The sequence below is a fragment of the Streptomyces sp. NPDC088157 genome, assembly GCF_044741545.1.
Taxonomy (GTDB): Bacteria; Actinomycetota; Actinomycetes; order Streptomycetales; family Streptomycetaceae; genus Streptomyces.
Window position 1 is genome coordinate 57,075 of sequence record NZ_JBIUSU010000013.1, and the last position, 110,500, is coordinate 167,574.

Here is a 110,500-nt window from a genome sequence, read left to right on the forward strand (position 1 = left end):
GATCTGCCCGCCCTTGATCACGAGGTGCGGCTTCACGCCGAAGAACGCCGGCTCCCACAGCACCAGGTCGGCGAGCTTGCCGCCCTCGACCGAGCCGATCTCGCGGGCCAGGCCCTGCGCGAGCGCCGGGTTGATCGTGTACTTGGCGATGTAGCGGCGTACCCGGTGGTTGTCCGCCCGGCCGTCCCCCGGCAGGGAGCCCCGGCGCCGCTTCATCACGTGCGCCGTCTGCCAGGTCCGCAGTATGACCTCACCGACCCGGCCCATGGCCTGCGCGTCGGAGGAGATGATCGAGATCGCCCCGAGGTCGTGCAGGATGTCCTCGGCCCCGATCGTGGACGGCCGGATCCGCGACTCGGCGAACGCCAGGTCCTCGGGGACCGCCGGGTTGAGGTGGTGGCACACCATCAGCATGTCGAGGTGTTCCTCGGCGGTGTTCACCGTGTACGGCCGCGTCGGGTTCGTCGAACTCGGCAGCACGTGCGGCTCGGAGACCACCGTCATGATGTCCGGCGCGTGCCCGCCGCCCGCACCCTCGGTGTGGTAGGCGTGGATGCCGCGTCCGGCGATCGCGGCTAGCGTGTCGCCCACGAACCCGGCCTCGTTCAGCGTGTCCGTGTGGATCGCGACCTGGATGCCCGTCCGGTCGGCGACGGTCAGCGAGGCGTCGATGACGGCCGGCGTCGAACCCCAGTCCTCGTGCAGCTTCAGGCCGAGCGCCCCGCCCCTGATCTGCGACAGCATCGCGTCCTGCGAGACGGTGTTGCCCTTGCCGAGGAAGCCGATGTTCAGCGGGTACTGCTCCATCGCCTCCAACATCCGCGCGAGGTGCCACGGCCCGGGCGTCACGGTGGTCGCCTTCGAGCCCTCGGCCGGTCCGGTGCCGCCGCCGACCAGCGTGGTGACACCGGCGGACAGCGCCTCGTCGGCGATCTGCGGGCAGATGAAGTGGACGTGCGCGTCGACCGCGCCGGCCGTCAGGATCCGCCCGTTGCCGGCGATGATCTCGGTCTCCGGGCCGATGACCAGGTCCGGGTGGACCCCGTCCATCGTGTCGGGGTTGCCGGCCTTGCCGATACCGGTGATACGCCCGTCGCGGATGCCGACGTCCGCCTTGACCACGCCCCAGTGGTCGACGACGACCGCGCCCGTGATGACGGTGTCGGGCGTGCCGTCCGCACGCGTGGCGCGGGACTGCCCCATGGACTCACGGATGACCTTGCCGCCGCCGAAGACCGCCTCCTCACCGGCGAGCCCGGGACCACCGCAGCGGTCCTCCTCGATCTCGATCAGCAGGTCGGTGTCGGCGAGCCGGATACGGTCGCCGGTCGTCGGGCCGAACAGGTCGGCGTACGCGGCACGCGAGATCTCAGGCATCCAGGGCACCTCCGGTCTCCCCGCGCAGCCCGGGCACGACACGGGCGCCGGCCAGCGGGACGAGTTCGACGTCGACGGGGATCCCGGGCTCGAAGCGCACGGCGGTGCCCGCGGCGACGTTCAGCCGCTTGCCGCGCGCGGCGGCGCGGTCGAACTCCAGGCCCGGGTTGGCCTCGCCGAAGTGGTAGTGGGAGCCGACCTGGACGGGCCGGTCGGCGGCGTTGAGCACGGTCAGGCGGGTGACCTCGCGGCCTTCGTTGTACACGACGGGCTCGTCCGCGAACAGGATCTCTCCGGGAATCATCGAGGCCCCCTCAGACGATCGGGTCGTGGACGGTGACGAGCTTGGTGCCGTCCGGGAAGGTGGCCTCGACCTGGACGTCGTGGATCATCTCGGGGATGCCCTCCATGACGTCGTCGCGGGTGAGCAGCTTGCGGCCGGAGGACATGAGCTCGGCCACCGTACGGCCGTCACGCGCGCCCTCGAGGAGGTGCGACGTGATGAGGGCCACGGCCTCCGGGTGGTTGAGCCTGAGCCCGCGGGCCCGGCGCTTCTCGGCGACATCGGCCGCCACGTGGATCAGCAGCCTCTCCTGCTCGTGCGGGGTCAGTTGCACGTCCCACCTCACATCTCGCTCCGGGCCGTGCGGGGCCCGACTGCCGCGGCCACGGGGAAGGACCCGGGTGGCATGGATCGGCAGGCTAGTGGGACCGCATTTCAGGCAAGTTAACCGAGCTGTGATCGATTCAGGTCCCCGACAGCGGGGGCGACACGCTCATCAACGCGCGTAGGCCGTCACGCAGCACCTCCACCGGAGCGGGCCCGAACAGCGACTGCTGGACGAGGAAGCCGAGCACTGCGGCGATCATGGTGCGCGCCACATGGTCCGGGGGCACGTCGGCCCGCATCATCCCGGCATCCTGGTAGCCCACGACGATCCGGCCCCACGCCTCGCGCACGCCGCTGTAGCCCTCGTACAGCAGCGCCGCCAGCTCCTCGTTGCGCAGCGTCTCCGCCCACACCTGGACGATCAGACGTGGAAAGGCCGGCTGCCCGTCGACGGTCAGGGACTCCCGGGCGGCGAGGGACCGGCCGAGGACCGAGGAGACGAGAGCGTCGGGCGGCGGGGGCGGGATGTGCCGGGACGCCTCCTCGAAGGCTTCACGGACCTGGCCGAGCACCTCGCCGACGATCGCGGCGATGAGTTCCTCCTTGCCGCTGAAGTAGCGGTACACCGCCCCGGCGGACAGGTCGACCTCCTTGAGCACGTCCTGCATGGACGTGGCGTGGAAGCCGTTGCGGGCGAAGCAGATCGATGCGCCGTCGAGGATCTGCCGACGGCGGGCGTCCAGGTGTGCCTGGGATACACGGGCCATGACCGCAAAGCTAAAACGAACGTTCCTTCTTGACAAGCGGCGGCGACGGCGGGACCGTGAAGCTAAGTAAAACGAACGATCCTTCTCTTTAACGCCCATCCGCTTCAGGGGGAACCCATGTCGGCCACCCGGCGCCTGATCGCCGTCGTCCTGCTCGTCCCGACCCTCGCCGCCGTCGCCCTCTGGGCCTTCGCCTGGCCTGCCGCCCGCACCGCGCCCCGCGATCTGCCGCTCGGCGTGGCCGGCCCGCCCGCCGCGACCGCGCGGCTGGAGAAGGAACTGACCCGGCACGAGGGCGCCTTCGAGGTTCACCGCTACGCCGACCGAACGGCCGCCCGCGACGCCGTCGAGGACCGGACCGTATACGGCGCGGTGGTCGTCACGGACGAGGGACCCGAACTGCTGACCGCCTCGGCCGCGAGCCCGGTCGTCGCCCAGCTGCTTCAGCAGGCGATCGCGGGGCAGGCGGCCGCCACGGGGGGCGCCCAGGTCCGCACGGTGGACGTGGTGGCGGCTCCGGCCGCCGACCCGCGCGGCGCGGCCCTCGGCGCGAGCGTGCTGCCTCTGGCCCTGGCCGGGATCGCGGCGGGCGCGGTGGCGTCCCTGCTGGGCCTGCGCGGGAGCCGCGCCGTGCTCGCCCTGGTCGGCGCCGCCGCCCTCGTCGGACTGGTCGCGGCGGCGCTGGCGCACAGCTGGCTCGGGGTGCTCACCGGCGACTGGTGGGCGGAGGCCGCGGTGCTGGGGCTGTCGACGCTGGCGGTGAGCGCGGCGGTGGCGGGCTGCGCCGCCCTCCTCGGCACCCCGGGCATCGGAGCCGCGTCGTTCGTGGTGATGTTCCTCGGCAACCCGTTCTCCGGGGCGGCCTCGGCACCGCGGATGCTGCCGGAGCCGGTCGGGACGATCGGCCAGTGGCTGCCGCCGGGGGCCGGCACCACCCTGCTGCGCTCGGTGTCGTTCTTCGACGGAGCCGCGGCGACCGGTCCCGCGCTCACGCTGGCCTGGTGGGCCGCGCTGGGCCTCGGGGCGGTCCTGCTGGGCGCCCGGCTGAAGCGGGGAACGCCCGGGACCGGCCCGACCGTCGAGGCGCGCGAGTCCGCGCTCGTCGCCTGACCCGGTTCCACAGGGCCGTGCTCCCGCCCTGGGACGCACGGCCCTTCGCGTGCCCACGACTCGCGCCCGGGTGCGGCTCGCCCGCCGGGACGCGGGCGGCCGACGACGCGGGCGCTCCGGCCCGTCCGCCCTACGACGGATTCGGCCCCCGGTACTCCGCCGTGACCCCGAACCGGTGCTGTTCGCGGGGAGCGGACGCGACCTCGCGCACGGCGGTGACCGAGCTGATCACCGGCTCCTCCGCGGACCGGTCGAGTTCGTCGAGTCGCTCCAGGTCGGCGGCGGAGACGAGGGCGACCAGAGGCTTGCCGTGCCGGGTCACGACGACCCGCTCCCCGCCGTACACCACGCGGTTGATCAGGTCGGCGAGTTCAGCCCTGGCTTGCGTCACCGGAATCTCGTAGGCCATACCCCCATTCTAACGTCACGTACATCCTGTACATTTTTTACAGATGCCCGCCAGACGCAGAAGGAGGGGCTCCGATGAACCGACCGTCCGCCCGCCACGTCCTGCCCGAGTTCACCGAACGCACGAGCTTCGGCCACCGGACGATGGATCCGTACTCGAAGCTGCTGGAGGAACGGATCGTCTTCCTGGGGACGCCGGTCGACGACATCTCGGCGAACGACGTGATGGCCCAGTTCATGTACCTCGAGCACAAGGACCCGGACCGGGACATCGCGCTGTACATCAACTCCCCCGGCGGCTCGTTCAGCGCGATGACGGCTCTTTACGACACCATCCGGTTCGTCACCTGCGACGTGGAGACCACCTGCCTGGGCCAGGCGGGTTCCTCCGCGGCGGTGCTGCTGGCGGCAGGCACACCGGGCAAGCGGTTCGCGCTGCCGGGCGCGCGGATGACCATCCGCCAGCCGGTCCTGCCCGAGCCCGTCGAGGGACAGGCGAGCGACCTGGCCATTCAGGCCGAGGAACTGGCGCGCACCCGCGCGAGCCTGGAGGAGATGCTCGTACGGCACACCGGGCGGACCCCGGAGCAGGTGACCGCGGACATCGAACGGGACACGTTCCTCACCGCCCAGGAGGCCGTGGAGTACGGGCTGGTGGACGGGATCATCCCCAGCCGCAAGGCCTCGGCCGGCGCGGCGCACGGCGGGCGGTGAGCCTCCGATGGTGCCCGAGCTGCCGCCGCTGCCCGCGTTGACCCGCGCGGAGGCCGAGCTGATCGACGGTTACCTCGACGTGGTCGACATGCTCGGCCGGATCAACCCCGCCCACCACGGGGACACCTACCGCGGACTGCGCGCCGCCCAGGCGCTGGTGACCAAGGCGACCGCGCTGCGCGACGCGCTGACGCTGATGCACCAGCGGGGCGAGAGCGAGCTGCACGCGCCGACGCTCGCGCGGGCGCTGCGCGTCCTGGACGGGGAGCGCCGCACCGCGCGCGTCACGTTGCCTCCGCTCTCCGACAGTTGACCCGGCACGGCTCCGGTCCGGGCCTCTCGCACGCCGGGCGTGACGACCGGACCGGAGTCGAAACGGCCCAGATGGCGTACCCCCGTTCGGCGGAGCGTCTACTGTTCCGCCCACCCCTCCCAGGTTGCGCGAAAGAGCGCTCTTCGGGCGGAACGGCGGGCTCCACCGCTGGTGGGAGGCTCTGGAGCGCCTTGGCACCTGATCACCCATCAGGGTGTCCACCCGAACGGGTGAGTGGTGAGTAACCCCACAAATCCCCGGTTCCGTTGGGATTTTCGGACACAGGTGAGCCAAGATCCCTGACTGACGACAAGCCCCCGCCACAAGAGGCGGGGCGGTCCGGGCGGACGCCGAGTCCTGCCGCCGCCCGGATGACCGGTCGACAGGAGTGCATCGGCAGGAGTGGAGGACCCAAGCACGACGGGTCGCCGGAACGGTCACGCCATGACCGGGCCGAGCAGCCCTTGGGGTGAAGCCGCAGCCGCGGCCGGGCAACTTCGCCAGCCCGAATCCGACAGGTCATCCTTCACAGGCGGCTGACGAAGGGTTGCGCATGACTGCGCTCAATCGTGTCCCGTCGCTCATGGTCCGGGCCGGTACGGCCTCGGCGTTCGCCATCGCCGCCGTGGGCGGCTCGGTCGTGGTCCCGGGGCTCGCCCCGGACGCCGCGGCCGCCACACCGGCTACGAAGGCGCTCCAGATCGCGGCCTCCAAGAAGGGTGCACCATACAAGTACGGGGCCGCCGGACCGAAGAGGTTCGACTGCTCCGGGCTGACGCTGTACTCGTTCAAGAAGGCGGGCAAGAGCCTGCCCCGGACGGCGGCCCAGCAGTACAACAAGACGAAGCACATCTCGGCGTCGAGCCGCAAGGCAGGCGACCTCGTGTTCTTCCACTCCGGGTCGAACGTCTACCACGTCGGGATCTACGCGGGTAAGGGCAAGATCTGGCACTCGCCGAAGACCGGTGACGTGGTGAAACTGCAGAAGATCTGGACCAAGAGCGTCTGGTACGGCCGGGTCCGCTAGGACAGGTCCGAGCCGCGGGACGGTTTCCCGGGGCGGTGGCGGCGTCCTGACGCGCCTTCACCGCCCCGGGAGCTCACCCTCCGCCGGCGCCGCCAGGGCTCCGGCCACGGGCTCCGCCGCCGGGCCGGTCCACGGGAGCTCGACGGTGACCGTCTTGCCGCCCTCCTGGGTGGGCCGCACTCTCAGCCTGCCGCCGCACTCGGCGGTCAGCCAGCGAATGATCACCATGCCTCGGCCGTTGTCCTGCTGGACGGCGGCCGGCAGTCGTTTGGGGAAGCGCGGGTGGCTGTCGGTGACACCGACGCGCAAGTGTTCGTCACGGTCGAGGACGAGACGCACCGTGAAGGTGGGTGACTGCCCGAAGGTGTGCTGTACGGCGTTGGTGGCGAGTTCCGAGACGATCAGCCGGATGGCGTCGGCCATCTCGGTGTCCGCCGGCAGGCCCCATTCCCCGAGGGCGTCGGCCACGAAGACGCGGGCCGCCGAGACCGAGGCGGGATCGCTCGGCAGAGTGACGGATGCTTCCAGGTGATCTGCCATGGCGACGTCGTCCCTTTCCCGCGGGACCGGGAGCCCGACACGACGGGGATGGTTCGAGTACGGTCCCGGACTGGTGCTTCTTCGCCAGACTGCCATTACCTCGCCGGTCACGGGTGGCGATCCACCAAGATATGCATATATCTGTCGCCCGATGCGGTGAACTCTGCGCCGGTAGAGCGTATTTGGTCGGCCCGTCAGGAGTAAGGAGGAGCCCATGCAGCACGGTCCCGCGGTCCGCCGCCGGAAACTGGGCGCCGAACTGCGCGATCTGCGCGCCCAGGCCGGCCTCACCAGTGGCGAGGCCGCCCGGCTCGTGGGCTGGCACCAGTCCAAGGTGAGCCGCATCGAGACCGGCGTCAGTGGGTCGAAACCGGCCGATGTGCGGTTACTCCTGGATGCCTACGGTGTTGCCGATCCGCAACTGCGGGAGCTGATGCTGGCGTTGGCGGGCGGCGACGGCGGGGGCGGGCGGGACCACTGGTGGCACGCGTACCGCGGGGTGCTGCCGCTCACCTACCGGGACTTCATCAGCCTGGAGTCCCAGGCGAGCGCCATGCGCACACTGGAGACGACCGTGGTCCCGGGGCTGTTACAGACGCCCGAGTACGCGCGCGCGGTGACCAGGGCGGCGGTGGAGGGGGCCGACGAGGACCAGCTCGACACACTGGTGGAGGTGCGGCTGGCCCGCCAGGACGTGCTGCGCGCGACGCCGCCGCTGGAGCTGAACGCGGTGCTCGACGAGGCGGTGCTGCGGCGGGAGGTGGGCGGGCCCGAGGTGATGGCGCGCCAGCTGAGCCGGCTCGCGGAGGCCGCCCGGATGCCCCAAGTGCGGCTCCAGGTACTGCCGTTCGCCGCCGGAGCGCATATCGGCCTAACCGGCCCTTTCGTTATCTTCTCGTTTTCGCGCACTTCTGATCTGGATGTGGTTGTTCTCGACCACTTGACGAGTAGCCTCTATCTCGAACGGAAAGAAGACCTCCAGGCTTACACCGAGGCCTTCAACGCCCTTCGGGCGCACGCCCTTTCGCCCGGGGACTCATCGGATTACATCGCCGCGATAGCAGGCGGCGCGTAAGGAGGCACCATGTCCGCACTACCGCGGAACGTACCTTCCAGTACCGATCCCGACCGTCTCCCGGATGTGCGGTGGCTGCGCAGCAGCTACAGCACGGGAGCGAACAACTGCGTCGAGACGGCCCGGCCGGCCTCCGGCCCCCTGGCCGGTCTCCTCGCGGTACGCGACTCCAAGGACCCGGCCGGACCCGCCCTGCTCTTCTCCCCCGAGAGCTGGACGGACTTCACGGCCGTGTTTTCGCGGGTCCGCTGACCGCGCCGGAGTAGTCGGAGGCGGTCCACGGCCGTGTCACGCCGACTCATGGTCGTGTTTCGCCGATCACCCGTACAGCGCGTTCCAGCTCGGCCCCGGAGAGGTCCGCACGCGCGGTCAGCCTGAGGCGCGAGATGCCGTCGGGCACGGAGGGAGGACGGAAGCAGCCCACGGCCAGGCCTGCCGACCGGCAGTCCGCCGCCCACCGCACGGCCCCCTCCGGGGACGGCGCACGCACGGAGACGACCGCGGCGTCCGGACGCACCGCTTCCAGGCCCGCGGCCGTCAGGCGCGCGTGCAGTTCACCCGCCACCGCACGCGCGCGTGCCGCGCGATCCGGCTCCCGGCGCAGCAGCCGGAGGGCCGCCAGCGCCGCGCCCGCGGCAGCCGGGGCCAGGCCCGTGTCGAAGATGAAGGTGCGGGCCGCGTTCACCAGCTGGTCGACGACCCGCGCGGGTCCCAGCACGGCGCCGCCCTGGCTGCCCAGCGACTTGGACAGCGTGACCGTGACGACGACGTCGTCGGCCCCCGCCAGTCCCGCCGCGTACGGAGCGCCCTGCCCGCCGTCCCCGAGCACGCCGAGACCATGGGCGTCGTCGACGACCAGTCCGGCGTCGTGCTCCCGGCAGGCGGCCGCCAGGGCGGCCAGCGGGGCGGCGTCGCCGTCGACCGAGAAGACCGTGTCGGAGACGGCCACCGCCGGACCGGCGTGCGTGCCGAGCGCCTTGCGCACCGCGTCCGGGTCGGCGTGCCCGACGACCTGGGTGGTGCCGCGGGCCAGCCGGCAGCCGTCGATGAGCGAGGCGTGGTTGCCCGCGTCGGAGACGATCAGCGAGCCGTGCGGGGCCAGCGCGGTGACCGCCGCGAGGTTGGCCGCGTACCCGGAGGAGAAGACGAGGGCCGCCTCGAACCCGCAGTGCTCGGCGAGTTCCCGCTCCAGCTCGCCGTGCAGCTCGGTGGTGCCGGTGACGAGCCGGGAGCCGGTGGCACCGCCGCCCCAGGTCCTGGCGGCCGCCGCGGCGCCCTCCACGATCTCGGGATGACGGGCCAGGCCCAGGTAGTCGTTGCTCGCCAGGTCGAGCAGCGGCGAGTCGGCCGGACGGGGCCGCAGGGTCCGCACGAGTCCGGCCCGTCGGCGCAGTTCCGCCTGTTCGTCGATCCAGCCGAACGCCATGGGTCCTCCGGGCTTTTGTAGGTAGCGGACAGACACTAGCGGCCCGGCCGCCCACCCACGGTGTGGCAATACCCACACGTCGAACCCGGTGTGTTGTGCGATCCCTACCTTGGCCCGGACCGGGTGCGTAGGACAGGATCGGCTCTCATGGACCTGCTGAACACGCTGGTGGACAAGGGGCTTCGGCGCGAGCTGCCGACCCGCGAGGAAGCGCTGGCCGTGCTGGCCACTTCCGACGACGACGTGCTGGACGTGGTGGCCGCGGCCGGCCGGGTGCGCAGGCAGTGGTTCGGGCGGCGGGTGAAACTCAACTACCTCGTCAACCTCAAGTCGGGGCTGTGCCCCGAGGACTGCTCCTACTGCTCCCAGCGGCTCGGCTCCACGGCCGGGATCCTGAAGTACACCTGGCTCAAGCCGGAGGAGGCCTCCCAGGCCGCGGCGGCCGGGCTGGCGGGCGGGGCCAAGCGGGTCTGCCTGGTCGCGTCCGGGCGCGGTCCGACCGACCGGGACGTCGACCGGGTGGCCGGCACCATCAAGGCGATCAAGGACCAGAACGAGGGCGTCGAGGTGTGCGCCTGTCTGGGCCTGCTCTCCGACGGCCAGGCCGAACGGTTGCGCGAGGCGGGCGCCGACGCCTACAACCACAACCTCAACACGTCCGAGGGCACGTACGGCGAGATCACCACCACCCACACGTACGCCGACCGGGTGGACACGGTGCAGAAGGCGCACGCGGCGGGCCTGTCGGCGTGCTCGGGTCTGATCGCCGGCATGGGCGAGTCGGACGAGGACCTGGTGGACGTGGTCTTCTCGCTGCGCGAGCTGGACCCGGACTCCGTTCCCGTCAACTTCCTCATCCCGGTCGAGGGCACCCCGCTGGCCAAGGAGTGGAACCTCACCCCGCAGCGCTGTCTGCGCATCCTGGCGATGGTGCGGTTCGTCTGCCCGGACGTCGAGGTGCGCATCGCGGGCGGCCGCGAGGTGCATCTGCGCACGATGCAGCCGTTGGCCCTGCACCTGGCCAACTCGATCTTCCTGGGCGACTACCTCACGACCGAGGGCCAGGCCGGCCGGGCCGACCTGGAGATGATCGCGGACGCCGGGTTCGAGGTGGAGGGCGCGGAGCAGGTCACGCTGCCGGAGCACCGGGCGACGGCGGGCGGGGGCTGCGGGTCCCAGGAGAGCGCCGGGTGCGGGTCCCACGAGGGCGCCGGGTGCGGCTCGCACGAGGGCGGCGGGGTGTGCGGCTCCGTCCCGGCGGCCGCGGCGGCCGCCGCCCCGGTCCCGGCGGCCGGTGAGGCGCGTACGGGTCTGGTCGCCGTACGCCGCCGTGGCGCCGGTACCGATCTCGCGCCCAATGCCTGAGCGGCCCCCGCTCGGTGTGCCCGAGCTGCTGGAGCTCGACCGGCGGCACGTGTGGCATCCGTACGGTCCGATGCCCGGCCGGGCCGAACCGCTCGTCGTGGAGTCGGCGAGCGGGGTACGGCTGCGGCCGGCGGACGGCTCGGGCGAGCTGGTCGACGGCATGGCGTCCTGGTGGTCGGCGATCCACGGTTACAACCACCCGGTGCTCAACGAGGCCGTACGCGAGCAGCTGGGCCGGATGAGTCATGTGATGTTCGGCGGGCTCACCCACGAGCCCGCCGTACGTCTGGCGAAGTTGCTTGTCGACATGTCGCCCGAAGGTCTCGAGCATGTCTTCCTCGCCGACTCCGGCTCGGTGTCGGTCGAGGTCGCGGTGAAGATGTGCCTCCAGTACTGGCGCTCGCTGGGACGCCCGGGCAAGCGACGCCTGCTGACGTGGCGCGGTGGCTACCACGGCGACACCTGGCAGCCGATGTCGGTGTGCGACCCCGAGGGCGGGATGCACGACCTGTGGACCGGGGTGCTGCCCCGGCAGGTCTTCGTCGACCCGCCTCCGGTGGAGTTCGAGGAGTCGTACGCCGACCTGCTGCGCGAGGCGGTCGAGCGGCACGCCGACGAACTGGCCGCGGTCATCGTGGAGCCGGTGGTGCAGGGCGCGGGCGGGATGCGCTTCCACTCCCCCGGGTATCTGCGGGTGCTGCGCGAGGCGTGCGACGCGCACGACGTGCTGCTGGTGTTCGACGAGATCGCCACCGGGTTCGGACGCACGGGCGCGCTGTTCGCGGCGGAGCACGCGGCGGTGACGCCGGACGTGATGTGCGTCGGCAAGGCGCTGACCGGCGGCTATCTGACGATGGCGGCTGCCCTGTGCACCTCCCGGGTGGCCGACGGGATCTCGCGGGGCGAGGTACCGGTCCTGGCCCACGGGCCGACGTTCATGGGCAATCCCCTCGCCGCGGCCGTCGCCTGCGCCTCGATCGAGCTGCTGCTCGGGCAGGACTGGCTCACGGAGGTCAAGCGGATCGAGACGGGACTGCGGGACGGGCTCGCCGAGGCCGCGGAGGTGCCCGGCGTGCGGGACGTCCGGGTCCTCGGCGCCATCGGCGTCGTCCAGCTCGACCGCCCCGTGGACATGACCGCCGCCACCCGGGCCGCCGTCCGCGAGGGCGTCTGGCTGCGGCCGTTCCGCGATCTGGTCTACACGATGCCGCCGTACGTCACCGATGACGCGGACGTGGCACGGATCGCGCGCGCGGTGTGCGCCGCGGCGCGGGAGGGATGAACATGCCGATCCTGGTGATCACGGGGACGGGCACGGAGGTCGGCAAGACCGTCACGACGGCCGCGATCGCCGCGTCGGCGCTCGCGGCCGGCCGGTCGGTGGCCGTCCTCAAGGCCGCGCAGACCGGTGTACGGGCGGACGAGTGCGGGGACGCCGACGAGGTGACGCGGCTCGCGGGCGCCGTGACGACGGCCGAACTGGCCCGGTATCCCGAGCCGTTGGCTCCGGCGACGGCGGCGCGACGGGCGGGCCTGGCGCCGGTGCGGCCGTACGACGTCGTCGAGGGGGCACGGAAGCTGGCCGCCGACCACGATCTGGTGCTCGTGGAAGGGGCGGGCGGGCTGCTCGTACGGTTCGACGAGGCGGGCGGGACGCTGGCCGACGCGGCGCAGCTGCTGCGGGCACCGGTGCTGGTCGTGGCGTCGGCGGGGCTGGGCACGCTGAACACCACGGAACTGACGGCACGTGAACTGCGTTCGCGGGAGGTGGAGTTGCTGGGCGTCGTCATCGGCAGCTGGCCCGAATCCCCGGATCTGGCGTCCCGTTGCAATGTGGTGGACCTGCCGGAGGTGGCCGGCGCCCCGCTGTTGGGGGCGCTGCCCTCGGGGGCCGGCGCTCTCGCACCCGCCGACTTCCGTACCGTGGCGCCCGGTTGGCTGGCACCCCGTCTCGACGGGACGTGGGAGGCACAGGCGTTCCGGGAGCGGACCGGCCCGGGGGCGTAGACCGCGTCCCCGCGGAGTGGCGCCGGCTGCCCGGAGGGCGGGGCTCGCGGCGTCATGGGGGTGCCCCCGCGCGAGCGCATTCGAGGGCGGGGGAGCGTGCGCTCGCAAGGCGGAAGGTCGCCCTCGTACCGGGTGTACGAGGACGACCCGGACAACGCGGCTGGGCGTGCCCCCTCCGGGATGGCGCGTGCCGACGTCGCGAGCCGGGCGGGACTTCGCTGACACGGCCTGGGTCGTGGTGCCCGACGATTCGCGTCGGATCAGCGGGCGGGCGTCCGGTGCGCTGCATCGCACGGCGGAGGACGACCCGCGTACTGGGCGTACTCGAGTCGTGCGACGACGCGGCGAGGTGCCGTGCCCGGCGTCGCCCGCCCGGCGGGAATCGTCGGACACGGCCCGGCCGTTAGCCGTCGTCCGCGTCCGCGAGCAGCCGTACGAGTTCGATGCGGGAGCGGATGCCCAGGCGGGTGAAGACGCCCCGCAGGTGGTGGTCGATGGTGCGAGGGCTGAGGGCGAGGCGGGTGGCGATCTCCCGGTTCGTGGCGCCGTCCGCGGCCATGCGGGCGACCAGGAGTTGCTGGGCGGTCAGGTGGGACCCCGGACTTCGGTCGCCGCGGGCGGGCGTCGCGGGGGCGCCGAGGGCGCGGAGTTCGGCGCGGGCGCTCTCGGCGCAGTGCGGGGCGCCGAAGGACTCGAACGCCTCCAGGGCGCTGTGCAGCCGGTCGCGGGCCTCCGTGCGTCGGCGCAGTCTGCGCAGGGCGCTGCCGAACAACAGTTCGGTGCGGGCCCGTTCGAAGGCACGCGTTCCCTCGGCGTGCAGATCGAGTGCCGCACGGTAGTGCTCCAGGGCGTCGGCCCCCGGCGTGAGCAGGGCCCGGCAGCGGGCGCTCAGCGCCAGGTCGTCGGCGCTGTCCACGGCGCGGGCCCAGCGGTCGTAGTCGGCGTGCGCGGCGCGAGCGACACGGGTCTCGCCGGTGCGGACGGCGGCCTCGACATAGTGCGGGGTGGCCAGGTGGCGGATGGCCCGGTGGCCGTGGCCCGGACCCGACGCGGCGAGCGCCCGCAGCCGGGCCGCGGCGGCGTCGAAGCGACCGGAACCGAGGTCGAGGAAGGCGAGCGCCCACTGCGCCAGGGCGGCTGGCAGGCCCAGGGCGTGGGCGAGGGCGTGGGAGCGGGCGGCCGCGGCCCGCTCCCGGCACAGGTCTTCGTCGCCGGTGAGCGCGGCGAACATCGCGAGAGCGGCCTGGAGATGGCAGGCGCCGTTGTCCTGTCCGGTGGCGTACGCCTGTCGCAGGGCGTCCAGGGCGGCGGCCTCGGCGGCGCGCGGGCGGCCGGTCCAGAACTCGGCGTAGGCCCGGAACTCCATGGCCTGGGACACGACGGCGGTCACGCCCCGGGCACGGGCCGCGGCGGCCGCGCGGACCGTGGCGGTGGCGGCACGGGTGTGGTCGCCGAGCATCAGCGCGGCGATGCCCGCGTGCAGGAGAAGGGTGGGGTCACCGCCCGGACCGCACCGTCCGGCGGTGGCCTCCAGCAGGTCGCGCGCGTCTTCGTACCGCCCGTCGACGGCCGCGGCGATCCCGCCGAGCACGCCCGGCGGGCCCATGCCCAACTGCCCGGCGACGAGCGCCGCTTCACGACACCGACGCAGGTCACCGGTGTAGACGGCGGCTTCGGCGGCCCGGGCGAGGAGGTGCGCGGCGGGCCCGGCGCCCTCCGCCCCGACGGCGACGGCTTCGACGCCAACGCCACCGAGGCCCCCGGCCCCCGGGGCGGACCCAGCAGCCACGATCGCCCCGTCGATCCCGCCGGCCCCGTCCGCCCCCGGGCCCCCCGCAGACCCGGCAGCCCCGGCAGCCCACGCCGGCTCGGCCGCGTCGGTCGTGGTTCCCTCCGCCGTCCCGCCGGGTCCGGTGAGGTCGGTGGCGGGGGTGCTGGGGGCGGTGTCGGTTCCCCCTGGGGGCGGGGCGGCGGGCGCGGGCCGGCGCGCGCCGGGCGTGCCGACTGCCCGTGTCGCTCCGGTCAGCAGCGCGTCGAACGCCTCCCCCGCGTGCCCCGTTCGCAGGGCGAGGATGCCGGTGAGGGCGTCGGCGTCGGTGCGGGCGGCCAGAGCGCGGGACCGGTCGCCGTCACCGGAGTGCCAGGCGTCGGCAGCCGCGAGGGCGAGGAGGCGGGACCGTTCGCGGGGGTCCGCGCAGAGCGCGGCGGCACGTTCGGCGAGGGCGGCGGAGAGCGCCGGGTCGGCGGCGGCGCGCGCCCGGGCGGCGGCCGCCGCCAGTTCCACGGCGAGTCGCGTGCTGGGGCCGAGCGCGGCGGCGCCCCGGTGCCAGGCCCGGCGGGGCGCCTCCGTCGGGCCGTGCAGGACACGGGCGAGCAGTCGGTGGGCCTCGCGCCGGTCGGCCGGATCGGCGGTCTCGTACGCGGCGATCCGGGTCCAGGGGTCACGGAAGCCGACCCCGCCGGCCGTGGCGTAGGCGATCCCGGCCGCTTCGGCGGCCTCGAGGGGCCGGGTGTCCAGGCGGACGGCGGCGACGGCGCGCAGGAAGGCATGGGTGGCCACCGGGTACTGGTCGGCGGCCGCCAGCAGCAGCACCACCCGGGTGCCGTCGGGCAGCGCGCGGACCTCCCGGCGGTGGGCGCGCAGCGTCTCGGGCGCGAGGTCGGCGGGTTCGCCCGGCAGGGGGTCGAGGCCGGCCGCCTGCCGTTCGGTCAGCCGCGCGACGAGTTCGGCGGCGGCGCGCGCATCGCCGTACACGAGGCGCAGCACACGCACGCGGACGCCTTCGGACAGCGGTGGACCCGAGCGCCGGCGCGGGACCGGGTCCGGGGGCGTCGGCGACGAAGTGCGGTCCAGGGGCGGGGGGTTCACCGATGTCACCACACAACTGACGTTACTGGCGGGTTACTTGAACCGTAAAGACTGGCGATTACACCGATGCGGCGCGCGTAGACCCGGCCGGACACTCCTGGCAACCCCACACGTTTCAGGAGGCATCATGCAGCGCCCCAAGCGTCGCATCGCCGCGGCTCTCTCGGCCGTGGTCTCTTCGCTCCTTCTGTCACTGTCCTTCTCCGCCCCCACAGCCCACGCCGCGACCCACGATCCGATCGTCTTCGTGCACGGCATCAGCAGTTCCTCCAGCAGTTGGGACGACTGGGTCGCGGACTTCAAGGCCGACGGCTACACGGCCGCCGAGCTGGACGCCTGGTCGTACAGCTGGTCCCAGTCGAACGCCACCACCGCCTCCCAACTGGCCACCGAGATCAAGAAGGTGCTGGCGAGAACGGGCGCCGCCAAGGTCGACGTCGTCATCCACTCCATGGGCGCGCTCAGCTCCCGCTACTACCTCAAGAACCTCGGCGGCACCGCGTACGTGGACGACCTCGTCTCCGTCGCGGGCACCAACCACGGGACCTCGGTAGCCTCGTGGTGCAGCTGGATCTACACCTCCTGCGCGGAGATGGTCACCGGCAGCTCGTACCTCACCGCGCTCAACTCCGGCGACGAGACTCCGGGCAGCGTGAACTACGCGACCTACTGGTCGAACTGCGACGCAGCCATCGACCCGGACTCCTCGGCACTGCTGAGCGGGGCCACCAACGTCGGCGTCGGCTGCATCTCGCACAACGACATGAACAACGACCACGGCGTATACGAACGGGTGCGCGACTTCATCCAGTGATCCATCGGACGATTTCGCCCGGTGATCCTTCCGGAGATTCGTCCGGAGACCCGCGCGAAAGCGACAACGGGGGTGCGACGGGCCTGTTCGGGGGAGAATCCCGACAGGTCCGTCCTGCCCGGGAGGTCGCCATGCCGCTACGCTTCACCGGTTCCGGCAAGGTGCCCGGCGATCCCGTCCACCATCCGCTGTTCGCCCGCTGCTACGCCCGGCTGGGGACGGCCGCGGAGACCCGTGCGGGACTCGCCGGTGTGCGCGACCGGCTGCTCGTCGGGCTCTCCGGCCGCGTCATAGAGATCGGCGCGGGCAACGGGCTGAACTTCGCGCACTACCCCGGAGCCGTCTCGGAGGTCGTCGCGATCGAGCCGGAGCGCCGGATGCGGCAGCTCGCGCTCGACGCGGCCCTGCGCGCCGGGGTGCCCGTGGACGTCGTACCGGGGGCGGCCGAGGCGCTGCCGGTCAAGAGCGAGGCGTTCGACGCGGCCGTGGTTTCGCTGGTGCTGTGCAGCGTGCGGGACGTGCCGCGTGCCCTGGCCGAGCTGCGGCGGGTGCTGCGGCCCGGCGGCGAGGTGCGGTTCCTCGAGCACGGGCCCGGCGGCGGCCGGGCGATGCTGCTCACCCAGCGCGCACTGGACCGGACCGTGTGGCCGCACCTGGCCGGCGGCTGCCGGCTCACCCGCGACGCGGTCGGCGCGCTCCGGGACGCCGGGTTCGAACTGGGCCCGTACCGGCGGACACTGCTGCCCGAGAAGGGGCCGCGGCTGCCGTTCTCCTACTGCGTGACCGGGACCGCCTGGCGGCCCGCGGCACCCGAGTGAGCCTCACAGACTCCACTGGCGCAGTTCCTGCGCGATGTCGGACACCGACGCCTCCCCGTTCTTGACCAGGCGGGCCAGATCGCGGACCTGTTCGGGCGAAGTGGCGACCTTCAAGCCGCTGGCTACGAGATAGGCGTACGCGACGGCGCAGGCGAACAGGGCGTTGGAGCGCTCCAGCGCGGGAACGTGGATGAGGAGCTGAAGCAGCGCGGCGGCGCGGGCCGGCGCGTCGTCGTAGACGGGGACGTCGAATATCTCGGCCTGGTGGCGGGCCACGGCCGCGACGAGCGCTCCCCAGTCGGTGACCTGGGGATCCCCCGGGGTGTTCTGTTCGGCGAGCATGAGGAGCCAGGCGAGGTCGATGCGCAGGTCGCTCAAGGGATCAACGGCGACCTTCGCGCGTGCCGCCCTCGCGTTCAGCGCCGAACTCCTCGACGAAGACCGCCTCGTACTGCTTCATGAAGTCGCTGGCGGCCTCGACGAACGTGTGGCCGACTTCGCCGGCGTCCTGTCTGACCAGCTCTTCTATGTAGCGGTTGACGCTCATGCCGCGGGCCGTGGCGCGCTCGCGGGCAGCCTGTGCCGTGCCCTCGTCGACGCGTACGTTCAGCTGGGTCTTCGCCATACCTCGACGCTAGCGCCGAAATGCTAGCAACGGCAAGCGCGGCCGGGATTCGAAAAGTGATACCGGGTGTGCGCCGGGTCACACTACGCTCGGCCCGGCAGGAACATCGGTATGCGGTCGGCACGTCCACACAAGCGAGGAGGCAGCCTTGTCCACACCTGCTGCGGAGCACGCCCCCGGCCTGGCTTCGGCCGACCGGATCGCGGCCCGCGCCCGCGGTCTGACCAAGGCGTACGGCTCGGGCGAGACCACGGTGCTCGCCCTGGACTCGGTGGACGTGGACATCGCGCGCGGCCGCTTCACCGCCGTGATGGGCCCGTCCGGCTCAGGGAAGTCGACCCTGATGCACTGTCTGGCGGGCCTCGACACCGTTTCGGCCGGTCAGGTGTGGCTCGGGGACACCGAGATCACGGGGCTGAAGGAGCGTGAGCTGACCCGGCTGCGACGGGACCGGATCGGGTTCATGTTCCAGTCCTTCAACCTGATCCCGACGCTCAACGCGGCCGAGAACATCACCCTGCCCATGGACATCGCGGGCCAGAAGCCCGACCAGAAGTGGGTGGACCAGGTGATCGACACACTCGGCCTGCGGGACCGGCTGAAGCACCGGCCGTCGCAGCTGTCCGGCGGCCAGCAGCAGCGCGTGGCCTGCGCCCGGGCACTCGCCTCCCGCCCCGAGCTGATCTTCGCCGACGAGCCGACCGGCAACCTGGACTCGCGCGCCGGACTGGAGGTCCTGGCGTTCCTGCGGGAGGCCGTCGACAACCTGGGGCAGACCGTCGTCATGGTCACCCATGACCCGGGTGCCGCCGCCCATTCCGACCTGGTGCTCTTCCTCGCGGACGGGCGGATCGTGGACGAGATGGAGCGGCCGACGGCCGAGGGCGTGCTGGAGCGGATGAAGCGTTTCGACGTGATCCGCGCCCAGTTCGACGGCGAGAGCGGCGACAGCACGGACGTCCCCGGCACCGGCGCCCGGGCCACCGGCGTCAGCGACGCCGGCGCCGACGCCGACGCCGAGGAGAAGTGATCCGGTGCTGAAGGCGACACTCAGGAGTTTCCTCGCGCACAAGGGCCGCCTGCTCCTGTCCGCGCTCGCCGTCGTCCTGTCGGTGGCGTTCGTCGCGGGCAGCCTGATCTTCTCCGACACGGTGACGCGGACCTTCGACCGGCTCTTCGCGTCCACGTCGGCGGATGTGACGGTCGAGCCCAGGGACGACCTGAACGCGTCCGTGCCGACCGGCGCGGTGCAGACCGTGCCCGCCTCCCTCGCCGGGAAGGTGGCCCAGGTCGACGGCGTCGAGTCGGCCCACGCGGACGTGAGCGTGGAGAACATCACGGTCGTGGACAGCGACAACGAGTCCGTCGGACCGACCACCGGCGCGCCCACCATCGCCACCGACTGGTACGTCACCGACCGCAGCCCGGTGAAGCTGACCTCCGGCCACGCCCCGCGGGGCGCCGGTGAGGCCATGCTCGACGCCGACACCGCCGACAAGAAGAACGTGAAGATCGGCGACGCACTGACCGTGATGGCCCAGCCGGGCACCTTCAAGGTGAAGATCGTCGGCATCGCCACCTTCACCACCACCAACCCCGGCGCGGCCCTGGTCTACCTCGACCCCGAGACCGCGGGCACGCAGTTGCTGGGGGCGGCCGACAAGGCCACGAGCATCTCCGTCGACGCGGCGCGCGGGGTGAGCGACGCGGCGCTCGACAAGCGTGTCGTCGCCGCGATCGGTGCCGGGACGTACGACGTCAAGACCGCGGACGAGCAGGCGAAGTCGTCGTCGGAGTCCCTGGGCGGGTTCCTCGACGTGATCAAGTACGTGATGCTCGGCTTCGCCGGGATCGCCGTCCTGGTCGGCGTGTTCCTGATCGTCAACACGTTCTCGATGCTGATCGCCCAGCGGACCCGTGAGCTGGGCCTGCTGCGCGCCCTGGGCGCCGACCGCCGCCAGGTACGCCGCTCGGTGCTCACCGAGGCGGTGCTGCTCGGTCTCGTGGGTTCCACGCTCGGCCTCGCCGCCGGCATCGGTCTGGCGGCCGGGCTGATCAAGCTCATGAGCGCGTTCGGCATGAACCTGAAGGCCACGGAGATGGTCGTCGGCTGGGCGACCCCGGTGTCGGCGTACGTCGTCGGCGTCGGCGTCACCTTCGTGGCGGCCTATCTCCCGGCCCGGCGCGCCGCGACCGTGTCGCCGATGGCGGCCCTCGCGGACGCCGACATCGCCGGAGTGGGCCGCCCGCTCAAGGTGCGCGCGGTGGTGGGCACGGTCGTCGGTGCGCTGGGCGTGGCCGCGCTGGCCGGCTGCGCGACCTCCTCGAAGACGGCGTCCGCGGCCTCCCTGCTGGGCCTGGGCGTCGTACTCACGCTCATCGCCACCGTCATCGCGGGCCCGCTTCTCGTCCGCCCGGTGATCCGCGTCCTCGGCGGCGCCTTCCCCGCGCTGTTCGGCTCGATCGGCCGGATGAGCCAGCGCAACGCCCTGCGCAACCCGCGCCGTACGGGGGCCACGGCGGCCGCGTTGATGGTGGGCCTCGCCCTGGTCGGCGGGATGTCGGTGGCGAGCGCCTCGATGTCCAAGTCCTTCGACCAGCAGATCGACAAGACCCTGGGCGCCGACTTCGTCATCCAGAACGCCAACTTCACGCCGTTCTCCACGGAGGTCACGAACGCGGTGCGCGACACCGAGGGGGTCGGCCTCGTCGTACGGCAGCGGTTCGCGCCGGTCGCCGTACGGCTGCCCGACGGCAAGCGCGTAGAGACGACCGCCACCGGCTACGACGACCGGGTCGACGACGTCGCGCACGTCACGTACGCCGAGGGTGGCACGGCGGCCGCGCTGGCCGACGGCGCCATCGGCATGGACGTCGACTTCGCCGAGGACCACGGCGTGCGGCTGGGCAGCGTGCTGCCGGTGCAGTTCCCCGGCGGCCGGACCACGTCCCTGAAGGTGGGCGCGCTCACCGATCAGGACACCGGCGACGGGTTCGGCATGCAGGGCGGGCTGTTCCTCGGCATCGCCACCGTCGAGAAGTACGTACCCGACGGGCAGGACTCCGCGCTGTACGTGAACGCGGCCTCCGGCACGACCGGCGACCAGTTGCGTCCCCGCCTGGAGAAGACGCTCGACGCGTATCCGCAGGTGCAGGCGCGTGACCAGGCCGACTACAAGAAGCTGGTGCACGACCAGATCGCCGTCCTGCTGTACCTGGTGTACGCCCTGCTCGGGCTCGCGATCGTGATCGCGGTGCTCGGTGTGGTGAACACCCTGGCGCTGTCGGTGGTGGAGCGGACCCGGGAGATCGGACTGCTGCGTGCCATCGGGCTGGGCCGGCGGCAGTTGCGCCGGATGGTTCGGCTGGAGTCGGTCGTGATCGCGGTGTTCGGCGCGGTGCTGGGGCTGGCGCTCGGGCTGGTGTGGGGCGTGTGCATACAGCAGGTGCTGGAGTTGCAGGGCATGAAGGCCTTCGCCGTCCCGTGGGGCACGATCGTCGCGGTCGTGGTGGGCTCCGCGGTGGTCGGGGTGGTGGCGGCGCTGCTGCCCGCGTTGCGCGCCTCGCGGATGAACGTGCTGGCCGCGATCGCGCACGAGTGACGCGCGGGCAGGGAGGAGACCGAGCCACCTGCCCCGCCCACGAGTCGGCATGGCTGCCCGCATGCCGTCATGTCGTCGGTATGCCGTCCGGGCCCGGGCGGACATGCCGTCGGTCCGACGTCGGGACGCGGGCGGCGATGCCGCAGCATGACGGCCGGACCCGGGCGGACATGCCGTCGGTCCGACGTCGGGACGCGGGCCGTCATACCGCGGGCATGACGGCCGCACGCGGGCGGTCATGCCGTCCGCATGCTGGAAATTCGTGATCCGTTCGATTCCGCGCGTGGTGGGATCGGCCCATGACTGATCTGCGGATGCGGGCCGCCGGCCCCGACGATCTGGACATCGTGCTGGCCTTCTGGAAGTCCTCCGCCGAGGGCACGAGCATCAGCGACGACCGGAGCGGGGTGGAGCGGCTGGTCGCCCGCGACCCGGGGGCCCTGATCCTGGCCGAGCGGGGCGGTGAGCTGGTCGGGACGGTGATCGCCGGGTTCGACGGATGGCGGTGCCATCTGTACCGGCTGGCGGTGCACCCGGAGCGCCGCCGCCAGGGCGTCGGATCGGCGCTGCTGGCCGCCGCGGAGGAGCGGTTCGTGCGGCTGGGCGGGCGTCGTGGCGACGCGATGGTGCTCACCCGCAACGAAACGGCACATCATGCCTGGCGCGCTGCGGGGTACGCGCCGGAGGAGAAGTGGCGGCGCTGGGTGAAGCCGCTCAGCGACTGACCGGGGCCCCGGCAACCAGCCACCCGGCCCTTTTGCCGATCCTTTACCATTGGGGGACTGTGCGGATCATCCGCGTGGTCCCCCAATGACTTCATGAAAGGTGTGAGCGTCCGCCCATGGGCGAGCCTCCCAGTACCCCCACGACCCCCACACGACATCGCGCGCCCCTCTCCGGCCTGTCCGATCATGGGACGGAGGTGACCCGATGACCGAAGTCCTGCTGCTCCTCGTGGCGATCCTTCTGTCACTCGCGTGCGGCGCCTTCGTCGCCGCCGAGTTCTCGCTGACCACGGTCGAGCGCAGCGAGCTGGAACGGGCGGTGGAGCGCGGCGAGCGCGGCGCTCCGGGAGCGCTCAAGGCCGTGCGGCACCTCACTTTCCAGCTCTCCGGCGCCCAGCTCGGCATCACCGTCACCAACCTGGTGGTCGGCATGCTCTCCGAGCCGTCGATCGCCAAGCTGATCGCCGGGCCGCTGGAGTCGCTCGGTCTGTCGAGCTCCGCGTCGAGTTCCGTCGCGCTGGTGCTCGGTACGGCCCTGTCGACCGTGTTCCTGATGGTCGTCGGCGAACTCGTGCCCAAGAACTGGGCGATCTCCTCCCCGCTGGCGGTCGCCAAGCGCGTGGGCAACGCGCAGCGTTGGTTCAGCGCGGCCTTCCGGCCCTTCATCACCCATCTCAACAACACCGCGAACCGCATCGTGCGCCGTTTGGGCGTGGAGCCCACCGAGGAACTCGCCGCCGCGCGCGGCCCCCAGGAGCTCGCGGCCCTGGCCCGGCACTCCGCGAAGGAGGGCGCGCTGGAGGCGGACACCGCGGAGCTGTTCGTGCGCACGCTGAACCTGGCCGATCTGACCGCGGAGAACGTGATGACCCCCCGCGTCCAGGTCATCGCTCTCGACGCCTCGGCCACCTGCGAGGACGTGGCGAACGCGACCCGGGCGACGGGCCTGTCCCGGTTCCCGGTGTACCGCGGCAGCCTCGACTCGGTGGTCGGCACCGCGCACATCAAGGACGTGCTGGCGATCCCGGCCGAGCGCCGCGCGCGCGTGCCGGTCTCCGAGCTCATGCGCGAGCCGCTGCTGGTGCCCGAGTCGCTGACCGTGGACCGGCTGCTGGACCGGCTGTCCGGCAAGCGGACGATGGCCGTGGTCATCGACGAGTACGGCGGCACGGCGGGCGTGGCCACGCTGGAGGACATCGTCGAGGAGGTCGTCGGCGAGGTCCGCGACGAGCACGACCCGCACGAGACGTCCGACCTGGCCGCCGCGGGCACGGACGAAGACGGCCGCCCGCTCTACTCGGCCGACGGCGCGGCCCGCACCGACCAGCTCGCACGTGTGGGACTGCACACCCCCGAGGGGCCGTACGAGACGCTCGCCGGGCTGGTCGCCACCGAGCTGGGCCGGATACCGGCCGTCGGCGACACCGTGGAGGTGGCCGGCTGGCGCATGGACGTGGTGGACGCCTCGGGCCGCCGGGCCGCGCGGGTGCTGCTGCACGCGCCGCTCGCCTCGTCCGAGGGTTCTGAACAGGAGGCCGGAAAGTGATCGCCATCCAGTTGCTGATCGCACTGGCGACCCTCGTCGTGAACGCGTTCTTCGTCGGCGCCGAGTTCGCGCTGATCTCCGTACGCCGCTCCCAGATCGAGCAGTATCTCGAGGACGGCGCCGGCGCGGAGGGGGCGCAGGGCGACCGGCGCGCCAGGAGTGTGCTGTGGGGCCTCCAGCACGTGTCCGCGCTGATGGCGGCCGCGCAGCTCGGCATCACCCTGTGCACGCTGATCCTCGGTGTGGTGGCCGAACCGGCCATCGCGCACCTGCTGGAACCGGTGTTCCACGCGGTGGGCGTGCCCGAGGGCGCGGGACACGCGGTGTCCTTCGTGATCGCGCTGGCGCTGGCGACGTATCTGCACATGCTGCTCGGTGAGATGGTGCCCAAGAACATCGCGCTCGCGGAGCCGGTGCGCAGCGCGCTGCTGCTGGGGCCGCCGCTGGTCACGCTGGCGCGGGCGCTGCGCCCGGTGATCTTCGCGATCAACGCCTTCGCGAACGGCCTGCTGAAGCTCCTGCGGATCGAGACCAAGGACGAGGTCGCCGCGGCCTTCTCGGACGCCCAGCTGGCCCAGATCGTCAAGGACGCGGGTGAGGCGGGTCTCATCGACGACCGCGCCCTGGAGCGGCTGCACGACGCCCTGGAGCTGGGCCGCCGCCCGGTGCGCGACGTCGTCCTGCCGCTCGAGCGGGTCGTCTACGCGCGCGTGGGCGTCACGCCGGAGGAGTTGGAGCGGCTGGCGGCGGAGTCCGGGTTCTCCCGGTTCCCCGTGGTGGACGAGGGCCGTCGGATCGTCGGCTACCTCCATGTGAAGGACGCGCTGGACGCCTCTCCCCGGGAGAAGCCGTTCCGTTCGGCGGACATGCGGCCCATCGCGCGCGTGCGGGAGGCGACACCGCTGGACGACGTCCTCACCGCGATGCGGGGCAGCCGTACGCATCTGGCGGCCGTGCTCGGTTCCGACGGGCGGTTGTCCGGTCTGGTGACCATGGAGGACGTGTTGCAGGAGCTATTCGGGCAGCGGGCGTGAGGGTGCGTACGGACCGGAGGTGACCGACCGCTGGGTATGGGACTCGGGCTACCATCTGTGTCGCCATGCAGACGAATCCCACACACACCAGCCTGGTCGCCCTCGGCGACTCCTTCACCGAGGGCATGTCGGACCTGCTGCCCGACGGCTCGTACCGGGGCTGGGCGGACCTCCTCGCCGCGCGGATGGCCGCCCGTGCCCCTGGCTTCCGCTACGCCAACCTGGCGGTCCGCGGCAAGCTGATCGGGCAGATCGTCGAGGAGCAGGTGCCGGTGGCCGCCGCTATGGGCGCCGACGTGATCACCCTCGTCGGCGGCCTCAACGACACCCTGCGCCCCAAGTGCGACATGGGCCGGGTGAAGGGCCTGCTGACGGAGGCCGTCGAGCGCCTGACCCCTGCCTGCAAGGAGCTGGTGCTGATGCGCAGCCCGGGTCGTCAGGGGCCGGTCCTGGAGCGGTTCAGGCCGCGCATGGAGGAGCTGTTCGTGCACGTCGAGGAGCTGGCGCAACGGCACGGCGCGCTCGTCGTCGACCTGTACGGCGCCCCGTCGCTCGGTGACCCGCGCATGTGGGACGTCGACCGGCTGCACCTGACGGCGGAGGGCCACCGCCGGGTCGCGGAGGCGGTGTGGCAGACCCTCGGACACGACCCCGAGGACGCCGAGTGGCATACACCGATGCCGGCGACGCTGCCGCCGGGCTGGGCCGCCCGGCGCGTCGCGGACGCGCGGTTCGCCCGGCAGTACCTCATCCCGTGGATAGGCCGCCGCCTGACCGGCCGGTCCTCGGGGGACGGCCTGCCGCCGAAGCGGCCCGATCTGCTGCCGTACGAGGACCCGTCGTAGGAGTCCTGCGCCGGGGCCCGGGGCGGGGGGCCGTAAGGGGGCTGGCGTTGAGTGCCGCACGGGGGGGGTGGGGCGTTGAGTCCCGCACGGGGTGTGGCGGAGCGTCCCGCACGGGATGTGGCGGGGCGTCCTGGCACAGAGCTCTGGTGTTGGATTCCTGCGCAGGGCCCGGCAAGAGTCCTGCACGGGCCTGGCGCAGGGGGCCGCCGTAGGGGGCTGGCGTTGACTCCTGCGCACGGGCCCGGGGCGCGGGCCCGGGGCGCGGGCCCGGCGCAGAGTCCCGCACGGGCCTGGCGCAGGGGTGCCGCGCAACCTGTCCGTCGCAGCCGGCTCCCATCCGCACGCGGGCGGTCGGTCCCGGTGCGGCCGGTGGCTCCGTCACCCGGTCCGGATCCGGGACGGGTCGCGCCGGTGGGGCGGGGTGACGTCGGGGTGACGTCCGTCTCGTAGGTTCCGCCGAGCGGGGCCGTGTCGCTGGCCTGCACGAACCGCCAGTAGAATCCCTCCACGTGACTTCCGCTCCCGCCAAGCCCCGTATCCCCAACGTGCTCGCCGGACGCTACGCCTCCGCCGAGCTCGCCACGCTCTGGTCGCCCGAGCAGAAGGTGAGGCTGGAGCGTCAGCTCTGGCTCGCCGTGCTGCGGGCTCAGAAGGACCTCGGGATCGAGGTGCCGGACACGGCGATCGCCGACTACGAGCGTGTCCTCGACACCGTCGACCTGGCCTCCATCGCCGAGCGCGAGAAGGTCACCCGGCACGACGTGAAGGCGCGGATCGAGGAGTTCAACGACCTCGCCGGCCATGAGCAGGTCCACAAGGGCATGACGTCCCGCGATCTGACGGAGAACGTCGAGCAGCTCCAGATCCGGCTCTCGCTGGAGCTCGTCCGCGACCGTACGGTGGCCGTCCTGGCCCGCCTGGGCAAGCTGGCGGGCGAGTACGGCGAGCTGGTCGTCGCCGGGCGTTCCCACAACGTGGCCGCGCAGGCCACGACCCTGGGCAAGCGGTTCGCGACCGCCGCCGACGAGCTGCTCGTCGCGTACGGCCGGGTCGAGGAACTGCTCGGGCGCTACCCGCTGCGCGGCATCAAGGGCCCGGTCGGCACCGCACAGGACATGCTCGACCTGCTCGGGGGCGACGCCGCCAAGCTCACCGAGCTGGAGAACCGGATCGCCGGGCACCTGGGCTTCTCGCAGGCGTTCACGTCCGTCGGCCAGGTCTACCCGCGGTCGCTGGACTACGAGGTCGTCACCGCGCTCGTGCAGCTCGCGGCGGCCCCCTCCTCGCTGGCCAAGACGATCCGGCTGATGGCCGGGCACGAGCTGGTGACCGAGGGATTCAAGCCGGGCCAGGTCGGCTCCTCGGCGATGCCGCACAAGATGAACACCCGCTCCTGCGAGCGCGTCAACGGCCTGATGGTCGTCCTGCGCGGCTACGCGTCGATGACCGGCGAGCTGGCGGGCGACCAGTGGAACGAGGGCGACGTGTCCTGCTCCGTGGTGCGCCGGGTCGCGCTGCCGGACGCGTTCTTCGCGCTCGACGGTCTGCTGGAGACGTTCCTGACGGTGCTCGACGAGTTCGGCGCGTTCCCGGCGGTCGTCGCCCGGGAGCTGGACCGCTACCTGCCGTTCCTCGCCACCACCAAGGTGCTGATGGGCGCGGTGCGCGCGGGCGTCGGCCGTGAGGTGGCGCACGAGACGATCAAGGAGAACGCCGTCGCGTCGGCGCTGGCGATGCGCGAGCAGGGCGCCGAGCGCAACGAACTGCTGGACAGGCTGGCCGCGGACGAGCGGCTTCCGCTCGACCGGGCGCAGCTGGACGCCCTGATGGCCGACAAGCTGTCCTTCACGGGTGCCGCGGCTGCCCAGGTGGCCACGGTGGTCGGCCGTGTCGAGGAGATCGTGAAGCAGCGTCCCGAGGCGGCCGGTTACACCCCTGGAGCGATCCTCTGACGCGCTTCACCCAGGCGGAGTTGGAGGCCGCCCGCGACCGTCTCGTACCGGACGTCGTCGCGGGCGGCCTGCGTGTGCTGTTCTGCGGCATCAACCCGGGCCTGATGACGGCGGCGAGCGGCCACCACTTCGCTCGCCCCGGCAACCGCTTCTGGCCGGTGCTGCACCTGTCCGGCTTCACGCCGAGGCTGCTGGAGCCGGCGGAGCAGCGGGAGCTGTTGTCCTACGGGCTCGGCATCACGAACGTGGTGGCGAGGGCGACCGCCCGGGCCGACGAGCTCACGGCGCGGGAGTACCAGGAGGGCGGCCGGCTGCTGGCGGAGAAGGTCACACGGCTGAACCCCCGCTGGCTGGCGGTGGTGGGCGTGACCGCGTACCGGGCGGCCTTCGACGACCGCAAAGCAGCCGTGGGCCCGCAGGAGCGGGCCATCGGAGACACACGCGTGTGGGTGCTGCCCAATCCCAGCGGCCTGAACGCGCATTGGACGGCGGCCACGATGGCGCGGGAGTTCGCGCGGCTACGGGTGGCGGCGGAGGGCTGAGGGCTTGTGCCCGGCCGCCAGGGCAGAGGGCTTGGTGCTTCGTGCTTCGTGCCCGGTCATCAGGGCCGAGGGCCTTGCGCTGTGCTTTTTGTGCCCTTCGTCAGGGCTGCGGGCTGTGTGCCCGGCCGTCAGGGCTGAGGGCCTCGTTCTGTGCGTTTGCACCCATTCGTCAGGGCTGCGGGCTGTGTGCCCGGCCGTCAGGGCGGGTCGGTGTCGGTGACGACCAGCAGGAGCTGTATCTCGTCGTACGGATCGAGATCGGCCACGCCCAGGGCCACCCAGCGGCCGTGCTCCTCCGCCTGCCAGAGGTACACCTCGCCCACCCGCAGGCTCAGCCCGGCCCAGGGCTCGGGTATCTCCTCGGTCTCCGTCCGGAGCCGGACCGTCTGCAGGCCGACATGGTCCGGATCCCCCCATCTCTCCGTCAGTTCTCCGGCCAGGTCCTCCTTCCGCTCGTGGAACCGCTCCACCTGCGCGAGACGCACCGCGGCGTCCGCGACCACCAGGCCGTGACTGGTCACCAAGGCCGTCGTACGGTGACCGGGCCCGAGGTACCTGTCGATGTCCATGAGCTCCAGTAAACCCGCCGCCACTGACAATTGGCGGACCGTCAGTCCACCGGCCGCCCGGACGTCCCCGCGCAGCGAACTCCACGCCGCCGCCGCGGCCGCCGTCCCCGGATCGGACGTGGCGGCGGGCATCCCACTGGCGCGGCAGTCCGGCCCGGTCCGCCGTCGGGACGGAGGCGGTCACGTCCCGTGCCGACGCGGTGCCCGGCGAATCTCGGGGCGCGGAACCGGCCCCCTGAGGTGATCACCGCGTACGCGTCGGGGTTCGTCACACCGGGGTGATCGCGCTTGCCGAAGATATCGGTACGGATTCCTTTCTCGCCGGGGTCCGTCGCGCCGAGTACGATCCGCCCAACACGCGCACGAGCTGGAAGGACGGACGTTGGGGCAGCTGACCGGCGGGGATCCCTCGCTGCTGCGAAGGATCAATTCCGCGGTGGTGCTGCACGCGCTGCGTGCCGCGGACTGCGCGACGCTCACGGAGATCACCCGCGTGACGGGCCTGTCCCGGCCGACCGTCGAGGGGGTCGTCGAGGACCTCATCGGGGCGGGGCTGGTCGTCGAGAAGGCCGCCGACGAGAGTGTCGCCCGGCGGCAGGGACGGCCGGCGCGCCGGTTCCGGTTCCGGGCCGAGGCCGGGCACCTGCTGGGGCTGGAGATCGGCTCGCACCGCGTGGCCGCGCTGCTGGCCGACCTGGACGGCCGGGTGCTGGGCGCGCAGGCCAAGGAGGTCGACGAGGCGGCGCCGGCGGACGAACGGCTGGAGCGGCTGCGCAGCGCGGTCGCCGAGTTGCTGCGCAGGGCCGGCGTCCCGCGCAGCTCGCTGCGGGCCGTGGGCGTCGCCACGCCGGGGATCGTGGAGGCGGACGGGACGGTTCGGCTGAGCACCGCGCTGCCCGAGTGGACGGGACTGCGGCTGGGCGAGCGGCTGAGCCGGTCCTTCAAATGTCCGGTGCTGGTGGAGAACGACGCCAACGCGGCGGCCGTGGCCGAGCACTGGAAGGGGTCGGCCACCGAGTCCGACGACGTCGTCTTCGTGCTGGCGGGGCTGAGCCCGGGCGCCGGCTCGCTGATCGGGGGGCGGCTGCACCGGGGGTACGGCGGGGCGGCCGGGGAGATCGGGGCGCTGCATCTGCTGGGCCGGGAGGTGACACCGGAGACGCTGCTGTCCATGACGGACGAGCCGCTGCATCCGCTGGACGAGCGGGCGGTCGCGGAGGTCTTCGCGCAGGCCCGTGAAGGGGACGAGCAGGCCCGGGCGGCGGTGGACCGCTTCATCCAGCGGCTCGTCCACGACGTGGCCGCGCTGGTCCTGGCGCTCGATCCGGAGCTGGTCGTGGTGGGCGGCTGGGCGGCCGGTCTGGACGGTGTGCTGGAGCCGCTGCGGCGCGAGCTGGCGCGCTACTGTCTGCGGCCGCCGAAGGTGGCCCTGTCGCTGCTCGGTGAGGCGGCGGTGGCGACGGGGGCGCTGCGGCTCGCGCTCGATCACGTCGAGGAGCAGTTGTTCGCGGTCGAGGGGACGGTGACGGCGCGGCGCTGACCCTCCGTCACCGGTGCGACGCACGCGCCCCGGTGGAGTTCCGGGGCGCGGTGGAGGCGTCCGCCCGGCGGCCGGGTGCAGGCTGTTCAGGGAGCCTGCCGTGTGGCGGCCGGGGCGGACGGGGTGTTCAGGAGGCCTGCCGCTCCGGCCCGTGGTGTATCTCCACGCCGCCGGACGCGCCGAACGTCAGCCGGCAGGTGTCGGCGCGGTAGGTCGCGACGGAGAGGGCCGCGGTGCGCCCCTCGGCGAAGAAGCGGGTGGTGACGACGAGGACGGGTGCGCCGGGGAGCCGGTCGAGTTCCCTGGCGTCGTCCGCGCGGGCCGAGCCCAGCTCCACGGCGCGGTCCTGGCCCTGGAGTTCCAGTCGCTGGAGTTCGCGCAGTACCGCACGCGCGCGTGCCGCTTCGGAGGGCGCGTCGATCGCGGTGAGGTCGGGCACCGATGTCCCGGGGACGTAGAGCAGTTCGGCGGCGACGGGCTGGCCGTGCGAGACGCGCGAACGGCGCACGATGTGCACGGCCCGGTCGCGCGCGGTCTCCAGTGCGGTGGCGACGACCGCGGGCGGAGTCGCGAGCGCGCAGTCGACGGTCTGCCAGGCGTCGTCGCCCGTGCCCGGCCAGACCTGCTGCCCGGTGCCGACGGCGACCCCCATCCGCGGCGGAGCGACGGTGGTGCCGACGCCACGGCGGCGCTGGAGCCGGCCCTCCAGTTCGAGCTGCTCCAGTGCCTGGCGCAGCGTGGCGCGGGCGACGCCGAAGCGGGCGGCCAGGTCACGCTCGTTGGGGAGGATCTCGCCCACGGTGAATTCCGAGTCGAGTGCCTCGCTGAGCACGGTCTTGAGATGCCAGTACTTCGGTTCCGGTACCGATTCCAGTTGCGTGGTCCCCACCCTGTCCTCCGCAATCGCCGTGGTCCCGCGGCGTTTTTTCGCGCCCTTGTTTATTAAAGGTTGTTGTACTTCTCTGCGACCATAGGGCGGCCTCCACCCTTGGTCAAGACCAATCCTCGATCCCTTGGCGGGCCTCGGGGACTCCGGTCGGAAAGCGTTAACGGAGCGTTCGTGAGGGCGCGTTCTCGTGACACCGCGGCAAAGTCCCCGTCGTACAACGCGGAACCGGACACCGTCCCAAGGGGCTACCCGTCGGTAGCTTTTGCTGACAAGCTGTCTACGGCGTCCGCCGGCCGGTCCACGGCCCGTCCAGTCGAGGAGCTCCCCATGTCCGCCACCGCCTCCTTCACGGTCCCCTCCCCCACTGGCCCACTGCCGGTCACCGTCTCCTACACTCGCGTGGGCAAGGGCGAGCCGCTGCTGCTCCTGCACGGCATCGGACACCACCGGCAGGCCTGGGACCCGGTGGTGGACATCCTGGCCGCCGAGCGCGAGGTGATCGCCGTGGACCTGCCCGGGTTCGGCGTGTCCCCGCCCCTGCCGGACGGACTGGCCTACGACCTGCCCACCACGGCCGCCGTGTTCGGCGCCTTCTGCGAGGCGCTGGAACTCGACCGACCGCACGTCGCGGGCAACTCCCTCGGCGGTCTGCTCGCCCTGGAACTCGGCCGCGAGAAACTCGTACGGTCCGTCACCGCGCTGTCCCCTGCCGGGTTCTGGTCGCAGGCGGAGCGGCGCTACGCCTTCGGCGTCCTCATCACCATGCGCCAGATCTCGCGCCGGATGCCGCTGCCCCTCGTCGAGCGGATGGCGAGCACGGCGGCCGGCCGCACAGCACTCACCAGCACCATCTACGCCCGCCCGAGCCGGCGCTCACCCGAGGCCGTGGTCGCCGAGACGCTGGCCCTGGCCCAGGCCACCGGGTTCGACCAGACCCTGCGGGCCGGCACCACCGTCCAGTTCACCGACGACATCCCCGGTATCCCGGTCACCCTCGGCTGGGGCACCCGCGACTGGCTGCTCGTGCGCCGCCAGGGCGTCCGTGCCAAGCGGATCATCCCCGCCGCGCGCCTGGTGCGGCTGCCCGGCTGCGGTCACTGCCCGATGAACGACGACCCGGCGCTCGTCGCCCGCGTGCTTCTCGACGGCAGCCGCTGACCCCCTGGGGGCACGCCCCGACGCCCCGGCCCCCAGGGCGACTCCGGCCCCGACGAGGGCGCTTCCCGCGGCCTGGGCGGGGCCGTAGGAGCCCGTTCCGACGAGGGGGGCGGTGCAGGCGGCCGCCACCGGGATGAGCCCGGAGAAGAGCGTGGCGCGCTCCGCGCCGATCCGCTGCATGCCCATGTACCAGCACACGAAGCCGACGACGGTGACGACGGCCGCCTGCCACAGCAGCGCGGCGGCCTCCGCGCCGTCCGGCCGCCGCAGCCACGCGCCGCCGTCGACCAGCAGTCCGGTCACGGCGGCCTCGGCCGCGGCGACGCCGCACACCGTGGCGGACAGCAGCCGGGGCCCCAGCGGCCGCAGGACCGGCACGGCCAGGACCGCGAAACCGACTTCTCCGGCGAGCGCGCAGACCGAGTACGCGAGCCCCGGGCCGTCCGTGCGGCCCCACCCCTGCACCGCGCACGCGCCGACGGCGACCATCGACGCCCCGACGAGGACCGGCCGCCGGGGCCGCCGCCCCTCCAGGAGCGGGACGACGACCGCCACGACGACGGGCGCGCAGCCCACGAGGACGCCGGGGACGGCCGGTTCCGCCGAGCGCTCGGCGGCCAGCACGGCCACGTTGAAGCCGACCATCCCGACGGCCGCGAGCAGCGCCAGGCGCAGCCACAGACGGGGGGTGAGCGCACGCAGCCGATGCCGGGCCCCCGCTCCCGCCATGGGCACGAGCAGCAGACAGGCGAGGCCGTAGCGCAGGGCCTGGCCGCCCGCGTAGGGGTAGGCGCCGAGGACGCTGTTGGCGGTGAACGACCCTCCGACGAGGAGACAGGCGAGCGCGGCGAGCAGGGACCCGCGCAGGGTGGTGGCATTCATGAGAGTGACGCTAGGAACGTCGGCGGCCCCGATTAAGGTCCACTTCCATGACGTCATCGGGGACCAATCCCGACCGGCCGCCCGGATCGGCGGCCTGGGAGGTGCTGCTGCCGGCCGCCTCGGCCCCGCCGCGCGCGCGTGGCCGTGCGCTCCAGGCCGCTCTGCGGGACGCGGTCCGTTCGGGGCGCCTCGCACAGGACACCCGGCTGCCGTCGAGCCGGGGCCTCGCCGCCGACCTCGGGGTGTCCCGCGGCCTGGTCACGGAGGCGTACGAGCAGTTGACGGCCGAGGGCTATCTGCGCAGCGGCCGCGGCGCGGGGACATGGGTGAGCCGCGCCGTCCGGACGGCCCGGCCACACGCGCGTGACCTCGCTCCGCGCACCCCGGGCGTACGGGCCGACTTCGTGCCGGGCACCCCGGACCTGTCGCTGTTCCCACGCGCCGCCTGGGCCGCCGCGCAGCGCGGTGTGCTCGCCGAGCTGCCCCACCACGAGCTCGGCTACCCCGACCCGCGCGGGCTGCCCCGGCTGCGTACCGCGCTCGCCGGACTCCTCGCCCGCCGCCGGGGCGTGGTGGCGGACCCGGAGCGTCTCGTGGTCGTCTCCGGGGTGGCCCAGGCGACGGCACTGCTCGGACTCGCGCTGCACGCGCGGGGAACGGACACCGTCGGCGTCGAGGACCCCGGGAGCCCCCAGCACGGCGCCCTGTACGCGGCGGCGGGCGTCACCGCCGTACCGCTGGCTCTCGACGACGAGGGGCTGGCCGTGGACCCGCTCAGGTCGTCCGGTGTCCGGGCGGTGGTGACGACGCCCGCGCACCAGTTCCCCACCGGTATCGCGTACTCCGCACGGCGCCGCGCCGAACTGCTCGACTGGGCAAGGTCCGTGGACGGCTTCGTGGTCGAGGACGACTACGACGGCGACTTCCGCTACGACCGCGCTCCCGTGGGAGCGCTCCAGGGCCTGGACCCCGAGCGCGTGGCCTACACCGGGTCGGTCAGCAAGTCGCTCGCGCCCGGGCTGCGGCTCGGCTGGCTGCTCGTGCCCGAGGCGTTGGCCGAGACGGTCGTCGAGCGCAAACGGACGATGGACCTCGGCCATCCCATACTCGACCAGGCGCTGTTCGCCCGGTTCGTGGAGCGCGGCGACTACGACCGGCAGCTGCGCCGCTGTCAGCGGGCCTACCGTGAGCGCCGGGACGCCCTGGTGGGGGCGCTCCGAGAGCACTTCCCCGGGGCGCGGGTGTCCGGAATAGCGGCGGGACTGCACGTCATCGCCGAGCTCCCCGCGCGGTACGGGCCGCAGGAGCGGTTCCTCGCGCGGACGGCCTCGGCGGGGGTCGAGGTGCGCGCGCTGGCGGAGTACGCACACGCGCGTGCCGTGCGGGGCACGCGCATACGTCTCGTCCTCGGCTACGCGCACGTGCCGCCCGCGCGCATCCGGGACGGCGTACGCCTGATGGCGGAGGCCGTCGCGAGCCGATGACATGGGCCGCGCGCGGCGTGATCCCGGTACACGCGGGGCGGCGCGGAACGGGTGTTCGTGAAGGCGCCGACCGCCTCGAACGTGTCGCCCGCCGACGGCCACCAGTTCTTCGGCGAGGTCGACATCGACGGCGACAGCGGGGAGTTGACGGTGCGACCGCGCGAGCAGGACGGGACCGTGCTGTTCACCCAGGTGCTCCGGCCGGGGAGGGTCGGGCAGTGATCCGGCGTCCCGTACCCTCGGTCGTGTGCCGCGCACCGGCGTCATCCCCCGGTGCGCGGCGTGGTCGTGACACGGGGGCGGACACATGACGTGGCGCACCGCGCGACAGGACGCGTGACGTGACACCTGGTGTCCGATGCGATCGTAGAAGTATTAACAAAACGGGCATTGGTAACCTTTACTCATCAGTCACACACCGTTCGTGATCACGCAACACCGTTCCTCCACAGTGGCCGCATGACTCGAGACATGTCTGATGTGACGCGTGCGAAACGCGGACGCCCGGTGCACCACTGGCGGCGGGACGTGGTGGAACTCGCCGCGCTGTTCACGGCCGTCGCGGTGGCCGACGGTGTGGCGAACCTGGTGGGGCACGGACCCGACGGTCCGGCGCTGCTGTCCGTCTCCGCGGCCCTGCTCGTCGCCACGGTCGGCTTCCACACCTGGTGGGCACGGCGCCACGGTCACGCGCCGCCCACGAGCGATACCGACGCCCGGCCGCCCTCCGAGGAGTCGCAGCCCGGGCCGTCCGAACTCCCCTCCGGGGTCGCCGCGGAGAGCACCCTGTGGCGGATGCGGACGACGGTGAAGGACGCCCCGGGGTCACTGGCCGCGCTCTGCGCCGCGCTGGCCGGCCACCGGGTGGACATCCTGAGCCTCCAGACGCACCCGCTGGGCGAGGACACCGTGGACGAGTTCCTGCTGCGCGCCCCGGGCGCCCTGGCGGCGGCCGAGATCACCCGCGCCGTGGCACTGGCGGGCGGCAGCCGCACCTGGATCGAGCGGGCCGACGCCCACGACCTGGTGGACGCGCCGACCAGGGTCCTCGGCCTGGCCACCCGCACCGCCCTCGACGCGGCCGAACTTCCCCTGGCACTGCGCCAGTTGCTGGGCCGCTGCACGATCCGTTCGCTGCCCGCCCCATCGGGGGGCAGCGGCCGTGGGCCGGACGGCGTGCCCATGGAAGGCGTACTGGAGGACACCGTGATGCGCCTGCGGGCGCCGGAAGGCGGAGTGATCACCGTGGAGCGGCCGTACCTGCCGTTCACCCCGACCGAGTTCGCACGCGCGCGTGCGCTGGTGGAGCTGGACGCCCGGCTCGGCCCGCGGGTGCCGCTCGGCCACGACGTGCTGACGCTGCCCGAGGGCAACGCCATCACCGTGCGCCGGGCCGACACCGGTGACCTGGCGGCCGCGAAGGCGATGCACGAGCGGTGCTCCTCGCGCACACTCGGCATGCGCTACCACGGCCCCGTCGCGGACGCCGACCGCTATCTGCGGCACCTGCTCAGCCCCCGCTTCGGCCGCACCCTCGCCGTGCAGACGCCCTCGGGGCGCGTCGTCGGCCTCGGCCATCTGCTGTGGGACGGCGACGAGACGGAGGTCGCCCTGCTGATCGAGGACCAGTGGCAGCGGCGCGGCGTCGGCGCCGAGCTGCTCAACCGCCTGGTGGAGATGGCCGTCGAGGCGCGCTGCGAAAGCGTCTACGCCGTGACGCAGGCCTCCAACACCGGCATGGTCGCCGCGATGCGCGGCCTCGGCCTGCCCCTCGACTACCAGATCGAGGAGGGGACCCTGGTCATCACCGCCCGGCTGGAGGGCGCCGCGTCCGGGGCCCGGGTGGCGTCGGAACGGCACGACGAGCGCGTCACACGCGACTGAGACACGGGACTCACGGGACACACGGGACGGGACGGCCCGGCGGAGCCACACCGCCGGGCCGTCTGCGCGCGGTTCACCGCCCGTTGTGCCGCCACGCCCGGTTCCGCAGCGGACGATCACGCCCGCTCCCCGCTCGGACCGGGCGACCGTGGGGATGCGCCCGCACCGACCGCCGCGACCGGTCAGCCGATGGCGGCCCCCCGCTCGGGCACGGCGACCGTGGCGCCCGCGCCCAGCGCCCCTCGCAGGTCTCCCCACAGGTCCTCGACGTCCTCCAGGCCGACCGAGAGCCGCAGCAGCCGGTCGCTCACGCCCGCGCCCCGGCGCTCCTGCGCGTCCACGATGCGATGGCTGATGGACGCCGGGTGCTGGATGAGGGTGTCGACGCTGCCGAGGCTGACGGCCGGGGTGATCAGGCGGACTCCCGCGATCACCTCGTGCGGGTCGTCGTACACCTCGAAGGCGATCATCGCTCCGCCGATCCGCGGATAGTGGACACGGGCCACGCGCGGGTCCGCGGCCAGCCGCCGGGCCAGTTCGGCGGCGGTCGCGGAGGCGGCCCGCACCCGCACCGGCAGCGTCGACAGGCCCCGCAGCAGCAGATAGCCGGCCAGGGGATGCAGTACACCGCCGGTGGCGAAACGTATCTGCCGAAGCCGCCCGGCGAACTCCTCGTCGCAGGCGACCACGCCTCCCAGCACGTCCCCGTGCCCGCCCAGGTACTTGGTGGCGCTGTGCAGGACGAGCCGCGCACCCCGCTCGGCGGGACGCTGCAGCACGGGCGTCGCGAAGGTGTTGTCGGCGAGCAGCGGGACCGAGCCGCAGGCGTGGGCGACGGCCCGCAGATCGACCTCGGCGAGCGTCGGGTTGGCCGGCGACTCGACCATGACGAGACCGGTGTCCGGGCGCAGCGCGTCCGCGATCCCGGCCGGGTCGGTCCAGGTGACCTCCGAGCCGAGGAGTCCGGCGGTCAGGAGATGGTCGCTGCACCCGTAGAGGGGACGTACGGCGACGACGTGCCGCAGTCCCGTCGAGGCGCGCGCCAGCAGCACCGCGCTCAGCGCCGCCATCCCGCTGGCGAACGCGACCGCGCTGTCGGTGCCTTCGAGGCGGGCGAGGGCCGTCTCGAAGCGGGCGACCGTCGGGTTGCCCAGCCGGCCGTAGACGGGCGGTCCCTCCGGCTCCGCGCCCGTGGTGGCGAACGCGTCGATGCGGGCGGCCTCGGCGCGGCTGTCGAACGAGGGGTAGGTGGTGGACAGGTCGATCGGCGGGGCGTGCAGGCCCTGCCGGGCCAGATCGTCCCGCCCGGCGTGCACGGCCTCGGTGGCCAGTGCGCGGGGCGCTCTCGACGCGGGTCGGCGTACGTCGTCGTACGCGTGCGTGCTCGCTGGGGCTGAGTCCATGGACCGCAGGGTGAACATCGGACGGGACTCTGTGTGCGAACACCGTGCTACGTTCGGCCGATGGCTGAATCCGTCGTACTGGACCCGGTCGATCTCCAGCTGCTGCGGCTGCTTCAGAACGACGCCCGGACCACCTACCGCGACCTCGCGGCGCAGGTCGGTGTGGCCCCGTCGACGTGCCTGGACCGGGTGACACGGCTGCGCCGCTCGGGCGTGATCCTCGGCCATCAGCTGCGGCTGGATCCGGCCAAACTGGGGCGTGGCCTCCAGGCACTGTTGTCGGTGCAGGTCAGGCCGCACCGACGGGAGTTGGTGGGACCGTTCGTGGAGCGGATCCGGGCACTGCCGGAGGCGCTCACCGTCTTCCACCTCACCGGGCCCGACGACTATCTCGTCCATGTCGCCGTCGCGGACATGGCCGATCTGCAGCGGCTGGTACTCGACGAGTTCACGGCACACCGGGAGGTCGCCCGGGTCGAGACCCGGCTGATCTTCCAGCAGTGGGAATGCGGGCCGCTGCTGCCCCCGACGGCGCCGGGACAATCGGCGTGACGTGCGCCACCCCCTCGTACGAGGATGGAGGGCATGTCACAGACCAGCAGCCCGCTTCCCCGCGAGGTAGCCGACGCGTATGTCGACGACCTCATCGCCCTCGACCCGGTGACCGGTACCTACCTCGGTGTGCAGGAGAGTTCGAGCCGTCTGCCCGACTACTCGCCCGCCGGCCTGGGGGCGCTCGCGCAGCTCGCGCGGGACACCCTGGCCAGGCTCGACGCGGCGGAACGGAGGCCCGGCGCGGAAAGTGACATCGAGCGCCGGTGCGCGCGCCTGCTGCGCGAGCGCCTGACAGCGGAGCTCGGTGTGCTCGAGACCCACGAGGGTCTGCGCACCGTGGGCAACATGGCCACCCCTCCGCATCACGTGCGCGAGGTGTTCACCGTGACGCCGACGCAGACCGACGCGGACTGGGCGGCGATCGCCGAGCGGCTGCGCGCGGTGCCGGCGGCCCTCGCGGGCTACCGGGAGTCCCTGGCGCTCGGTCTGGAGCGCAAGCTGTACGCGGCGCCGCGGCCGACCGTCACGTTCGTCGGACAGCTCACCGAGTGGTCGGACACGGACGGCGGGGGCCGCGGCTGGTTCGAGGACTTCGTGTCCGCCGGGCCGGACGCGCTGCGCGCGGAGCTGGACGAGGCCGCCCGTACGGCGACCGCGGCCGTCCTGGAGCTGCGGGACTGGATGCGCGACGTGTACGCGCCGACGATCGAGGGCGCGCCGAACACCGTCGGCCGGGAGCGGTACGCCCGCGCGTCCCGCTACTTCAACGGAACCGACCTCGACCTCGACGAGGCGTACGCCTACGGCTGGGCGGAGTACCACCGGCTGCTCGCCGAGATGAAGCAGGAGGCCGAGAAGATCCTGCCGGGCGCCGGGACGCCGTGGGTGGCCCTGGCCCACCTCGACGAGCACGGCACGCACATCGAGGGCGTCGACGAGGTCCGCGACTGGCTCCAGGGCCTGATGGACGAGGCGATCGAGAAGCTGGACGGCACGCACTTCGAACTCGCCGAACGGGTACGGAAGGTGGAGTCGCGGATCGCCCCGCCCGGCGGCGCGGCCGCCCCGTACTACACGCCCCCTACGGAGGACTTCTCGCGGCCGGGCCGCACGTGGCTGCCGACGATGGGGCAGACCCGCTTCCCGGTCTACGACCTGGTCTCCACCTGGTACCACGAGGGCGTCCCCGGTCACCACCTGCAACTGGCGCAGTGGGCGCACATCGCCGGGAACCTCTCCCGCTACCAGGCCTCCGTGGGACTCGTCAGCGCAAACGTCGAGGGCTGGGCACTGTACGCGGAACGGCTGATGGACGAGTTCGGCTTCCTCGCCGACGCGGAGCAGCGGCTCGGCTACCTGGACGCGCAGATGATGCGGGCGGTCCGGGTGATCGTCGACATCGGCATGCACCTGGAGCTGGAGATCCCGGCGGACTCCCCCTTCCACCCGGGTGAGCGCTGGACCCCGGAGCTGGCCGAGGAGTTCTTCGGCGCGCACAGCAGCCGCCCCGCGGACTACGTCGAGAGCGAGCTGACCCGCTATCTCACCATGCCCGGCCAGGCGATCGGCTACAAGCTCGGCGAGCGGGCCTGGCTGCTGGGCCGGGAGAAGGCCCGCGAGCGCCACGGTGACGCCTTCGACCTCAAGTCCTGGCACATGGCGGCCCTTTCGCAGGGCTCGCTGGGGCTGGACGACCTGGTGGACGAGCTGGCGCAGCTCTGAGCCACGGTCGGGGCCGACGGCGGGATGGCGCCGCCGGCCCCGAGCGGGCCGTCAGCAGCCGCAGTTCTCCGCGTCGACCGGCGCCGTGAGCGAATCGGCGTCGCGCCGCTCGCGGCCCTCCCAGGTCTCGTACGCGAAGCCCTCGCGCACCCAGTACTCGAAGCCGCCGAGCATCTCCTTGACCCGGTAGCCGAGTTCGGCGAGCGCGAGGGCCGCGCGAGTGGCGCCGTTGCAGCCGGGTCCCCAGCAGTACGTGACGACCGGCACGTTGCGGTCGAGGAGCTGCGCGGCCTGCTCGGGGACGAGCGCGGTGGGCAGGTGGACGGCGCCGGGGACGTGCCCCTGGTCCCAGGACTCGGTGGAGCGGGAGTCCAGGACGACGAAACCGGGGTCACCGCCGGCGGCGAGGGCGGCGGCCACGTCGGAGACGTCGGCATGGAAGGCGAGGCTCGCCCGGAAGTGGGCGGCGGCCTCGGCCGGGGCGGCGGGAGCGACGCGCAGGACGGGATTGACGGCGGTCGCGGCGGTCGTGCCGGTCATCCCGGTGAGCGGGGTCATGGGGGTCATCGCGGGTCACTCCCGTGGGGTTCCGGCTGGTCTCTGCTGTCCATGACCAGAAATCTATGACCGGTGAACCCTCTCCCTGAAGAGGCATTCCCCGGCATCAACCTTGCCGTGCCGGGGAATTCCCTGCTATCTGTCACCCATGACCGCGTATTCCCCGGACGCCACCGACTGGCGCATTCTCGAGGTCCTCCAGCGCGAGGGCCGGGCCAGCTTCGCCGACCTGGCGCGAGCCGTGGCGATGTCGGCGAGCGCCGTCACCGAGCGGGTCCGGCGGCTGGAGGAGGCGGGCGTCATCCAGGGGTACGCGGCCGTGGTGGACCCCGAGCGGCTGGGGCTGCCGATCCTGGCCTTCGTGCGGCTGCGCTATCCCAACGGCAACTACAAGCCGTTCCACGACCTGGTGGCCGTCACGCCCGAGATCCTCGAAGCACACCATGTGACGGGCGACGACTGCTTCGTGATCAAGGTCACCGCTCGCTCGATGCGGCACCTGGAGGAGGTGTCGGGCAAGATCGGCGCGCTGGGGTCGGTGACGACCAGCGTCGTCTACTCCTCGCCGCTTCCCCGGCGTCCACTGGGCCGGTGACCCCGCTGCCGGACCACTGACCCCGATCTGCCCTTGACGACCTCCAGCTGGGCGTGGATCCGACGGCGCAGATCGGCGACATGGCTGACGATGCCGACGCTGCGGTCGCGTTCGCGCAGTGAGTCGAGGACGTCCAGGACCTCGTCGAGCGTCTGGTCGTCGAGGCTGCCGAACCCCTCGTCGATGAAGAGGGTGTCCAGACGGACCCCGCCCGCCTCGTCGGTCACGACGTCGGCGAGACCCAGGGCGAGGGCGAGGGAGGCGAAGAACGTCTCGCCGCCCGACAGTGTGGCCGTGTCCCGCTCGCGCCCGGTCCAGGCGTCGACGACGTGCAGCCCCAGCCCGCTGCGGCCGCGCCCGGCACGGTCGTCGGAGTGGACGAGCGTGTAGCGCCCCGAGGACATGCGCTGGAGCCGGACGGTCGCGGCGGCGGCCACCTGTTCGAGGCGGGCGGCCAGGACGTACGCCTCCAGGCGCATCTTGCGCTCGTTGTCGGCGGAGGTTCCCGCGGTGAGACCGGCGAGCCGGGCCACCCGGTCGTACTCCTCGCGCAGCGGCCCGAGACGACGTACACCGTCGCTCGCCCGCGCCGAGAGCTGGTCGAGTTCCGCGCAACGGCGGGCCGCGGCGTCCTGGGCGGAGGCCGCCGTGCGCAGCCGCTCGGCCGCTGCGGCCGCCGACTGTTCCGCGGCCGCGAGGTCGGCGGGCGGCTGCCGCGCGGCGGCCACGGTGTCGGGCTCGGCGAGGGCGGCACGTACGGCGGCCTCCTCGGACTGCCGGGCGTCCAGCCGCCGTTGCAGCTCGCGGTGGGCGGTGTCGTCGAGAAGGGCGTCGGCGGCGGCCAGCGGGGTCTCGAAGCCGGCCCGGAACGCGGCTTCGTCGAGGCGTCCGTCGGCTGCCTTGAGGCGCTCGGCGCTCTCCTCGGCGACGCGGGCCGTGTCGGCCGCGTCGGTGAGCCGCGCCGCCAGCTCCCCCAGTTCCGCGGCCCGCGCGGCGACGGTGGCCGCGGTCCCCCGGGCCTGGGCCAACTCCTCCTCCAAAGCGGCCCGTTCGCGCTCCAGGCGGTCCCGGTGGCCCACCCGGGAGGCGGCCCGCACCGAGGCCTCGCGCTGCGCCGCCGTACGGCGTTCGTGCTCCTGCTCGGCCTGGCGCAGGTCCTCGCGCGCGGAGTGCAGCGCGGAGGCCTCCCGGCGGGCCCGCGCGTAGCCCTCCTCGACCTCCAGTGCTTCGGCGGCGAGGCGGTCCGTCGGGGTGTCGCCCGCCTCGGCGGTGGCTGCCGCGAGCGTCTCCCGTACGAGGCCGAGATCGCGTTCGTCCCGGGCGTGCCGTTCCTCGGCGTGCCGGGAGGCGGTGAGTGCCCGCTCCTCGGTCTCGCGGTCGACGTGTCCCGCGACCTTGCGGGCGGGCGCGGGGTGCTCGGTGGCGCCGCAGACTGCACACGGCGCCCCGTCGGCGAGGGTGGCGGCCAGTTCGGCGGCGATGCCGTTCAGGCGCTGTTCCTTGAGGCCGAGCCAGTGCGCGCGGGCCGTCTGTGCCTGCTCTCCGGAGGTGAGGGCCTTGCGCCGAGCGGCCTCCAGGTCGCGGACCAGCTCGTCGCGCCACCGGGCGGCCTTCAGGCGCCGCTGCGCGGACTCACGCCGGCCGTCGAACTGCTCGGCGCGGGTGGCGGCCTCCTGGGAGGACTCGATGCGGGCCTGAAGACCCGCGCGGACGGCGTCCCAGCCCGCGAGCCAGGCCTCGGTCTCCGTCAGGACGTCCTCGTCGTCCCGCTCCCGCCGGTCCAGGTCGGCCCGTTCGTCAACGAGATCGGCCAGCCGGCGCTCGCCCCGGCGGGCCGACTCCAGCCCGCCCAGTTCCTCGGCGGCCCGGCGGGCGGCGGCGGCGAGCCCGGCGGCTCCGGCGTCCGCGAACCGCTGGGGGAGCAGGTCCCGCGCACGTGCCGCGCGTGCCGACGCCCTGGTGTGCTCGGTGTCGGCGACCTCGCGCAGTTCCAGCGCCGGCGCCACCGACTCCGCCTTCCGCGCGCGCTCCATCCGGGCCTGCGCGTCCCGATGGGCGTCGGCCCGCTCCTCCAGCACCGCGGCCCGCTCGCGCGCCTCGGCGAAACGGCGCTGGAGCCGAGCCCGTTCGCGTACGTCCTCCAGGGCGCGCTCGGCTGCGGCCTGCGCGGACTCGGCGGCGAGGCGGCCGCAGTGGGCCGTGGTCAGCAGCTCGCGGGAGGTGCTGCGGGCGACGGCGGCCGCGGCCAGCACGGCGTCGGCGAGGCCCGGTGCGCCCGGCGCGAACTCGGGCAGTTCCATGGCGTCCCCGGCCACCTGCTGCATCCGGTGCGCGTCGGCGAGCAGGGCGGAGTCGCCCTCACGCACGCGTGCCTCGGTGGTGCGGCGGCGCTCGACGAGCCGCTTCTCGACCTCGGCGAACCGCCGGGTGTCGAAGAGGCGGCCGAGCAGCCGGCCACGCGCCTCGGCGTCGGCGCGCAGGAAACGGGCGAAGTCGCCCTGGGGCAGCAGCACGACCTGGCAGAACTGCTCACGGCTCATGCCGAGCAGCTGGGTGATCTCCTCGCCGATCTCCTGGTGGGAGCGGCTGAGGTCCTTCCAGGCGCCGGTGACCGCGTCGTGCTCGCGCAGCCAGCTCTGCGCCTTCTCGACCGTCGTGCCCGTGCCGCGCTTCTTGGCCCGCTCCCAGGGCGGCTGCCGGGTGACCTCCAGCCGCCGTCCCGCGACGGTGAGTTGGAGGGCGACCTCGGTGCGGATGCCGGGTGCCGCGTGGTCGCTGCGCAGGGTCAGACCCTGGCCGCTCTGCCGGGCGCCGGGCACGGAGCCGTACAGCGCGTAGCACACGGCGTCCAGGACGGAGGTCTTGCCGGCGCCCGTCGGCCCGTGCAGCAGGAAGAGTCCGGCGGCGGAGAGCTCGTCGAAGTCGACGCGCTGGGAGCCGCCGAAGGGGCCGAAGGCCGTCAGGTCGAGCCGGTGCAGCCTCACGGCGCCACCTCCCGGACCGCGTCGTCCGCGCGCACCGCGTCGAAGGCGTCCCGCAGGACGTCCTGCTCGCGTGCGTCGGGTGCTGCTCCGCGCACATGCGCCACGAAGTCCTCCGCGATCTCCTGGTCGTTGCGGTCGGCGAGGCGCCGGGCGTACGACACGTCGGGGTCGTCCGGGGCGCGCTCGGGGGCGAAGGCGAGGCTGAGGGTGTGCGGGAAGCGCTGGGTGAGCCGGGCCATGGGGTCGGCCGGGCGGACGGCGTCGGTGAGCGTCGCCTCGACCCACGCGTCCTCGTGGCGCGCGAGGGCGGGATCGGCGAGCAGTTCCTCCAGGGTGCCGCGGACCCGGGCCAGCGCGCGCGGCACCGGGCAGTCGATCCGCTCGGCCTCGACCTCCCCGCCGGCGCCGAGGTCGACGAGCCACATGGTCTTGCGGTGCTCGCTCTCCGAGAAGGAGTACGGCAGCGGGGAGCCGGAGTAGCGCACCCGCTCGGTGATGGTCTGGCAGCCGTGCAGGTGCCCGAGCGCGGTGTAGTCGACGCCCTCGAAGACTCCTGCGGGCACGGAGGCGACCCCGCCGACGGTGATGTCCCGCTCGCTGTCGCTGGGCTCGCCGCCCGTGACGAAGGCATGGGCGAGAACGACGGAACGCGTCCCACGCGCGCGTGCGGCGAGGTCGGCGCGGACCCGGTCCATCGCGGCGGCCAGCACGGTCTCGTGGCCCGCCTTCTCCACACCGAACTCGTCCTTGACCAGGGCGGGTTCGAGATAGGGAAGGCCGTAGAAGGCGACCTCGCCGAAGGCGTCCTCGAGGATCACCGGAGTCCCCGCCGCCGTCGGATCCGTCCGCAGGTGGATACCCGCGCGCCCGATGAGCCCGGCACCCACGCCGAGCCGGCGGGCCGAGTCGTGGTTCCCCGAGATCATCACCGTGGGCACGCCGAGGCCGGCGAGCCGGTGCAGGGCGTCGTCGAACAGCTCGACCGCGGCGAGCGGCGGCACCGCACGGTCGTACACGTCTCCCGACACGACCACCGCGTCGACCTCGCGCTCACGCGCGGTCGTGACGAGGTGACCGATGAACTCGGCCTGGGCGCCGAGCATGTTCACCCGGTGGAACGCCCGGCCGAGATGCCAGTCGGAAGTGTGCAGGAGCCTCATGATCCCCGAGACTAACGGCCGAGTCCGACAGCACGGGCGGTTACTCCCGTATCGCACCGTCATGCCGAGCGACACAAGGTGCCGTTACGGACATTTCCCCCACCCGTTCCCTCACCGTGTCACGTGGCACTCATCACGAAGCGCGCACCACGGAGCGGGCGCCACGGATCGCGCACCACGGAGCGGGCGCCACGAAGCGCGCACCACGGAGCGGGCGCCACGAAGCGCGCACCACGGAGCGGGCGCCACGAAGCGCGCACCACGGAGCGCCGGCGAGGAACAGCGCATCACGTTCACGCGTCCCCGTAAGCCTCCCCGCCCAGCTCGAACCCCGCCGTCCCCGCTGTCGCGTCCGCGAGCCAGGCGCGGAAGGCGTCCACGTCGGCGTCCGGCAGGCCGATCTCGATGGTGACCTCCTCGCCGTAGCGGACGTCCCGTACCGCGCGTCCCGTCGAGCGGAGGTCGTTCTGGACCTTGCCGGCCCGCTGGTGGTCCACGGTCACCGTGGCCAGCCGGAAGCGGCGGCGGGTCAGGGTGCCGAGGGTGTCGAGGGCCTCGCCGACCGCGCCCCCGTAGGCCCGGATGAGGCCGCCCGCGCCGAGCTTGACCCCGCCGTAGTAGCGGGTGACGACGGCGACGACGTACCGCATGTCGCGGCGCAGCAGCATCTGGAGCATCGGGACGCCCGCCGTGCCGCCGGGTTCGCCGTCGTCGCTCGCCTTCTGGACGGAGGCGTCGGCGCCGATGACGTAGGCCCAGCAGTTGTGGGTGGCGTCGGCGTGCTCCTTGCGGACGGACGCGACGAAGTCCTGGGCCTCCTGCTCGGTGGCCGCCGGGGCCAGCGCGCACAGGAAGCGTGAGCGGTTGACCTCGGTCTCGTGCACGCCCGCGTGGGCGACCGTGCGGTACTCGTCCTGCATCCGGCCAGCCTATGCGGTGATCGCCGGGTCGCCGTCGCCACAGGTGCGGGCGACGATGTGCGGGGTAACCGAGGGTGATGACCGTGGACGATGACCCGACCGAGCGCAGGGAGTGTGCGGCGTGACCGGCACCCGGGTGGAGAAGGGCGGCGCGGGCCCGCCGTCCTCCCGGTGGCGCGCCTGGCTCCTGGAGGGGCTCAGCGGGCAGACCGCCCGTCACCCGGGCCCGCACGCCACTCCGCGGGAGGAGCAGGAGGGCCACCGCTGGTGGCGGGTGATGTGTCTGACCGGCGTCGACTACTTCTCCACCCTCGGCTACCAGCCCGGCATCGCCGCCCTCGCCGCCGGTCTGCTGTCCCCGCTCGCGACGCTCGTGCTGATCGCGCTGACCCTGCTGGGCGCCCTGCCGGTGTACCGCCGGGTGGCGCACGAGAGCCCGCACGGCGAGGGCTCGATCGCCATGCTGGAGCGGCTGCTGCCGTGGTGGTCGGGGAAGGTCCTCGTGCTGGTGCTGCTGGGGTTCGCGGCCACCGACTTCATGATCACGATCACCCTGTCGTCCGCGGACGCCGCCGCGCACGTCGTGGAGAACCCGTTCGCCCCGCACTGGATGGCCGACGGGAACGAGTGGATCACGCTGGTGCTGGTCGGCGCGCTGGGCGCGGTGTTCCTCAAGGGCTTCCGGGAGGCCATCGGCATCGCGGTGCCGCTGGTGGCGTCCTACCTCGTGCTGAATCTCGTGGTGCTCGGCGCCTCCGCCTGGGAGATCCTCACGCATCCCGTGCGGATCGGCGACTGGACCGACGCCATGACCGCCGAGCACTCCTCGCCGTGGGTCATGGTCGGCGTGGCCCTGCTGGTCTTCCCGAAGCTGGCGCTCGGCATGTCCGGATTCGAGACCGGAGTGGCGGTGATGCCGCAGGTCAAGGGCGATCCAACGGACACGTACGAGCGGCCCGGGGGGCGCGTGCGGGACACCCGCAAACTGCTCACGACGGCCGCGCTGGTCATGAGCTGCTTCCTGCTGCTGTCCAGTCTCGCGACGACGATCCTGATTCCGCAGGACGACTTCGAGAGCGGCGGCCCGGCGAACGGGCGGGCGCTGGCCTATCTCGCGCACGAGCACCTGGGCGAGGCCTTCGGCACGGTCTACGACGTCTCGACGATCACGATCCTGTGGTTCGCGGGCGCCTCCGCGCTGGCCGGTCTGCTGAACCTCGTCCCGCGCTATCTGCCCCGCTACGGCATGGCACCCGAGTGGACGCGCGCGGTGCGCCCCCTGGTGATGGTCTTCATGGCGGCCGCCGTCCTCATCACCCTGTGGTTCAACGCGAACGTCGACGACCAGAGCGGCGCCTACGCCACCGGCGTGCTGGTGCTGATGCTGTCGGCGGCGTTCGCGTCGGCGGTGGCCGTGCACCGGCACGGGCACCGCCGGGCCACGCTCGGCTTCGGCGCGATCACGGCCGTCTTCGCCTACACGCTCGTCGCGAACGTCATCGAGCGCCCCGACGGCATCAGGATCGCGGCGATCTTCATCTTCGCCATCCTGGTCACGTCGTTCGGCTCACGGGTCCGCCGCGCCTTCGAACTGCGCGCCGCCGAGGTCGACTTCGACGAGACGGCGGCCCGGTTCGTCGACGAGGCCGCACGCAACGGGCCGCTGCAGTTCATCGCGAACGAGCCGCGGGAACACACCACGCGCGCGTACCGCTCGAAGGAGTGGGAGCAGCGCGAGCACACCCCGATCCCCGGCGGCGGCCCGGTGCTCTTCCTGGAGGTGTTCGTGCGGGACTCCTCCGACTTCACGGCGGACATCGCGGTGCGCGGCGACGAGAAGCACGGGGTTCGCCGGCTGCGCGTCTCCGGTCCCACGGTGCCCAACGCCATCGCCGCGGTCCTGCTGGCGTTGCGCGACCGCACCGGGCAGGTGCCGCACGTGTACTTCAGCTGGACCGAGGGGAACCCGGTGAGCCATCTGATCCGCTTCCTCGTGTTCGGTGAGGGCGAGGTCGCGCCGGTCACGCGCGAGGTGCTGCGCCGCGCGGAGCCCGATCCCGAGCGCCGGCCGCGCGTGCACGTCGGTTAGGCCTGTCCTCAGGTCGCGTGTGGCTTCCGGCCTCTCGGCACGGTCATCGACGTCAGCAGGGCCGCGCCCGGGGCAAGGGCTGACCAGCCGGGTCCGTGCCAGGCCAGGACGGCGATCGCCGAGGTCGGGAACTTCAGCCGCACCTCGTCCAGGGCGTCGTCCGGGCCGTCCCCGGCCAGTTCGAGGACCAGTTCCTCGAGGCCGGGGTTGTGCCCGACCAGCAGCAGTGTCCCTACCTCGGCGGGCGTCTCGTGGACGACCTCGAGAAGGCCGGGTACGTCGGCCCCGTAGAGGCGCGGGTCGAAGCGGGCCGGGGGCGGGGCGTCCCATGCGGCGGCCGCCAGTTCCCAGGTTCCGCGGGCGCGGACGGCGGTGGAGCACAGGGCGAGGTCCGGGAGGCAGCCGGCCTGCGCGAGCGCGCGGCCCGCGGCCGGCGCGTCCCGGCGGCCGCGCGGGGCGAGCGGCCGCTCGTGGTCGGGGACACTCTCCGGCCAGGCCGACTTGGCGTGCCGCAGCACCACCAGGCGGCGCGGCGGTGTCCCGCCGCCGGGCCCGTTCACGCCGGGGCTCCCACGTCGCGCATGAGGTCGAGGCCGAGGAGACGGTCGGCGTAGGCGTACGTCTCGAAGCGGGCGCCCTCCGGCAGCTCGGGCCCGGCGTCCTCCACCGACCGCAGCACCCGCAGCACCTCGGGCAGGTCCAGGTCGTCCTCCCAGGCCGTACGGAGCCGTCCGCGTACCTCGTCGGGGACCGGCCTCGAGGGCCGCCGCGCCCACTCGGCGACGGCGCGCCGCCAGCGGGCGAGGGTGTCACGGGCCTCGTCCAGCACGTCCGCGTCGAGCCCGAGGGGCTCCGAGCGGGGCCGGGAGAGAAGAGCGAGCCGCAGGACGGCGTGGTCCGTGTCCGGTCCCCCGGGGACCGCCCCGCGTGCCTGCGCGACGGCGACCCGCACCCCGTCGGGGGTCCGGCCGCCCTCCGCCACCACGTGCAGGATCTGGGCCTCGCCCACTCCGGCGCCCGCACCGAGGTCGCGGCCGTCCTCGAAGGGGTGGGTGCCGAGGGCGGTGGCGCCCGCCCGGAGCTCCGCCTGATCGCGTTCGCCGGACAGCAGCGCCCAGACGGGCGTGCCGCCGAGTTCCAGCGCGCGGACGAGGAGGTCGGCGACGAGGAGGACCCGGAGCGACCCGGAGTCGTACCCCGAGGCATGTGCCTCCACCCGGGTCAGGCCACGGCGGACGGGGGCGGCGACGACGGGTTCGCCGGTTCGGGCGTCGATGATGCGCAGCACGAGGCGAGCCTAGGCGGACGGGCGCGACTTCGCAGGCAGGGACCGGAATCAGGGTCCGTCGCGAGCTGTTGTAGTCCAGGACTGTTCCTTTCCGACCCCAAGGAGGCCGCCGGTGTACGGCGACGAGGCAGCGATCCGCAAGATCCTCACCGGACTCGGCGACACCTGGGCCGTGGTGGGCCTGTCGACGAACCGCGGGCGCGCGGCCTACGGAGTCGCCGAGGTCCTCCGGCGCTTCGGCAAGCGGGTCGTCCCCGTCCATCCGAAGGCGGAGACCGTGCACGGGGAGCGGGGATACGCCTCGCTCGCGGACATCCCCTTCGAGGTGGACGTCGTCGACGTCTTCGTCAACAGCGAGCTCGCGGGCGCCGTCGCCGACGAGGCGGTCGCCAAGGGCGCGAAGGCGGTGTGGTTCCAGCTCGACGTCGTCGACGAGGCGGCCTACGACCGCACTCGGGCCGCGGGCCTGGAGATGGTCATGGACCGTTGCCCGGCGATCGAGATTCCCCGGCTGGGCTGACCGGCCGACGCCTCCCCGGCCAGGTCGGAGGACCCGCCCATAATGTGCGGGTGACCACCGACTCCCCTTCCCCCCACCACGCTCCGGTCGTCGTCGTGGGCGCGGGCCCCGCAGGTCTCACCGTCGGCAACATCCTGCGGGCCGCGTCGGTCGACTGTGTCGTACTGGAGACGGAGAGCCGTGCGTTCATCGAGCGGCGGCCGCGCGCCGGCGTCATCGAGGAGTGGGCCGTCCACGGGCTGCGCCGACGCGGCCTGGCGCAGAACCTGTTGGCGCGGGCCCAGCGGCACTCCGCGTGCGAGTTCCGCTTCGGCGGCGAGCGCTACCGCTTCCCCTACACCGAACTGACGGGACATCACCACTGGGTGTATCCCCAGCCGTTGCTGGTGACGGACCTCGTCCACGAGTACGTCGACGTGCGCGGGGGCGACGCCCGCTTCTCGGTGCGCGACGTCGAGCTGCACGACCTCGACACCGGCCGGCCGTCGGTGTCGTACACCTGCCCGGACACCGCTGAACGGCAGGTGCTCACCTGTGACTTCGTCGTCGGCGCCGACGGGGCGCGCGGAGTGAGCCGCGCCGCGCTGGTGCCGGACCAGGCCCGGATCGCGCGGCACGACTACGGCACGGGCTGGCTGGCGCTGCTCGCCGAGGCTCCGCCGTCCTCCGACTGCGTCCTGTTCGGCGTCCATCCGAACGGGTTCGCCGGGCACATGGCCCGCAGCCCCGAGGTGACCCGTTACTACCTCCAGTGCCCGCCCGGCGACGACCCGGAGAACTGGTCCCACGACCGGGTCTGGTCCGAGCTCCACCAGCGTCTCGAGGGTGCGGGGGCCCCGCCGCTCACCGAGGGGCCGCTGATCGAGAAGCGCGTGCTGGACATGCACGACTACGTGGTCGAACCGATGACGTACGGACGGCTCTTCCTGGCCGGGGACTCGGCGCACCTCGTCGCGCCCATCGCCGCGAAGGGCTTGAACCTCGCCCTGCACGACGCGTTCCTGCTGGGCGACGCGCTGGTCGCCTACCTCGACGGCGGTGACGGCGACGGCCTGGACGGCTACTCGCAGGCGTGTCTGCGCCGGGTGTGGGACTACCAGGAGTTCTCGCAGTGGCTGTCCGAGGTCTACCACGGGACCGCGGCCGGAGACTCGTTCCGCGCGGGCACCACGTTCGCCCGGCTGCGCCGCCTGTTCACGTCGCCCGTTGCCGCTGCCGCGTTCGCGGAGCAGTACCTCGGGACGGCCGAACGCTACTGAGCCGGTCGGGTCAGTCGTGCACGGGCTCGTCCCCGAGCCGGTGGTCCGCCACGTTCAGCGCCTCGTCCACCAGGCGGCGCAGATGGCCGTCGGAGAGCGTGTAGACCACCCGGCGGCCCTCCTTGCGGGTGCTCACGAGCCCGGCCAGCCGCAGCCGCGCCAGATGCTGACTGACCGCCGGCCGGGCCGCTCCGACGCCTTCCGTCAGCGTCGTCACGTCGGCCTCGCCGGCGGTCAGCGCGTGCAGCAGGGCGAGCCGGGTGCGGTCGCCGAGCAGGGCGAGGAGCTCGGCGGCGAGGGCGAACTGCTCCTCGCCGGGGGTGCGCGGGTGCGCATGGTGCGCAGGTGACAGGTGCATGCGTGCGCTCATACGCACATAATGGCGCTGTGGGCGGACGCGCGTCCACCTCGGCGCACCGGAAGGGGATCGACGTGAGTGAGCGGCACGACCACGAACACGGGCATCGACACGACCGCGGGCACCACCACGAGCACGCCCACGAACACCCGCACCACCACTCCTCCCCCGCGTCCCCCGGCCTCCGCCACCGCGTCGCCCACCTCCTCGCCCCGCACTCGCACGAGACCGCCGACAAGCTGGACCCGGCCCTGGAGTCCTCGGCCCGGGGCATGCGCGCGCTGTGGGTCTCGCTGGCGGTGCTGGGCGTGACGGCCGTCGCGCAGGCGTTCGTGGTCGTGCTGTCCGGGTCGGTGGCGCTGCTCGGCGACACGGTGCACAACGCGGCGGACGCGCTGACGGCCGTACCGCTGGGCATCGCCTTCGTGCTGGGCCGGCGGGCGGCCACCCGCCGCTTCACGTACGGCTACGGGCGGGCGGAGGACCTGGCGGGCATCGCGATCGTGCTGACGATCGCCGCGTCGGCGGCCTTCGCGGGATGGACGGCGGTCGAGCGCCTGCTGGACCCGCGCCCCGTCGAACACGTCGGGGCGGTCGCCGCGGCCGCGCTGGCCGGTTTCGCGGGCAACGAGTGGGTCGCGCGGTACCGCATCGGGGTCGGCCGTTCGATCGGCTCGGCCGCGCTGGTCGCCGACGGACTGCACGCGCGCACGGACGGGTTCACCTCGCTGGCGGTGCTGCTGGGCGCGGGCGGCTCGGCGCTGGGATGGCAACTCGCGGACCCGGTGGTGGGGTTGGCGATCACGGCGGCGATCGCGCTGGTGCTGCGGGACGCGGCGCGCGAGGTGTTCCGGCGGGTGATGGACGCCGTCGACCCGGCGCTGGTCGACCGGGCCGAGCATGCGCTGCGCGAGGTCGAAGGGGTGTGCGAGGTGGGCGAGTTGCGGCTGCGCTGGATCGGGCACCGGCTGCGCGCCGAGGTGGCGGTCGTCGTGGACGGCGAGGCCACGGTACGACAGGCGCACGGGATCACCGTGGCGGCAGAACACGCCCTCCTGCACGCCGTACCGCGCCTGACGGCCGCGCTGGTGCACGCGGATCCGGCGCCGGTACCGGGTGAGGACGACCCGCATCTGGCCCTGGCCCATCACACGGCGGCCTGAGGTCGGAGGCGGGAGGCCGAGCGGTCGAGGGCGGCGCCGTCAAAGGTCGCGCGGCCAGGGGTCAGGCGACGCCGAGTCCGTCCAGCACCACCGCGCCCGGCAGTTCGGCGAACGCCTTGCCCGGCACCAGCAGCTTCCCGCGCCGACGCCCGCTGCCCACCAGGACGTACGGCAGGTCGACGACGGCGGAGTCGACCAGCACCGGCCAGCCGGCGGGCAGCCCGATCGGCGTGATGCCGCCGTACTCCATGCCGGTCTCCCCCACCGCCGTGTCCATCGGGGCGAACGAGGCCTTACGGACGCCGAGTCGGCGGCGGACGACGCCGTTGACGTCGACCCGGGTGGTGGACAGCACCACGCACGCGGCGAGGGTGGTCTCGCCACCCCGCTTGCCGGCGACCACGACGCAGTTGGCGGACCGCTCGAGCAGCTCACGGCCGTAGTGCTCCACGAAGACGGCCGTGTCGGCCCACCGGGGGTCGGTGTCGACGTGGACGAGCTGATCGGCGGGCACGCTGCCGCTCCAGTGGCGCACGGCGTCGGCGACCGGGCCGGTCAGCTCGTCGAGGCAGTCGGGGGCGGGGACGGCGGTGTCGAAGTTGCCGATGGGTGCGCGCATGGCCGCACGCTAACAGCCCGTTCTCCGCCGCCGGAGGCCGTCTCAGTGCACGGGCGGCGGCACCGAGACGGTCAGCACCATCTCCGTCGGGACGTCGCCCCGATTGCCGTACACGTGCGCGGCGTTGGCCTCGAAGGTGACGCTCGCGCCGGCCGGGACGCGGTACTCCGTGCCGTCCACGGTGAGGGTGAGTTCACCGGCCGTGACATGGGCGATCTCGACCGTGCCGGGCGGGTGCGGGTCCGAGCCGCTGCTCTCGCCGGGCATCAGCCGCCAGTCCCACATCTCCAGCGGGCCCGGCGCCTCCGTGCCCGCGAGCAGCCGGCTGTAGCTGCCCGCGTCGGTGTGCCACAGCCGTACCGCCTGTCCGGCGGGGACGATGCGGACCTTCGGGCCCTGGGCGTAGTCGAGCAGGGTGGTGATGCTGATGCCGAGCGCGTCGCCGATCTTGACGACCGTCCCGATGCTGGGGTTGGTGCGGGCCTGCTCGATCTGGATCAGCATGCCGCGGCTGACACCGGCGCGGGCCGCGAGCGCGTCGAGGGTGAATCCGCGCTCGGTGCGCCAGCGCCTGACGTTGCGCGCCAGGGACTGGGTCAGCAGGTCGAGGTCCGACACTTTCCGTCCAATGCCGTCCGGTCCCGTCCGCGCCCTCTGTTCCCAGCGGGCGCCAGCCGTTCCGGAGTCCAATATTCTGGATGACGGGTTCACTTTCCTGAACTACGGTGTGGTGCACCCGATCGTGCACCGAACTGTACTGCGAGGACCCCGTGACAGCACTCTTCGCCCTGGCCACCAGCCTCCTGTGGGGTCTGGCCGACTTCGGCGGCGGGCTGCTCACCCGACGGGCCCCGGCACTCACCGTGGTCGTGGTCTCGCAGTCGATCGCGGCGGCCGTCCTCGGGGCGATCGTGGTCGCCACCGGCGGCTGGAGCGAGGCCGGCCCCCGCCTGTGGTTCGCGGTGGCGGCCGGCCTGGTGGGCCCGGTCGCCCTGCTCTCCTTCTACAAGGCGCTGGCCCTCGGCCCCATGGGAGTCGTCTCCCCGCTGGCCACCCTGAGCGTCGCCGTGCCGGTCTCCGTCGGGCTGGTCCTCGGCGAACGGCCGGGGTACGTCCAGGTGGCGGGCATCGCGGTCGCGGTGGTGGGGGTCGTCCTGGCGGGCGGCCCGCAGCTGAGGAGCGCCCCGGTGCAGCGGCGGGCCGTCCTGCTCACGCTGGTCGCGGCGCTCGGGTTCGGCACGGTGTTCGTCCTGATCACCGAGGCGTCCACGACCGTCACCGGCCTGTTCCTCGCCCTGTTCGTGCAGCGCGTGACCAATGTGGCCACGGGCGGCGCGGCGCTGTGCGTCGCCGTCCGGCGCGGGGCGCCCGCGCTTCCCGAGGGCGGTCTGCCATGGTCATCGCTGCCGGCGTACGGGTTCGTCGGTCTCGCCGACGTCGCCGCGAACGGCACCTACGCCGTCGCCGCCCAGCACGGCCCGGTCACGGTGGCCGCCGTACTCGCCTCGCTCTACCCCGTGGTGACCGCCCTCGCCGCGCGAGGCTTCCTGCGGGAGCGCCTGCGCGCGGTCCAGGCGGCGGGCGCGGGACTGGCCCTGGTGGGCACACTGCTGCTGGCGGCGGGATGACACGGGTCGCGCGGCGGGGTGACACGGGTCGTGTCCCGGCGTACGCCGCCGGAGACGCTTTACGGCTCCAGCCGGGCCAGCGCGGCCGCCGTCTCCTCGTCCAGTCCCGACAGCGCGACCAGCTGGTCCGACGTGACCCCGTCCGGGATCGGCACCGGCGCCGGGGTGCGCAGCGGCGGCTGCCAGCCCTCGGCGGGCGTCCAGCGCCGCACGACCTTGGCGGGCGCCCCCGCGACGACGGCGTGGTCGGGGACAGTGCCGCGGACCACCGCCCCGGCCGCGACGACGACGTTCCGTCCGATCCGCGCACCCGGCAGGATGACCGCCCCCGTGCCGATCCAGCACCCCGGGCCGATCTCCACGGGCTCCATACGGGGCCACTGCTTGCCGATGGGCTGGTGCGGATCGTCGTAGGAGTGGTTCGTGGACGTGACGTACACATACGGACCGAAGTAGCAGTCGCTGCCGATGGTGACCGTCGTGTCGGCGATGACATGGCTGCCTCGGCCGAGCACCACGCCGTCGCCGAGGCGCAGGATCGGGTCCGGGCCGAGGTCCAGGTCGGGCATCAGACCGGCGGTCAGGGTGACCTGCTCACCGACGATGCAGTGCGCGCCGAGGTGGATCCAGGGCTCCCCGAAGACCGTGCCGAGCGGGAAGGCGAGCCGGGTGCCCCCGCCCATCGAACCGAAGCGGAAGCGGCCGGGACGCTCGGCGGTGACGGACCCCGTGCGCTGCGCCCAGGCCCAGCCCGCGTGGACGGCGCGCTGCACCTGTCGGCGCCGCCATGATGAGAACGTGTTCCAGGGCTTCGGCACCCGCTCACCGTACTCAGCGCGCGGTGCGGCCATGGGCCCGCGGCCCTGTGATCTTCGCCCTACCCGTGGCGTACGGTGCGGGGATACGACCGACGCGAGGAGACGGTGATGACGCACAGGGCGCTGATCGTGGGCATCGGCGGCAGGGAACCGAACGTCGACGCGGGGGCGTTCGTGGCGCCGACCGCCTCGGTGATCGGGGACGTGACGCTGGAGGCGGGCGCGAGCGTCTGGTACGGGGCCGTCGTGCGGGGCGACGTGGAGCGGATCACCGTCCGGGCGAACGCCAACATCCAGGACAACGTGACGCTGCACGCCGACCCCGGTTTTCCCGTGACGATCGGCGAGCGGGTGTCCGTCGGCCACAACGCCGTGGTGCACGGGGCGACGGTCGGCGACGACTGCCTCATCGGGATGGGGGCGACCGTACTCAACGGGGCGGTGATCGGGGCGGGTTCGCTGGTCGCCGCGCAGGCGCTGGTGCCCCAGGGGATGGAAGTCCCGCCGGGATCGCTGGTCGCGGGGGTACCGGCCAAGGTCAGGCGGGAGCTGAGCGAGGAGGAGCGGCAGGGTGTGACCCTGAACGGCACCCTGTACGCGGACCTGGCCAAGGCTCACGCGGAGATCCACGAGTAGGCACGGCCCCTGGGGGAGCGGGGCTGTGACGTCTCCGAGGCATGGCTCGCGGCAAGCCCTCGCGGATCCGCGCCCTCCGACTAGTCGCCGACGGGCACGGTCTCCGGTTCGGCCTCGCGCGCAGCGCTCTGCATCTTCTTCGCCTTGCGCTTGATGATCAGCATCGACGTCAGACCGATCAGCACCGCCAGCACCAGGCCCAGGTACGAGAACCTCTTCAGCCAGGACTCCGCCACGACGCCCACGTAGTAGATGACCGCCGTCGTGCCGCCCGCCCACGCGATGCCGCCGAGGACGTTGGCGACGAGGAACTTCCAGTACGGCATGTGCAGCACGCCCGCGAGCGGACCGGCGAAGATCCGCAGCAGGGCGACGAAGCGGCCGAAGAAGACGGCCCACATGCCCCACTTCTCGAAGGACCGCTCGGCGGTGGCGATATGCCCCTCGCCGAAGTGCCGGGGGAACTTCGCGCCGAGCCAGGCGAGCAGCGGACGTCCGCCCTTGCGGCCGATGGCGTAGCCGATGGAGTCGCCGATCACGGCGCCCGCGGTGGCGCACGCGCCGAGGACGACGGGGTTGATACCGCCGTGCTGGGAGGACAGCAGCGCGGCCGAGACCAGGACGATCTCGCCCGGCAGCGGGATGCCGAGGCTCTCGAGTCCGATGACCAGGCCGACCAGGGCGTAGACAGCGGCTGCGGGCACCGTGTCGAGCCATTCCTGCACGTGCACCGCGGGTTCCTCCCGATTGACGTCCTTGGGCAGCCTTGCCTTCCCCGGAAGCCTACCGGGTCGGCCCGGCCCGCCCCCGGTCCGTGGTGTAGCGCGCTACACCACGGATCGGGGGGCTCGGTCCCTCGTGACGGCGGCCCCGCCACGTGATCGTGGTGGATGACGAACCCCACCCCTCCCCACCGTTCCGAAGGGACCTCCCATGGCCGTGACCCGCCGACGCGGACGCCGAACTGCCGTCATCGCCACCGCCGCCGCGATCTTCGCGCTGACCGCGGGCCTCCTCACCGGCTGGGAGTTCGACGACTCCGTCGACTGCCTCTCGAACGCCGACGACATCACGGACAGCATCACGGCGATCAACAGGGCCGGAGCGGACGCCATCGAGGATCCGACGAAGACCGAGGACTCCATCGACACCATCGAGAAGAACCTGGACAGGATCAACGACGAGTCGGCCGACAGCGAGGCGGACGGCAGCAAGGTCGACAAGGCGGTCGACGACCTCCGGCAGGCCGTCGAGGACTACAACCAGGACATCCTCGACGGTGACCGGCCCGACTCGGCCGGGATCGACAGGGCGGCCTCGCGGTTGAGGGACGTCTGCACGTCGTGAGCGGGACGGTCGTCTCCACGACGAGGACGGAGGGGCCACTCCCCTCGGGCGGCCCCTCCGTCGGTTCTCGGGCTCAGCGGCCGAGGGTCTTCGTCACGTCCGCGACGACGTCTCCCAGTACGCCGGACACCTCGGCGGGTGCCGGGAGTGCGTCGAGGAGCGTGGCGGGAACCGCAGGACCGGCCGGGTCGGCGGACGGGTCACAGCACTGCACCTGGGCGACCCTCGTCCCGAACTCCGGTGTGGCCGGGGCGGATTCGGCGGGCGCCGGGGCGGTGTCCGGGGCGAGGGGACGGCCATCGCGCGGCGCCGGGACGTCCGGGGAGCCGGGCGCGTCCGGAGCGGCCGGATCCGCAGGCCTCCGCAGCTTTGGACCGGGTGCCCCCGGCGCGGCGTCGGCGGTGTCGAACACCCACCGCTGGCCGCCGGAACCGTCCCGCTCGGTGACGACGACGGCCGCTCCCGGTTTGCCGGCGGCGCGGGCGACGACCAGGGCGTCGTCCCGTCGCAGCAGGAGTTCCCCGCGGACGGTCAGGTCGAAGAACGTCTCGCCGGCGTGCACCAGGCAGTTGACCAGGGCGGTCGTCCGGCGGCCCGGGTCGGCGGCCAGGCAGAGCGTCGGGTCTGCGGCGCTGCGCAGCAGCCCGTCGTCCTGGTACGACCACTGCTGGGTCGCGGCCTGTGAGCACCCCGCGAGGACCATCGGCGCACCGGTCCGGGCCCGGCCCCCGGCGGCGTCGAGGCAGAGGTCCGTGTCCGGGCTGCGCAGCGTGCCGTGCGCGACCTCGGCCGACCGGGACGCGGAGGCGGCCGACGGGGATCCGGAGGGCGACGGGTCGTCCGAGTCGCCGGGCCGGCCCCGTGCGTCGGTGGCCGGGGTGCCGTTCCCGCCGACGGGCGCGCCCCAGGTGGCCCCGGGAACGGGGACACCGTTGTCATCGGACCAGCTCCTGGCCGCGAAGACGGTCGCGACCAGGGCGAGGGAGGTCAGGCCCACGCCCACCAGCACGGCCTTGGGCCGTCGGCCCGGCAGGTCGAGCAGTCCCGCCGAGGTGGTGCGGTGCCGGCCGCTCCCCACGGGCGGGCGCTCCGCGGCGGGCCGGGCCGGCGCGTCGGCGGAGGCCGTGCGTCCGGGGCGCGAGTCGAGGTAGCGGCGGGCGCCCCAGCCGAGGACGGTCTCGGCGAGCAGCACGTCGAGTCCGTCGTCGAAATGGCTGAGCTGTTCGGCGGCGTGCCGGCAGAAGCGGCAGTGCGCGAGATGCTGCCGCACATCGGGCAGCAGGGTTCCGCCGCGGCGCAGGGGAATGTCGAGGAGACGGTTGTAGAAGCGGCATTCACTCGTCGGCGCGAGTTCCCGGTGGGCGCGTACACAGCCCGCCCGAAATTGTTCCCGCGCCTGTTCCAGGGCGGCCGTCGCGGTGCTGGCGTCCATGCCCGACAGACCGGCCGGTACGGTTATGGGTTCCGCCTCCACCTCGGTGTGCCACAACAGGCATTGCGAGGCCGCGGGGAGCAACTGGAAAGACCGCTCGGCGAGTTGCCGCCTTTCGGCGGTCGCCTGTCGCGCGGCGCGCAGTCCGCGGCCGCCGACGGTTTTCCGCAGCTCCGGCAGAACGTCGGCCACTCCGTCGGCGCCGGCCCATTTCCTGACCGTCTCCCGTACGGCGACGAGGAGTTGGGGACGCAGGGCACCGCCGGTACGCCCGTCCGTGAGCCGGCCGAACACCTCGTGGAACGCGGCGGCGGCCACGAGTCGTGCCGTGTCCTCGGTGCCCGCGAGACAGACGGTCGCGTAGTCGTGGGCCGCCCGCCAGTGGCGGGCGAACAGCAGAGCGACCGCGCCGGCCCGCACGTCGCCGTCGGCCGGCCGGTGGGCCAGCCGGGCGGCGAGTTGGGGATCGGAGTCCCCGGGGGTCCAGCCGGGGCGGGGCGGGTGGGGAGGGCGTGGGGGGGTCGGGGATTGCACGGAACCATTTCCTTCCAAGCCTGCGAGCGGCACGGAAAAGCACGGTGTCGGAAAGCAGTGCCGGATTGGTGCGTACCTTTGGTCTGACCAGGCACGTTGGCCTGATCCGGCCCATCCGTAAGGGGAGGCTCACCTTCGCACACACGTCTCACAGGAAACAAGGAGTTCGGGTGACCCAAGTTCAAAGTGCGGGAATTTCAGATAAGTTACCGGCGGTATCCGCACCCGCATTCGAAAAGCGCTCCGGACCGCCGGACTCAACTTGTGGACGCGCAAAGCCGGATGGCACACGGAATCTCCAACTTCCAGCCCGGACGGCACGGACCCTTCCCAAGCGCAGGGACGGCGCACAGGAATCTCTGATGTGACTCCCGGCGTACTCCCATCCCCGTGGGCCACCCTGATCCGCATGAGCGCCCCCCACTCCGCACCCAGCGTCCGCAAAGCGGTCGTCCCGGCCGCCGGCCTCGGCACCCGTTTCCTGCCCGCCACCAAGGCGACGCCGAAGGAGATGCTGCCGGTGGTCGACAAGCCGGCCATCCAGTACGTGGTCGAGGAGGCGGCCGCCGCCGGTCTCGACGACGTCCTCATGGTCACGGGTCGGCACAAACGGGCCATCGAGGACCACTTCGACCACGCCTTCGAACTGGAGCAGGCGCTCGCCGCCAAGGGCGACACCGTGCGGCTGGACGCGGTGCGCGACCCGGCCCGGCTCGCCGACATCCACCACATCCGCCAGGGCGACCCGCTGGGCCTCGGTCACGCGGTGCTGTGCGCCCGCAACCACGTCGGCGACCAGCCGTTCGCCGTGCTGCTCGGTGACGACCTCATCGACCCCCGGGAGACCCTCCTCAGCAGGATGCTCGAGATCCGCGACCGGTACGCCGGCAGCGTGGTCGCCCTCATGGAGGTTCCGCCGGAGCAGGTCCACCTGTACGGCTGTGCCGCCGTGGAACCGTCCGGTGAGGACGGGGTGGTGCGTGTCACCGGCCTGGTGGAGAAGCCCGCGCGCGAGGACGCGCCCAGCCGGTACGCGGTCATCGGGCGGTACGTCCTCGACCCGGCCGTCTTCGAGGTCCTGGAGCGCACCGAGCCCGGGCGCGGTGGCGAGATCCAGCTCACCGACGCCCTCGAGGAACTCGCGGCGGCCGGGACGGTGCACGGCGTGATCTTCACCGGTCGCCGCTACGACACGGGCGACAAGGCGGACTATCTGCGCACGGTCGTCCGCCTGGCCTGCGACCGGCCCGATCTGGGACCGGAGTTCGTCACCTGGCTCAAGGAGTTCGTCGCGGGCCTGGAGGACGGCGGCACGGACGCGGACGCTGACGCGAAGCGCGGCGCCGACGGGAGTGCGGAAGGCAGCGCCGACGACAGCGCGGAAGTGAGCCGGCCGGCGGCCTGACCGGTGCCCGGCCGACGCGGGGCGGGCACCGAACCGGGCGCGGGGCGGGCGGCTCGCGCCGGTGGCGGCACGTGAGGTGTGATGCCCGGCACCTGACGGGCGCGCGGCCCGTGCCGTCGGTGCACGGCGCGTGACGCCTCTCAGGGCCCCGGTGGCGCCGCACGCCGCGACCGGGGCGCCGTCGTCCTCGTACGAACGCGACGTCCCCGTACGGACGCGACGTCCCCGTACGGACAACGACGTCCCCGTGCGGACGGCGCTCAGCCGTTGGGACGCAGGGTCCAGGTCACCGTCATCTCGCCGGTCACGGCCCCGTCGGCGCGGCGGATCTCGATCGCGACCGGGAACTCGGGCCGCTCCCCCGCGTCGAGTTGCGCGACGACCTCGGCGGCCGGACGGCCGAGGGTGGCGGTCGCGGTGACGGCGCCCATGGCCAGCTTCCGGTAGGCGATCTCGGCGCCGACCGCCAGCGGCACGGCGCGGGAGAGCTGGTCACCGAACGCGGCGAGGACGATCGCGCCGCTGGCGGACTCACCGAGCGTGAACATCGCCCCGGCGTGCGGCCCACCCACGTGGTTGTGGAAATCGCTCTGGTCGGGCAGGGCGACCACGGCCTTCTCCGGACCGGCCTCGAGGAACTCGAGGTGCAGGGTCCGGGCCATGGGCACCGTTGCGGCGAGCATCTCGCCGATGGACATCTGGTCTGCGCTCATACCTGGATGTTACCTGTGAGTAGCTTCGACTGGCCAGACCGGTGTGACGAGCCCCGCACACCTGCCGTCCACATGACCCGGACGGCGTCCGGCCGCCGACGGACGACGAAGTGCCGGTCACCTCAATCCGGCAGATCACGGACACTTCTCGCACGTTCCCGCGCCCCCCGCCGACGGAAATCCCGATTCGGTACGCCCCTGACAAGGGGCGGTGACCGAATCGTGTCCCGGACGGCACTAGGGTTTCTGGCCATGTGGCCAGGACAGCAGCCGCCCGGGGGAGAGCAGAACCCGCAGGCGCAGAACAATCCGTACCAGCAGCCGGGATACCAGCAGCCGAATCCGTACCAGCAACCCGGCTATCAGCAGCAGCCCGACCAGCAGCCCAACCCCTATGCGCAGCAACCGCAGTGGGGCGCCCCGTCACCCGCGGGCGCGCCCACGCCCCCGCCCGGCGGGGGCGGCACGGGCGGTGGCAACCGGACGAAGCTGATCGCGATCATCGCGGCCTCGGCCGTCGTCGTGGCCGCCGGTGTCACCGGGTTCCTGGTGCTGGGCGGCGACGACGACCCGGCCGACGTGAGCAAGGGCAGCGCGAGCCCTTCGACCTCCGTGTCCGGCTCCGCCTCGGCTTCCGCGTCTTCGTCGTCCGGCACGGACGACAACCCGCGCGGCAACGAGACCGAGAAGCCGACCGTCGCGGGCTGGAAGGTCGTGGTGAACCCCAAGTGGGGCATCGCCTTCGACGTGCCGGCGGACTGGGAGGTGCAGTCGCCGACACTCAGCCAGGGCTTCGAGTGGGAGGACAAGAAGCAGTCCGACGGCTACGACCAGATCCTGCAGTCGGGCACGGCCGAGTTCAAGTCGAAGTGGTGTTCCACGGACTCCGACAAGGACGGCAAGACCGAGGACACATCGCTGGCCGTGGTCGGCAGCAAGGGTGCCGAAGGCGCCAAGAGCACCGACGAGATCGCCATCAACACGCCCGCCTGGTGGGTCTTCGGCGGCTACACCGAGCCGGACAAGAAGAGCCTCACCTTCGACAAGAAGGCGACCGCCTTCACCACCGCCTCCGGTGTCAAGGGCAGTTACGCCTGGGCCCAGTCGACCAAGACGCCCCAGAAGGGCAAGTGCGACAGCGACGGCAAGGCGATCACGTTCGGTTTCAAGAACTCCAACGGCGACTACGTGTCGTGGAACCTGTACGGGGCCAAGGGCGTGAAGGACGAACTCCCGAAGGCCACGATCATGCAGATCCTCAGCACCGTGCGCCTGCACGGGACACCGACACAGAACTAGAACAGAACGAGAGGCGAACGGGGCGCCGGCCCCGACGGGTCGTTCAGCCGATGCCGAACGCGCCCTCGGGTGGTTCGGGTGACGGTACGGCGTCCTCGTCCCGTACCGGGTGGGCGTCGCCGATGAGGCGGCGCAGCCCGGGCCCGTGCTCCACCCGGGCCGGGAACGCGTCGGAGGCGGTGCGGCGGGCGAGCGTGGTCACGTCGAGCGGGTGGTGTGCGGCGACGAGCACCGCGTTGCCGAACCGTCGCCCGCGCAGTACGGCCGGCTCGGCGATGAGTGCGAGTTCCTCGAAGACCGCGGCGAAGTTGGCGAGTTGGGACCGCAGGAAGCCGAAGGGCGCCGCGTCGGCGAGGTTCGCCAGATAGACGCCGTCGCCGCGCAGGACCCGCGCGGTCTCCTGGGCGTAGGTGAGGGACGTCAGATGGGCGGGGACGCGGGAACCGCCGAAGACGTCGGCGACGAGCGCGTCCGCCGAGCCGTCCGGGGCCGCTTCCAGCCAGGCCCGCGCGTCGGCGGCGTGCAGCGCGATGCCGGCTCCGGCCGGGACGGGAAGATGCTCGGCGATCAGCTCCAGCAGGCCGCGGTCGAACTCGACGACGTCCTGCCGGGAACCCGGCCGGGTCGCGGCCAGGTACCGGGGCAGGGTGAGCGCACCGCCGCCGAGATGCACGACGTCCAGGGGCCGCCCCGCCTGGGCGACGGTGTCCAGGACATGCCCGAGGCGCCGCGCGTACTCGAACTCGAGATACGTCGGTTCGTCCAGGTCGACGTACGACTGCGGCGCCCCGTCGACGGTCAGCAGCCAGGCCCGCTCCCGGTCGACGTCGGGCATCAGCTTGGCGGTGCCGTGGTCGACGGCGCGGGAGACGGGTATGGGCTCGTCGTTCACCGTCCCATTGTGCCTGCGGCCCCACACCGCCGAAGAGGCACGGGGCCGCACCCACGGACGGCCTCACAGGTCGGCGGGCGGCCTCACAGCACGGCTGTCACGGTCCCCGCTCCCACGGTCCGGCCGCCCTCGCGGATGGCGAAGCCGAGGCCGGGCTCCAGCGGTACCTCGCGTCCCAGTTCGACGGTCATGCCGACCGTGTCCCCGGGCCGGGCGACGGGGACCTGCCCCAGGTCCACGTCCCCGACGACGTCCGCCGTACGGATGTAGAACTGCGGCCGGTAGCCGGTCGAGACAGGTGTCGTCCGACCGCCCTCACGCCCGGACAGGACGTACACCCGCGCCGTGAACCGCCGGCTGGGCACCACGCTTCCCGGCGCCACCACCACATGTCCCCGCCGGACGGCGTCCCGGGGCACCCCGCGCAACAGCAGTGCCACGTTGTCCCCGGCCTGCGCCTCCTCCATCGGCTTCCCGAAGGTCTCGATGCCGGTCACCACGGTGTCGGCCTCGGCGCCGAGCACCTGGACCCGGTCCCCCAGGCGGAGCGTCCCCCGCTCCACGGCGCCGGTCACGACCGTCCCGCGGCCGGTGATGGTGAGCACGTTCTCCACGGGCAGCAGGAACGGCGCGTCCAGGTACCGCTCGGGCATGGGCACATAGGTGTCCACCGCGTCGAGCAGCGCGTCGATCGACGCCGTCCAGCGCGGGTCGCCGGCCAGCGCCCGCAGCCCCGACACCCTGACGACGGGGGCGGAGTCGCCGCCGTAGCCGTGCTCGGTGAGCAGGTCGCGGACCTCCAGTTCGACGAGGTCGATGAGCTCCTCGTCACCCGCGTCGGCCTTGTTGAGCGCCACCACGATGTGGTCCACGCCCACCTGACGGGCGAGCAGGACGTGTTCGGCGGTCTGCGGCATGATCCCGTCGAGCGCGGAGACGACGAGGATCGCCCCGTCGAGCTGCGCGGCGCCGGTGACCATGTTCTTGACGTAGTCGGCGTGGCCCGGCATGTCGACGTGCGCGTAGTGCCGGGTGTCGGTCTCGTACTCGACGTGCGCGATGTTGATGGTGATCCCGCGCGCGGCCTCCTCCGGGGCGCGGTCGATGCGGTCGAAGGGCACGAACGTGCCGTGGCCGCGGTCGGCGAGAACCTTGGTGATGGCGGCGGTCAGGGTGGTCTTGCCGTGGTCCACGTGCCCCATGGTGCCGATGTTCAGGTGGGGCTTGGTCCGCACGTAGGCGGTCTTGGGCATGGCTCTACCTCGAAGCGTGTCCGTTGGAAGTGGGGACCCCGGGAACCTGGCCGACCCTCCCCCTGCGGGGTCCGCCGGACGTTCCGGAGAGGGTCAGCTTCGGGCGCCGTCGGCAGCGGCCACGAGGAGCGGGACGGCAGCCTTCGGCGTATCCGCGACTGCGGACGCTGCGAGGGGGAAGGCGTGCCGGAACATGGTGTCGATCGTCGCCGACGGTCCGTTCGGTGTCGAATGGTTTTCGCCGGATGGGGAGGGTTGCGGTCCTGATGACCGACATGGGTGACGCGCAGTCGGCGGGAGCGGTGGTGGCGGCCGCTGCCACGGGGCGTCCGTGAGCAGGCCGACGGGTAGGTCCTCCAGGAGGCCCGGCTGCGGCCGGTCCGCGTCGTACGAGAGGCAGGGCGCGTCCACGGTCTCGGCCTCACTCCGGACGGCGAGGCGCCCCGCCCGCGGCGCTCATGAACCGCTGGGCCGTGTCCCCGCGTCCCCGATGTTCCTCAGGGCCTCACGCACCGTCAGCGGCGCGAGCCGTCCCCGCTCGCGGGCGATGAAGGCGCGGACGGCCGCCGGGTCGGTCCTGGCGTACTCGCGCAGGGTCCAGCCGATGGCCTTGCGGACGAAGAAGTCCGGGTGGCCGGACTGGCGCAGGCAGTGGGCGAACAACCGGTCGGTGTCGGTGCGTTCCTTGTGGCGGAGCTGGTGGAGCAGGGCGGTGCGGGCGACCCACAGGTCCTCGTCGACGATCCAGGCGTCCATGTCGGCGCCGAGCCCTGGGTCGGCCGCGACGAGCGTGCCGACCACGTGTGCGGCGAGCAGGTCGACCGTGTCCCACCAGGACGTCGTGGTCACCAGTCGGCGCGCCACGGGGAGGAAGCCCGAGGAGAGGCGTGGCGCGTACCGGCGCAGATAGTCGACGGCGAAGTAGTGGTATTCGCGCTGCGGCAGGTTCCAGCACCTCAGCGCGATCGCCGTGCAGTCGGCCTCGTCGGGGCGGGGCATGCCGGCCAGGACGGTGCGCGACAGGGCCCGGCGGGTGGGGGCGGGAAGGCCGAGGAAGGGGGCGACGTCCTTCATGTACGCGCGCATGGCCGCCGCCCGGCCCGGGTCGGCCGCGGCGCCGTACGCGGTCGTCAGCCGCTCGAGCACAAGGTCGGCGAGAACGCTGTCCGGCACGCCGCTCGTGTCCGCACCTGTGACGGTCATGAGACGAACCATACGGCGATCACACATGTCCGTCGGTTAGTGTCGCGGGATGCTCGATGCCACCACCCGCTCTGGGGGCACCGCCACGGCCTCTCCCCGGGCCACCGCCACGGAGCTCGTCGTCCCCGTGCTCGCTCCCGTGCCCCGCCCCGTGCCCGTCATCGCGTCCGTCACGTCCACGGCCGCCGCACCCGGCGGCCTCGCCGCGCGCTGCACGAGAGTGCTCCTCTCGCCCTGGTCGCGGTTCGCGCTGCTGGTCACGCTGCTCGCGGCGGCCGCGTCGAGCGTGCTGCTCTTCCAGCCGCAGAAGCTCCTCTCGGACGGCTGGCCACCGCAGTTGGGCGGCGCCTCGGCGGCCGCGGTCTTCGCGGTGGCATACGGCCTGTGCACCGTGGCGTTCGTGCCGCGACCGCTGCTGAACCTGGCCGCCGGCGCACTGTTCGGCTCGCAGTGGGGCATCGCCGCGGCGCTGGCGGGCACCGTGCTGGGGGCCGGGATCAGCTTCGGGCTCGGTCGGCTCCTCGGGCAGGACGCGCTGCGACCGCTGCTGCGTGGTCGGCTGCTCAAGGCCGCGGACGGCCAGCTGAGCCGGCACGGCATGCGTTCGATGCTGGCGGCCCGCCTGTTCCCGGGGGTGCCGTTCTGGGCCGCGAACTACTGCGCCGCCGTCTCCCGCATGGGCTGGCTGTCCTTCCTGGTGGCGACCGCGCTCGGCTCGATCCCGAACACCGCCGCGTACGTGGTCGCCGGAGCCCGCGCCTCCTCCCCCACCTCACCGGCCTTCCTGATCGCCATGGCCTGCATCACCCTGCCGGCGCTGGTCGGCGCGGTGGTGGCCTGGCGCAAACGCCACCACCTGCGCCGCCCGTAACAGCCGCTCCCCTGGCGAGTAGCCCAAATCCGGGGCGGCCGGCCCGGATCCGGGGCGGCCGGCCCGGATCCGGGGCGGCCGGCCCGGGCCCGTGGCGAGTAGCCCGGGCGCCCTGTCCCCTGCCTCGTGGCCCGTACGCCGTGGCCCGCTGACCGAGGCCCGCTGACCGTGGGCCGTTACACGGATTCCAGCACCATCGCGTTGGCGAGCCCGCCCGCCTCGCACATCGTCTGTAGGGCATAGCGAGCGCCGCGTTCCCGCATCGCGTGGACGAGCGTGGTCGTCAGCCGGGTGCCGCTGGCGCCGAGCGGGTGTCCGAGGGCGATCGCGCCGCCGTGCACATTGACCTTGGCGAGGTCCGCCCCGGTCTCCTGCCGCCAGGCCAGGACGACGCTGGAGAACGCCTCGTTGACCTCGAAGAGGTCGATGTCGTCGAGCCGTAGTCCCGCCCGGCGCAGCACCTTCTCGGTCGCCGGGATCACGCCGGTCAGCATCAGCAGCGGATCCGAGCCGGTGACGGCGAAACTGTGCAGCCGGGCGAGCGGGCGCAGCCCGAGGCGGGCGGCGGTCTCGCCGGAGGTGATCAGCACGGCGGACGCGCCGTCGTTGACCGGGCTCGCGTTGCCCGCGGTGACGTTCCACTCGATCTGCGGGAAGCGCTCGGCGAAGGCCGGGTCGTGGTAGGCGGGCCTGAGGCCGGCGAGGATCTCGGGGGTGCTTCCGGGCCGTACGCACTCGTCGCGCGAGACGCCGTCCAGGGGCGCGACCTCGGCGTCGAAGAGGCCCTGTTCCCAGGCCGCGGCGGCCTTGTGGTGCGAGGACACCGCGAAGGCGTCCATCTGCTCCCGCGTGATCGACCACTTGGCGGCGATGAGTTCGGAGCTGATGCCCTGCGGGACGAGTCCCTCCGGGTAGCGCGCGGCGACACCGGGACCGAACGGGTCCTTGCCGGGCGGCACGTTGGACCACATCGGCACCCGGCTCATCGACTCGACCCCGCAGGCGACGACGAGGTCGTACGCGCCGGAGATGACGCCCTGGGCCGCGAAGTGCACGGCCTGCTGGGAGGAGCCGCACTGCCGGTCGACGGTGGTGGCGGGGACCGTCTCCGGGAAACCCGCCGAGAGCAGCGCGTAGCGGGTGGTGTTCATGGCCTGCTCGCCGACCTGGTCGACGGTGCCGCCTATGACGTCGTCGATCAGCGCGGGATCGACGCCCGAGCGCTCGACGAGGGTGCGCAGAGTGTGGGCGAGGAGTTCGACGGGGTGGACGTGGGCGAGGGAGCCGTTCGGCTTGCCCTTGCCGATGGGGGTGCGTACGGCTTCGACGATGACTGCGTCACGCATGTGCGGGCCTCCATGACGAGCGCGGACAGGGAAGACTACTGGTGAGTAGGAAATCCGGACCCACCATAACGCCGCGAGTTGGAAAACCCAACCCACTAGGGTTCGCTTTTCCAACCCTCCCCTAGACTCTTCGCCATGGCCGCCTCCAAAGACCCGCGCCCCTGCTCGATCGCCGACGCCCTCGCTCTCGTCGGCGAGAAGTACTCCTTGCTCGTCCTGCGGGAGGTGTGCCTGGGAAACGGCCGCTTCGACCAGCTGGTACGCAACATCGGCGCCCCGCGCGACATCCTGGCCACCCGGCTGCGCCGCCTGATGGACGCCGGAATCCTGACCAGGCGTCCGTACAGCGAGCGCCCGCAGCGTTTCGAGTACCGGCCCACGCCGGCGGGGCTCGAACTGGAGCCGGTCCTGATGACACTCATGGCGTGGGGCGACCGCCATCTCCGTAAGGACGACGAGCGCCCCATGGTGGTCGAGCACGTCTGCGGCAACGAGCTGATGCCGGTGGTCACCTGCTCGGCCTGCGGCGAGCAGGTCCGTCACGAGGACCTGAGCGCCCACCCGCAGACACCGGGATGGACGCTGACGGGCCCGTCGGCCGCCTGAGGGCGCGCACCCCACGGCCACGTGGGCCGCACCCCACGGCAGGCGGCCCACGGGACGGCTCTCAGGCTTCGAGCTTCCGGATCTGCGCGGTGATCAGCTCCTTCGGCACCTCCGCCGCGGAGCCGGTCCCGCTCACGGTGTAGAACAGGACGACCGTGGCGCCGGTACGCACGACCACGAACGCGTCCGCGCTGTCCCGCTGGGTCTGCAGAGCGAAGGCGACGGCCTCGTCCCCCGCGTCGGGGGCGGTGGCGGCCTTGGCGGTGGTACGGGCGGGGACGCCGCCCTCGTAGGCGCCGCACTTCTTCAGGGCGGTGCGGAGGCCCTCGAGGATGCCCTCGGCGTCGGACTGGTCGTACGCCATGAGGCCGACGGTGGTGGCGGAGCCCGCGGTGGGACCCGCTCCGGAGTAGGCGAGGAGGCCGACGAACGCCCGGGGACCCGGGTCGGGCGAGGCGGTGCGCATGTTCTCCAGCGGCTGGCAGTCCGCGGGCCGGGCGGTGGAATCGCCGTCCGGTTTCACGGGGAAGTCGGTGACCTGGAAGCCGTCCACGTCACCACCCGACAGCGCCGCGGACTTCAGCTGAGCCTCGCCGAGCGGCGCGGCGGACTCCCGAGGCGCGGCGACCGAGGCGGATCCCGACACGGAAGCAGAGCCCGGGGCCGCGGAACCGGACGCCTTCCCATCGGAACTCCCGCCCCCGCCACCCCCGCATCCGGCCACCAGTAACGCGGTGAAGAGCGCCGCCGCCGTCACCCTGTTTCGCACTCGCTGACTTTCCGGTCTCGACATGGGTCGATTGGATCATTCCGGCGGACAAGCCGCAGGGGTATCGCGAAACCACGAAACCGCTTCAGCCGATCCACCCCGCGGTGACGACCTGGCGTGACCAACCCGCACTACGGCAGCGCGTACACGTCCAACCAGCCACACATCCCGAACTTCCCGTGGGCCGAGGGCTGTTCGGCCCGCACGACGGCCTCGGCGAGGTGGGACACATCGCCGTGCGAGAGCCGGTCGAGCTGCTCCCCCGTGGCCTGCGCGGCCGCCCGCGCACCGCGGAGCCAGCGCTCACGCCACTCGGCGAGCCGGGGCTCCACCAGCGCGGCGGCGGCCCGGTGGAAGGCGGCCAGGGCCGCCGGACCGTCCGCCGCCTCGCGCAGGGCCCGGTATCCCTCCAGCGCGAGATCGCGCCGGGCACGGGCGATCTCGGCCTGCTCCTCCCGCGGGGCGTCCGCCGGGACCACGGTCGCGGCGGCGTAGGTCTCAGGGGTGGCGAGGTGCTCCGGTGGCAGGGTGAGGACCGCGTCGCCGGCCTCCGGCAGCCCGCTGTTCTGCATCAGGACGGCGATGCGCAGGTCGTCCTCGTTGACCAGCCGGTGGACGGTGCCCGGCGTGAACCAGGCGACCGTGCCGGGCACGAGGCGCGTGACCTCGTACCCGGACGCCGTCAGCGTCTGCACCGCGCCACGCCCACCCGTGACGACGTACCCCTCCGAACACGTCAGATGCATATGGGGAGTTCCGCCACGCAGGCCGTCGGCGGCGGGCCAGTCGTACACGCGCAGCTGGGAGACGGCGACGCCGCCGGGCAGTCCCCCGTATCCGCTCACCACGGGTGCGACTCGAGGTACTTGGCGATCTCCTCCCGCTCCCAGGCGCCGTCGGCCACCACCACGCGGTAGCGGCGGGTGAGCGTGTCACCGGGGGCGAGCTCGAGTTCGTCGAAGAACGCCCAGGACGGGGCGATGCCCGCGAAGGGCTCGTTGCGGACGAACCAGTGGGCGGGATGCGTCCCCCGGGCGCCGGAGTGGTCGTTCTCGGGGGCGTGCGCGAAGACGACGGTGGCATGGCCGTCGGCCCCGTCGTGTTCACCGGAGAGGGCGAGCCAGGGACTCTGCGAGGCCATCAGATCGGGGCCCTCGCCCTCCGGGCCGATGATCCGGCCGTCCCGGAAGGCACGCGGGCCCCGCCAGAACAGGCCCGTGTAGCCGGCCAGTTCCCGCCCGGCGGTGGTCGGACTGCCGAAGCGGAGGGGCTCGTCGCGGCGGTTGGTGACGGCGCTGGTCCAGGTCAGCGCCCAGGAACGGGAGTCCGGGTCGACGTCGTGCACCTCGATCCGGCGGGCCTCCTCGGCCCAGAGTTCACCGCCGTGCGGATGCCAGGTCAACCGCTCGGCGATGACGACCCGGCCGTCGTCGGTCGACACCTCGTCGAAGCCGACGTGCGCCATCGACCCGACCCGCTCGGGGAGTTCGAGATACCCCTCGCCGTGCACGTACGAGTTGCCGCCCCACAGATTGGCGCCCGAGAGGTGCGAGGCGGTCAGCGACAGTCCCTTGTGCCAGCGGTGGTCGTTGGGCCGGTAGTCGGTGACGACGTCACCGGAGAGCGTCCGCAGCGGGTGGATGTACGGCCTCGGCGCCTCCCACGCCGCCTCGGCCCGGTAGACGTAGGCGAGCAGTTGCACGCCGGTGACCGGGTCGGTCACCGTGACGCGGTCGCCGATCGCGTGCACGAGCCGCAGGTCGCCGGTCACGCGGGCACCTCCGCCTTCGTCGCGGTCGTGGCCGTGGCCGTGGCCGTGGCGGGGGCCGTGCCCGGAGCCCAGCCGGCGGCGCCACCGTGCATGGCCGTGTAATACGGGTCACCGGGCCCGATCTCGCCCCGCTTCACCGTCGTGTCGGTGAACGCCGACTTGTACAGCGCGGTGATCAGCTCCAGGCTGGTGCGCCCGTCCGCACCACTGCTGCGTGGCCGCCGGCCCGCGCGCATGCTCGCGACCAGCTCCCGCAGCTGCTCCAGGTGCGAGCTCGGGACGTCCGCGCCGAAGTCCTGCCAGACCGCGGCCCGGTCGCTCGGGACGTCCGGAGCGGGCGTGATGTGCCAGTTGGCGTTGGAGTGACCGTAGAGGTGGGTGAGTTCGATGGTGGCGCGCTCGCAGTCGATACGGATGCGGCTGACCTCGTCGGGGCTCAGGACGCTGTTGACGACCGTCGCCATGGCCCCGCTCTCGAAACGGACCAGAGCGGTGGACACGTCCTCCGTCTCCACGTCGTGCACGAGCCGGCCGGCCATCGCGCGCACCTCGCTCCACGGCCCGAGGAGGTCCAGCAGCAGGTCCATCTGGTGGATGCCGTGCCCCATCGCCGGACCGCCGCCCTCGCTCTGCCAGCGACCGCGCCAGGGCACGGCGTAGTAGGCGGTGTCGCGGTACCAGGTGGTCTGGCAGTGCGCGACGAGCGGCCGGCCGAGGGCCTGCTCGGCGAGCAGCCCCCGCACGTGCCGCGTCCCCGACCCGAACCGGTGCTGGAAGACGATCGAGGCGTACGGCCCGGCCTCCTCGCCCTCCTCGGCCTCCACGGCGTCGTAGTCGGCGAGGGTCGGCATCGGCGGCTTCTCGCACCACACCCAGGCGCCGGCCCGCAGCGCGGCCACACTCTGCTCTCGGTGGAGGGTCGGCGGGGTGCAGATGGTCACCAGATCTGGGCGCTGCTCCGCGAGCATCCGCTCCAGGTCGGTGTACGCGTGCGGAATCCCACTCTCCGCGCAGAAGGCCTCGACGGCGGTGGCATCGATGTCAACGGCCGCCACCACCTCGGTCTCGCCCTCGGCGGCGAGCTGCTGCAGTGCGGGCAGATGGGAGCCGCGCCCGATGGCGCCGATGCCGACGACGGCGGCCCGGACACGGCGGCCGGCGAGCGCATCGGGCAGCGGAGTGGATGGGGGCATGGGCGTGATCAGCACTCCTCCGACATACGGCCGTACGACCGGGCGGGCCAGCAACCGAGGGCAAGCGTGCAGTACGCGCGCACAGCAAGCGCTTTCCCATCGGCAGCAACGTATGTGCCGGTCGGGCGGCCGGTCAACCATGAGGACACCTGTCCGGCGCGGCGGTCGCACGCGCGGGGGCGCGTGCGGTCAGTGGGACGGGTGGGCGGTGACCGGTCGCACGGGCCGACGGTGACCGGGGAAGGGGTCGGCGGTGATCGGTCGGACGGGTGGGCGGTGATCGGTCGGACGGGTGGGCGGTGACCGGTCGCACGGGCCGACGGTGACCGGGGAAGGGGTCGGCGGTGATCGGTCGGACGGGTGGGCGGTGATCGGGGGGAGAGGGTGCGCACCGGTCACGTGGAGGGTGTGCGCCACGGGGCGCTGGTGACGCTCCAGGGTTGGTGACGGTCACAGAAGACTCGCGCGCCCGCCCCGTGGGAACGGCAAGACTCGCGCGCCCCTCGCGTGGGAACCGCAGGACCCGCGCGCCCGTCCCGTGCGAACCGCGTGCCGTCGGCGCGACAGCCGCGGGTGCCGCTCGGGAGGACGACCGCGTGCTCGTCGCGTGGGAGCGCGTGTCGATCACGGGGAGGGATCGAGGGCCGTCGGCTCGAGAGTCGGCGCGGCGCCTGCGAAACCCCTGTGGCGGGCCTGTCATCGGGGACCGCTACGCTTCCCTCGGCACACACCTGATCACCTGATCACCGCGCGCGACGGGCCTGCCGTCGCCGTCGCCCCTCTCCGATCGGCACTTGGACTCCGTAACCTCATGTCTTGGTTTGAATCCCTCATCCTCGGACTCGTCCAGGGGCTGACCGAGTTCCTCCCCGTCTCCTCCAGCGCTCACCTGCGGCTGACCGCGGCGTTCTCCGGCTGGAAGGATCCCGGCGCCGCCTTCACGGCGATCACGCAGATCGGCACGGAGGCGGCGGTGCTGATCTACTTCCGCAAGGACATCGGCCGGATCATCTCGGCCTGGAGCCGATCGCTGTTCGACAAGACGCTGCGCAAGGATCACGACGCCCAGATGGGCTGGCTGGTGATCGTCGGCTCGATTCCGATCGGCGTGCTGGGCGTGACGCTCAAGGACCAGATCGAGGGCCCCTTCCGCGACCTGCGGATCACGGCCACGATGCTCGTCGTCGTCGGCATCGTGATCGGCATCGCCGACCGGCTGGCGGCCCGCGACGAGACGGGCGGGAAACACCGCGCACCCAAGCAGCGGAAGACCTTGGAGAACCTGGGCGTCAAGGACGGCCTGATCTTCGGCCTCTGCCAGGCCTGCGCGCTCATCCCCGGCGTCTCACGTTCCGGCGCCACGATCAGCGGCGGCCTGTTCATGGGCTATAAGCGTGAGTCCGCGGCCCGTTACTCCTTCCTGCTGGCCATTCCGGCCGTACTGGCCTCCGGCGTCTTCGAGTTGAAGGACGCGGTGGAGGGCGGCCACGTGGCATGGGGGCCGACGATGTTCGCGACGGTGATCGCCTTCGCGTCCGGATACGCGGTCATCGCCTGGTTCATGAAGTTCATCAGTACCAAGTCCTTCATGCCGTTCGTCTACTACCGGGTCGTGCTCGGCATCGTCATCATCGCCCTGGTGGCGACGGGCTCGCTGAGCCCGCACGCGGCGGAGTCGGCGGGCTGACCGCACTCCACAGCCTCGGCGCGCCCGAACCCGTGCCGGGCGTGGACGGTTGATCGATCAGCCGTGACCAACCCCATAGGCGTGCGCGTAGCCGTCCGGTAGCGCAGTGTCAGGCCTTCCGCCTAGGCTTGGCCCATGTCCCCGAACTCTCTCTCCTCTGGTTCCGTGCGGTCGGCTGCCGAGTTGAACGAGCGGATCCGGGCCCTTTGGACGCGCGCGGGCGGTTCCCTCACCGCGCAGGAGCGGGCGGAGTACGAGCTGCTGGTCGTCGAGTGGGCCACCGCGATCCGCGGCGAGGTCGTCACGGCGGCCTGAGGCCGGCTCTCCCCGACCCTTTCCCGACCCGATCGGCACGGCCTGATCACCGCGCTCGGCTCGCCTCGCCTCACATCACGGCGTTCGGCTCGCTTCACCGACCTTCGGCTCACGTGGGCCGGTCGGCGTACCCGCCGTTCGGTCGACGTACCGCCATCGCTTCCCGTGTCGACCCGCCTCGGCTCGTGACCGTCCACTACGCTCGCGTCGCCGCAAGCGGTCACGATCTTCATGGAGGGCAGGACGGCGAGCATCAGGCGTGAGCGCCTCGTCAGAACACTGACGTTCTGGCTGCGTCCCGCCTTCGCCCTGCGCGTCATCAACCGGTTCCAGAGGATCGTGGGTTTCGACCGGTCGATGGCCCTGGCGTCCAGCGCGTTGACGGCGTTGGTTCCGCTCTCCGTCCTCATCGGCGCCGTCTCGAGCAACTTCGTGCACTACGACGTGGCAGAGCGGATCATCAAGCGTTACCACCTCACCGGAGCAGGCGCCAAGGCCGTCAGTTCCCTGTTCTCTCCCCCGGAGGGCGGCAGCGCGAGCGTGGGCATCTTCGGGGCCGTGTTCCTGACCATCTCGGTCCTCAGCTTCGCCCGGGCCGCGCAGCGGCTCGTCGAACAGACATGGGAGCTCACTCCGCTCAGTGTGCGCAACACGCGTAACGGTCTGTGGTGGATCCTCAGCCTCGGCGGCTACGCGGTGTGCATCGCCGCCCTCACCGCGCTCCTCGACCGAGGCGATCTGGGCCTGATCGCCTCGGTGAGCGAGGTACCGGTGACCGCCGCGTTCCTCGTCTGGAGCGGCTGGATCCTCTCGGCGAAGCGGGTCGACCGGCCGGACCTGGTGCCCTTCGGCATCACCGCCGCCGTTCTGACGGCGGCCTATTCGGTGGGCGCGGCCATCTATCTGCCACGTCTGTTCAACTCCTACGCCGCACGCTACGGGGTGGTCGGAGCCGTCTTCGCGATGATCTCCGCGCTCTTCGGGGCCATGCTCGTCATGGTCGGTTCGGCGGCATTGGGGCGGGAGGTACGAGACGAACTCAACCGCATCCGACAGGGCGACCGCCCTTCCGACCACGAGGTCCGCCGGCAGTGGGACAGCATGGTGGAGCAGACCCGATCGCGGTGGCGCACCGCACGGAAACAGATCTCCCGTCATCCGACCAAGGACTCCGAACGCTGAGGAGTCCGACCGCTGACGCACCTGCGAGGACCGCGAGAGGTTGTCGCACCTGTAACGACCGCTGAGGGCTTGGAGCCCTCCGGGACGGATCACGGGCGGGTGCCGATTACCGGTGAGGCTCCGGCCAGGGGCAGGATGGTGACCATGACCGAGATCCGCACCCCCCGCCTCCTCCTCCGCCGCTGGCACGACGACGACCTCGTGCCCATGGCCGACATCAACGCGGACCCGCAGGTCATGCGCTGGGTCGACGACGGTTCGGTACTCGACCTGGAGCACACCGCGGAAGCCATCGAGCGGTGGGAGGAGGAGTGGGACGAGGAGGGCTTCGGCATCTTCGCCGTCGAGTTGCTGGCATCGGGTGAACTGGTCGGCTTCACCGGCCTGTCCATGCCCGAGTTCCTACCGGAGGTGCTGCCCTCCGTGGCGATCAGCTGGCGGCTCGGATCACAGTTCTGGGGCCAGGGGTACGCCTCCGAAGCCGCCCACGCGACGCTGGAATTCGCGCTCGAGGATCGCGGCATCGACCGGGTGATCAGCATCATCCGGATCGGGGACGACGCCTCCGAGAACGTCAGCCGCAAGCTCGGCATGGCCCCGGAGCGCGAAACGGCACACCCGGTGCACGGCTTCCCGCTGCACGTCCACGCCATCGATCTCACCGAATTCATCGGGTGAACCCGGCCGATCCGTCGGACCGGCCCAGCGGCACGCGACGAACGCTCAGCGCGCCTGCGCTTCGCGCAGGGCGTCGGCTTGGGACTTCAGCATGGCGAGGTCCGGCTTCGGTATGAACGCGTTCCTCTTCGATGCCGGGAGCCGGCTGCCGACACTGATGTCCGACATGGCGGTGACGGTCGCCTCACCGGCGCGGACAGTTGTGATCAGGCCAAAGGTGTCCGATTCGAAGCCGTCCAGATCGACAGTCCAGTGCACCCGGAAACTCACCGTGGCGTCGCCCACCGCGCCCGGGCTCGCCACTCGCTCGACGTCCGCCGTCGTACGATCGCCGTTTCGACTCACGAAGGACAGTGACGGGCAAGCGTCCAGAGCCTTGTCGAGGGAACCGACATACGCCTCCGCTCGGTCGGGGCCGTAGCCGGCGAAGGTGAGGACCTCGGTCGGTGGGGCGAATCCGGAAGGGGTTATGGCGACCCAGGCCCTGGCCACCGAGGTGACGGAAACGCCGGCCCGCGCATCCCAGAGCGGACGGCATGCTTCTGGCCTCACGTCAGGATCGGATGTGCCGCCGCCCGTGCTCGTCTTGGGCGTACCGGTCACGCTGTAGCCCGGCAGGCTTCCGTCCGACGGCAGTGCCGCCGCCAACTCCGCGGCGGTCAGCGGCTGAACACTCGCCGACGCTGTCGTCGAAGGATCGGAGGACTCGGCGGACCGGGCGGCCGCGTCGCCCGCCGCCGAGGAACAACCCGCGACAAGGACGGTGACCGCACCGGCGCAGGCCGAGCTCGAAAGGGAACGGCCTCGGTTGAACGACATACAAGCCCCCGTGTGTCAGAACGTCGATACCGCACCGCGTATGAGCTGATCGGGCTGCGCCTTCCGACCGCGTCCGGCCCTGGGTCACCCCCGCCCGTCCGAGAACCCGGAACGCTCGTCCGGCAACCCGGAACGCTCGGTCGGTAACCCGGAACGCTCGTCGGGAATCGGGACCTGTCGTCGCAGACGCGCCACAGTCTCCTCCGCCACCGGATACGGCCGCTCCGCCGGCAACAGCGCGGCCGCCCGCGTCAGTTCGCCCGCTCGCACATGTGCGTGGACCTGCTTGGCCAGCGGCGTCACGTCCTCGATCCCGACGATCCACTCGTCGGCGTACCGCACGGCCGCCTCGCCCGCGAGCCCCAACTGGAGCGAGCGGTAGGGAAGGGGGTCGAGGTGCAGGTCCCGCTCCGGATCCCACTGCACCCGCGCCGGAGCCTGCTTCAACTGCCGCTTCCACTCGGCCTGGTCACCATGCAGTTCCGGCACGTAGTGCGACAGACACGCGTGCCGCAGCGCCCACTCGAATCCCTCACGGGTGATCTCCACAGCCAGGACGGTCTCCTGGCCTTCCTTGGTGCCCCATCCGCAGCGGTACATCATCCAGAGAAAGCTGGGCTTGATCCATGTCATGCGCTCGCGGCTCCACGCCGACGGGAAGCGGCCGTCTCGGGCGGCTGCGTTGCCGATCTTCGGGCGGTACGCCTGGTAGACGGTGACCGTGGACTCGGTGTGGGCGGCGCGTATGCGGAACTTGGGTTCCTGCCCGGCGCGTTGGACCTCCGGATCACTCAGCACGTTCGGAGTGGTCAGGACGGCCGGAGTGCTCGGGACGGTCGGTATGTTCAGGACGGTCGGTGTGTCGCGCGCGTTCGGGCTCGTCGCGTCGTTCGGGTCGTTCACGGCAGTAGCCTGACCGTCGCGCCGGCCGCTCGGCCACCGAATTATCCCGGCGATGCCGGATCGATCCCCGCACGGACCTTGGCTGGGCAGCTCGCGTGCCCAACACTCGGGCCCATGACGCAGCGTGTGGAGCTCGCCGCCGTGCTGGACCGGTTGGCCGTGGACGGGTTGATCACCGACTACGCGGTGGCCGTCGACGACGGTGACTGGACGGCGTACCGGGACCTGTTCACGACGGACGGCCGGGCGGACTACCGTTCGGCCGGTGGTATCGAGGGGGAGGCCGGGAACGTCGCCTCGTGGCTCGCGGAGAGCATGCGGCTGTTCGGGATGCGACAGCACCTCATCGTCAACCGCCGGGTGAGCTTCGGGGTCCTGGAGCAGGACACCGGCGACACGGCCCGGGTCCAGGCCGACTACGTCAACCCGATGCGGTTGGCCGCCGGCGACGACGACTCGGCGACCGGCGCACCGGACTTCGTATGCGGCGGCCGGTATTCCTTCGGTCTGCGGCGGACGGACGACGGATGGCGGGTGCGCGAGGTGGTCGTCCGGGAGAAGTGGCGGCGTCTGCCCGGCTGAGCCGGGAGCGCGAGGGGCCGGTGGACCGAGCCGAAACGCGCCCTGTCGGAGATCGTCCGAGACGCGCACACTGAAGACTCCCATCGCGGGTAGGGAGGTGCCGTATGAAGACGTTCGGCCACTGGCTCACCTCCCCCTGGCGGCGTACGGCCGTCGCTGCTCTGGCAGGCGCGCTGCCCGTGCTCGCGTTCCCCGCGCCGGCCCTGTGGTGGTGGGCCTACCTGGCGCTCGTGCCGTGGATCCTGCTCGCCGGCTCCGCGCCGACCGGGAGGCGGGCCGCGTACGACGGGTGGGGCGGCGGGTTCGGTTTCATGCTGGCCATGCACCACTGGCTGCTGCCGAGCCTGAACGTGTTCACCCTCGTCATAGCCGCGCTGCTGGGCGCCCTGTGGGCTCCGTGGACGTGGCTGGTCCGCCGGTTTCTCGCCAAGGACGGGATCCCCACCCGCGGGCGGGTGTTCGCCGCACTGCTGGTCCTGCCCTCGGGCTGGCTGGCGATCGAGCTCGTCCGCTCCTGGCAGGGGCTCGGCGGTCCGTGGGGCATGCTCGGCGCCAGTCAGTGGCAGGTGGAGCCCGCGCTGCGGCTCGCCTCCGTCGGCGGGGTGTGGCTGCTCAGTTTCCTGGTGGTGGCCGTCAACGTGGCGGCCGCCGTGCTGGTCTCCGTGCCGGCGTCCCGGGCGCCGGCCGTCGCCGGTATCGTCGCCACCGCCGCTACGGCCTCGGCCGCGTGGGTGTGGGCGCCGCGCCCGGACGCCGACGGGCAGACCCGGATCGCCGTCGTACAGGCGGGGGTGATCGACGGGCCCGACCAGCGCTTCGACCGCGAGGAGCAACTGACCCGGCGTCTGGTCGGGCAGGACGTGGACCTGATCGTCTGGGGCGAGAGCAGCGTCGGGTACGACCTCGCCGAGCGACCTGATCTGGCCGGGCGGATGGCGGAACTGGCCCGCGTGACGGGCGCCGACATCCTCGTCAACGTCGATGCGCGCCGCTCCGACCGGCCGGGTATCTACAAGAGCTCGATCCTCGTCGGCCCGGGCGGTCCGACCGGCGACCGGTACGACAAGATGCGACTGGTGCCGTTCGGCGAGTACATACCGGCCCGTTCGCTGCTCGGCTGGGCCACTTCCGTCGGCAAGGCGGCCGGCGAGGACCGACGGCGCGGCGCCGGGCAGGTCGTGATGAACGCCGGGGCCGGCCTGCGCATCGGACCGATGGTGTGCTTCGAGACGGCGTTCCCCGACATGAGCCGGCACCTCACCGAGGACGGCGCGGACGTGCTGGTCGCGCAGTCGTCGACCTCCTCCTTCCAGAAGAGCTGGGCGCCCGCGCAGCACGCCTCGCTGGGCGCGCTGCGTGCCGCGGAGACCGGGCGGCCGTTCGTCCACTCCACCCTCACCGGCGTCTCGGCCGTGTACGACGCGAGCGGTCGGCGCGTCGGCTCCTGGCTGGGCACGGACGCGAGCACGACGGCCGTCTACGACGTTCCGCTGGCCGACGGCGTCACCCCGTACGTCCGCTACGGCGACTGGCCGGTGCAGGTGGCCCTGCTGGTGCTCATGGCCCTCGGGCTCACGGAGGGGGCGCGGGCGGTCAGGCTGCGGCGGACAGCTCCCGCACCGCTCGTACCACCCGCTCGCACAGTTCGTGAGTCGCCAGCGCGTCCCGGGCGCTGAGCACCCTGCCCGCGCGCACGGCGTCCAGGAAGGCGAGGACGGCCTGCTCGATGCCGCGCTGGCGGGCCACCGGCACCCAGTCGCCGCGCCGCCGCACGGTCGGCTGCCCCTTGTGGTCGATCACCTCGGCGAGGTTGACGACCTGACGCTTGGTGTCCTGCCCGGACACCTCGAGGATCTCCTCGTTCGAACCGCTGAGCCGGTTCATCACGCCGAGCGCGGTGAAACCGCGTCCGGCGAGCTGGAGGACGACGTGGTGCAGCAGTCCGTCCTCGACCCGGGCGCGCACGGTCACGTCGTCGACCGGGCCCGGCGCCAGGAAGCGCAGGGTGTCGACGACGTGGATGAAGTCGTCGAGGATCATCGTGCGCGGGTCCTCGGGCAGCCCCACCCGGTTCTTCTGCATGAGGATCAGCTCGCGCGGATGGTCGGCGCACTGCGCGTAGCCGGGCGCGAGGCGCCGGTTGAAGCCGACGGCGAGGGACACGTCGCGCGCCTCGGCGAGCGTGACGAGGCGCTCGGAGTCGGTGAGGTCGTAGGCGAGGGGCTTGTCCACGTACGTCGGGACGCCCGCCTCCAGCAGCCGGGAGACGATCTCGGGGTGGGCGACGGTGGGCGCGTGCACGAAGGCCGCGTCGAGGCCGGCGGCGAGGAGCGCGTCGAGGTCGTGGTGGCGCTGCTCGTGGGGCAGGCGGAGGGTGTCGGCGACCCGGTCGAGGGTGGCCGGGGTGCGGGTCTGCAGGTGCAGCTCGACCCCGGGCAGCGCGCCGAGCACCGGCAGATACGCCTTCTGCGCGATGTCGCCGAGTCCGACGCAGCCGACCTTCACGAGCGCTCCCTCACTGCCGGTCCCCTTGACTGTCCCACTGCCTGGCCGCCGCGTGGAACCACTGCTCGGCCCACTGCCTGGCCACTGGCCGGTCCACTGTGTACGGCAGCATACGGGCCCCTCCCCGGCCGACGGCCGCCGGTCCGTGCTGCGCACCCGTGGTGAGGGCGGCCGCCAGGAGCGACCATGCGGGCACATGATCGAGGAGTACGCCCGGCACGACGGCCAGGCCGACCTGATCCGTGAACGCATCGACGGATCCGCCGGGGACTGACGTCAGCACGGAGCGGCTCGCTCCCTCGTACGTGGTACGAGATCACCCGTGCGGGGCAACCTCGGCTTCTGAGCTGTTGCTCGGGCGGGCGGAACCACCAGAGTGGCGCGGGTGCATCGAACGACGACTACCGCAGCACTCCTGGTCACCGTGGCCGTCTCGGCCCTCGCGGGATGCGTGACCGTTCAGCGCCCGGTCGCCCCCGGTCCGGCCGTGGCACCGTCCCTGCCGTCCGGGCCGCGACCGGACGGGCGAACCCAGGTGCAGGTCGTGCAGGCGCCGGCCCGTGAGGCGCTGGAGATGGTCGGGCCGTCCCGGGAGCCCGAACCGACGGCGTCGGCCAAGCGGCGGCGGACGGTCGCGGCGCCGGGGGCCGGCCGCGCCGGACAGCCGCCCTCGTCCCGTTCCCGTCCGCACGTCCGGTCGCACAAGCCGACCCGTCCGGAGGCCCGGCGGCACGCACAGCCGTGGCCGGAGATCCCGGACGTGGAGGAGGAGGTGCGCCGGAACACCGATGTGTGCGCCCTCGGCAGGAAGTACGGCGGATGGCAGGGTGACAGTCCGGAAGCGGCGATCTGCGAGCAGGCCTACGGGCGGTGAGGCTTCAGGGGGCGCCGGTACCGAGGAACCGCCTCACCGGCGCCTCCCGGCGGTGAGGCCTCAAGGGGCGCGGGTGCCGTGGGACCGGCGCGCCGGACTCACCACTCCCGCCCCCACTCACCACGCGCCTCCCACTCCCCCTCGCCGTCGTCGGCGCCCGCCCCCAGCCTCAGTTCCATCCTGCTGATCGCCGCCCGGACGCCGTCCCCGTAGCTGTCGTCCCGCAGTGCCACGGCCGCCGTGCGTGCCCTGCGCACATGGGTACGGGCGGCCTCGGCACGGCCGAGTTTGACGTAGTCGGCCGCCAGGTTGAGGTGCAGCGACGGATAGAGGGCCCGCACTTCGACCGAGCCGGCGTGCTCCTCCGCCGCGGTGAGGGCCCGCAGGTCCCACGCCAGTTCGTCCGAGGGGTCGTCGTGGGTGTCGGCCAGGTAGTGGGCGAGGGTGCAGCGGTGCAGCGGGGCGCCGTCCTCGGCGATCTCCGTCCACAGGTCGAGGAACCTGCGCCGGGCCTCCTCGCGGTCTCCCCCGTGGTGCAGCATGACGACCTGTCCGATCCGCGTCAGCAGGGCCTCCGGCACCGTCTGCCCCTGTCGCTCCGCCACCCTCGGCCTCCTTGCGTCGTTGGGTCGACGCTAGCCGCAGGCATCCGCAATCCCGGTCAGGCGGCACCGTGCCGGTCCGCGGAGGAACCGGCCCGGCGGCAGGACCGGTGTCGCTCGGGTCGGGTCAGACCTGTTCGGCCAGGTTCGGGATCGTCCAGTCGATGGGCTCGTGGCCCTGCCGCGCCACCGCCTCGTCGATCTGCGTGAACGGGCGGGAGCCGAAGAACTTCTTGGCCGACAGCGGCGAGGGGTGGGCGCCCTTGACCACGATGTGCCGGGTCTCGTCGATCAGCGGGAGCTTCTTCTGCGCGTAGTTGCCCCACAGGACGAAGACGGCCGGGTCGGGCCGGTCGGCCACCGCGCGGATCACCGCGTCCGTGAACTTCTCCCAGCCCTTGCCCTTGTGCGAGTTCGCCTCGCCGGATCGGACCGTGAGGACCGCGTTGAGCAGCAGGACGCCCTGTCGCGCCCACGGCATCAGGTAGCCGTTGTCGGGAATCGGCGCGCCCAGCTCCGCGTGCATCTCCTTGTAGATGTTCCGCAGGGACGGCGGGATCTTCACTCCCGGCCGCACCGAGAAGCACAGGCCGTGTCCCTGGCCCTCGCCGTGGTACGGGTCCTGGCCGAGGACGAGCACCTTCACCCGCTCGTACGGTGTCGCGTCGAGCGCGGCGAAGACCTCCTCGCGCGGGGGGTAGACGGGACCCGCCGCCCGCTCCTCCTCGACGAACTCCGTCAGCTCCTTGAAGTAGGGCTGCTGGAGCTCGTCACCCAGAACCCCGCGCCAGGACTCGGGCAGCATGGCGATGTCGGTCACGTCAACGTCCTTGTGTCGTGCGGTCACTTGCAGGCACAGAACCTACAGGCGACCACTGACAGCCGGCCTCCGGACCGGTCTGCCGACGGTCTACCAGCTGGTCTTCCGCGTCAGCTCCCACACCATCATGATCGTCGACGGGTCCAGCGACCGCTCCCCGCCCGAGACGTCCTCGGACGAGGCGAGGTACTGCTTGCCCTGCCACAGCGGCAGCAGCCGGGCGTCGTCGACGAGGATCTGCTGGGCTTCCTTGAAGTCCTCCACCACGTTGGCGCGGTCGCTCTCCTCGCGCGAGCGGGGCAGCAGCACCTGCGTGATCTCCTTCGCCGGGTACGGCGTTCCGAGCGCGTTCTGGTCGCCGACGAAGGGGGCGACGAAGTTGTCCGGGTCCGGGAAGTCCGGGGCCCAGCCGCGCCCGAACACCGGGTACTCGCCCTTCTGGTAGCCGACCACGTAGGTGTTCCAGGGGCGGCTCTTCAGGGTGACCTTGAACAGGCCCGAGGCGTCCAGCTGCCGCTTGATCTCCTTGAACTCCAGGGCGGTGTCGGAGCCGTAGCGGTCGGTGGTGTACCAGAGGGTGAGCGGGACGGTCTCGGTGATCCCGGCTTTGGTGAGGATCGTGCGCGCCTTGGCGGTACTGGGGTCGCCGAAGGAGTCGAAGAAGCCGGTGGTGTGGCCGGTCAGACCGGACGGGACCATGGAGTACAGCGGCTCGACCGTGTCCTTGTAGACGTTGTGGGCGATCGCGGCCCGGTCCACGACCTGGGCGACGGCCCGGCGCACGGCGACCTTGTCGGACCACGGGTCCTTGGGGTTGAACACCAGGTAGTTGATGTTGCTGCCGGCGCCCTCGATGAGCTGGAGGCCCTTGTTGGCGGCGCCCTTGCCCTGCAGGTCGACGATGTCGTCGGCGGCGAGCCCCTGGTAGGTGATGTCGATGTCCTGGCCGCGCAGGGCCTTGACCATCTCGCCGGAGTCCTGGAAGTAGCGGATGGTCACCGCGTCGTTCTTGCGGTCGGCGAAGCCCTTGTAGTTGTCGTTGCGTACGAGTACGGCCTGCTTGCCCTCTTCGTACGACTGCAGCCGGTACGGTCCGGAGCCGACGATGCCGTTCTCGTTGCGCAGGGCCTTCGCCGAGTAGTCGTCGGGGTCGACGATGGACATGCCGGGGGTGGCGAGCACGAACGGGAAGGTCGCGTCGGCCTCCTTGAGGCGGAAGAGCACCTGGTTGTCGCCCTTGGTCTCGACGGTGTCCAGGCTGCCCAGGAGTCCGTTCGGGCCGGTCGGCGCGTTGATCGTCCTGATCCGGTCGATCGAGTACTTCACGGCCTTCGCGTCCAGCTTGTCCCCGTTGGAGAACTTGAGCCCGTCGCGCAGCTCGCACTTGTAGGTGCGGCTCGTGGCGTCCGTGAAGGCGCAGGACTTGGCGGCGTCCGGCTGGGGGCTCGTCGCTCCGATGGGGTAGCTCAGCAACGTCTGGTAGATGTTGCGGAACAGTTCCCAGGAGCCGTCCCAGGCGGCGGCGGGGTCCAGCGTGCTGGGAGCACTGGTGGTGCCCACGACGATCGGTCCGGCGTCGTCGGAGCTCTCCTCTCCCAGGAGGCTGCATCCGGCCACCAGGGATATGGACACGATCGCCGCCATCTGCTGCAAGGATCGGTTCCGGTTGAACACGCGCACGCTCCTCGATCTGCCATGCCAAGGGTTGGCAGACCATACCGCAGCCCCACGCGCCGTGAACCCGCGCCCTTGCAGCGTTCTTGATCACTTTTGGGGTGACTACGTTGTCATCGCCCCGTGTGACGGCCGAACGCCCGCATGGGCGCCGTTTCCGTCTGGAATCGGCGCCCATGCGGGCAGCGAGATTCAGGCCACGTCGGGTCAGCCCACGCCGGCGTTGAGGAAGATTCCGCCGTCGACGACCAGGTTCTGGCCGGTGATCCAGTCCGACTGCTCCGAGGTCAGGAAGGCGGCGGTGCCGCCGATGTCGGAGGGCATGCCGAGCCGGGCGAGCGGGTAGGCGGCGGCCGCCTCCTCCTCGCGGCCCTCGTACAGGGCCTGGGCGAACTTCGTCTTCACCACGGCCGGAGAGATCGAGTTGACCCGCACACGCGGCGCGAACTCGTGCGCCAGCTGCTGGGTCAGGTTGATCATCGCGGCCTTGCTGATGCCGTACGCGCCGATGAAGGGCGAGGCGGAGAGCCCCGCGACGGAGGCGATGTTGACGATCGCGCCGCCGTTCTCCTTCTGCCAGGCGTGCCAGGTCCGCTGCGCGAAGCCGAGCGCGGAGACGACGTTGGTCTCGAAGACCTTGCGGGCCACGTCCAGGTCGAGGTCGGCGATCGGCCCGAACACCGGGTTCGTGCCGGCGTTGTTGACCAGGAAGTCGACGCGCCCGAAGGCCTCCATGGTGCGCTCGACGGCGGCGGCCTGGTGCTCCAGGTCGTGCGCCTTGCCGGCGACGCCGATGACGCGGTCGGCGCCCAGCTGCTCGACGGCCTCCTTGAGCGCGTCCTCGTTGCGACCGGTGATGCAGACCCGGTCGCCGCGTGCGATGAGTGCCTCGGCGACGCCGTAGCCGATGCCGCGGCTGGCGCCCGTGACGAGGGCGACCTTGCCGGAGAGTGCGGGCAGTTCAGTCATGTTCGTGTCCCCAGTGCTTCCTAGTGCTCCCAGGTGGCCGTTAGTCGAGCGGTCCGCCGGCGACGTACAGGACCTGACCGGAGACAAAGCCGGCGGCCTCGTTCGTGAAGAAGGCGATCGCGTTGGCGATGTCGTCGGGCTCGCCGACGCGCGCGACCGGGATCTGGGTCGCGGCCGCGGCCTTGAACTCCTCGAAGCCCATGCCGACCCGGGCGGCGGTCGCGGCGGTCATGTCGGTGGCGATGAAGCCGGGGGCGACGGCGTTGGCGGTGATGCCGAACTTGCCCAGTTCGATGGCGAGGGTCTTGGTGAAGCCCTGGAGGCCGGCCTTGGCGGCGGAGTAGTTGGCCTGGCCGCGGTTGCCGAGCGCCGAGGAGGACGACAGGTTGACGACGCGTCCGAAGCCGGCGTCGACCATGTGCTTCTGGACGGCCTTGGTCATCAGGAACGAGCCGCGCAGATGCACGTTCAGGACCGTGTCCCAGTCGGCGGCGCTCATCTTGAACAGCAGGTTGTCGCGGAGCACACCCGCGTTGTTGACGAGGATCGTCGGCGCGCCGAGCTCCTCGACGATACGTGCGATCGCCGCCTCGACCTGCGCCTCGTCGGAGACGTCGGCGCCGACCGCGATGGCCCTGCCGCCCGCCGCGGTGATCTTCTCGACGGTGTCCTTGCAGGCGGCCTCGTCGAGGTCGACGACCGCGACCGCGCGGCCCTCCGCGGCCAGCCGTACGGCGGTGGCGGCTCCGATGCCGCGCGCCGCGCCCGTGACCACGGCGACCCGCTGCTCAGTGGTGGACATTGCTGGTTCTCCTCGCCCTTGAGAAAAAATCTGGATGCGCCCGAGTGGTGAGCGACCGCTTAGTACCTTCGACAGACGTGACGCTAGAAGCCCTGGCACCCGGTGTCAACGCCACACGGCGCGGGTGTGATCCATTACCTCACCAGCAGTTCCAGCAGCCGCTCCGTCTCGGCCGCGGGATCGGTGGTGAGCCCGGTGTGCACGGGACCCGGCTGGACGACCGTCGAGCGGGGCGCGATCAGCCAGCGAAAGCGCCGTCCCGCGTCGTCGAGCGCCGCCTGTCCGGCCGACGCGCCGCCCGCGCACACGCCCTCGACCGCCCGCAGGGCGGCCCGCACCCCGGCCACGTCCGCGTCCGGGTCCAGCGCCAGCAGCTTCGCCTCGTCGAGATGGGTGCGGGCGCCGACGTAGTCCTGGCCGCGGCAGTACACCAGCACGCCCGCGTTGATGCACTCGCCGCGCTCTACGCGCGGTACGACGCGCAGCAGGGCGTACTCGTAGACGTCCCGGTCGCCGCCCTGGCCCGGCCTGATGATGTGGCGCTCGGTCACTTGGTCCCCTTGATGCGGTCGTGGATGACGGCGGCGCGGGCGAGCAGGGGTGCGGCGTAGGCACGCCGGAGCGCGTCCGGGGTGTCGAAGCCGGGCTCGTCCGCCAGCCACACGTCGGGGATCTCGGCGGTGACCTCGGCGAGGAGGTCGGCCGTGACCAGGGGCGCCAACTCCGCCGCCGCGGCCGCGACGTTTGGTCCGAACGGGGTGAGCGCGTGGTCGGAGGCGTCGTACGGGCGGGCCGCGGAGGTCTCGGCGGTGGGCCAGTTGTGCTGCCAGATCATGGTGGCGCCGTGGTCGACGAGCCACAGGTCGCCGTGGTGGACCAGCAGGTTGGGGTTGCGCCAGGACCGGTCGACGTTGTTCACGAGGGCGTCGAACCAGACGATCCGGCCGGCCTCCTCGGAGCTCACCGGGAAGGCGAGCGGGTCGAAGCCGAGGGCGCCGGAAAGGAAGTCCATGCCGAGGTTGGTGCCGCCACTGGACTTCAGCAACCCCTGCACCTGCTGGTCGGGTTCACCGAGCCCCAGCACGATGTCCAGCTCCACGGTCACCAGACGGGGCATCCGGAAGCCGAGCCTGCGGGCGAGTTCACCGCAGACGACCTCCGCGACGAGCGTCTTGCGGCCCTGGCCGGCGCCGGTGAACTTCATGACGTACAGACCGAAGTCGTCGGCCTCGACGAGTCCCGGCAGGGAGCCGCCCTCACGCAGGGGGGTGACGAAGCGGGTCGCGATGACTTCCTTGAGCATCGCCCCAGGCTACTGGGCCTGGAACGATGCGCGGCCGACAGCTCCGTGACAGCTCTGGCTTACGCCGCACTCATCTCGAACGGGTCAAGATCTCGACACTGTCCGGACTTGGCGGGGGCACTGAACGAGCAGCGCCCGCGGCCCGTACCAGTCGGCAGATCCACGCACCCCCTCTGGAAGGAAACCTCCAGCATGACCAGCGCATCGATCAAGTCCGCATCGGGGCCCGCCCGCCGTACCGTCGTGGCAGCCGCCGGAGCCGCCGGGCTCTCCGTCGCGCTGACCGCGTGCGGAGGCTCCGACGACGACTCGTCGAGTTCGTCGGCCTCGGCCGGCACGTCCGGTTCCACGGGTTCCACCGAGGCCGCGAGCACCGGCGGCACGGGCGGCGGGGACAACTCGGCCGGCGCCGCGCTCACCAAGACGGCCGACATCCCCGAGGGCGGTGGCAAGGTCTTCGACGCCGAGAAGGTGGTCGTCACCCAGCCGACGGCGGGCACGTACAAGGCGTTCTCCGCCGTCTGCACGCACCAGGGCTGCGCGGTGAAGAGCATCGCCGACGGAGTGATCAACTGCCCCTGTCACAACAGCAACTTCTCGATCACCGACGGCAGTGTGAAGAGCGGTCCCGCGCAGAAGTCGCTGCCCGAGGTGGCGATCACCGTCAGCGGTGACTCGATCACGCTGGCCTGACGGCCGGCCGCCGGAGGCAGCCCAGCACCTCGTCCGTGGTCGCGACCGTGGCGACCAATGCGAGGGTGTGGCGGATCATCGCGGGGGTGTAGTCGGCGGGCACCCCGGCGATGGCGTCCGACGGCACCACGACCGAGTAGCCCCGGTTGACGGCGTCGAAGACGGTGTTCGGGATCGCGACGTTGGCCGAGACCCCGGTCACCACCAGGGTGCGGCAGCCCAGGTTGCGCAGCAGGGCGTCGACATCGGTGCCCTGGACGGGTGACAGCCCGTGCAGCCGCCGTACCACGAGGTCCTGCTCGGCGACCTCGATCGGGGGCGCGAGGCGGGTCGCGGCACTGCCGGTGAGCTGCTGGACGGGAAGGCGCTCCGCCGCGCGGAACAGCCGGGCGTTGCGGTTGGCGCCCCGGCCGTCGGGGCGGCGCTCGGCCACGGCGTGCAGGACCTGGACGCGGCTCGCGTGAGCGGCCGCCACCAGCCGGGCGACGTTGGCGAGGGCTCCCGACTCCCTTGCCTCACGGGCCAGCTGCGGCAGCGCGGCACCCGGCCCGACGACGCCCTGCTGGCATTCCACCGTGATCAGGACGGTGGTGGCCGGGTCCAGGAGGGCGCTGAGCTGTTCGTACGACGGCATGACTCCCCCTGCGTCGGTGTGGGGCGGGCGACACTAACCGCCATTGCGCGCAGAAGGAAGAAGACCCATGCTTTCCTGACGGAATTTCAGGAGAGCGGCATACACACAAGAGAAGAATGAGGGGGCCGGATGACCGTCACTCAGCGTCGGGGCCGGAAGATCATGATGTCGCCGGGTGAACTGGACGCGTTCCTCACCCTCCAGCGCACCTGCCGCGTCGCGACCGTGTCCACCGACGGCGCCCCGCATGTCAGTGCCCTGTGGTTCCTCTGGGACGGCACCGCGTTGTGGCTCTACTCGGTCGTGCGCAGCAAGCGCTGGGCGGACCTGAACCGCGATCCGCGGGTCGCGATCGTGATCGACACGGGCGAGGAGTACGACGCGCTGCGGGGCGTCGAGCTGTCCGGCGTCGTGGAGTTCGTGGGCGAGAGTCCGCGCACCGGGGAACTGTGTGCCGAACTCGACGCCGTGGAGACGCTGTTCGCACGCAAGAACTTCGGCCTGGACGCGATGCCGCACGATGGCCGGCACGCGTGGGTGCGGCTGACTCCGGAGAAGATCGTGTCCTGGGACTTCCGCAAGCTGGGCGGCGCGTAGAGCCGTCCGGCCCGACGTGCCGAGCCGGGCCGGTCAGCCCACGGACTCTCCCGCCGCCTTGAGCGCGGCCACCGCCGCCCGGATCGACGGGCGGCGGTCGGCGTCCGCCCGCCAGACCACGTACACATGCCGTCGCACCCGCTGCCGCAGGGGGACCGTCACGACGCCTTCGGGCACCGGGTGACGTCCGAGCAGCGGCGCGATGCACACGCCCAGTCCGGCGGCCACCAGCCCGAGCTGGGTGTGCGTCTCGGCCGCCCGGTGGCCGACGATCGGCTCGACGCCCCGCGAGCGCAGCGTGAACATCAGCCACTCGTGACAGAACTCGCCCTCGCCCCACGTGATCCACTCGTCCTCGGCGAACTCCCCGAGGTCCACCTCGTCACGGCCCGCGAGGGGATGCCCGGCCGGCATGGCGACATCGGCGGGATCATCCAGGATGGGCGCCTTGACCAGGCCGTCCGGCACCGGCATCGGCTTGTTGTACCAGTCCAGGACGACGGCCAGGTCGAGGTCGCCGCGGACGACACCCGCGATGCCACGCTCCGGTTCCAGTTCGCACGACCGCAGCCGCAGTCCCGGATGCGCCTTGCGCAGTTCGGCGAGCGCGACGGGAAACAGCCCGCGCGCCGCGGTCGGGAACGCGGAGAGCCGGAGCTCACCCACCACCTGTCCGCGCTGTGCCTCCAGATCGGACTGGGCGAGCTCGACCTGCGACAGGATCCGGGAGGCGTGGTCGGCGAGCAGCCGCCCCGCGTCCGTGAGCCGCACCCCCCGCCCGTGCTTGGCGAGGAGGCGCTGCCCGACCTCCCGTTCCAGCTTGGCCATCTGCTGCGAGACCGCCGAGGTGGTGATGTGCAGGCCCTGGGCGGCGCCGCTGACCGATCCGTGCCGGGCCAGGGCGTCGAGGGTACGCAGGCGCTCCAGGTTCAACATGTAAGCGATGCTACGAGATATCGCTCGGAAATTCTCGATTGTGTTACGAGAGGGCGTACAGCATCGTTACGCTCATGACTGCTGTCACCGCCCCGGCCCGGACCTCCCCGCACATCCCCGCCCGCCCGCGCCGCGCCCTCGACTGGCGGCTGCGCTTCGGCGCGCTGTCGCTGATCTGGGGCTTCAGTTTCCTGCTCATCAAGGTCGGCACCGGGGGTTACGCGCCCCTTCAGGTCACCCTGGGGAGGCTGGCGTTCGGTACGGCGATGCTGGCGGTCGCGATGGCGGTGAAGCGGGAGCGGCTGCCGCGCGGGGCACGCACCTGGGCGCATCTGACGGTGGCCGCGTTCCTCCTCAACGCCCTGCCCTTCTCGCTGTTCGCCTACGCGGAACTGACCATCCCGTCCACCCTGGCCGGCATCTGCAACGCGACCTCCCCCCTGTGGGGCATGGCTCTGTCCCTGGTGGCGCTGTCGGAGGACCGGCCGACCCGGTTGCGCGTCGCGGGCCTGGGCCTCGGCTTCCTGGGCGTTCTGACGGTCCTGGGCGCCTGGCAGGGCTTCCACGGCCTGGACGCCCGGGGTACGACCCTCGCTCTGCTGGCCTCGCTCAGTTACCCGATCGGCTGGATCTACCTCCGCCGCACCCTGGCACACACCGGCTCCTCGGCCCTGTCGATGACCGGCGCGCAGCTCCTGCTGGCCACGCTGCAACTGGCCGTCGTCACCCCCGTGTTCACCTCCTTCCCGAGCCGCTTCCCCCTCGTCCCGCTGCTCGCCACAGCCGCCCTGGGCGCCCTCGGGACAGGCCTCGCCCTGCTGATCCAGTACGGCCTGGTCGCGGAGGTCGGCCCGACGACGGCCCAGATGGTCACGTACTTCATCCCCGTCATCGCGACGGCGGCGGGAGTCGCGATCCTGGACGAGCCCTTGAGCTGGTCGACCCCGGTGGGCGCGGCGATCGTCCTGGCAGGAGCAGCCCTGACCCAGGCACGCGGCAGGCCCTGAGCACCGGGAGCTGGATGCGGTGCCCGGCGTGTGGGGGGTCCGGCTCCTTGGGGCGGCGGACCGTGAGGCGGCAGCGGCCTACCGCCGCGCGCTAGACGTATCCACGGACGTCACCCACCCGGACCGCCGAAGCGACGGCGTCCGCCAGCGGGGCGACCTCCTCCCGGCGGAGCGTCGACACGGTGATCCGGATTCCTGGCGGGGCCTCGATCCGGAAGCGCGCGCCGGGCGCGACCGCCCACCCCGCCTGGAGCAGCCGGGCGACGGCGCCCGTCTCGTCCGGCACCGGAATCCACACGTTCATCCCGCTGCGTCCGTGCGCCTCGACGCCCCGCGCGGCCAGCGCGGCGATCAACGCGTCACGCCGGCTCCCGTACGCCTCGGCCACGGCCCGCGCGTCGACCGTGCCGTCGGCCCACAGCCGCACCACCGCACGCTGGGTGATCCGGCTGACCCAGCCGGGTCCGAGCCGTTGCCGCCCGCGCACCCGGTCCAGGGTGAGATCGTCCCCGGTGAGAACGGCGAAACGCAGGTCGGGTCCGTACGCCTTGGCGGCCGAGCGCACGAAGGCCCAGTGCCGGGTGACGCCCGCGAGGGGGTGCAGGGGGAGGTCGACGATCCGATGACCGTGGTCGTCCTCGACGAGCACGGTCCGCGGGTGGTCCCGCAGCACGGCGCGCAGCGCACGCGCGCGTGCGGCACTCACCGCCGCGCCGGTCGGGTTCTGGGCCCGGTCGGTGACGATCAGGGCGCGCGCCCCGGCCTCCAGGGCCCGACGCACGTGCTCGGGCAGCGGACCCTCGTCGTCGACGCCGACCGGCACCGGACGCAGTCCGAGCGCCGGGACGAGGTCGAGGAGGGAGCCCCAGCCGGGATCCTCGACGGCCACGGTGTCGCCCGGCCTGACATGGGCGGCGAGGACGCGTTCGATCGCGTCGAGCGAACCGGAGGTGACGGCCACGGGCCCGGCCGGCACACCGTCGGCGTCCAGGTCGGCCCTGGCCAGCCGGGCCAGTTCGGGTTCCACCGGCGCGTGCCCGTACAGGACCGGCTCCCGGTCGCCCTGGGCGGCGGCCCAGGCGAACGCCGGCGCCAGCGGTGGGAGCAGAGCCGTGTCCGGGTTGCCGGCGGCCGCGTCCCGTACACCCTCCGGTACCTCGACCCGGAGGAACTCGCGCCCGGTCGTGGCGGGCTTCGACCGCACCCGGCTGCCCCGCCGACCGTCGGTCTCGATCACCCCGCGCTCACGCAGGGTGCGATAGGCGGCCGCGACGGTGTTCGGATTCACCCCCAGCTCCGCAGCCAACTCCCGCATCGGCGGCAGCAGTTGCCCCGGCTCCAGTTCACCCGTACCCACCGCCGCCTCGATGCTCGCGGAAATGTCCGCTGCGCGTCGGCCGTTGATCCGATATTCTCCTAGCACAAACAACATTATGCACTAGTGCAATGGAGAACGCCATGCAGGGGACCCCGGAGACGACGACACCGGCCGCCGCCTACACCCCGACCGACCGCACGATCCCGACCCGGTCCGCACAGAAGGCCTCGTACGACAAGGATCTCGTGCACGCCATACTCGACGAGGGCTATGTCTGCCACCTCGGCTTCGTCCGCGACGGCGCGCCGGTCGTGCTGCCGACGCTGTACGGCAGGGTCGGCGAGACGCTCTATGTGCACGGCTCCACGGGTTCGCGCCCGCTGCGGATGACCGGGCAGGCGGACCCGGGGCTGCCGGTGTGCCTGACGGTGACGCATGTCGACGGTCTGGTCCTGGCACGTTCGGCCTTCCACCACTCGATCAACTACCGCTCGGTCGTGGTGCACGGCGTCGCGTACGACGTGACCGACCCGCAGGAGAAGCTCGCCGCGCTCGACGCCCTCGTCGACCACGTCGTACCGGGCCGGTCCGCCGACTCGCGCCCCGCCGACAAGAAGGAGCTGGCGGCGACCGCGGTGATCCGCCTCGACCTGAACGAGGTCTCGGCCAAGACCCGCACGGGCGGGGTGAACGACGAACCGGAGGACCTCGCCCTCCCCCACTGGGCCGGTGTGCTCCCGCTGCGCAAGGGCTACGACACGCCCCTCCCGGAGGCCGACCTCGCTCCCGGCACCGAACTCCCCGGCTATCTCGAGGCGCTGTGATGCTCGTCCACCCCTGGGACGCGCCCCACGACGACGCCGAGTGGCGGAACTGGCTTTCCGCCCACGACTTCGGCCAGCTCGCGGTCAACGGCCCGCCGGGCGAGCCCCCGTTCGTCCAGCCCCTGCACTTCGCCTACGACACCGCCGAGGGTGAGGCCGTCACCCACCTGGCCCGCCCCAACCCGCTGTGGCCGGCCCTGGAGGCGAACCCGACCGTGGTTCTGAGCGTGGTCGACGACTACGTGTTCGTACCCGGCCCGTGGCAGGCACCGCCGGGCGCCCCCGCCGAGCACGGCACCCCGACGAGCTTCTACGCGGCGGTCCAACTGCGCTGCACCGCGCACCTCGTGGACGACCCGGCCGCCAAGGCCGCTCTGCTCGAACGCCAGTTGGGCCACTTCCAGCCGGAGGGCGGCTCCGCACGGCCCGCGGTCGGCGAGGCACCGTACGGCCGTCTGCTCTCCGGCATCCGGGGCATCCGGCTCGAGGTGACGGGCGTACGGGCGAAGTTCAAGTACGCGGCCCACCGGCCGAGTGAGACCCAGGACCGTATCGCCGCCGGTCTGGCCGCACGAGGCGGCCCCCGGGACGCGGCGGCCCACGAGCACCTGTCGCGCCGCCGTCGGCCATGACCGCCCGAGGCGAGGTACGCGCGACGCGAGGCGACGTACGCGCGACGCGAGGCGACGTACGCGCGACGCGAGGCGACGTACGCGCGACGCGAGGCGACGTACGCGCGACGCGAGGCGGGGCGCCGGGGCCCCGGCCGGGCCGCGCCGACCGCGTTGGGCATCACCCACGTGGCGCAGGCATGACCGCCCCCCAGCCGGTCCGAGGAAGCGTGCGTCCTGGTCGCCCCGGGGGGCCAGGCGTCCGCCTGTGATCACGGACGCGGGGCCGGCCGAGCCGCACGGCCGGCCCCGGTCCCTCAGGCCGTCGCTGCCGGGGTGCCGCGTGACTCCGCGAGCGCCAGGCCGGTGACCGAGGCCAGCATCAGCAGGGTGCCGGCCAGGGTCGTGGCCGTGAGGCGTTCGCCGAGGAGGACGACGGCCAGCACCGCCGCGCTCACCGGTTCGAGGAGCATGATCACGGAGACGGTGGCGGAACGCACCACGGCCGCGCCCGCGAAGTAGAGGGCGTACGCCAGGGCCGTGGGCACCGCCGCGATGTACGCCACCAGCACCAGCACCCGGACCGGTTCCACGCCGTGCGGGAGCAGCCCCTCGGCCACTGCGAACGGCAGCAGGCACAGGGCGGTCACCGCGAACGCCCCCACAGTGGTCGCGGAGGCGTCCGCGCCGCCGTGGCGGCCCCAGCGCCTGGTGAGCAGGGTCATCGCGCTGTACCCGGCCGCGGACACCAGCGCGAGCAGCACGCCCCCGGGCCGCACGGCCGAGCCTCCGCCTCCGGCGAAGAGCACCCCCAGCCCGGCGAGCGCCCCGGCGACGGCGCACACTCCGCCGCGGCCGAGCCGCTCCCCCAGGGTCAGCCGGGCGCCGAGCGCGATGAGGACCGGCCCCGCGCCGAGGGTGACGACCGTGGCCACGGCCAGTCCGGTGGCGGACACCGCCGCGAAGTACGCCGTCTGGAAGACCGCGAGCCCGAGGCCCGTGACGACGGTGCGCCGGAGCCTGCGGTGCGACGGCTCGGGCGCGAGCGCGGCCGCCGATCGGGAGCGCGGCCGCCGCAGCGGGCGGGCGGCCAGCAGCAGGACCAGTCCGGCAGCGCAGCGCCAGAAGGACAGGGCGACGGCGCCGAGGTCGCTGATCCGGTAGATGAGGGAGGCGGCGGCACCGGCCGTACCCCAGGCGGCGCCGGCGACGGTCAGATAGAGCAGGGCCCGCCCGACGGGCAGGGACACGGAAGTGGGACGACTGAAGAGGGACACGCGTTCTCTCCGCACAGAAGTTCGGGAAGGGACCGTCGCAGGGCAGCGGTCCTCGGACTTCTTCTGCGGGCAGCACCGTTCCGCCCGACAGCACGTGCCGGGCGTGGTTCACCGGAGGGCCCGCCTCAGGCGGCCGGAGGCGGAAGAACGAGTGCGTTCGAAGGCATGATCGACACCTTATGCGGCCGTTCCACGGGCCGACAACTCCCTTTCGGGACTGCTGCCGGCCACCGGCTCCGGGGCGTTCCTGGCGGGCGCGGACGACTGCGCGATGAACGCGCCGAGGAGAACCACCGCCCCACCCACGATCTGCGGCGCCGAGAGACGTTCGCCGAGCAACACCCACGCCAGGACCGTCGCGATGACCGCCTCCAGGCAGGCCACCACGCCCGCGACCTGGGGAGAGAGCCGGCGCACGGAGACCACGCCGGTGACGTACGCGACCACCGTCGCGATGAGCACGATCCAGGCGAGCAGCAGCCAGGCGGGGACCTCGGTGCCGTTCATGCCCGCAGTGTGCGCGAGCACGGACCAGTCCATGCCCCACGGGCGGGAGACGGCGGTCAGCACGACGGCGCCCACGAGAAGGCCGTACGCGATGACGCCGAGCGGGTCGGGGGCATCGCCCTTGGAGTCGCTGCCCTGGTCGGACAGGACGAAGTAGCCGACCTGGCAGCAGGCGGCCGCGAGTGCGAGCAGCAGTCCGAAGGCGTCGAAGCTCAGCCCCGACCAGACCTCGACGACACAGGCCAGCCCGCCCACCGCGAGGACCACGCCGAGCGCGGCGGCGCGCGTCACCGGCCGCCGCTGCACGAACCGCACCCAGCCGAGCACCAGCGCCGGCGCCAGGTATTCGACGAGCAGCGCGACACCGACCGGGATGCGGGAGATCGCGGCGAAGTAGAACGCCTGCACCCCGGCCACACCGAGCAGACCGAACCCGGCGAGCAGCGCGGGGCGGCTGCGCAGCAGCGCTCGGTGACGCCAGGCGAGCGGCAGCATCACCAAGGCTGCGCCGGTCACCCGCAGCCACACCACGTGCAGTGGGTCGAGGCCCGCCTCGATCAACGGTTTGGCGGCGACCCCGGATCCGCCGAAGGCGATGGCCGACCCGACCGCCAGACCGAGCCCGATGCCCTTTCCGCGGTTGCCCTGACTACTCACAGACGTACGCACCGACACATGATGACAGGCGATGACATGAGCGTCATCCCCGTTGACACCTGTCTCAGCGGCTGGACGCGGGGAGCGGAGGAGAAAGCGGGCCCGGGAGCGGCAGGGTGGGGAGCGGAGCGGCAGGGTGCGGAGCAGGGAGCGGCAGAGTGCGGAGCGGAGCGCGTTCAGAGGGCGGGTTCGCCACCTCAGACGAGGGCCTCGCACTCCCCCGGACCGTGCGGTCCGTCCTCGATCCGTGCGCGCAGGCCGTACACGTCGACGCCCGCGCGGGTCAGCACTTCGACGGCCCGCGCCTGCGGGTCCGCGACGATCGCCGCGAGCACGTCGAGGCCGCGGGCCGGCGCTCCGTCGCGCCGGGCGGCCCGCACGCTGGCGTGCTCCAGGGCGGCCGCGGCCAGCGGGGAAAGACCCTCGACGACCGTCACGACGGGCAGGTCCCCGGAGTCCTCGACGCCGCTCTGCCAGCGCAGGCCGTAGCCGATGCTGCGTTGGACGAGGTAGCCGAGCAGCCGGGCGAGCTGGGGTCCGCCGTCGAAGGCGGCGCGCACCTGCGGGTCCTGCTCGAGGAGCGAGTGCAGCAGGTGGGCGGTGTCGATCTGCCGGTCCCCGTCCCGCACCGCCCTGCGACGGGCGGCGGCGAGCGCCGCCGCGGGCTCGGCGGCGAACCCGGGAGCGTCGTCCGTGCCGTGCGCCGCCGGGTTCTGAAGCGACCGCGGGGAAGTACGGAATTGCACATCCCCACCCCATCAGTCCCGGCCGGGTGCGGTCATCCCCGGAGGGGAGCATCTTCACGTCCCACGCAGAGCGGACGAGGGTCGCCGCAATCTCCTCCCTACGGATGAGATCAGGCCGATTTCTGTGAACTGGGCCCCCCGCCCGCCTCGAACCGCTCCTCCACATTTCCTGACGGTTCGTCAGTATTGAATGTTCGAGGCCGCGGAGCTACGTTCCGCGACACCGCAGCCCGAGTTGCCGGACACGAAGAGGTGGTCGCATGGCCGAAGTCAGCGCGGAGGCACGCATCCAGGCACCGGCCGAGAAGGTGTGGGCCCAACTCACCGACTGGCCGACGTACGGGGAGTGGAACGCGACCCACACCAACTTCCCCAAGGGCGGCCCCGAGACCCTTGAGGTGGGAGCGACCTTCCAGGAGAACATGAAGCTCATGGGCTTTCCGGCGGAGGTCGAGTGGACCGTGGCCGAACTGGAGCCGGCCCGGGTGCTCGCCATCCGCGGGAAGGGCCCGATGGCGGTGTCCGTAGCCACCCGCTACACCCTGACCCCCGACGGGGACGCCACGACGGTCCGTATCGACGGCGAGTTCACGGGCGCGGCCGTGTCGCTGATGGCGGGCAGACTCAAGGACTCGGGCACGGCCGCGCTGAACGAGTCGCTGCGCAAGCTGGGCGGACTGGTCGACTGACCGGGCACGGCGCACGACGCACGAAGGCGCCCCCGTGGATGACTCCACGGGGGCGCCTTGGATGCCGCCGCACGGCGGCCGGACGGCCGGTCGGCCTGTCGCCGCACGACGGCGGCCGGACGGCCGGACGGCAAACGGTCCGGCGGCCGCCCAGTCAGGCGGTCGGGCGGCCGGGCGGCCAAGCAGCCAATCGGTCAGGCGGCCGGTCAGCCAGGCGGCCGGGCGGCCGGTCAGTCCTCGTCGGCGAGGATCAGATACAGCCTCTTACGGGCGTCGTTGATGACCGTGAGCGCCTTCTCGCGCTGTTCCTTGCTGCCGGTCTTCCAGACCTGCCCGAAGGCTTCCATCAGGCCGAAGCCGGCCTGGCGGATCTCACCGAGAGCCTCCCAGTCGACCCCGCGCGAGGCCTCCTCCCAGGGGGCCTCCGGGCCGTCCTCGGCGGCTGCGCGGCCTTCGTCGGTGAGCGCGAACAGCTTCTTGCCGCCCTCGCTCTCATTGCTGATCAGGCCCTCGTCCTCCAGCAACTGGAGGGTGGGGTACACCGACCCGGGGCTGGGCTTCCACGCCCCGCCGCTGCGCTCGGCGATCTCCTGGATCATCTCGTAACCGTGCATGGGCCGGTCCTTGAGCAGGGCCAGGATCGAGGCCCGCACGTCACCGCGCCGCGCCCTCCCCCTGGGTCCGCCACGCCCTCGTCCGCCCCAGGGGCCACCGAAGCCCGGCCCGAAGCCGGGACCGCCGGGGCCGAATCCCGGACCGCCCGGGCCACCCGGACCGAAGGGTCCGAAAGCCGCCCGACGTCCGTCGAAGCCGCCGCGGCCACGCCGGGGGCCGTCCTGTCCATGTCCACGCTCGAATCCGTGGGTACGCATCGCAAACCACTCCTTCATTCCATCGTTGATCTGTCGCGATGCGTCAACGATATATCGGAACAGTTCGCTTGGCAAGGTTCTTCCGACCGGGCCCCGACGGGGCAGGGCGCCTGGGCGAGGACCTCGCCGTTTAGGGTGCGGACATGACATCCCGCACCCCCGCGCACCGCACCCCGGACACGTACCTCTCCGAACTGTTCTCGCTGGACGGCCTGGTCGCCGTCGTGACCGGCGGCAGTTCGGGCATCGGCCGGGCCATCGCCGGGGCTCTCGCGCGGGCGGGGGCGAGCGTGGTGATCGTGGCGCGCAAGGAGGCGGAACTGGCCGCCACCGTCGATGAGTTGACGGCGGACGGCTGCCGGGCGGCCTGGGTGAGCGCCGACCTGAGCACCCGTGACGGGGTGCGCGCCGCGGCGGAGCGGGCGGCCGGAGTGTTCGGCGAGCCCGACATCCTCGTCAACAGCGCCGGGATCAATCTGCGGCCCCCGATGGGCGAGCTGGGCGAGGAGGTGTGGGACGCCACGATGGCGGTGAACCTGGAGGCTCCCTACCTGCTGGGCCTGCGGTTCGGGCCCGGCATGGCCGAGCGGGGCTTCGGGCGGATCATCCACATCAGCTCTCAGCAGGCACACCGGGCGTTCGTCCAGAGCGGCGCCTACGGCGTCTCCAAGGGGGCGCTGGAGTCACTGGCCCGCTCCCAGGCCGAGGCCTGGTCGCCGCACGGCGTCACCTGCAACACGCTGGTGCCCGGCTTCGTCCTGACCCCGCTCAACGCACGCCTGCAGTCCGATCCGGAGAGGGTGGCGGCGCTGGCCGCGCGCACGATGGTCGGGCGCAACGGCCTGGCCGAGGACTTCGCCGGCGCCGCCGTGTTCCTGGCCGGCCGCTCCTCCGGCTATGTCACGGGGCAGGCTCTCTTCGTCGACGGCGGGTTCTCCGTCCACTGAGCCGAGCCCGGCAGCGCACGGTGGTCGTGCGCGCTACGCCGCCTGCGGGACGAACTGGACGATCTCGTCCCCGCCCGGCTGGACGACGCCGTAGGTGTTCTCCGGGACCTCGTTCCAGGCGCCGGGCAGGTCGCCCAGGGGCTCGGAGACGATCAGACGGGTCTCGTCGGAGACCTCGCGCAGGAACGCCATGTCGGGGTGGAGCGAGCGGAGCGTCTCCACCCGGGTGCTGTAGAACAGCGAGCGTGAGGCTCCCTGGCTGGAATAGCGGAAGGCCCACAGCCGCGTTCCATCGGTCACGGCGACCGTCATCTGGACCGGGAACTCCACACCGTGGGCGTGCCCGGTCCGTTCCACCAGGCCGACCATCCGGGCGACTGCGCCGGGCGGGTCCTCCTCGAGGCCCAGGGTGAGCGCCAGGTAGAACATCATCTCGGAGTCCGTCGATCCCTCGATGTCGAGGAAGAGCTGCGGGTCGACGGCGAGGGCCAGGTCCCGGCGGATCCGGTGGAAGTCGGCGATCGCGCCGTTGTGCATCCACATCCAACGGCCGTGCCGGAAGGGATGGGAGTTGGTCTGCTGCACCGCGGTGCCGGTGGAGGCCCGGATGTGGGCGAAGAACAGCGGTGAGCGGACGTGGCCGGCGATCTCCCGCAGATTGCGGTTGCTCCAGGCCGGCCCGATCTCCCGGACGACGGCGGGGGTGCCGTCGTCCGAGTCGGACGCGTACCAGCCGACGCCGAAGCCGTCGCCGTTCGTCGTCTCCACGCCCATCTTGGAGTGCAGGCTCTGGTCGATCAGGGAATGCGCCGGCCGGTAGAGGATCGTTTCGAGCAGGACAGGGGTGCCCGAGTAGGCGAGCCAACGGCACATCGTCCACTGCCTTCCTGGAGGTGCCGGACGGGGGAGGAATCCCGCGGGTCAGTCGTCGGACCGGTCCGGCTTGACCACGCACAGCGCCCAGATGACGAATCCGGAGAAGGCGATCATCACGACGGACCAGACGGGGTAGTACGGCAGGGAGAGGAAGTTGGCGATGACGATCAGCCCGGCGATGGCCACTCCCGCGACCCGCGCCCACATCGCCGACTGGAACAGCCCCAGGCTGACGATCACCGCGACCGCGCCCAGGGCGAGATGGACCCAGCCCCAGCCGGTGAGGTCGAACGCGAAGACGTAGTTGCGGGTCGTGAGGAAGACGTCGTCCTCGGCGATCCCCATGACGCCCCGGAAGACGTCGAGCAGTCCGGCGAGCATGAGCGTGACGGCGGCGAAGGCCATCAGGCCCTCGGCCCAGTGCTGCTTGGCCGTGCGTCGGCCGGCCGACGCCGCGTGAGTGGGGTGTGTCGCTGCCATCGCAATGCCTCGATTCCGTTTCGTTCGGCCCGGCTTCGTCCGGTGGTCTCAGTGGCCGGAACCGCTCAGGACCAGTTGCTTGGCCCTGTCGAACTCCTCGTCCGTGATGTCGCCGCGGGCCCGGATCTCGGAGAGCCGGGCGAGCTCGTCCACGCTGCTGGTGGGGGTGCCCTTGGCGGTCTCGCGGATGTAGCTGTCGAACGCCTGCTGCTGATCCCGCGCCTGCTTGATCTCCCTGTGCCCCATGTTCTTGCCTCGCGCGATCACGTAGACGAAGACGCCCAGGAAGGGCAGGACGATGCAGAACACCAGCCAGCCGGCCTTGGCCCAGCCGCTGAGCTCGTCGTCGCGGAAGATGTCCACGACGATCCGGAACAGCAGGACGAACCACATGATCCACAGGAAGAACACCAACATGGTCCAGAAGGCGCTCAACAGCGGATAGTCGTATGCGAGGTACGTGTCCCCACTACTCATGTCACTTCTCCGTTCCGGGCCGGGGCCCGACATGGCGTTGTCTGCCGTTCTCAGCGTGCGCGTGGCACGGTGTCGGCGGCTCACCCGAGACGGGTGAGTGCGCCGGCTGTCTCAGACCGGCTCTCCCGGAGCCCTCGGCCCGGCCGGGCGCGCCCTGCGCAGCGCGGCGCGCCAGGCCAGGGCGACCGCAGCCTCGGCCAGACCGAGCAGGACCAGCCACAGGCCGAGCAGCCGGGTCAGCGCCCGGGCCGACTCGGTGGGCAGGGCGAGGACCACGATCCCCGCGACGACGGCGAACACGGCGGCGCCGAGGACGACTCCCCGGTGGGGCAGGTCCTTGGTGGCGAGCGCCGTGTAGAGGGTGAGGATGCCGGACACCAGCCAGAGGACGCCGACGATCAACGAGAGCGTCGCGATGGTCTGGAGCGGGTTGCGCAGACACAGCACCCCGGCGACGACGTAGAGGACCGCCAGGAGGAGACCGGTGAGGCGTTCGCCGTGGTCGTCCCTGGCGAAGGCCGCGACGAACCGGAACATCCCGGTCACCAGCAGGTACAGGCCGATGAGGACCGCGAGGACGTGCAGGGTCTCGTCCGGCCAGACCAGGATCAGGATGCCCGCCACGAGCGTGGCGACGGCCGAACCGAGGATCCACGTCCAGGAGCGCCCCAGTACGGCCAGGGCCTCGGCGGGGTCGACGCCCACCGGCCCGGGAGCCACCCCGCCGGGCGTCCGGTCCGGTCCGCCGGACAGGTCGTCCGGTCCGGTGTGCGGTGCGGGACCAGGCGAAACGCTCATGACTCCTCCTCGCGCCCGGCCGGGGGACCACGGCCCCCGGCTCGTCACTTCGGCAGTTGGCGCATCTCCAGGACCCGAAGCCCCAGGGACTGGCAGCGGGCGAGCAGCCCATACAGGTGCGCCTCGTCGACGACGGGCCCGAACAGGACGGTCTGCCCGGACATGACCACATGGTCCAGCTCCGGGAACGCCCTGGTCAGCGCCTCCGACAGGTGCCCTTCGACGCGGATCTCGTAGCGCATGAGCTGCTCTCCCCGGATGGCCTGGGATTGGCGGACTGCGCACTCACCTCTGCGATCGTCCGCCCTGGCGGGGCGTCCGGCCTCACCCACCACGGGCGATCCGGCAAGGCCCGGCGGCCTCGGTCACAGCAGCTTCAGTTCGCGGGCACGGCGCACCGCGTCGTTGCGGCGGTTGACCGCCAGCTTCCGGTAGGCGCTCTTGAGGTGCGTTTTGACCGTGTTCACGGAGACGAACAGGTCGGCGGCGATCTCCTCGGTCGACATCGTCATGGCGAGCCTGCGCAGTACGTCGCGTTCGCGACCGCTGAGCTCCTCCAGGACCAGGAGCGGCGGGCCGTCGGACGGCGTCGGCGAGCCCGGGGTGGGCCGGTCCGCCGCCGGTACCCGCGGTGACACGGCGTCCAGGACCGGGCGGATCCATGGACCGACCTCCAGGAAGGGCCGTCGCAGCCCGTCACGCCGCGCCTCGCGCAGAGCGTGGGCGACCAGCCTGCGCGCGGTGGCCGTGTCTCCCGCCGCGTCCGCCACCTGCGCCCTCACCAGCGTGGCCCGGACAGTCACGGCGGGCCCCGCGGAGCTCTCCGGCCGCACGCCGTCGAGCAGATCGATCGCCGCCCCGGGCCGGCCCGCCGCGAGCTGGGCCCGGGCGGCCCCCACCACACACGCCGGCTGCTCGTCGGACAGCGCCTGCAACGCCTCGACGGCCTCCTCCGGCCGGCCTTCGGCCACATACGCGGCGGAGACGGCGAGCGCCGTCTGACCCGCCGCCCAGGGAGAGATCACGACGGCCGGCACGGCCCGTTCCGCCGCTTCGAGGGCGGCTCGTGTGTCCCCGCGGGCCAGATGCAGACGGGCGGTGGCGATGGCCCGGCCCGCCTCCATCACGGGGTCCCGCAGCGCCGGGTGCGAGTCGGCCGCCTCGTCGAGGAGGGCCCGCGCCCGACGCAGGTCGTCGCGGTCCACGGCGACCGCGGCCAGCACCAGTCGTCCCATGGCGGAACCGGACGGCCCGGGCAACCCGGACTGCTCCGTCCCGTTCACGGCGGCCCGGGCCGTGCGCTCCGCCCTGCCGAGCCAGCCGTTCAGGTAGTCGATCAGGGCCAGCCGGCCGAGCGAGTCCTCGCGGGCGAGCGCCGTCGAAGCTCCCGCCGAGGTTCCGGCGACCCTCGACAGGGCGGCGCACGCGTCCTCGAACCGCCCGGCCCACAGACGCGCCGAGCCCAGATGGTCCAGCAGGAGCGCGATGAGCTCGGGATGCCTCTCCAGCAGGTGGGCCGGCGCCTGGTCGCACAGCGTCTCGGCCGCCGCCGCGGCCCGCTCCGCCCGGTCCGGCGCGCCGGTCAGCCGCGCGGCCTGCGCCTCGAGCAGGGCGCAGCTCAACCGGGCCGCCACGAGTCCGGGCGCCTCGCCGTCCGGACTCCACCCGGCCGTCAGGGCCTGTTCCGCCACGTCTGCGTGTTCGGCCGGCAGACCCAGCGCGGCCGTCAGCCTCTGCTCCGCGTGCCGCAGGTGCCTCAGACCCCGGTCGAGATCGCGCAGGGACAGGTCCCGTGCGGCACGGACGAGTTCCGTCGCGGGGCTCGCGGCATCCGGCCCCATGCCGGAGAACAGCTCGGCCAGTTCGTCGGAGCGCCATCCGGTGAAGAGCCAGCCGATGGCGAGGTCGTCGATCAGGGCGCCGGCGGTGAACTCCCAGTCACCGGCGGCGGCCCCCTGGCCCAGCGTCTCCGTGAGGAATCCCGAGCTCCGCAGCCAGTACGCGGCCCGGAGGTGCAGTTCCGGCTCGAGGCCCGGAGAACGCACCCGCAGATGGGCCCGGAGGATCTCCCCGAACAAGGGATGGAGGCGGTACCAGTCCTGCCCGAGGTGCTCGACGAACGCGTTCTCGCGGCACAGGCCGGCCAGGATGGGCCCGGCGTCGGTGCGCTCCGTCAGCGCGTTCACCAGCTCGGGACAGAACCGGTCGAGGACGCTGACCCGCAGCAGGAGGTCCTGCGTCGCGGGCGGCTGCCGTTTGAGCACCTCCGCCAGCAGGAAGTCGGCGACGGTGCTGTGGTCGGCCTCGAACTCCTTCAGATACTTCTCCGGGTCCGGGTCCTCCTGTGCGGCGAGGGCGCACAGGCGCAGACCGGCGGCCCAGCCCCGGGTGCGTTCCACGAGACCCTGCGTCGCGTGCGCCGGAAGCCGCAGTCCGTGCAGTTCCAGCAGCTCGGCGGCCTCCTCGGGGGTGAAGGCCAGCTCCGCGCCCCGGATCTCCGTCAGGTCCCCGGCCGCCCGGTACCGGTGCAGCGGCAGCAGCGGCTCGGTACGGGTGACGAGAATCAGGCGCAGGCCGTCGCCGGCGTGGTGCAGAACGAACTCCAGCTGCTCCGCGATCTCCGGGTCGGCCACCTGGTCGTACTCGTCGAGCACCACGATCACGGGCCGGTCCCGCACGCTCAGCTCGGCGGCGAGCCGCGCCAGCAGCTTGGGCGTCACGGTGCTCGCGTCCACGGGGCAGCCGATCTCGGCGGGCAGGGAGTCTCCGGAGACGCGCAGGGCTTGGAGCAGGTATGCCCAGAGCATGCCCGGCCCCTGCCCCGCCGCGTCCGTGGTGAGCCAGGCGACGGGCCGGTCGCGCGCCGCGGCCCAGTCGGCGACCAGCAGCGTCTTGCCGGCGCCCGCAGCGCCGTTGATCATGGTCAACGGCGTCAGCAGAGCCTGATCGAGGTGTCTGACCAGGCGCTCACGCCGGAGGAACGTCACCGGCCGGGCCGGTACGACGAACCGCGTGCGCAGAAACGGATCCCCTTGGGGGTCGGCGTACGACGCCGTCGGATCGGTACCGCTCTCCTCGAGCCCCTCCATGGCGCTCACCGCCACTGTTCGTCAGGTCTTGGACAGCGCTCCCCCTCAGCATCCCAGGATTCAGCCCGGGGCGCCCTACGGGAGGCAGGCACCCGGCTGCTGACCGCGGCACGGCGGGCCGCCGTAACCCCGGCCACGGCCCGCCCCGGGCAAGGCCCCACGGAAACGGGGCCAGGACTCACGGAAACGGGGCCAGGACTCGCGGATTGGCCTTGGCCGGGGGTTGGGCCCACCCCCTACCGTCACCGGCATGCGGATCCGAATCGTCGACGCCTTCACCGACCGCCCCTTCGCCGGCAATCCGGCCGGGGTCCTGCTCCTGGACGGCCTGGACGCCTTCCCGGACGACAACCGGCTCCAGAAGGTGGCTCTGGAGATCAACCACGCCGAGACGGCGTTCGCCCACCCGCTCCCCGAGGGCGGCGAGGCGGACTGGGCCCTGCGCTGGTTCACGCCCGCCGTCGAGGTCGACCTGTGCGGCCACGCCACCCTCGCCACCGCCCACGTCCTGCACACCACGGGCGCCCGCGTGGGGCCGGTGCGGTTCGCCACCCGCAGCGGGGTCCTCGTCGCGACGCCCGGCGAGGACGGCTCGATCACCCTGGACTTCCCGACCGCCCCGCTGACGAAGGTCGAGATCCCGGCCGGGGTCGGCGATGCCCTGGGCGCCGAGCCGCTCACCTGCTTCGACACCGGCCCGCACGTCGGCGATCTGCTGGTCGAGCTGGCCGACGAGAAGACCGTCCGCTCCCTGCGTCCGGACCACAAGGCCCTGGCCGTCCACTCCCGCCGCGGCATCATCGCCACCGCCCGCGCCGAGGACCCGGGGCTGGGACACGACTTCGTCTCCCGCTGCTTCTTCCCGAACGTCGGCATCGACGAGGACCCGGTCACGGGCAGCGCCCACACCGCCCTGGCGCCCTACTGGTCCGAGCGGCTCGGCCGCACCGCCCTGACCGGCCTCCAGGCCTCCCCCCGGTCCGGCCGCGTGCGCACCGAACTACGCGGCGACCGCACCCTGTTGACCGGTCGCGCGGTCACCGTCATCGAGGGTGACCTGCTCGCCTGGTCCTGACCTGGGTCCGGTCCGGGCGAAGGGGTGGCTCACGCCGTCGGCAGCCACCCCACCTTCCCCGCCAGCAGCGCGTATCCCACGAAGGCCCCGATGTCGAGCAGGGAGTGCGCCACCACCAGGGGACCGACCCGGCCCCAGCGCCGGTAGAGGTAGACGAACACCACGCCCATCACCATGTTGCCGATGAAGCCGCCGATGCCCTGGTAGAGGTGGTACGAGCCGCGCAGCACGGAACTGGCCACGAGGGCGGTGCCCGGCGTCCAGCCCAACTGGCCCAGCCGGCGCAGCAGATAACCGACGACGATGACCTCTTCCAGGATCGCGTTCTGCATCGCGGACATGACCAGCACCGGATACTTCCACCACACGTCAGGCAGCGCCTCCGGCACCACCGTGAGGTTGAAGCCAAGACCTCGCGCAGCGAGATAGAAGGCGATGCCGGTGCTGCCGATCACCGCCGCGATCGCCGCACCGCGGCCGAGGTCCGGCCAGGGCCGGGTGCGGTCGAACCCCAGCGTCCGCAGCCCCCGGCCCTCGCGCAGCAGGAAGTGCGCGACGAGGGCCACCGGGACGAGCGCCGTGGCGATCCCGAACAGCTGCCAGGCGAGATCGAGCCATGGACGGCCTGGCGCGGCAGAGGCGTTGAGGGTCGCCGCCTGGTCCTTCAGACCTCCTGGCTTGGTGACCGATCCGACAAAACTGATCAGGGCCGACACACCGCTCGCACCAAGCGAAACACCCAGAACGAGCAGTGTCTCGTCACGGAAAATCCGTCGCGAGAGCTGTTCCCGCGGAAAAGAATCAGCCACCGACCCTGCCTCCACCTGCACACCTGCCTCCAGTTGCGTACACCCGCCGCATCCCCGTCGCTGCCTCGCCAGGGTCTCGGAAGAAGCGACGAGGATCCTGCGTGACAGACCGACCGGAGGACGGGCGCCGTACGGGGCGCACCTCCCTTTCGCAGGCCGTGCGGCGGAAATCCGCCAGGGGGGCCGACAGGGAAGGGCGCCACCGTCATGGGACGTCACAGCTTGCCCGATCGGTACGGGGCGGGCGGCAGCGACCCCCGCCCTCGTGTGCGCCGTCGCACCATGGCTTTCGCAACCGCCTTCGTGCTCGGGCTCGCCGGGGTGCCGCGGGGCCGTGCGCGGCGATCTGTTCTGCTTCGGCCTCTCCTGCCGGGACCATCCGGTACGGCTGACGTTGGCCGCCTCCACCACGGACATGGCTCCGACGCAGGCGGCCGGGGACGCCGAGCTCGACCTGTCGTGCCCGAAGGACGGCTCACCGCGGCTCGACCACCCCTTCACACCGGGTCGACAAGACGCGGCTGAGCACCCGGCGAAAGGCTGGCCGCGATCCGGTTCAGGACCTGGCCGCGCCGCCCCGACCAGCGGAAACTACATTAGGAACACGGCTTCCGGACGTCGCACCACGACGCCCCGCGAGCCCTGGTGACCGCGGCCGACGGCATCAGCCCGCAGCCGATCGCCGATCCGGCCGCCCGGGCGGCGTCGGACCCGCCGTGGAGGAGACGCCCCGGGCGGCATCTCCCGCATCACGCCGCTCGCCGAATCCTGGAAACCGACCCGCCCGGCCCCCTCATCACGTCTCGATATGCGCTACGCCGCGCGCCCGCCCCCACGCACCGCCACCCGCACCCGCACCGCCCGAAAGCCTCGCAACCTCGCCGACCACCCCTCACCCCAAGGGCACGACCTCGGGCAACCCCACGGGCCACGTGTGCACCGGCTCCCCGAGATGCATCAGCTCCGCGTACCGCCGCGTGGTCGCCGCCAGCGCCGCGTCCCGCGACAGCCCCGCCTCCAGGGCCCGGTGGAAGGTCGCCACCTGCCAGGTCGCCCCGTTGGTACGCCGTCGGCACCGTTCCTCGATGACCCCGAGATACAGATCGCGGTCGGCCGGTTCCACTCCCCACCCGTCCAGCCCGGCCTCGGCCAGCGGCAGCAGCTCGTCCCGTACGAGACTCACCGCGTCCACCTCGACCACGCCGCCCAGGCGGCCCCGCCGCGGCCACTGGAGCCGCGCCTCGATCCCGTACCGGCAGGCCGCGTCGAAGTTGGCGGCGGCGGTCTCGAACGGCAGCCGGGACCACACCGGCCGGGGCTCCTCCGCGAGGGCCCGGACGACGCCGTAGTAGAAGGCCGCGTTGGCGATCACGTCGGTCACGGTCGGCCCGGCGGGCAGGACCCGGTTCTCCACCCTCAGGTGCGGAACGCCGTCGGCGA

General features: G+C 72.4%; 111 protein-coding genes, 3 pseudogenes and 1 riboswitch (2 of these 115 only partly in view). Of the genes and pseudogenes, 54 read left to right on the forward strand and 60 right to left on the reverse strand.

The genetic code is table 11. The features are described 5' to 3' along the window. The 4 genes from ACIPFH_RS38840 to ACIPFH_RS38855 all read right to left on the reverse strand — a co-directional run. Window positions 1–1,377, reverse strand: the 5' portion of a protein-coding gene (locus ACIPFH_RS38840; protein ID WP_356248272.1) for an urease subunit alpha. 345 nt of this gene lie to the left of the window's left edge; 1,377 of the gene's 1,722 nt are visible here — the first part of the coding sequence; the start codon lies at window positions 1,375–1,377; its stop codon lies off the left edge, out of view. Then, window positions 1,370–1,681: an urease subunit beta gene (locus ACIPFH_RS38845; RefSeq protein ID WP_401834090.1), complete on the reverse strand. Its 312-nt coding sequence runs from the start codon at window positions 1,679–1,681 to the stop codon at window positions 1,370–1,372. The genes ACIPFH_RS38840 and ACIPFH_RS38845 overlap by 8 nt, the downstream gene beginning before the upstream one ends. A gap of 10 nt (window positions 1,682–1,691) precedes the next feature. Further along, on the reverse strand, window positions 1,692–1,994 hold the full coding sequence (locus ACIPFH_RS38850; protein WP_184599242.1) for an urease subunit gamma: 303 nt from the start codon (window positions 1,992–1,994) through the stop codon (window positions 1,692–1,694). Between the two features lie 130 nt (window positions 1,995–2,124). Then, window positions 2,125–2,754 carry a TetR/AcrR family transcriptional regulator gene (locus tag ACIPFH_RS38855; protein ID WP_356248278.1) on the reverse strand — a complete coding sequence of 210 codons (630 nt, stop codon included), beginning with the start codon at window positions 2,752–2,754 and terminating at the stop codon, window positions 2,125–2,127. A gap of 117 nt (window positions 2,755–2,871) precedes the next feature. On the opposite strand from ACIPFH_RS38855, the gene ACIPFH_RS38860 reads away from it, so the two are divergent. Beyond that, window positions 2,872–3,864, forward strand: coding sequence for an ABC transporter permease (locus ACIPFH_RS38860; protein ID WP_401834092.1), 993 nt, complete (start codon window positions 2,872–2,874; stop codon window positions 3,862–3,864). Window positions 3,865–3,994: 130 nt separating this feature from the next. On the opposite strand, the gene ACIPFH_RS38865 is transcribed toward ACIPFH_RS38860, so the two are convergent. Next, window positions 3,995–4,273 carry a type II toxin-antitoxin system Phd/YefM family antitoxin gene (locus ACIPFH_RS38865; RefSeq protein ID WP_401834093.1) on the reverse strand — a complete coding sequence of 93 codons (279 nt, stop codon included), beginning with the start codon at window positions 4,271–4,273 and terminating at the stop codon, window positions 3,995–3,997. A 74-nt stretch (window positions 4,274–4,347) separates the two neighbouring features. Between ACIPFH_RS38865 and ACIPFH_RS38870 the strand changes: the two genes are divergently transcribed. From ACIPFH_RS38870 to ACIPFH_RS38880, 3 genes are all read left to right on the forward strand, one after another. Next, window positions 4,348–4,986 carry an ATP-dependent Clp protease proteolytic subunit gene (locus ACIPFH_RS38870; RefSeq protein WP_401834096.1) on the forward strand — a complete coding sequence of 213 codons (639 nt, stop codon included), beginning with the start codon at window positions 4,348–4,350 and terminating at the stop codon, window positions 4,984–4,986. A 7-nt stretch (window positions 4,987–4,993) separates the two neighbouring features. Then, the gene (locus ACIPFH_RS38875; RefSeq protein WP_142269183.1) at window positions 4,994–5,299 is read left to right on the forward strand and encodes a hypothetical protein; all 306 of its coding nucleotides are present in this window, start codon (window positions 4,994–4,996) and stop codon (window positions 5,297–5,299) included. Between the two features lie 338 nt (window positions 5,300–5,637). Then, window positions 5,638–5,849, forward strand: a riboswitch (cyclic di-AMP (ydaO/yuaA leader). Between the two features lie 3 nt (window positions 5,850–5,852). Further along, the gene (locus ACIPFH_RS38880; RefSeq protein WP_356248288.1) at window positions 5,853–6,326 is read left to right on the forward strand and encodes a C40 family peptidase; all 474 of its coding nucleotides are present in this window, start codon (window positions 5,853–5,855) and stop codon (window positions 6,324–6,326) included. A 57-nt stretch (window positions 6,327–6,383) separates the two neighbouring features. Here the strand turns inward: ACIPFH_RS38880 and ACIPFH_RS38885 are convergent, their stop codons facing one another. Continuing rightward, a complete protein-coding gene (locus tag ACIPFH_RS38885; RefSeq protein WP_401834099.1) occupies window positions 6,384–6,866 on the reverse strand; it encodes an ATP-binding protein in 483 nt (160 codons plus the stop codon). A 214-nt stretch (window positions 6,867–7,080) separates the two neighbouring features. On the opposite strand from ACIPFH_RS38885, the gene ACIPFH_RS38890 reads away from it, so the two are divergent. Then, on the forward strand, window positions 7,081–7,941 hold the full coding sequence (locus ACIPFH_RS38890; protein ID WP_401834100.1) for a helix-turn-helix domain-containing protein: 861 nt from the start codon (window positions 7,081–7,083) through the stop codon (window positions 7,939–7,941). A gap of 9 nt (window positions 7,942–7,950) precedes the next feature. Then, window positions 7,951–8,193 carry a DUF397 domain-containing protein gene (locus ACIPFH_RS38895; RefSeq protein ID WP_401834103.1) on the forward strand — a complete coding sequence of 81 codons (243 nt, stop codon included), beginning with the start codon at window positions 7,951–7,953 and terminating at the stop codon, window positions 8,191–8,193. Between the two features lie 46 nt (window positions 8,194–8,239). Here ACIPFH_RS38895 and ACIPFH_RS38900 read toward each other — a convergent pair whose 3' ends face one another. After that, complete coding sequence (locus ACIPFH_RS38900) at window positions 8,240–9,367, reverse strand: 8-amino-7-oxononanoate synthase (RefSeq protein WP_401834105.1); 1,128 nt, start codon at window positions 9,365–9,367, stop codon at window positions 8,240–8,242. A gap of 147 nt (window positions 9,368–9,514) precedes the next feature. Between ACIPFH_RS38900 and bioB the strand changes: the two genes are divergently transcribed. The 3 genes from bioB to bioD are packed head-to-tail and all read left to right on the forward strand — an operon-like array spanning window position 9,515 to window position 12,739. Further along, window positions 9,515–10,732 (forward strand): biotin synthase BioB, encoded by a 1,218-nt coding sequence (bioB, locus tag ACIPFH_RS38905; protein ID WP_401834107.1) that lies wholly within the window; start codon window positions 9,515–9,517, stop codon window positions 10,730–10,732. After that, window positions 10,725–12,014, forward strand: a complete 1,290-nt coding sequence (locus ACIPFH_RS38910) for an adenosylmethionine--8-amino-7-oxononanoate transaminase (RefSeq protein WP_401834110.1) — start codon at window positions 10,725–10,727, stop codon at window positions 12,012–12,014. Before bioB ends, ACIPFH_RS38910 begins: the two co-directional genes overlap by 8 nt. A 2-nt stretch (window positions 12,015–12,016) precedes the next feature. Next, a complete protein-coding gene (bioD, locus tag ACIPFH_RS38915) occupies window positions 12,017–12,739 on the forward strand; it encodes a dethiobiotin synthase (protein WP_401834304.1) in 723 nt (240 codons plus the stop codon). Window positions 12,740–13,142: 403 nt separating this feature from the next. Here bioD and ACIPFH_RS38920 read toward each other — a convergent pair whose 3' ends face one another. Next, entirely contained in the window at window positions 13,143–15,512 is a 2,370-nt protein-coding gene (locus ACIPFH_RS38920; RefSeq protein ID WP_401834113.1) for a LuxR C-terminal-related transcriptional regulator, read from the reverse strand. Between the two features lie 223 nt (window positions 15,513–15,735). On the opposite strand from ACIPFH_RS38920, the gene ACIPFH_RS38925 reads away from it, so the two are divergent. Both ACIPFH_RS38925 and ACIPFH_RS38930 read left to right on the forward strand, forming a co-directional pair. Then, a complete protein-coding gene (locus ACIPFH_RS38925; RefSeq protein ID WP_401834116.1) occupies window positions 15,736–16,422 on the forward strand; it encodes an esterase/lipase family protein in 687 nt (228 codons plus the stop codon). A gap of 131 nt (window positions 16,423–16,553) precedes the next feature. Then, window positions 16,554–17,240, forward strand: coding sequence for a class I SAM-dependent methyltransferase (locus ACIPFH_RS38930; protein ID WP_401834119.1), 687 nt, complete (start codon window positions 16,554–16,556; stop codon window positions 17,238–17,240). Window positions 17,241–17,243: 3 nt separating this feature from the next. On the opposite strand, the gene ACIPFH_RS38935 is transcribed toward ACIPFH_RS38930, so the two are convergent. Both ACIPFH_RS38935 and ACIPFH_RS38940 read right to left on the reverse strand, forming a co-directional pair. Beyond that, window positions 17,244–17,618, reverse strand: a complete 375-nt coding sequence (locus ACIPFH_RS38935; RefSeq protein WP_401834122.1) for a fic family toxin-antitoxin system, toxin component — start codon at window positions 17,616–17,618, stop codon at window positions 17,244–17,246. Between the two features lie 4 nt (window positions 17,619–17,622). Beyond that, complete coding sequence (locus tag ACIPFH_RS38940; protein ID WP_356250849.1) at window positions 17,623–17,865, reverse strand: toxin-antitoxin system HicB family antitoxin; 243 nt, start codon at window positions 17,863–17,865, stop codon at window positions 17,623–17,625. A 148-nt stretch (window positions 17,866–18,013) separates the two neighbouring features. Between ACIPFH_RS38940 and ACIPFH_RS38945 the strand changes: the two genes are divergently transcribed. From ACIPFH_RS38945 to mug, 8 genes are all read left to right on the forward strand, one after another. Beyond that, the gene (locus tag ACIPFH_RS38945) at window positions 18,014–18,895 is read left to right on the forward strand and encodes an ABC transporter ATP-binding protein (protein WP_401834125.1); all 882 of its coding nucleotides are present in this window, start codon (window positions 18,014–18,016) and stop codon (window positions 18,893–18,895) included. 4 nt (window positions 18,896–18,899) lie between these two features. Next, window positions 18,900–21,467, forward strand: a complete 2,568-nt coding sequence (locus ACIPFH_RS38950; RefSeq protein ID WP_401834126.1) for an ABC transporter permease — start codon at window positions 18,900–18,902, stop codon at window positions 21,465–21,467. A gap of 299 nt (window positions 21,468–21,766) precedes the next feature. Beyond that, window positions 21,767–22,192: a GNAT family N-acetyltransferase gene (locus ACIPFH_RS38955; protein WP_356250858.1), complete on the forward strand. Its 426-nt coding sequence runs from the start codon at window positions 21,767–21,769 to the stop codon at window positions 22,190–22,192. Window positions 22,193–22,397: 205 nt separating this feature from the next. After that, window positions 22,398–23,738, forward strand: coding sequence for a hemolysin family protein (locus ACIPFH_RS38960; RefSeq protein WP_401834128.1), 1,341 nt, complete (start codon window positions 22,398–22,400; stop codon window positions 23,736–23,738). Then, window positions 23,735–24,772, forward strand: coding sequence for a hemolysin family protein (locus ACIPFH_RS38965; RefSeq protein WP_356250864.1), 1,038 nt, complete (start codon window positions 23,735–23,737; stop codon window positions 24,770–24,772). Before ACIPFH_RS38960 ends, ACIPFH_RS38965 begins: the two co-directional genes overlap by 4 nt. Window positions 24,773–24,837: 65 nt before the next feature. Continuing rightward, on the forward strand, window positions 24,838–25,617 hold the full coding sequence (locus ACIPFH_RS38970) for an SGNH/GDSL hydrolase family protein (protein WP_401834129.1): 780 nt from the start codon (window positions 24,838–24,840) through the stop codon (window positions 25,615–25,617). Window positions 25,618–26,126: 509 nt separating this feature from the next. Beyond that, a complete protein-coding gene (gene purB / locus ACIPFH_RS38975; protein ID WP_356250870.1) occupies window positions 26,127–27,569 on the forward strand; it encodes an adenylosuccinate lyase in 1,443 nt (480 codons plus the stop codon). Beyond that, window positions 27,566–28,111, forward strand: coding sequence for a G/U mismatch-specific DNA glycosylase (gene mug, locus ACIPFH_RS38980; protein ID WP_401834306.1), 546 nt, complete (start codon window positions 27,566–27,568; stop codon window positions 28,109–28,111). Before purB ends, mug begins: the two co-directional genes overlap by 4 nt. A 197-nt stretch (window positions 28,112–28,308) precedes the next feature. Here mug and ACIPFH_RS38985 read toward each other — a convergent pair whose 3' ends face one another. Further along, the gene (locus ACIPFH_RS38985; RefSeq protein ID WP_401834131.1) at window positions 28,309–28,680 is read right to left on the reverse strand and encodes a hypothetical protein; all 372 of its coding nucleotides are present in this window, start codon (window positions 28,678–28,680) and stop codon (window positions 28,309–28,311) included. A gap of 382 nt (window positions 28,681–29,062) precedes the next feature. Here ACIPFH_RS38985 and ACIPFH_RS38990 point away from each other — a divergent pair, with 382 nt between their 5' ends. Beyond that, window positions 29,063–30,220 (forward strand): ROK family transcriptional regulator, encoded by a 1,158-nt coding sequence (locus ACIPFH_RS38990; protein WP_401834134.1) that lies wholly within the window; start codon window positions 29,063–29,065, stop codon window positions 30,218–30,220. Between the two features lie 127 nt (window positions 30,221–30,347). Here the strand turns inward: ACIPFH_RS38990 and ACIPFH_RS38995 are convergent, their stop codons facing one another. Further along, entirely contained in the window at window positions 30,348–31,109 is a 762-nt protein-coding gene (locus ACIPFH_RS38995) for a GntR family transcriptional regulator (protein ID WP_401834136.1), read from the reverse strand. Window positions 31,110–31,436: 327 nt separating this feature from the next. On the opposite strand from ACIPFH_RS38995, the gene ACIPFH_RS39000 reads away from it, so the two are divergent. Then, window positions 31,437–32,267 carry an alpha/beta fold hydrolase gene (locus ACIPFH_RS39000; protein WP_401834138.1) on the forward strand — a complete coding sequence of 277 codons (831 nt, stop codon included), beginning with the start codon at window positions 31,437–31,439 and terminating at the stop codon, window positions 32,265–32,267. Window positions 32,268–32,312: 45 nt separating this feature from the next. On the opposite strand, the pseudogene ACIPFH_RS39005 reads toward ACIPFH_RS39000, so the two are convergent. Continuing rightward, a pseudogene (locus tag ACIPFH_RS39005) lies at window positions 32,313–33,206 on the reverse strand (EamA family transporter); the annotation flags it as partial. Here ACIPFH_RS39005 and ACIPFH_RS39010 point away from each other — a divergent pair. The 3 genes and pseudogenes from ACIPFH_RS39010 to ACIPFH_RS39020 all read left to right on the forward strand — a co-directional run bounded on the left by ACIPFH_RS39010 (window position 33,197) and on the right by ACIPFH_RS39020 (window position 36,517). Then, on the forward strand, window positions 33,197–34,633 hold the full coding sequence (locus ACIPFH_RS39010; RefSeq protein ID WP_401834140.1) for a PLP-dependent aminotransferase family protein: 1,437 nt from the start codon (window positions 33,197–33,199) through the stop codon (window positions 34,631–34,633). The pseudogene ACIPFH_RS39005 and the gene ACIPFH_RS39010 sit on opposite strands and share 10 nt — an antisense overlap. 39 nt (window positions 34,634–34,672) lie before the next feature. Next, window positions 34,673–34,855 (forward strand): annotated as a pseudogene (locus ACIPFH_RS39015) (alkaline phosphatase); the annotation flags it as partial. Window positions 34,856–35,104: 249 nt separating this feature from the next. After that, window positions 35,105–36,517 (forward strand): GNAT family N-acetyltransferase, encoded by a 1,413-nt coding sequence (locus tag ACIPFH_RS39020; RefSeq protein WP_401834142.1) that lies wholly within the window; start codon window positions 35,105–35,107, stop codon window positions 36,515–36,517. Between the two features lie 182 nt (window positions 36,518–36,699). Here ACIPFH_RS39020 and ACIPFH_RS39025 read toward each other — a convergent pair whose 3' ends face one another. Continuing rightward, window positions 36,700–37,920: a trans-sulfuration enzyme family protein gene (locus ACIPFH_RS39025; RefSeq protein ID WP_401834145.1), complete on the reverse strand. Its 1,221-nt coding sequence runs from the start codon at window positions 37,918–37,920 to the stop codon at window positions 36,700–36,702. A 60-nt stretch (window positions 37,921–37,980) separates the two neighbouring features. Between ACIPFH_RS39025 and ACIPFH_RS39030 the strand changes: the two genes are divergently transcribed. Continuing rightward, window positions 37,981–38,472, forward strand: coding sequence for an Lrp/AsnC family transcriptional regulator (locus tag ACIPFH_RS39030; RefSeq protein ID WP_356250896.1), 492 nt, complete (start codon window positions 37,981–37,983; stop codon window positions 38,470–38,472). Window positions 38,473–38,505: 33 nt separating this feature from the next. Continuing rightward, window positions 38,506–40,197, forward strand: a complete 1,692-nt coding sequence (locus ACIPFH_RS39035) for a DUF885 domain-containing protein (protein WP_401834147.1) — start codon at window positions 38,506–38,508, stop codon at window positions 40,195–40,197. A gap of 51 nt (window positions 40,198–40,248) precedes the next feature. On the opposite strand, the gene ACIPFH_RS39040 is transcribed toward ACIPFH_RS39035, so the two are convergent. After that, the gene (locus ACIPFH_RS39040; RefSeq protein ID WP_401834150.1) at window positions 40,249–40,764 is read right to left on the reverse strand and encodes a rhodanese-like domain-containing protein; all 516 of its coding nucleotides are present in this window, start codon (window positions 40,762–40,764) and stop codon (window positions 40,249–40,251) included. A 139-nt stretch (window positions 40,765–40,903) separates the two neighbouring features. Between ACIPFH_RS39040 and ACIPFH_RS39045 the strand changes: the two genes are divergently transcribed. After that, complete coding sequence (locus ACIPFH_RS39045) at window positions 40,904–41,350, forward strand: Lrp/AsnC family transcriptional regulator (protein ID WP_054240409.1); 447 nt, start codon at window positions 40,904–40,906, stop codon at window positions 41,348–41,350. Here the strand turns inward: ACIPFH_RS39045 and ACIPFH_RS39050 are convergent. The 3 genes from ACIPFH_RS39050 to ACIPFH_RS39060 form a co-directional block, all read right to left on the reverse strand. Continuing rightward, window positions 41,311–44,334, reverse strand: a complete 3,024-nt coding sequence (locus tag ACIPFH_RS39050) for an AAA family ATPase (protein WP_401834153.1) — start codon at window positions 44,332–44,334, stop codon at window positions 41,311–41,313. The genes ACIPFH_RS39045 and ACIPFH_RS39050 overlap by 40 nt on opposite strands. Next, on the reverse strand, window positions 44,331–45,494 hold the full coding sequence (locus tag ACIPFH_RS39055) for an exonuclease SbcCD subunit D (protein ID WP_401834156.1): 1,164 nt from the start codon (window positions 45,492–45,494) through the stop codon (window positions 44,331–44,333). The genes ACIPFH_RS39050 and ACIPFH_RS39055 overlap by 4 nt, the downstream gene beginning before the upstream one ends. A gap of 293 nt (window positions 45,495–45,787) precedes the next feature. After that, window positions 45,788–46,414, reverse strand: coding sequence for a YigZ family protein (locus ACIPFH_RS39060; RefSeq protein ID WP_401834159.1), 627 nt, complete (start codon window positions 46,412–46,414; stop codon window positions 45,788–45,790). Between the two features lie 121 nt (window positions 46,415–46,535). On the opposite strand from ACIPFH_RS39060, the gene ACIPFH_RS39065 reads away from it, so the two are divergent. Next, on the forward strand, window positions 46,536–48,503 hold the full coding sequence (locus ACIPFH_RS39065) for an amino acid transporter (RefSeq protein WP_401834162.1): 1,968 nt from the start codon (window positions 46,536–46,538) through the stop codon (window positions 48,501–48,503). A gap of 8 nt (window positions 48,504–48,511) precedes the next feature. On the opposite strand, the gene ACIPFH_RS39070 is transcribed toward ACIPFH_RS39065, so the two are convergent. Beyond that, entirely contained in the window at window positions 48,512–49,063 is a 552-nt protein-coding gene (locus ACIPFH_RS39070) for a histidine phosphatase family protein (protein ID WP_356250917.1), read from the reverse strand. Further along, a complete protein-coding gene (locus tag ACIPFH_RS39075; RefSeq protein ID WP_401834165.1) occupies window positions 49,060–49,791 on the reverse strand; it encodes a hypothetical protein in 732 nt (243 codons plus the stop codon). Before ACIPFH_RS39075 ends, ACIPFH_RS39070 begins: the two co-directional genes overlap by 4 nt. A 112-nt stretch (window positions 49,792–49,903) precedes the next feature. Between ACIPFH_RS39075 and ACIPFH_RS39080 the strand changes: the two genes are divergently transcribed. Together ACIPFH_RS39080 and ACIPFH_RS39085 are read left to right on the forward strand one after the other, a co-directional pair. Further along, a complete protein-coding gene (locus tag ACIPFH_RS39080) occupies window positions 49,904–50,311 on the forward strand; it encodes a CoA-binding protein (protein ID WP_356250922.1) in 408 nt (135 codons plus the stop codon). A gap of 50 nt (window positions 50,312–50,361) precedes the next feature. Beyond that, on the forward strand, window positions 50,362–51,570 hold the full coding sequence (locus ACIPFH_RS39085) for a 4-hydroxybenzoate 3-monooxygenase (RefSeq protein WP_401834167.1): 1,209 nt from the start codon (window positions 50,362–50,364) through the stop codon (window positions 51,568–51,570). Window positions 51,571–51,580: 10 nt separating this feature from the next. Here ACIPFH_RS39085 and ACIPFH_RS39090 read toward each other — a convergent pair whose 3' ends face one another. Continuing rightward, window positions 51,581–51,940 (reverse strand): metalloregulator ArsR/SmtB family transcription factor, encoded by a 360-nt coding sequence (locus tag ACIPFH_RS39090; RefSeq protein WP_356250928.1) that lies wholly within the window; start codon window positions 51,938–51,940, stop codon window positions 51,581–51,583. A gap of 62 nt (window positions 51,941–52,002) precedes the next feature. On the opposite strand from ACIPFH_RS39090, the gene ACIPFH_RS39095 reads away from it, so the two are divergent. Beyond that, window positions 52,003–53,091 carry a cation diffusion facilitator family transporter gene (locus ACIPFH_RS39095; RefSeq protein ID WP_401834168.1) on the forward strand — a complete coding sequence of 363 codons (1,089 nt, stop codon included), beginning with the start codon at window positions 52,003–52,005 and terminating at the stop codon, window positions 53,089–53,091. A gap of 61 nt (window positions 53,092–53,152) precedes the next feature. On the opposite strand, the gene ACIPFH_RS39100 is transcribed toward ACIPFH_RS39095, so the two are convergent. Beyond that, window positions 53,153–53,710: a YbaK/EbsC family protein gene (locus ACIPFH_RS39100; protein ID WP_401834170.1), complete on the reverse strand. Its 558-nt coding sequence runs from the start codon at window positions 53,708–53,710 to the stop codon at window positions 53,153–53,155. 42 nt (window positions 53,711–53,752) lie between these two features. Further along, window positions 53,753–54,328, reverse strand: a complete 576-nt coding sequence (locus ACIPFH_RS39105; protein ID WP_401834171.1) for a helix-turn-helix domain-containing protein — start codon at window positions 54,326–54,328, stop codon at window positions 53,753–53,755. 152 nt (window positions 54,329–54,480) lie between these two features. Here ACIPFH_RS39105 and ACIPFH_RS39110 point away from each other — a divergent pair, with 152 nt between their 5' ends. Continuing rightward, window positions 54,481–55,338: an EamA family transporter gene (locus ACIPFH_RS39110; protein WP_401834174.1), complete on the forward strand. Its 858-nt coding sequence runs from the start codon at window positions 54,481–54,483 to the stop codon at window positions 55,336–55,338. 59 nt (window positions 55,339–55,397) lie between these two features. Here ACIPFH_RS39110 and ACIPFH_RS39115 read toward each other — a convergent pair whose 3' ends face one another. Beyond that, on the reverse strand, window positions 55,398–56,189 hold the full coding sequence (locus tag ACIPFH_RS39115) for an acyltransferase (RefSeq protein ID WP_356250943.1): 792 nt from the start codon (window positions 56,187–56,189) through the stop codon (window positions 55,398–55,400). Window positions 56,190–56,264: 75 nt separating this feature from the next. On the opposite strand from ACIPFH_RS39115, the gene ACIPFH_RS39120 reads away from it, so the two are divergent. Further along, window positions 56,265–56,792 carry a gamma carbonic anhydrase family protein gene (locus ACIPFH_RS39120; RefSeq protein WP_356250946.1) on the forward strand — a complete coding sequence of 176 codons (528 nt, stop codon included), beginning with the start codon at window positions 56,265–56,267 and terminating at the stop codon, window positions 56,790–56,792. 80 nt (window positions 56,793–56,872) lie between these two features. Here ACIPFH_RS39120 and ACIPFH_RS39125 read toward each other — a convergent pair whose 3' ends face one another. Continuing rightward, on the reverse strand, window positions 56,873–57,523 hold the full coding sequence (locus tag ACIPFH_RS39125) for a DedA family protein (protein WP_401834176.1): 651 nt from the start codon (window positions 57,521–57,523) through the stop codon (window positions 56,873–56,875). Window positions 57,524–57,725: 202 nt separating this feature from the next. Here ACIPFH_RS39125 and ACIPFH_RS39130 point away from each other — a divergent pair, with 202 nt between their 5' ends. Further along, entirely contained in the window at window positions 57,726–58,139 is a 414-nt protein-coding gene (locus tag ACIPFH_RS39130; RefSeq protein ID WP_401834178.1) for a hypothetical protein, read from the forward strand. Window positions 58,140–58,212: 73 nt separating this feature from the next. Here the strand turns inward: ACIPFH_RS39130 and ACIPFH_RS39135 are convergent, their stop codons facing one another. Next, complete coding sequence (locus ACIPFH_RS39135) at window positions 58,213–60,105, reverse strand: ricin-type beta-trefoil lectin domain protein (protein WP_401834180.1); 1,893 nt, start codon at window positions 60,103–60,105, stop codon at window positions 58,213–58,215. 409 nt (window positions 60,106–60,514) lie between these two features. Here ACIPFH_RS39135 and galU point away from each other — a divergent pair, with 409 nt between their 5' ends. Beyond that, window positions 60,515–61,510, forward strand: coding sequence for a UTP--glucose-1-phosphate uridylyltransferase GalU (galU, locus tag ACIPFH_RS39140; RefSeq protein ID WP_401834183.1), 996 nt, complete (start codon window positions 60,515–60,517; stop codon window positions 61,508–61,510). 260 nt (window positions 61,511–61,770) lie between these two features. Here the strand turns inward: galU and ACIPFH_RS39145 are convergent, their stop codons facing one another. Beyond that, a complete protein-coding gene (locus ACIPFH_RS39145) occupies window positions 61,771–62,208 on the reverse strand; it encodes a DUF4442 domain-containing protein (protein WP_356258492.1) in 438 nt (145 codons plus the stop codon). A 267-nt stretch (window positions 62,209–62,475) separates the two neighbouring features. On the opposite strand from ACIPFH_RS39145, the gene ACIPFH_RS39150 reads away from it, so the two are divergent. After that, entirely contained in the window at window positions 62,476–63,522 is a 1,047-nt protein-coding gene (locus ACIPFH_RS39150) for a hypothetical protein (protein WP_401834185.1), read from the forward strand. A 43-nt stretch (window positions 63,523–63,565) separates the two neighbouring features. Here ACIPFH_RS39150 and ACIPFH_RS39155 read toward each other — a convergent pair whose 3' ends face one another. The 3 genes from ACIPFH_RS39155 to ACIPFH_RS39165 form a co-directional block, all read right to left on the reverse strand. Continuing rightward, window positions 63,566–64,357 carry a spermidine synthase gene (locus ACIPFH_RS39155; RefSeq protein ID WP_401834309.1) on the reverse strand — a complete coding sequence of 264 codons (792 nt, stop codon included), beginning with the start codon at window positions 64,355–64,357 and terminating at the stop codon, window positions 63,566–63,568. Window positions 64,358–64,497: 140 nt separating this feature from the next. Beyond that, on the reverse strand, window positions 64,498–65,667 hold the full coding sequence (gene tuf / locus ACIPFH_RS39160; protein ID WP_356258477.1) for an elongation factor Tu: 1,170 nt from the start codon (window positions 65,665–65,667) through the stop codon (window positions 64,498–64,500). A gap of 456 nt (window positions 65,668–66,123) precedes the next feature. Then, complete coding sequence (locus tag ACIPFH_RS39165) at window positions 66,124–66,870, reverse strand: DNA alkylation repair protein (RefSeq protein ID WP_401834187.1); 747 nt, start codon at window positions 66,868–66,870, stop codon at window positions 66,124–66,126. Between the two features lie 49 nt (window positions 66,871–66,919). Between ACIPFH_RS39165 and ACIPFH_RS39170 the strand changes: the two genes are divergently transcribed. After that, entirely contained in the window at window positions 66,920–67,741 is an 822-nt protein-coding gene (locus tag ACIPFH_RS39170) for a VTT domain-containing protein (RefSeq protein WP_356258470.1), read from the forward strand. A 176-nt stretch (window positions 67,742–67,917) separates the two neighbouring features. Here ACIPFH_RS39170 and ACIPFH_RS39175 read toward each other — a convergent pair whose 3' ends face one another. After that, entirely contained in the window at window positions 67,918–69,087 is a 1,170-nt protein-coding gene (locus tag ACIPFH_RS39175; protein ID WP_356258468.1) for a thiolase family protein, read from the reverse strand. Between the two features lie 135 nt (window positions 69,088–69,222). Here ACIPFH_RS39175 and ACIPFH_RS39180 point away from each other — a divergent pair, with 135 nt between their 5' ends. After that, complete coding sequence (locus tag ACIPFH_RS39180; RefSeq protein WP_401834190.1) at window positions 69,223–69,693, forward strand: winged helix-turn-helix transcriptional regulator; 471 nt, start codon at window positions 69,223–69,225, stop codon at window positions 69,691–69,693. A 61-nt stretch (window positions 69,694–69,754) separates the two neighbouring features. Here ACIPFH_RS39180 and ACIPFH_RS39185 read toward each other — a convergent pair whose 3' ends face one another. The 4 genes from ACIPFH_RS39185 to ACIPFH_RS39200 form a co-directional block, all read right to left on the reverse strand. Continuing rightward, complete coding sequence (locus ACIPFH_RS39185) at window positions 69,755–70,339, reverse strand: hypothetical protein (protein ID WP_401834191.1); 585 nt, start codon at window positions 70,337–70,339, stop codon at window positions 69,755–69,757. A 254-nt stretch (window positions 70,340–70,593) separates the two neighbouring features. Further along, entirely contained in the window at window positions 70,594–71,310 is a 717-nt protein-coding gene (locus ACIPFH_RS39190; protein WP_401834193.1) for a cupin, read from the reverse strand. Beyond that, window positions 71,304–72,233, reverse strand: a complete 930-nt coding sequence (locus ACIPFH_RS39195; protein ID WP_401834196.1) for a PmoA family protein — start codon at window positions 72,231–72,233, stop codon at window positions 71,304–71,306. Before ACIPFH_RS39195 ends, ACIPFH_RS39190 begins: the two co-directional genes overlap by 7 nt. Next, window positions 72,230–73,426: a Gfo/Idh/MocA family protein gene (locus ACIPFH_RS39200; protein ID WP_401834199.1), complete on the reverse strand. Its 1,197-nt coding sequence runs from the start codon at window positions 73,424–73,426 to the stop codon at window positions 72,230–72,232. Before ACIPFH_RS39200 ends, ACIPFH_RS39195 begins: the two co-directional genes overlap by 4 nt. 811 nt (window positions 73,427–74,237) lie before the next feature. Between ACIPFH_RS39200 and ACIPFH_RS39205 the strand changes: the two genes are divergently transcribed. The 4 genes from ACIPFH_RS39205 (at window position 74,238) to ACIPFH_RS39220 (ending at window position 77,288) form a co-directional block, all read left to right on the forward strand. Next, window positions 74,238–75,113 (forward strand): undecaprenyl-diphosphate phosphatase, encoded by an 876-nt coding sequence (locus tag ACIPFH_RS39205; protein WP_356258453.1) that lies wholly within the window; start codon window positions 74,238–74,240, stop codon window positions 75,111–75,113. A 135-nt stretch (window positions 75,114–75,248) separates the two neighbouring features. Beyond that, the gene (locus tag ACIPFH_RS39210) at window positions 75,249–75,428 is read left to right on the forward strand and encodes a hypothetical protein (RefSeq protein WP_356258450.1); all 180 of its coding nucleotides are present in this window, start codon (window positions 75,249–75,251) and stop codon (window positions 75,426–75,428) included. A 231-nt stretch (window positions 75,429–75,659) separates the two neighbouring features. After that, window positions 75,660–76,610, forward strand: a complete 951-nt coding sequence (locus ACIPFH_RS39215; RefSeq protein ID WP_401834203.1) for a hypothetical protein — start codon at window positions 75,660–75,662, stop codon at window positions 76,608–76,610. A 144-nt stretch (window positions 76,611–76,754) separates the two neighbouring features. Beyond that, a complete protein-coding gene (locus ACIPFH_RS39220) occupies window positions 76,755–77,288 on the forward strand; it encodes a GNAT family N-acetyltransferase (RefSeq protein WP_356258445.1) in 534 nt (177 codons plus the stop codon). A 45-nt stretch (window positions 77,289–77,333) separates the two neighbouring features. Here the strand turns inward: ACIPFH_RS39220 and ACIPFH_RS39225 are convergent, their stop codons facing one another. Both ACIPFH_RS39225 and ACIPFH_RS39230 read right to left on the reverse strand, forming a co-directional pair. Further along, window positions 77,334–77,936: a hypothetical protein gene (locus ACIPFH_RS39225; protein WP_401834205.1), complete on the reverse strand. Its 603-nt coding sequence runs from the start codon at window positions 77,934–77,936 to the stop codon at window positions 77,334–77,336. Between the two features lie 255 nt (window positions 77,937–78,191). Further along, on the reverse strand, window positions 78,192–78,902 hold the full coding sequence (locus ACIPFH_RS39230; protein ID WP_401834312.1) for a DUF4291 domain-containing protein: 711 nt from the start codon (window positions 78,900–78,902) through the stop codon (window positions 78,192–78,194). A 222-nt stretch (window positions 78,903–79,124) separates the two neighbouring features. On the opposite strand from ACIPFH_RS39230, the gene ACIPFH_RS39235 reads away from it, so the two are divergent. Together ACIPFH_RS39235 and lnt are read left to right on the forward strand one after the other, a co-directional pair. Further along, a complete protein-coding gene (locus ACIPFH_RS39235) occupies window positions 79,125–79,592 on the forward strand; it encodes a nuclear transport factor 2 family protein (protein WP_401834206.1) in 468 nt (155 codons plus the stop codon). 104 nt (window positions 79,593–79,696) lie between these two features. Next, window positions 79,697–81,268, forward strand: coding sequence for an apolipoprotein N-acyltransferase (gene lnt, locus ACIPFH_RS39240; protein ID WP_401834208.1), 1,572 nt, complete (start codon window positions 79,697–79,699; stop codon window positions 81,266–81,268). Here the strand turns inward: lnt and ACIPFH_RS39245 are convergent. Then, window positions 81,186–82,097, reverse strand: a complete 912-nt coding sequence (locus ACIPFH_RS39245; protein WP_401834209.1) for a Gfo/Idh/MocA family protein — start codon at window positions 82,095–82,097, stop codon at window positions 81,186–81,188. The genes lnt and ACIPFH_RS39245 overlap by 83 nt on opposite strands. Before the next feature lie 193 nt (window positions 82,098–82,290). Here ACIPFH_RS39245 and ACIPFH_RS39250 point away from each other — a divergent pair. Together ACIPFH_RS39250 and ACIPFH_RS39255 are read left to right on the forward strand one after the other, a co-directional pair. Then, window positions 82,291–82,371, forward strand: a pseudogene (locus tag ACIPFH_RS39250) (DUF664 domain-containing protein); the annotation flags it as partial. A 111-nt stretch (window positions 82,372–82,482) separates the two neighbouring features. Further along, window positions 82,483–82,971 carry a hypothetical protein gene (locus tag ACIPFH_RS39255; protein WP_401834211.1) on the forward strand — a complete coding sequence of 163 codons (489 nt, stop codon included), beginning with the start codon at window positions 82,483–82,485 and terminating at the stop codon, window positions 82,969–82,971. Between the two features lie 98 nt (window positions 82,972–83,069). Here ACIPFH_RS39255 and ACIPFH_RS39260 read toward each other — a convergent pair whose 3' ends face one another. The 7 genes from ACIPFH_RS39260 to ACIPFH_RS39290 form a co-directional block, all read right to left on the reverse strand. Then, entirely contained in the window at window positions 83,070–83,576 is a 507-nt protein-coding gene (locus tag ACIPFH_RS39260) for a hypothetical protein (protein ID WP_356259071.1), read from the reverse strand. A 124-nt stretch (window positions 83,577–83,700) separates the two neighbouring features. Next, the gene (gene ung / locus ACIPFH_RS39265) at window positions 83,701–84,393 is read right to left on the reverse strand and encodes a uracil-DNA glycosylase (RefSeq protein ID WP_401834214.1); all 693 of its coding nucleotides are present in this window, start codon (window positions 84,391–84,393) and stop codon (window positions 83,701–83,703) included. 90 nt (window positions 84,394–84,483) lie between these two features. Then, the gene (locus tag ACIPFH_RS39270) at window positions 84,484–86,067 is read right to left on the reverse strand and encodes an ABC transporter substrate-binding protein (protein WP_401834216.1); all 1,584 of its coding nucleotides are present in this window, start codon (window positions 86,065–86,067) and stop codon (window positions 84,484–84,486) included. A 207-nt stretch (window positions 86,068–86,274) separates the two neighbouring features. After that, complete coding sequence (locus tag ACIPFH_RS39275; RefSeq protein ID WP_401834218.1) at window positions 86,275–87,036, reverse strand: SDR family oxidoreductase; 762 nt, start codon at window positions 87,034–87,036, stop codon at window positions 86,275–86,277. A gap of 40 nt (window positions 87,037–87,076) precedes the next feature. Next, on the reverse strand, window positions 87,077–87,838 hold the full coding sequence (gene fabG, locus ACIPFH_RS39280; RefSeq protein WP_359124730.1) for a 3-oxoacyl-ACP reductase FabG: 762 nt from the start codon (window positions 87,836–87,838) through the stop codon (window positions 87,077–87,079). A gap of 134 nt (window positions 87,839–87,972) precedes the next feature. Continuing rightward, entirely contained in the window at window positions 87,973–88,389 is a 417-nt protein-coding gene (locus ACIPFH_RS39285; RefSeq protein WP_356259084.1) for a DUF3037 domain-containing protein, read from the reverse strand. Further along, window positions 88,386–89,141, reverse strand: a complete 756-nt coding sequence (locus ACIPFH_RS39290) for a HipA family kinase (protein WP_401834220.1) — start codon at window positions 89,139–89,141, stop codon at window positions 88,386–88,388. The genes ACIPFH_RS39285 and ACIPFH_RS39290 overlap by 4 nt, the downstream gene beginning before the upstream one ends. Window positions 89,142–89,333: 192 nt before the next feature. Between ACIPFH_RS39290 and ACIPFH_RS39295 the strand changes: the two genes are divergently transcribed. Continuing rightward, complete coding sequence (locus ACIPFH_RS39295; RefSeq protein ID WP_401834223.1) at window positions 89,334–89,834, forward strand: Rieske (2Fe-2S) protein; 501 nt, start codon at window positions 89,334–89,336, stop codon at window positions 89,832–89,834. Here the strand turns inward: ACIPFH_RS39295 and ACIPFH_RS39300 are convergent. Then, the gene (locus tag ACIPFH_RS39300; RefSeq protein WP_401834225.1) at window positions 89,821–90,468 is read right to left on the reverse strand and encodes a cysteine hydrolase; all 648 of its coding nucleotides are present in this window, start codon (window positions 90,466–90,468) and stop codon (window positions 89,821–89,823) included. The two genes, ACIPFH_RS39295 and ACIPFH_RS39300, sit on opposite strands and share 14 nt — an antisense overlap. Before the next feature lie 129 nt (window positions 90,469–90,597). Here ACIPFH_RS39300 and ACIPFH_RS39305 point away from each other — a divergent pair, with 129 nt between their 5' ends. Further along, the gene (locus tag ACIPFH_RS39305; protein WP_401834227.1) at window positions 90,598–91,065 is read left to right on the forward strand and encodes a pyridoxamine 5'-phosphate oxidase family protein; all 468 of its coding nucleotides are present in this window, start codon (window positions 90,598–90,600) and stop codon (window positions 91,063–91,065) included. Between the two features lie 33 nt (window positions 91,066–91,098). Here ACIPFH_RS39305 and ACIPFH_RS39310 read toward each other — a convergent pair whose 3' ends face one another. Then, a complete protein-coding gene (locus ACIPFH_RS39310; RefSeq protein WP_356259099.1) occupies window positions 91,099–92,001 on the reverse strand; it encodes a LysR family transcriptional regulator in 903 nt (300 codons plus the stop codon). A 74-nt stretch (window positions 92,002–92,075) separates the two neighbouring features. Between ACIPFH_RS39310 and ACIPFH_RS39315 the strand changes: the two genes are divergently transcribed. Continuing rightward, window positions 92,076–93,008, forward strand: a complete 933-nt coding sequence (locus tag ACIPFH_RS39315; protein WP_401834230.1) for a DMT family transporter — start codon at window positions 92,076–92,078, stop codon at window positions 93,006–93,008. Between the two features lie 91 nt (window positions 93,009–93,099). On the opposite strand, the gene ACIPFH_RS39320 is transcribed toward ACIPFH_RS39315, so the two are convergent. Beyond that, window positions 93,100–94,431: an aminotransferase class I/II-fold pyridoxal phosphate-dependent enzyme gene (locus ACIPFH_RS39320; protein ID WP_401834233.1), complete on the reverse strand. Its 1,332-nt coding sequence runs from the start codon at window positions 94,429–94,431 to the stop codon at window positions 93,100–93,102. Window positions 94,432–94,466: 35 nt separating this feature from the next. Between ACIPFH_RS39320 and ACIPFH_RS39325 the strand changes: the two genes are divergently transcribed. Continuing rightward, window positions 94,467–95,150: a pyridoxamine 5'-phosphate oxidase family protein gene (locus tag ACIPFH_RS39325; protein WP_401834236.1), complete on the forward strand. Its 684-nt coding sequence runs from the start codon at window positions 94,467–94,469 to the stop codon at window positions 95,148–95,150. Continuing rightward, on the forward strand, window positions 95,150–95,782 hold the full coding sequence (locus tag ACIPFH_RS39330) for an FMN-binding negative transcriptional regulator (RefSeq protein WP_401834237.1): 633 nt from the start codon (window positions 95,150–95,152) through the stop codon (window positions 95,780–95,782). Before ACIPFH_RS39325 ends, ACIPFH_RS39330 begins: the two co-directional genes overlap by 1 nt. A 296-nt stretch (window positions 95,783–96,078) precedes the next feature. Here the strand turns inward: ACIPFH_RS39330 and ACIPFH_RS39335 are convergent, their stop codons facing one another. The 3 genes from ACIPFH_RS39335 to ACIPFH_RS39345 all read right to left on the reverse strand — a co-directional run bounded on the left by ACIPFH_RS39335 (window position 96,079) and on the right by ACIPFH_RS39345 (window position 98,948). Next, a complete protein-coding gene (locus ACIPFH_RS39335; protein WP_401834240.1) occupies window positions 96,079–97,038 on the reverse strand; it encodes a DMT family transporter in 960 nt (319 codons plus the stop codon). Window positions 97,039–97,215: 177 nt separating this feature from the next. After that, window positions 97,216–98,220, reverse strand: a complete 1,005-nt coding sequence (locus tag ACIPFH_RS39340) for an EamA family transporter (protein WP_401834242.1) — start codon at window positions 98,218–98,220, stop codon at window positions 97,216–97,218. 179 nt (window positions 98,221–98,399) lie between these two features. Further along, window positions 98,400–98,948, reverse strand: a complete 549-nt coding sequence (locus ACIPFH_RS39345; RefSeq protein WP_401834243.1) for a Clp protease N-terminal domain-containing protein — start codon at window positions 98,946–98,948, stop codon at window positions 98,400–98,402. A 260-nt stretch (window positions 98,949–99,208) separates the two neighbouring features. On the opposite strand from ACIPFH_RS39345, the gene ACIPFH_RS39350 reads away from it, so the two are divergent. Continuing rightward, the gene (locus ACIPFH_RS39350) at window positions 99,209–99,637 is read left to right on the forward strand and encodes an SRPBCC family protein (RefSeq protein ID WP_356265519.1); all 429 of its coding nucleotides are present in this window, start codon (window positions 99,209–99,211) and stop codon (window positions 99,635–99,637) included. A gap of 230 nt (window positions 99,638–99,867) precedes the next feature. Here ACIPFH_RS39350 and ACIPFH_RS39355 read toward each other — a convergent pair whose 3' ends face one another. Continuing rightward, the gene (locus tag ACIPFH_RS39355) at window positions 99,868–100,509 is read right to left on the reverse strand and encodes a PadR family transcriptional regulator (RefSeq protein ID WP_356258016.1); all 642 of its coding nucleotides are present in this window, start codon (window positions 100,507–100,509) and stop codon (window positions 99,868–99,870) included. A 143-nt stretch (window positions 100,510–100,652) separates the two neighbouring features. Here ACIPFH_RS39355 and ACIPFH_RS39360 point away from each other — a divergent pair, with 143 nt between their 5' ends. Next, window positions 100,653–101,456, forward strand: a complete 804-nt coding sequence (locus ACIPFH_RS39360) for an SDR family NAD(P)-dependent oxidoreductase (RefSeq protein ID WP_401834246.1) — start codon at window positions 100,653–100,655, stop codon at window positions 101,454–101,456. Between the two features lie 33 nt (window positions 101,457–101,489). On the opposite strand, the gene ACIPFH_RS39365 is transcribed toward ACIPFH_RS39360, so the two are convergent. The 6 genes from ACIPFH_RS39365 to ACIPFH_RS39390 form a co-directional block, all read right to left on the reverse strand. Next, window positions 101,490–102,329, reverse strand: a complete 840-nt coding sequence (locus tag ACIPFH_RS39365) for a class II glutamine amidotransferase (RefSeq protein WP_401834248.1) — start codon at window positions 102,327–102,329, stop codon at window positions 101,490–101,492. Window positions 102,330–102,377: 48 nt separating this feature from the next. Beyond that, window positions 102,378–102,812 (reverse strand): hypothetical protein, encoded by a 435-nt coding sequence (locus ACIPFH_RS39370; RefSeq protein WP_401834250.1) that lies wholly within the window; start codon window positions 102,810–102,812, stop codon window positions 102,378–102,380. A 48-nt stretch (window positions 102,813–102,860) separates the two neighbouring features. Next, window positions 102,861–103,289 carry an SHOCT domain-containing protein gene (locus ACIPFH_RS39375; protein WP_401834252.1) on the reverse strand — a complete coding sequence of 143 codons (429 nt, stop codon included), beginning with the start codon at window positions 103,287–103,289 and terminating at the stop codon, window positions 102,861–102,863. Between the two features lie 111 nt (window positions 103,290–103,400). Next, window positions 103,401–104,087, reverse strand: a complete 687-nt coding sequence (locus ACIPFH_RS39380) for an HdeD family acid-resistance protein (protein WP_401834254.1) — start codon at window positions 104,085–104,087, stop codon at window positions 103,401–103,403. A gap of 44 nt (window positions 104,088–104,131) precedes the next feature. Further along, window positions 104,132–104,329: a hypothetical protein gene (locus ACIPFH_RS39385; protein WP_401834256.1), complete on the reverse strand. Its 198-nt coding sequence runs from the start codon at window positions 104,327–104,329 to the stop codon at window positions 104,132–104,134. A gap of 123 nt (window positions 104,330–104,452) precedes the next feature. Next, complete coding sequence (locus tag ACIPFH_RS39390; RefSeq protein ID WP_401834315.1) at window positions 104,453–107,176, reverse strand: LuxR C-terminal-related transcriptional regulator; 2,724 nt, start codon at window positions 107,174–107,176, stop codon at window positions 104,453–104,455. A 250-nt stretch (window positions 107,177–107,426) separates the two neighbouring features. Between ACIPFH_RS39390 and ACIPFH_RS39395 the strand changes: the two genes are divergently transcribed. Then, complete coding sequence (locus tag ACIPFH_RS39395) at window positions 107,427–108,251, forward strand: PhzF family phenazine biosynthesis protein (protein ID WP_401834257.1); 825 nt, start codon at window positions 107,427–107,429, stop codon at window positions 108,249–108,251. Window positions 108,252–108,280: 29 nt separating this feature from the next. On the opposite strand, the gene ACIPFH_RS39400 is transcribed toward ACIPFH_RS39395, so the two are convergent. Both ACIPFH_RS39400 and ACIPFH_RS39405 read right to left on the reverse strand, forming a co-directional pair. Further along, window positions 108,281–109,081, reverse strand: coding sequence for a CPBP family intramembrane glutamic endopeptidase (locus ACIPFH_RS39400; RefSeq protein WP_401834260.1), 801 nt, complete (start codon window positions 109,079–109,081; stop codon window positions 108,281–108,283). A gap of 871 nt (window positions 109,082–109,952) precedes the next feature. Further along, window positions 109,953–110,500, reverse strand: partial view of a glutamate--cysteine ligase gene (locus tag ACIPFH_RS39405; RefSeq protein WP_401834262.1) — the final stretch only. It continues 970 nt past the right edge of the window; only the last 548 of its 1,518 coding nucleotides appear in the window; its start codon lies beyond the right edge, outside the window — the gene reads right to left on this strand; it ends in the stop codon at window positions 109,953–109,955.

Bases quoted from the DNA above. Each gene is read 5' to 3' on its own strand.
- ACIPFH_RS39220 (WP_356258445.1), top strand. From the start codon at position 76,755: ATGACCGAGATCCGCACCCCCCGCCTCCTCCTCCGCCGCTGGCACGAC.
- ACIPFH_RS39295 (WP_401834223.1), top strand. From the start codon at position 89,334: ATGACCAGCGCATCGATCAAGTCCGCATCGGGGCCCGCCCGCCGTACC.
- ACIPFH_RS38930 (WP_401834119.1), top strand. From the start codon at position 16,554: ATGCCGCTACGCTTCACCGGTTCCGGCAAGGTGCCCGGCGATCCCGTC.
- ACIPFH_RS38890 (WP_401834100.1), top strand. From the start codon at position 7,081: ATGCAGCACGGTCCCGCGGTCCGCCGCCGGAAACTGGGCGCCGAACTG.
- ACIPFH_RS38880 (WP_356248288.1), top strand. From the start codon at position 5,853: ATGACTGCGCTCAATCGTGTCCCGTCGCTCATGGTCCGGGCCGGTACG.
- ACIPFH_RS38855 (WP_356248278.1), bottom strand. From the start codon at position 2,754: ATGGCCCGTGTATCCCAGGCACACCTGGACGCCCGCCGTCGGCAGATC.
- ACIPFH_RS39305 (WP_401834227.1), top strand. From the start codon at position 90,598: ATGACCGTCACTCAGCGTCGGGGCCGGAAGATCATGATGTCGCCGGGT.
- ACIPFH_RS39315 (WP_401834230.1), top strand. From the start codon at position 92,076: ATGACTGCTGTCACCGCCCCGGCCCGGACCTCCCCGCACATCCCCGCC.
- ACIPFH_RS39235 (WP_401834206.1), top strand. From the start codon at position 79,125: ATGACGCAGCGTGTGGAGCTCGCCGCCGTGCTGGACCGGTTGGCCGTG.
- fabG (WP_359124730.1), bottom strand. From the start codon at position 87,838: ATGTCCACCACTGAGCAGCGGGTCGCCGTGGTCACGGGCGCGGCGCGC.
- ACIPFH_RS39205 (WP_356258453.1), top strand. From the start codon at position 74,238: ATGTCTTGGTTTGAATCCCTCATCCTCGGACTCGTCCAGGGGCTGACC.
- bioB (WP_401834107.1), top strand. From the start codon at position 9,515: ATGGACCTGCTGAACACGCTGGTGGACAAGGGGCTTCGGCGCGAGCTG.
- ACIPFH_RS39390 (WP_401834315.1), bottom strand. From the start codon at position 107,176: ATGGAGGGGCTCGAGGAGAGCGGTACCGATCCGACGGCGTCGTACGCC.
- ACIPFH_RS38940 (WP_356250849.1), bottom strand. From the start codon at position 17,865: ATGGCGAAGACCCAGCTGAACGTACGCGTCGACGAGGGCACGGCACAG.
- ACIPFH_RS39180 (WP_401834190.1), top strand. From the start codon at position 69,223: ATGGCCGCCTCCAAAGACCCGCGCCCCTGCTCGATCGCCGACGCCCTC.
- ACIPFH_RS38960 (WP_401834128.1), top strand. From the start codon at position 22,398: ATGACCGAAGTCCTGCTGCTCCTCGTGGCGATCCTTCTGTCACTCGCG.
- ACIPFH_RS39310 (WP_356259099.1), bottom strand. From the start codon at position 92,001: ATGTTGAACCTGGAGCGCCTGCGTACCCTCGACGCCCTGGCCCGGCAC.
- ACIPFH_RS38925 (WP_401834116.1), top strand. From the start codon at position 15,736: ATGCAGCGCCCCAAGCGTCGCATCGCCGCGGCTCTCTCGGCCGTGGTC.
- ACIPFH_RS38985 (WP_401834131.1), bottom strand. From the start codon at position 28,680: ATGGACATCGACAGGTACCTCGGGCCCGGTCACCGTACGACGGCCTTG.
- ACIPFH_RS39360 (WP_401834246.1), top strand. From the start codon at position 100,653: ATGACATCCCGCACCCCCGCGCACCGCACCCCGGACACGTACCTCTCC.
- ACIPFH_RS39030 (WP_356250896.1), top strand. From the start codon at position 37,981: ATGGCTGAATCCGTCGTACTGGACCCGGTCGATCTCCAGCTGCTGCGG.
- ACIPFH_RS39040 (WP_401834150.1), bottom strand. From the start codon at position 40,764: ATGACCCCCATGACCCCGCTCACCGGGATGACCGGCACGACCGCCGCG.
- ACIPFH_RS39145 (WP_356258492.1), bottom strand. From the start codon at position 62,208: ATGTCCATCGGCGAGATGCTCGCCGCAACGGTGCCCATGGCCCGGACC.
- ACIPFH_RS39275 (WP_401834218.1), bottom strand. From the start codon at position 87,036: ATGACTGAACTGCCCGCACTCTCCGGCAAGGTCGCCCTCGTCACGGGC.
- ACIPFH_RS39365 (WP_401834248.1), bottom strand. From the start codon at position 102,329: ATGTGCCGTTGGCTCGCCTACTCGGGCACCCCTGTCCTGCTCGAAACG.
- ACIPFH_RS39035 (WP_401834147.1), top strand. From the start codon at position 38,506: ATGTCACAGACCAGCAGCCCGCTTCCCCGCGAGGTAGCCGACGCGTAT.
- ACIPFH_RS39060 (WP_401834159.1), bottom strand. From the start codon at position 46,414: ATGCAGGACGAGTACCGCACGGTCGCCCACGCGGGCGTGCACGAGACC.
- ACIPFH_RS38845 (WP_401834090.1), bottom strand. From the start codon at position 1,681: ATGATTCCCGGAGAGATCCTGTTCGCGGACGAGCCCGTCGTGTACAAC.
- ACIPFH_RS39215 (WP_401834203.1), top strand. From the start codon at position 75,660: ATGGAGGGCAGGACGGCGAGCATCAGGCGTGAGCGCCTCGTCAGAACA.
- ACIPFH_RS39130 (WP_401834178.1), top strand. From the start codon at position 57,726: ATGGCCGTGACCCGCCGACGCGGACGCCGAACTGCCGTCATCGCCACC.
- galU (WP_401834183.1), top strand. From the start codon at position 60,515: ATGAGCGCCCCCCACTCCGCACCCAGCGTCCGCAAAGCGGTCGTCCCG.
- ACIPFH_RS39010 (WP_401834140.1), top strand. From the start codon at position 33,197: ATGACGTCATCGGGGACCAATCCCGACCGGCCGCCCGGATCGGCGGCC.
- ACIPFH_RS38955 (WP_356250858.1), top strand. From the start codon at position 21,767: ATGACTGATCTGCGGATGCGGGCCGCCGGCCCCGACGATCTGGACATC.
- ACIPFH_RS39385 (WP_401834256.1), bottom strand. From the start codon at position 104,329: ATGCGCTACGAGATCCGCGTCGAAGGGCACCTGTCGGAGGCGCTGACC.
- ACIPFH_RS38870 (WP_401834096.1), top strand. From the start codon at position 4,348: ATGAACCGACCGTCCGCCCGCCACGTCCTGCCCGAGTTCACCGAACGC.
- ACIPFH_RS39375 (WP_401834252.1), bottom strand. From the start codon at position 103,289: ATGAGTAGTGGGGACACGTACCTCGCATACGACTATCCGCTGTTGAGC.
- ACIPFH_RS39210 (WP_356258450.1), top strand. From the start codon at position 75,249: ATGTCCCCGAACTCTCTCTCCTCTGGTTCCGTGCGGTCGGCTGCCGAG.
- ACIPFH_RS38895 (WP_401834103.1), top strand. From the start codon at position 7,951: ATGTCCGCACTACCGCGGAACGTACCTTCCAGTACCGATCCCGACCGT.
- ACIPFH_RS39290 (WP_401834220.1), bottom strand. From the start codon at position 89,141: ATGCTCAAGGAAGTCATCGCGACCCGCTTCGTCACCCCCCTGCGTGAG.
- ACIPFH_RS39300 (WP_401834225.1), bottom strand. From the start codon at position 90,468: ATGCCGTCGTACGAACAGCTCAGCGCCCTCCTGGACCCGGCCACCACC.
- bioD (WP_401834304.1), top strand. From the start codon at position 12,017: ATGCCGATCCTGGTGATCACGGGGACGGGCACGGAGGTCGGCAAGACC.
- ACIPFH_RS39175 (WP_356258468.1), bottom strand. From the start codon at position 69,087: ATGCGTGACGCAGTCATCGTCGAAGCCGTACGCACCCCCATCGGCAAG.
- ACIPFH_RS39000 (WP_401834138.1), top strand. From the start codon at position 31,437: ATGTCCGCCACCGCCTCCTTCACGGTCCCCTCCCCCACTGGCCCACTG.
- ACIPFH_RS39165 (WP_401834187.1), bottom strand. From the start codon at position 66,870: ATGACCGTCACAGGTGCGGACACGAGCGGCGTGCCGGACAGCGTTCTC.
- ACIPFH_RS39370 (WP_401834250.1), bottom strand. From the start codon at position 102,812: ATGGCAGCGACACACCCCACTCACGCGGCGTCGGCCGGCCGACGCACG.
- ACIPFH_RS39100 (WP_401834170.1), bottom strand. From the start codon at position 53,710: ATGCGCGCACCCATCGGCAACTTCGACACCGCCGTCCCCGCCCCCGAC.
- ACIPFH_RS38865 (WP_401834093.1), bottom strand. From the start codon at position 4,273: ATGGCCTACGAGATTCCGGTGACGCAAGCCAGGGCTGAACTCGCCGAC.
- ACIPFH_RS39200 (WP_401834199.1), bottom strand. From the start codon at position 73,426: ATGCCCCCATCCACTCCGCTGCCCGATGCGCTCGCCGGCCGCCGTGTC.
- ACIPFH_RS39170 (WP_356258470.1), top strand. From the start codon at position 66,920: ATGCTCGATGCCACCACCCGCTCTGGGGGCACCGCCACGGCCTCTCCC.
- ACIPFH_RS39380 (WP_401834254.1), bottom strand. From the start codon at position 104,087: ATGAGCGTTTCGCCTGGTCCCGCACCGCACACCGGACCGGACGACCTG.
- ACIPFH_RS39355 (WP_356258016.1), bottom strand. From the start codon at position 100,509: ATGCGTACCCACGGATTCGAGCGTGGACATGGACAGGACGGCCCCCGG.
- ACIPFH_RS39330 (WP_401834237.1), top strand. From the start codon at position 95,150: ATGCTCGTCCACCCCTGGGACGCGCCCCACGACGACGCCGAGTGGCGG.
- ACIPFH_RS39350 (WP_356265519.1), top strand. From the start codon at position 99,209: ATGGCCGAAGTCAGCGCGGAGGCACGCATCCAGGCACCGGCCGAGAAG.
- ACIPFH_RS39325 (WP_401834236.1), top strand. From the start codon at position 94,467: ATGCAGGGGACCCCGGAGACGACGACACCGGCCGCCGCCTACACCCCG.
- tuf (WP_356258477.1), bottom strand. From the start codon at position 65,667: ATGCCCAAGACCGCCTACGTGCGGACCAAGCCCCACCTGAACATCGGC.
- ACIPFH_RS39055 (WP_401834156.1), bottom strand. From the start codon at position 45,494: ATGAGGCTCCTGCACACTTCCGACTGGCATCTCGGCCGGGCGTTCCAC.
- ACIPFH_RS39115 (WP_356250943.1), bottom strand. From the start codon at position 56,189: ATGGCCGCACCGCGCGCTGAGTACGGTGAGCGGGTGCCGAAGCCCTGG.
- ACIPFH_RS39155 (WP_401834309.1), bottom strand. From the start codon at position 64,357: ATGCCCGACGTCGACCGGGAGCGGGCCTGGCTGCTGACCGTCGACGGG.
- ACIPFH_RS39120 (WP_356250946.1), top strand. From the start codon at position 56,265: ATGACGCACAGGGCGCTGATCGTGGGCATCGGCGGCAGGGAACCGAAC.
- ACIPFH_RS38900 (WP_401834105.1), bottom strand. From the start codon at position 9,367: ATGGCGTTCGGCTGGATCGACGAACAGGCGGAACTGCGCCGACGGGCC.
- ACIPFH_RS39020 (WP_401834142.1), top strand. From the start codon at position 35,105: ATGTCTGATGTGACGCGTGCGAAACGCGGACGCCCGGTGCACCACTGG.
- lnt (WP_401834208.1), top strand. From the start codon at position 79,697: ATGAAGACGTTCGGCCACTGGCTCACCTCCCCCTGGCGGCGTACGGCC.
- ACIPFH_RS39150 (WP_401834185.1), top strand. From the start codon at position 62,476: ATGTGGCCAGGACAGCAGCCGCCCGGGGGAGAGCAGAACCCGCAGGCG.
- ACIPFH_RS38875 (WP_142269183.1), top strand. From the start codon at position 4,994: ATGGTGCCCGAGCTGCCGCCGCTGCCCGCGTTGACCCGCGCGGAGGCC.
- ACIPFH_RS39090 (WP_356250928.1), bottom strand. From the start codon at position 51,940: ATGAGCGCACGCATGCACCTGTCACCTGCGCACCATGCGCACCCGCGC.
- ACIPFH_RS38860 (WP_401834092.1), top strand. From the start codon at position 2,872: ATGTCGGCCACCCGGCGCCTGATCGCCGTCGTCCTGCTCGTCCCGACC.
- ACIPFH_RS38970 (WP_401834129.1), top strand. From the start codon at position 24,838: ATGCAGACGAATCCCACACACACCAGCCTGGTCGCCCTCGGCGACTCC.
- ACIPFH_RS38885 (WP_401834099.1), bottom strand. From the start codon at position 6,866: ATGGCAGATCACCTGGAAGCATCCGTCACTCTGCCGAGCGATCCCGCC.
- ACIPFH_RS39045 (WP_054240409.1), top strand. From the start codon at position 40,904: ATGACCGCGTATTCCCCGGACGCCACCGACTGGCGCATTCTCGAGGTC.
- ACIPFH_RS39395 (WP_401834257.1), top strand. From the start codon at position 107,427: ATGCGGATCCGAATCGTCGACGCCTTCACCGACCGCCCCTTCGCCGGC.
- ACIPFH_RS39025 (WP_401834145.1), bottom strand. From the start codon at position 37,920: ATGGACTCAGCCCCAGCGAGCACGCACGCGTACGACGACGTACGCCGA.
- ACIPFH_RS38910 (WP_401834110.1), top strand. From the start codon at position 10,725: ATGCCTGAGCGGCCCCCGCTCGGTGTGCCCGAGCTGCTGGAGCTCGAC.